The 94,913-nt window shown below is 71.9% G+C and carries 94 protein-coding genes, 1 tRNA gene and 1 pseudogene (1 of these 96 running past the window's edge); 22 read left to right on the top strand and 74 right to left on the bottom strand.

Features of this window, described 5'->3' with window-relative positions; genetic code table 11:
* A partial coding sequence (locus GT358_RS07780; RefSeq protein ID WP_166582017.1) for a calcium-binding protein occupies nt 1-589 on the top strand: 589 nt, incomplete at its 5' end.
* A gap of 24 nt (nt 590-613) precedes the next feature.
* Here the strand turns inward: GT358_RS07780 and GT358_RS07775 are convergent.
* The 3 genes from GT358_RS07775 to GT358_RS07765 all read right to left on the bottom strand — a co-directional run bounded on the left by GT358_RS07775 (nt 614) and on the right by GT358_RS07765 (nt 2,286).
* The gene (locus GT358_RS07775) at nt 614-934 is read right to left on the bottom strand and encodes a hypothetical protein (protein ID WP_166582016.1); all 321 of its coding nucleotides are present in this window, start codon (nt 932-934) and stop codon (nt 614-616) included.
* Between the two features lie 118 nt (nt 935-1,052).
* On the bottom strand, nt 1,053-1,370 hold the full coding sequence (locus GT358_RS07770; protein WP_166582015.1) for a hypothetical protein: 318 nt from the start codon (nt 1,368-1,370) through the stop codon (nt 1,053-1,055).
* 229 nt (nt 1,371-1,599) lie between these two features.
* A complete protein-coding gene (locus GT358_RS07765; protein WP_166582014.1) occupies nt 1,600-2,286 on the bottom strand; it encodes a response regulator transcription factor in 687 nt (228 codons plus the stop codon).
* A 175-nt stretch (nt 2,287-2,461) separates the two neighbouring features.
* Between GT358_RS07765 and ribA the strand changes: the two genes are divergently transcribed.
* The 4 genes and pseudogenes from ribA to GT358_RS07745 all read left to right on the top strand — a co-directional run bounded on the left by ribA (nt 2,462) and on the right by GT358_RS07745 (nt 7,170).
* On the top strand, nt 2,462-3,544 hold the full coding sequence (gene ribA / locus GT358_RS07760) for a GTP cyclohydrolase II (RefSeq protein WP_166582013.1): 1,083 nt from the start codon (nt 2,462-2,464) through the stop codon (nt 3,542-3,544).
* Nucleotides 3,541-4,056, top strand: coding sequence for a L,D-transpeptidase (locus GT358_RS07755; RefSeq protein WP_371416244.1), 516 nt, complete (start codon nt 3,541-3,543; stop codon nt 4,054-4,056). The genes ribA and GT358_RS07755 overlap by 4 nt, the downstream gene beginning before the upstream one ends.
* Nucleotides 4,057-4,109: 53 nt before the next feature.
* Nucleotides 4,110-6,114, top strand: a pseudogene (locus GT358_RS07750) (FAD-dependent oxidoreductase).
* Between the two features lie 150 nt (nt 6,115-6,264).
* Nucleotides 6,265-7,170: a LysR family transcriptional regulator gene (locus tag GT358_RS07745; RefSeq protein WP_166582012.1), complete on the top strand. Its 906-nt coding sequence runs from the start codon at nt 6,265-6,267 to the stop codon at nt 7,168-7,170.
* A 3-nt stretch (nt 7,171-7,173) separates the two neighbouring features.
* Here GT358_RS07745 and GT358_RS07740 read toward each other — a convergent pair whose 3' ends face one another.
* Nucleotides 7,174-8,091 carry an OmpA family protein gene (locus tag GT358_RS07740; protein WP_166582011.1) on the bottom strand — a complete coding sequence of 306 codons (918 nt, stop codon included), beginning with the start codon at nt 8,089-8,091 and terminating at the stop codon, nt 7,174-7,176.
* Nucleotides 8,088-8,810 carry a molybdopterin-binding protein gene (locus GT358_RS07735; RefSeq protein WP_166582010.1) on the bottom strand — a complete coding sequence of 241 codons (723 nt, stop codon included), beginning with the start codon at nt 8,808-8,810 and terminating at the stop codon, nt 8,088-8,090. The genes GT358_RS07740 and GT358_RS07735 overlap by 4 nt, the downstream gene beginning before the upstream one ends.
* Nucleotides 8,811-8,932: 122 nt before the next feature.
* On the opposite strand from GT358_RS07735, the gene map reads away from it, so the two are divergent.
* Nucleotides 8,933-9,742 carry a type I methionyl aminopeptidase gene (gene map / locus GT358_RS07730; protein WP_166582009.1) on the top strand — a complete coding sequence of 270 codons (810 nt, stop codon included), beginning with the start codon at nt 8,933-8,935 and terminating at the stop codon, nt 9,740-9,742.
* Here map and GT358_RS07725 read toward each other — a convergent pair.
* The 3 genes from GT358_RS07725 to puuE are packed head-to-tail and all read right to left on the bottom strand — an operon-like array spanning nt 9,739 to nt 12,448.
* Nucleotides 9,739-10,236, bottom strand: coding sequence for an ureidoglycolate lyase (locus GT358_RS07725; RefSeq protein WP_166582008.1), 498 nt, complete (start codon nt 10,234-10,236; stop codon nt 9,739-9,741). The two genes, map and GT358_RS07725, sit on opposite strands and share 4 nt — an antisense overlap.
* Entirely contained in the window at nt 10,233-11,045 is an 813-nt protein-coding gene (locus tag GT358_RS07720; RefSeq protein ID WP_166582007.1) for a bifunctional allantoicase/(S)-ureidoglycine aminohydrolase, read from the bottom strand. Before GT358_RS07720 ends, GT358_RS07725 begins: the two co-directional genes overlap by 4 nt.
* A complete protein-coding gene (gene puuE, locus GT358_RS07715) occupies nt 11,042-12,448 on the bottom strand; it encodes an allantoinase PuuE (protein WP_166582006.1) in 1,407 nt (468 codons plus the stop codon). The genes GT358_RS07720 and puuE overlap by 4 nt, the downstream gene beginning before the upstream one ends.
* Nucleotides 12,449-12,530: 82 nt before the next feature.
* Here puuE and uraH point away from each other — a divergent pair, with 82 nt between their 5' ends.
* The 4 genes from uraH (at nt 12,531) to smpB (ending at nt 16,251) form a co-directional block, all read left to right on the top strand.
* A complete protein-coding gene (uraH, locus tag GT358_RS07710; RefSeq protein WP_166582005.1) occupies nt 12,531-12,896 on the top strand; it encodes a hydroxyisourate hydrolase in 366 nt (121 codons plus the stop codon).
* A 78-nt stretch (nt 12,897-12,974) separates the two neighbouring features.
* Nucleotides 12,975-14,447 (top strand): DUF2125 domain-containing protein, encoded by a 1,473-nt coding sequence (locus GT358_RS07705; RefSeq protein WP_166582004.1) that lies wholly within the window; start codon nt 12,975-12,977, stop codon nt 14,445-14,447.
* A gap of 68 nt (nt 14,448-14,515) precedes the next feature.
* Nucleotides 14,516-15,736 (top strand): urate hydroxylase PuuD, encoded by a 1,221-nt coding sequence (locus tag GT358_RS07700; RefSeq protein WP_166582003.1) that lies wholly within the window; start codon nt 14,516-14,518, stop codon nt 15,734-15,736.
* 44 nt (nt 15,737-15,780) lie between these two features.
* Nucleotides 15,781-16,251: an SsrA-binding protein SmpB gene (gene smpB / locus GT358_RS07695; protein ID WP_166582002.1), complete on the top strand. Its 471-nt coding sequence runs from the start codon at nt 15,781-15,783 to the stop codon at nt 16,249-16,251.
* 153 nt (nt 16,252-16,404) lie between these two features.
* On the opposite strand, the gene phoB is transcribed toward smpB, so the two are convergent.
* From phoB to GT358_RS07650, 9 genes are all read right to left on the bottom strand, one after another.
* Nucleotides 16,405-17,106, bottom strand: coding sequence for a phosphate regulon transcriptional regulator PhoB (gene phoB, locus GT358_RS07690; protein ID WP_166582001.1), 702 nt, complete (start codon nt 17,104-17,106; stop codon nt 16,405-16,407).
* 23 nt (nt 17,107-17,129) lie between these two features.
* Nucleotides 17,130-17,858 (bottom strand): phosphate signaling complex protein PhoU, encoded by a 729-nt coding sequence (gene phoU / locus GT358_RS07685; RefSeq protein ID WP_166582000.1) that lies wholly within the window; start codon nt 17,856-17,858, stop codon nt 17,130-17,132.
* Between the two features lie 43 nt (nt 17,859-17,901).
* Entirely contained in the window at nt 17,902-18,696 is a 795-nt protein-coding gene (gene pstB, locus GT358_RS07680; RefSeq protein WP_166581999.1) for a phosphate ABC transporter ATP-binding protein PstB, read from the bottom strand.
* A gap of 16 nt (nt 18,697-18,712) precedes the next feature.
* Nucleotides 18,713-20,008 (bottom strand): phosphate ABC transporter permease PstA, encoded by a 1,296-nt coding sequence (gene pstA / locus GT358_RS07675; protein ID WP_166581998.1) that lies wholly within the window; start codon nt 20,006-20,008, stop codon nt 18,713-18,715.
* Between the two features lie 9 nt (nt 20,009-20,017).
* The gene (gene pstC / locus GT358_RS07670) at nt 20,018-21,394 is read right to left on the bottom strand and encodes a phosphate ABC transporter permease subunit PstC (protein WP_166581997.1); all 1,377 of its coding nucleotides are present in this window, start codon (nt 21,392-21,394) and stop codon (nt 20,018-20,020) included.
* 59 nt (nt 21,395-21,453) lie between these two features.
* Complete coding sequence (locus GT358_RS07665) at nt 21,454-22,497, bottom strand: PstS family phosphate ABC transporter substrate-binding protein (protein ID WP_166581996.1); 1,044 nt, start codon at nt 22,495-22,497, stop codon at nt 21,454-21,456.
* A gap of 152 nt (nt 22,498-22,649) precedes the next feature.
* Entirely contained in the window at nt 22,650-24,071 is a 1,422-nt protein-coding gene (locus tag GT358_RS07660) for a mannose-1-phosphate guanylyltransferase/mannose-6-phosphate isomerase (RefSeq protein WP_166581995.1), read from the bottom strand.
* A gap of 162 nt (nt 24,072-24,233) precedes the next feature.
* Nucleotides 24,234-24,851 (bottom strand): COG3650 family protein, encoded by a 618-nt coding sequence (locus GT358_RS07655; protein WP_166581994.1) that lies wholly within the window; start codon nt 24,849-24,851, stop codon nt 24,234-24,236.
* Nucleotides 24,851-25,690: an ABC transporter permease gene (locus GT358_RS07650; protein ID WP_166582047.1), complete on the bottom strand. Its 840-nt coding sequence runs from the start codon at nt 25,688-25,690 to the stop codon at nt 24,851-24,853. The genes GT358_RS07655 and GT358_RS07650 overlap by 1 nt, the downstream gene beginning before the upstream one ends.
* Nucleotides 25,691-25,832: 142 nt before the next feature.
* On the opposite strand from GT358_RS07650, the gene cysQ reads away from it, so the two are divergent.
* The 3 genes from cysQ (at nt 25,833) to GT358_RS07635 (ending at nt 28,408) form a co-directional block, all read left to right on the top strand.
* Complete coding sequence (gene cysQ, locus GT358_RS07645; protein WP_166581993.1) at nt 25,833-26,627, top strand: 3'(2'),5'-bisphosphate nucleotidase CysQ; 795 nt, start codon at nt 25,833-25,835, stop codon at nt 26,625-26,627.
* A 5-nt stretch (nt 26,628-26,632) separates the two neighbouring features.
* Nucleotides 26,633-27,433: a manno-octulosonate cytidylyltransferase gene (locus tag GT358_RS07640; RefSeq protein WP_166581992.1), complete on the top strand. Its 801-nt coding sequence runs from the start codon at nt 26,633-26,635 to the stop codon at nt 27,431-27,433.
* A gap of 81 nt (nt 27,434-27,514) precedes the next feature.
* Nucleotides 27,515-28,408 carry a UTP--glucose-1-phosphate uridylyltransferase gene (locus tag GT358_RS07635; RefSeq protein WP_166581991.1) on the top strand — a complete coding sequence of 298 codons (894 nt, stop codon included), beginning with the start codon at nt 27,515-27,517 and terminating at the stop codon, nt 28,406-28,408.
* A 158-nt stretch (nt 28,409-28,566) separates the two neighbouring features.
* Here GT358_RS07635 and GT358_RS07630 read toward each other — a convergent pair whose 3' ends face one another.
* Both GT358_RS07630 and GT358_RS07625 read right to left on the bottom strand, forming a co-directional pair.
* Nucleotides 28,567-29,622 carry an LLM class flavin-dependent oxidoreductase gene (locus GT358_RS07630; RefSeq protein WP_166581990.1) on the bottom strand — a complete coding sequence of 352 codons (1,056 nt, stop codon included), beginning with the start codon at nt 29,620-29,622 and terminating at the stop codon, nt 28,567-28,569.
* A 175-nt stretch (nt 29,623-29,797) separates the two neighbouring features.
* Nucleotides 29,798-30,304, bottom strand: coding sequence for a ferritin-like domain-containing protein (locus GT358_RS07625; RefSeq protein ID WP_166581989.1), 507 nt, complete (start codon nt 30,302-30,304; stop codon nt 29,798-29,800).
* 198 nt (nt 30,305-30,502) lie between these two features.
* Here GT358_RS07625 and GT358_RS07620 point away from each other — a divergent pair, with 198 nt between their 5' ends.
* On the top strand, nt 30,503-30,982 hold the full coding sequence (locus GT358_RS07620) for a cytochrome c family protein (protein ID WP_166581988.1): 480 nt from the start codon (nt 30,503-30,505) through the stop codon (nt 30,980-30,982).
* Nucleotides 30,983-31,007: 25 nt separating this feature from the next.
* Here the strand turns inward: GT358_RS07620 and GT358_RS07615 are convergent, their stop codons facing one another.
* From GT358_RS07615 to GT358_RS07590, 6 genes are all read right to left on the bottom strand, one after another.
* Nucleotides 31,008-31,904, bottom strand: coding sequence for a YihY/virulence factor BrkB family protein (locus tag GT358_RS07615; RefSeq protein WP_166581987.1), 897 nt, complete (start codon nt 31,902-31,904; stop codon nt 31,008-31,010).
* Between the two features lie 20 nt (nt 31,905-31,924).
* Nucleotides 31,925-32,131, bottom strand: coding sequence for a PLD nuclease N-terminal domain-containing protein (locus tag GT358_RS07610; RefSeq protein WP_166581986.1), 207 nt, complete (start codon nt 32,129-32,131; stop codon nt 31,925-31,927).
* Between the two features lie 70 nt (nt 32,132-32,201).
* Complete coding sequence (locus GT358_RS07605) at nt 32,202-34,568, bottom strand: mechanosensitive ion channel domain-containing protein (protein ID WP_166581985.1); 2,367 nt, start codon at nt 34,566-34,568, stop codon at nt 32,202-32,204.
* 126 nt (nt 34,569-34,694) lie between these two features.
* Complete coding sequence (locus GT358_RS07600) at nt 34,695-35,861, bottom strand: PRC-barrel domain-containing protein (protein WP_166581984.1); 1,167 nt, start codon at nt 35,859-35,861, stop codon at nt 34,695-34,697.
* Nucleotides 35,862-35,959: 98 nt separating this feature from the next.
* Nucleotides 35,960-36,709, bottom strand: a complete 750-nt coding sequence (otsB, locus tag GT358_RS07595) for a trehalose-phosphatase (protein ID WP_371416243.1) — start codon at nt 36,707-36,709, stop codon at nt 35,960-35,962.
* Nucleotides 36,706-38,091: a trehalose-6-phosphate synthase gene (locus GT358_RS07590; RefSeq protein WP_166581983.1), complete on the bottom strand. Its 1,386-nt coding sequence runs from the start codon at nt 38,089-38,091 to the stop codon at nt 36,706-36,708. The genes otsB and GT358_RS07590 overlap by 4 nt, the downstream gene beginning before the upstream one ends.
* Before the next feature lie 172 nt (nt 38,092-38,263).
* On the opposite strand from GT358_RS07590, the gene GT358_RS07585 reads away from it, so the two are divergent.
* The gene (locus GT358_RS07585) at nt 38,264-39,319 is read left to right on the top strand and encodes a hypothetical protein (protein ID WP_166581982.1); all 1,056 of its coding nucleotides are present in this window, start codon (nt 38,264-38,266) and stop codon (nt 39,317-39,319) included.
* Here the strand turns inward: GT358_RS07585 and GT358_RS07580 are convergent.
* The 9 genes from GT358_RS07580 to GT358_RS07540 form a co-directional block, all read right to left on the bottom strand.
* Nucleotides 39,280-40,770, bottom strand: a complete 1,491-nt coding sequence (locus GT358_RS07580; protein WP_243730747.1) for a mannitol dehydrogenase family protein — start codon at nt 40,768-40,770, stop codon at nt 39,280-39,282. The genes GT358_RS07585 and GT358_RS07580 overlap by 40 nt on opposite strands.
* The gene (locus GT358_RS07575; protein WP_166581981.1) at nt 40,770-41,543 is read right to left on the bottom strand and encodes an L-iditol 2-dehydrogenase; all 774 of its coding nucleotides are present in this window, start codon (nt 41,541-41,543) and stop codon (nt 40,770-40,772) included. The genes GT358_RS07580 and GT358_RS07575 overlap by 1 nt, the downstream gene beginning before the upstream one ends.
* The gene (locus tag GT358_RS07570; RefSeq protein ID WP_166581980.1) at nt 41,540-42,544 is read right to left on the bottom strand and encodes an ABC transporter ATP-binding protein; all 1,005 of its coding nucleotides are present in this window, start codon (nt 42,542-42,544) and stop codon (nt 41,540-41,542) included. Before GT358_RS07570 ends, GT358_RS07575 begins: the two co-directional genes overlap by 4 nt.
* Nucleotides 42,545-42,555: 11 nt before the next feature.
* Nucleotides 42,556-43,386 carry a carbohydrate ABC transporter permease gene (locus tag GT358_RS07565; RefSeq protein ID WP_166581979.1) on the bottom strand — a complete coding sequence of 277 codons (831 nt, stop codon included), beginning with the start codon at nt 43,384-43,386 and terminating at the stop codon, nt 42,556-42,558.
* A gap of 3 nt (nt 43,387-43,389) precedes the next feature.
* Nucleotides 43,390-44,262, bottom strand: a complete 873-nt coding sequence (locus GT358_RS07560; protein WP_166581978.1) for a carbohydrate ABC transporter permease — start codon at nt 44,260-44,262, stop codon at nt 43,390-43,392.
* A gap of 59 nt (nt 44,263-44,321) precedes the next feature.
* A complete protein-coding gene (locus GT358_RS07555; RefSeq protein ID WP_166581977.1) occupies nt 44,322-45,635 on the bottom strand; it encodes a sugar ABC transporter substrate-binding protein in 1,314 nt (437 codons plus the stop codon).
* A 91-nt stretch (nt 45,636-45,726) separates the two neighbouring features.
* Nucleotides 45,727-46,776: a LacI family DNA-binding transcriptional regulator gene (locus GT358_RS07550; RefSeq protein ID WP_166581976.1), complete on the bottom strand. Its 1,050-nt coding sequence runs from the start codon at nt 46,774-46,776 to the stop codon at nt 45,727-45,729.
* Between the two features lie 121 nt (nt 46,777-46,897).
* Entirely contained in the window at nt 46,898-47,575 is a 678-nt protein-coding gene (gene pdeM, locus GT358_RS07545; RefSeq protein ID WP_166581975.1) for a ligase-associated DNA damage response endonuclease PdeM, read from the bottom strand.
* Between the two features lie 44 nt (nt 47,576-47,619).
* Complete coding sequence (locus tag GT358_RS07540) at nt 47,620-50,019, bottom strand: ligase-associated DNA damage response DEXH box helicase (protein ID WP_166581974.1); 2,400 nt, start codon at nt 50,017-50,019, stop codon at nt 47,620-47,622.
* 137 nt (nt 50,020-50,156) lie between these two features.
* On the opposite strand from GT358_RS07540, the gene GT358_RS16500 reads away from it, so the two are divergent.
* Nucleotides 50,157-50,615, top strand: a complete 459-nt coding sequence (locus GT358_RS16500) for a winged helix-turn-helix domain-containing protein (RefSeq protein ID WP_371416242.1) — start codon at nt 50,157-50,159, stop codon at nt 50,613-50,615.
* 13 nt (nt 50,616-50,628) lie between these two features.
* Here GT358_RS16500 and GT358_RS07530 read toward each other — a convergent pair whose 3' ends face one another.
* Complete coding sequence (locus GT358_RS07530; RefSeq protein ID WP_166581973.1) at nt 50,629-51,831, bottom strand: acetoin utilization protein AcuC; 1,203 nt, start codon at nt 51,829-51,831, stop codon at nt 50,629-50,631.
* Nucleotides 51,750-52,316 (bottom strand): glutathione peroxidase, encoded by a 567-nt coding sequence (locus GT358_RS07525; protein WP_371416241.1) that lies wholly within the window; start codon nt 52,314-52,316, stop codon nt 51,750-51,752. Before GT358_RS07525 ends, GT358_RS07530 begins: the two co-directional genes overlap by 82 nt.
* A gap of 176 nt (nt 52,317-52,492) precedes the next feature.
* Between GT358_RS07525 and GT358_RS07520 the strand changes: the two genes are divergently transcribed.
* A complete protein-coding gene (locus GT358_RS07520; RefSeq protein WP_166581972.1) occupies nt 52,493-52,909 on the top strand; it encodes a DUF1178 family protein in 417 nt (138 codons plus the stop codon).
* Nucleotides 52,910-52,945: 36 nt separating this feature from the next.
* Here GT358_RS07520 and GT358_RS07515 read toward each other — a convergent pair whose 3' ends face one another.
* Nucleotides 52,946-54,844, bottom strand: a complete 1,899-nt coding sequence (locus GT358_RS07515) for an exostosin family protein (RefSeq protein WP_166581971.1) — start codon at nt 54,842-54,844, stop codon at nt 52,946-52,948.
* An 11-nt stretch (nt 54,845-54,855) separates the two neighbouring features.
* A complete protein-coding gene (locus tag GT358_RS07510) occupies nt 54,856-55,494 on the bottom strand; it encodes a hypothetical protein (protein ID WP_166581970.1) in 639 nt (212 codons plus the stop codon).
* Between the two features lie 131 nt (nt 55,495-55,625).
* Here GT358_RS07510 and GT358_RS07505 point away from each other — a divergent pair, with 131 nt between their 5' ends.
* Genes GT358_RS07505 through arsJ form a run of 3 tightly spaced genes read left to right on the top strand, consistent with a single transcriptional unit; the run spans nt 55,626 to nt 58,755 of the window.
* Entirely contained in the window at nt 55,626-56,474 is an 849-nt protein-coding gene (locus GT358_RS07505; protein WP_166581969.1) for a metalloregulator ArsR/SmtB family transcription factor, read from the top strand.
* Nucleotides 56,471-57,487: an ArsJ-associated glyceraldehyde-3-phosphate dehydrogenase gene (locus GT358_RS07500; protein WP_166581968.1), complete on the top strand. Its 1,017-nt coding sequence runs from the start codon at nt 56,471-56,473 to the stop codon at nt 57,485-57,487. The genes GT358_RS07505 and GT358_RS07500 overlap by 4 nt, the downstream gene beginning before the upstream one ends.
* Nucleotides 57,484-58,755 carry an organoarsenical effux MFS transporter ArsJ gene (gene arsJ, locus GT358_RS07495; protein WP_166581967.1) on the top strand — a complete coding sequence of 424 codons (1,272 nt, stop codon included), beginning with the start codon at nt 57,484-57,486 and terminating at the stop codon, nt 58,753-58,755. Before GT358_RS07500 ends, arsJ begins: the two co-directional genes overlap by 4 nt.
* Nucleotides 58,756-58,878: 123 nt before the next feature.
* Here arsJ and GT358_RS07490 read toward each other — a convergent pair whose 3' ends face one another.
* The 8 genes from GT358_RS07490 to GT358_RS07455 are packed head-to-tail and all read right to left on the bottom strand — an operon-like array spanning nt 58,879 to nt 65,898.
* Entirely contained in the window at nt 58,879-59,427 is a 549-nt protein-coding gene (locus tag GT358_RS07490; RefSeq protein WP_166581966.1) for a maleylpyruvate isomerase N-terminal domain-containing protein, read from the bottom strand.
* Nucleotides 59,424-60,497, bottom strand: a complete 1,074-nt coding sequence (locus tag GT358_RS07485; RefSeq protein ID WP_208103377.1) for a cupin domain-containing protein — start codon at nt 60,495-60,497, stop codon at nt 59,424-59,426. Before GT358_RS07485 ends, GT358_RS07490 begins: the two co-directional genes overlap by 4 nt.
* Before the next feature lie 26 nt (nt 60,498-60,523).
* Nucleotides 60,524-61,171: a maleylacetoacetate isomerase gene (maiA, locus tag GT358_RS07480; protein WP_166581965.1), complete on the bottom strand. Its 648-nt coding sequence runs from the start codon at nt 61,169-61,171 to the stop codon at nt 60,524-60,526.
* Nucleotides 61,168-61,863, bottom strand: a complete 696-nt coding sequence (locus GT358_RS07475; protein ID WP_166581964.1) for a fumarylacetoacetate hydrolase family protein — start codon at nt 61,861-61,863, stop codon at nt 61,168-61,170. The genes maiA and GT358_RS07475 overlap by 4 nt, the downstream gene beginning before the upstream one ends.
* A gap of 23 nt (nt 61,864-61,886) precedes the next feature.
* Nucleotides 61,887-63,101, bottom strand: coding sequence for a 3-hydroxybenzoate 6-monooxygenase (locus GT358_RS07470; protein WP_166581963.1), 1,215 nt, complete (start codon nt 63,099-63,101; stop codon nt 61,887-61,889).
* 39 nt (nt 63,102-63,140) lie between these two features.
* Complete coding sequence (locus GT358_RS07465; protein WP_166581962.1) at nt 63,141-64,403, bottom strand: TRAP transporter large permease; 1,263 nt, start codon at nt 64,401-64,403, stop codon at nt 63,141-63,143.
* Nucleotides 64,400-64,924 (bottom strand): TRAP transporter small permease, encoded by a 525-nt coding sequence (locus GT358_RS07460; protein ID WP_166581961.1) that lies wholly within the window; start codon nt 64,922-64,924, stop codon nt 64,400-64,402. Before GT358_RS07460 ends, GT358_RS07465 begins: the two co-directional genes overlap by 4 nt.
* Complete coding sequence (locus GT358_RS07455; protein ID WP_166581960.1) at nt 64,924-65,898, bottom strand: TRAP transporter substrate-binding protein; 975 nt, start codon at nt 65,896-65,898, stop codon at nt 64,924-64,926. Before GT358_RS07455 ends, GT358_RS07460 begins: the two co-directional genes overlap by 1 nt.
* Before the next feature lie 179 nt (nt 65,899-66,077).
* Between GT358_RS07455 and GT358_RS07450 the strand changes: the two genes are divergently transcribed.
* Nucleotides 66,078-66,548, top strand: coding sequence for a MarR family winged helix-turn-helix transcriptional regulator (locus GT358_RS07450; RefSeq protein WP_166581959.1), 471 nt, complete (start codon nt 66,078-66,080; stop codon nt 66,546-66,548).
* Between the two features lie 84 nt (nt 66,549-66,632).
* Here GT358_RS07450 and GT358_RS07445 read toward each other — a convergent pair.
* From GT358_RS07445 to GT358_RS07345, 21 genes are all read right to left on the bottom strand, one after another.
* Nucleotides 66,633-66,720 (bottom strand) — tRNA-Ser (locus tag GT358_RS07445).
* 47 nt (nt 66,721-66,767) lie between these two features.
* Nucleotides 66,768-67,703 carry a phosphatidate cytidylyltransferase gene (locus tag GT358_RS07440; protein WP_166581958.1) on the bottom strand — a complete coding sequence of 312 codons (936 nt, stop codon included), beginning with the start codon at nt 67,701-67,703 and terminating at the stop codon, nt 66,768-66,770.
* Entirely contained in the window at nt 67,700-68,359 is a 660-nt protein-coding gene (locus tag GT358_RS07435) for a lysophospholipid acyltransferase family protein (RefSeq protein WP_166581957.1), read from the bottom strand. The genes GT358_RS07440 and GT358_RS07435 overlap by 4 nt, the downstream gene beginning before the upstream one ends.
* A gap of 46 nt (nt 68,360-68,405) precedes the next feature.
* Nucleotides 68,406-69,635, bottom strand: a complete 1,230-nt coding sequence (locus GT358_RS07430; protein ID WP_166581956.1) for a mandelate racemase/muconate lactonizing enzyme family protein — start codon at nt 69,633-69,635, stop codon at nt 68,406-68,408.
* A gap of 52 nt (nt 69,636-69,687) precedes the next feature.
* Nucleotides 69,688-70,905 carry an MFS transporter gene (locus GT358_RS07425; protein ID WP_166581955.1) on the bottom strand — a complete coding sequence of 406 codons (1,218 nt, stop codon included), beginning with the start codon at nt 70,903-70,905 and terminating at the stop codon, nt 69,688-69,690.
* Nucleotides 70,906-70,968: 63 nt separating this feature from the next.
* Nucleotides 70,969-71,799: an alpha/beta fold hydrolase gene (locus GT358_RS07420; protein WP_166581954.1), complete on the bottom strand. Its 831-nt coding sequence runs from the start codon at nt 71,797-71,799 to the stop codon at nt 70,969-70,971.
* Between the two features lie 10 nt (nt 71,800-71,809).
* Nucleotides 71,810-73,198 (bottom strand): dihydrolipoyl dehydrogenase, encoded by a 1,389-nt coding sequence (gene lpdA, locus GT358_RS07415; protein WP_166581953.1) that lies wholly within the window; start codon nt 73,196-73,198, stop codon nt 71,810-71,812.
* A gap of 10 nt (nt 73,199-73,208) precedes the next feature.
* Entirely contained in the window at nt 73,209-73,604 is a 396-nt protein-coding gene (locus GT358_RS07410) for an MAPEG family protein (protein WP_166581952.1), read from the bottom strand.
* Nucleotide 73,605: 1 nt separating this feature from the next.
* The gene (locus GT358_RS07405) at nt 73,606-73,848 is read right to left on the bottom strand and encodes a hypothetical protein (protein ID WP_166581951.1); all 243 of its coding nucleotides are present in this window, start codon (nt 73,846-73,848) and stop codon (nt 73,606-73,608) included.
* Between the two features lie 4 nt (nt 73,849-73,852).
* The gene (odhB, locus tag GT358_RS07400; RefSeq protein ID WP_166581950.1) at nt 73,853-75,100 is read right to left on the bottom strand and encodes a 2-oxoglutarate dehydrogenase complex dihydrolipoyllysine-residue succinyltransferase; all 1,248 of its coding nucleotides are present in this window, start codon (nt 75,098-75,100) and stop codon (nt 73,853-73,855) included.
* Between the two features lie 4 nt (nt 75,101-75,104).
* Entirely contained in the window at nt 75,105-78,053 is a 2,949-nt protein-coding gene (locus tag GT358_RS07395) for a 2-oxoglutarate dehydrogenase E1 component (RefSeq protein ID WP_166581949.1), read from the bottom strand.
* Nucleotides 78,054-78,194: 141 nt separating this feature from the next.
* Complete coding sequence (locus GT358_RS07390; RefSeq protein ID WP_166581948.1) at nt 78,195-79,142, bottom strand: class I SAM-dependent methyltransferase; 948 nt, start codon at nt 79,140-79,142, stop codon at nt 78,195-78,197.
* A complete protein-coding gene (gene sucD, locus GT358_RS07385; protein WP_166581947.1) occupies nt 79,139-80,023 on the bottom strand; it encodes a succinate--CoA ligase subunit alpha in 885 nt (294 codons plus the stop codon). The genes GT358_RS07390 and sucD overlap by 4 nt, the downstream gene beginning before the upstream one ends.
* Before the next feature lie 11 nt (nt 80,024-80,034).
* On the bottom strand, nt 80,035-80,847 hold the full coding sequence (locus GT358_RS07380) for a glycosyltransferase family 25 protein (RefSeq protein WP_166581946.1): 813 nt from the start codon (nt 80,845-80,847) through the stop codon (nt 80,035-80,037).
* Nucleotides 80,848-80,854: 7 nt separating this feature from the next.
* On the bottom strand, nt 80,855-81,493 hold the full coding sequence (locus GT358_RS07375; protein WP_166581945.1) for a sulfotransferase family 2 domain-containing protein: 639 nt from the start codon (nt 81,491-81,493) through the stop codon (nt 80,855-80,857).
* A gap of 43 nt (nt 81,494-81,536) precedes the next feature.
* On the bottom strand, nt 81,537-82,730 hold the full coding sequence (gene sucC, locus GT358_RS07370; protein ID WP_166581944.1) for an ADP-forming succinate--CoA ligase subunit beta: 1,194 nt from the start codon (nt 82,728-82,730) through the stop codon (nt 81,537-81,539).
* Nucleotides 82,731-82,865: 135 nt separating this feature from the next.
* Nucleotides 82,866-84,050 (bottom strand): hypothetical protein, encoded by a 1,185-nt coding sequence (locus GT358_RS07365; RefSeq protein WP_166581943.1) that lies wholly within the window; start codon nt 84,048-84,050, stop codon nt 82,866-82,868.
* Nucleotides 84,051-84,129: 79 nt separating this feature from the next.
* Nucleotides 84,130-85,035, bottom strand: coding sequence for a putative nucleotide-diphospho-sugar transferase (locus tag GT358_RS07360; protein WP_166581942.1), 906 nt, complete (start codon nt 85,033-85,035; stop codon nt 84,130-84,132).
* Nucleotides 85,032-85,994, bottom strand: a complete 963-nt coding sequence (gene mdh / locus GT358_RS07355; protein ID WP_166581941.1) for a malate dehydrogenase — start codon at nt 85,992-85,994, stop codon at nt 85,032-85,034. Before mdh ends, GT358_RS07360 begins: the two co-directional genes overlap by 4 nt.
* A 94-nt stretch (nt 85,995-86,088) precedes the next feature.
* Entirely contained in the window at nt 86,089-86,475 is a 387-nt protein-coding gene (locus GT358_RS07350; RefSeq protein WP_166581940.1) for a hypothetical protein, read from the bottom strand.
* A 100-nt stretch (nt 86,476-86,575) separates the two neighbouring features.
* Nucleotides 86,576-86,887, bottom strand: a complete 312-nt coding sequence (locus GT358_RS07345; protein ID WP_243730746.1) for a hypothetical protein — start codon at nt 86,885-86,887, stop codon at nt 86,576-86,578.
* Between the two features lie 199 nt (nt 86,888-87,086).
* Between GT358_RS07345 and GT358_RS07340 the strand changes: the two genes are divergently transcribed.
* The gene (locus tag GT358_RS07340) at nt 87,087-87,644 is read left to right on the top strand and encodes an NnrU family protein (protein WP_166581939.1); all 558 of its coding nucleotides are present in this window, start codon (nt 87,087-87,089) and stop codon (nt 87,642-87,644) included.
* 3 nt (nt 87,645-87,647) lie between these two features.
* Here the strand turns inward: GT358_RS07340 and GT358_RS07335 are convergent, their stop codons facing one another.
* The 7 genes from GT358_RS07335 to GT358_RS07305 all read right to left on the bottom strand — a co-directional run.
* The gene (locus GT358_RS07335) at nt 87,648-89,159 is read right to left on the bottom strand and encodes an AAA family ATPase (RefSeq protein ID WP_166581938.1); all 1,512 of its coding nucleotides are present in this window, start codon (nt 89,157-89,159) and stop codon (nt 87,648-87,650) included.
* Between the two features lie 42 nt (nt 89,160-89,201).
* Complete coding sequence (locus GT358_RS07330; RefSeq protein ID WP_166581937.1) at nt 89,202-89,960, bottom strand: TIGR02186 family protein; 759 nt, start codon at nt 89,958-89,960, stop codon at nt 89,202-89,204.
* On the bottom strand, nt 89,957-90,865 hold the full coding sequence (locus GT358_RS07325) for a sulfite exporter TauE/SafE family protein (protein WP_166581936.1): 909 nt from the start codon (nt 90,863-90,865) through the stop codon (nt 89,957-89,959). The genes GT358_RS07330 and GT358_RS07325 overlap by 4 nt, the downstream gene beginning before the upstream one ends.
* A gap of 101 nt (nt 90,866-90,966) precedes the next feature.
* On the bottom strand, nt 90,967-91,785 hold the full coding sequence (locus tag GT358_RS07320; RefSeq protein ID WP_166581935.1) for a purine-nucleoside phosphorylase: 819 nt from the start codon (nt 91,783-91,785) through the stop codon (nt 90,967-90,969).
* Nucleotides 91,785-92,756, bottom strand: a complete 972-nt coding sequence (locus GT358_RS07315; RefSeq protein WP_166581934.1) for an ABC transporter permease — start codon at nt 92,754-92,756, stop codon at nt 91,785-91,787. Before GT358_RS07315 ends, GT358_RS07320 begins: the two co-directional genes overlap by 1 nt.
* Before the next feature lie 7 nt (nt 92,757-92,763).
* Nucleotides 92,764-93,933 carry an ABC transporter permease gene (locus GT358_RS07310; protein WP_166581933.1) on the bottom strand — a complete coding sequence of 390 codons (1,170 nt, stop codon included), beginning with the start codon at nt 93,931-93,933 and terminating at the stop codon, nt 92,764-92,766.
* A 1-nt stretch (nt 93,934) separates the two neighbouring features.
* Nucleotides 93,935-94,913: the 3' portion of an ABC transporter ATP-binding protein gene (locus tag GT358_RS07305; RefSeq protein ID WP_166581932.1), read on the bottom strand. It continues 572 nt past the right edge of the window; the window shows 979 of its 1,551 coding nt (coding positions 573-1,551); the start codon falls outside the window, past its right edge; the stop codon is at nt 93,935-93,937.

Genomic DNA, 94,913 nt, shown 5'->3' with positions numbered 1-94,913 from the left:
GGGCCTCGGGGGCGACGACCTGCTGATCGGCGGGCCCGGGGCGGACACGCTGCTGGGCGGCACGGGGCGCGACCGGCTCTTGGGAGGCCGCGGGACCGACGACCTGCTGGGGGGAGCCGGCGCGGACCTGCTGTGGGGCGGGCGCGGCGCGGACCTGCTGCTGGGCGGCAAGGGCGGCGACCTGCTGACGGGCGGGCAGGGCGCGGACCGTCTGGAGGGGGGCAAGGGTGCCGACCGTCTGACGGCCGGATCGGGCGCGGACCGGCTGACGGGCGGGCAGGGCGCGGACCGTCTGGAGGGGGGCAAGGGTGCCGACCGTCTGACGGCCGGATCGGGCGCGGACCGGCTGACGGGCGGGCAGGGCGCGGACGTGTTCGTGTTCGCTGGCCGGTTCGGTCAGGACGTCGTGACGGACTTCCGCAGGGGCGCCGACCTCATCGACCTGACGGGTCGGGACCCGGGCGTGACCGAGATCGAGGCGCGCAGCGTCAACGGGGGACGCGACACGCTGATCTCCGTCGGGCCCGACAGCATCCTTCTCGAGAACTTCGCGTTCGAGGACCTGCGCACCGACATGTTGCTGCTGTGAGGCGGGCGCCCCCGGATCGCGGCGTCAGTTGATGTTGAACTGGCTGTGGGTGCAGATGTTCCAGGTGTCGGTGGCGCGCCGGCCGCTCTGGAACTCCACCAGCACGTCGTACCAGCAGTTCGACACGTTCTGGATGATGACGTCGAGATACTGGCCGGGCTGCAGCACGCGCGAGCCGAGCAGGTCCTGTTCCCAGGAATTGTTGTGGGTGGGAGAGGAATAGATGCGCCAGACCACCTCGCGCGTGTTGTTCTGGAAGCGGACGCCATAGGTCTGCGCGTCGGCCGGCAGCGCCGACAGCAGCGGCAGGACGAGGGCGGCGGCAAGGGCGGCAAGGCGTGTCATGGCCATCTCCCGATCGGCAATGCGGACGGGAGAAGCCTAGGATCGCCCCTGCCGTGGGGGAAGCCGCCTGTTGCGCCGGACCGGACCTTATCCCCTGTCCTTTGGGACAGGACGCCCCCTACTCGGCCGTCAGCGTGTAGCTCGCGAGGTCGCAGATATCGACGCGATCCGTGACCTCGCGGCCGTCCTCGAACACCATGAGCAGGTCGTACTCGCAGGCATCGGCTCCGTCGGCGATGGTGACGGTGCCGGTCGAATCCGGCGGCAGCACGCGCGCGCCCAGAAGGTCGTTGCTCCAGCCGGGGTCCTCGACGGGCGAGGCGTAGAACTCCATCAGGGTGAGGCCGGATTCGTTGACGAGCTGGTACTGGATGTCCTGCGCCGCGGCGGGCACGGCCAGGACCGCCAGGACCGGGGCGAGAGGGAAACGGGGCATGGCATGGCTCCTCGAACAGGGCGGGCCCGGCGGCCCCGGGGCTCTATAGCGCCATGCCGCGCGCGGCGCATCCGCCCGAGGAGGCTCCGGCCGCCGCGGCGGTCCGACCCGCGGAAAAGCGGGACCCGGATGCAACGTCCGGGTCCCCAGTCCGACAGGGAGGATGGCGGCAGGTCCCGCCGCCGGGGGATGATCCCCCAATGCGGCAGGCCGTCCGCCGGTTCCGCCCTCAGGCGACGAGGCGGTAGCCGCCCGATTCGGTCACGAGCAGCCGCGCATTGGACGGGTCGGGCTCGATCTTCTGGCGCAGGCGGTAGATGTGCGTCTCGAGCGTGTGGGTGGTCACGCCCGCATTGTAGCCCCAGACCTCGTGCAAGAGCACGTCGCGCGGCACCACGGCGTCCTGCGCGCGGTAGAGGTACTTGAGGATGTTGGTCTCCTTCTCGGTCAGGCGCACCTTCTTGTCGTCCTCGGTCAGAAGCAGCTTCTGGGCCGGCTTGAACGTATAGGGGCCGAGCTGGAACACCGCGTCCTCGGACTGCTCGTGGGTCCTGAGCTGGGCGCGCAGCCGCGCGAGCAGGACGGGGAACTTGAAGGGCTTGGTCACATAGTCGTTGGCGCCCGCATCGAGCCCGAGGATCGTGTCCGAATCGCTGTCGTGGCCCGTCAGCATGACGATGGGGCACTTGACGCCCTGCTTGCGCATCACGCGCGCGAGCTCGCGGCCGTCCGTGTCGGGCAGGCCCACATCGAGGATCACGAGGTCGAAATGGCCCTGCTTGGTCTTGGTGAGGGCTTCCTGGCCGGTCGCGGCCTCGAACACGTCGAAATCCTCGGTCATCACGAGCTGTTCGCTCAGCGCCTCGCGAAGGTCGTCGTCGTCGTCCACGAGGAGGATCTTCTTGACTTGGGGCATGGCGCGTCTCCCTGGGGTCTGTCGTCGCATGGTCGCCCTCCAGATGGGGACAACATCCTGTCCTCCCAAGCGTTTCGCAAGAAACCTCACGCCGTCGCGAGGCGCGCGGGAGCATCGGAGCGGCCGGACGGGTGCCATGCGTTCCCCCCGGCCGCTGCGCGCGCTATGGAGGGGCATGGCCGATGTCCTCTCCCCGTCCGCCGCCGAGCGGCTGGCCCGTGCCCGGGCCGACCTGCGCCTGGGCCTGCCCGTGCTGCTGGAGGCGGGCGGGGCGGCAGCCCTGACGCTGGCCGCCGAGGGGGCGCCGCCCGAGAGGCTGGCCGCGCTGGCGCGGGCGGGGGGCCTCGTGCTGGCCGTGACCGCCCGGCGGGCCGAGACGCTGCGCGCGCGGGCCTATGACGGGGACCTGGCGCGGATCGCGGTGCCCGAGGGGGCGGATGCGGCCTGGGCGCTGGCGGTCGCGGACCCCGCGCTCGATCTGGCCACGCCGCTCAAGGGGCCGTTCCGCACGCTGCGGGGGGAGGAGGGGGTGCCCGCGCGGCTCGCACGCGCGGGCATCCGGCTCGCACGGGCGGCGCGGCTTCTGCCGGCGGTGCTGCTCGCGCCCTGCGCGCGGCCGCCTGAGGGGATCGCGCGGCTGCCCGCGGAGGAGGTGGAGGCGGCGGCGCTTGCCCCGCTCGCGCCCGTCGTGGCCGCGCGCGTCCCCCTCGCCGTGGCGGGGACGGGGCGGGTGCACGTGTTCCGCTCGCCGCTCGAGGAGGCCGAGCATGTCGCGGTCGAGATCGGCGCGCCGCCGCGCGACCGGCCCGTCCTGGCGCGGCTCCATTCGGCCTGCCTGACGGGGGACGTGCTGGGCAGCCTGAAATGCGATTGCGGGCCGCAGCTGCGCGCGGCGCTCGCCCGGATGGGTGAGGAGGGGGCCGGGGTGCTCCTCTACATGGACCAGGAGGGGCGCGGGATCGGGCTCAGCAACAAGATGCGCGCCTATGCGCTGCAGGATCAGGGCTGGGACACCGTGGAGGCGAACCACCGCCTGGGCTTCGAGGACGATGAGCGCGACTTCCGCGCGGGCGCGGAGATGCTGCGGCGACTGGGCTTTGCCTCGGTGCGCCTGCTCACCAACAACCCCGGCAAGGTCCGGCGCATGGAGGAGGCGGGAATGCGCGTGGCCGAGCGCGTGCCGCTGCGCGTGGGCCGGACGGAGGAGAACGCGCGCTATCTCGCCACCAAGGCGGCAAAGTCGGGGCACTGGCTGTGAGCGGCTGGCCCCCCGTGCCGCGGCGCGAGGACCTGGTGCTGAGCCCGCGCGGCCTGCGCGCCTTCGGCCGCCTGCTGCCCTGCACGCGCGGCCGCGGGGGGGTGAGCGGGGACAAGCGCGAGGGGGACGGCTGCACGCCGCGCGGGGTGCATGCGATCGTGGGGATGCTCTACCGCCCCGACCGGATACGACGGCCCGCGGACTGGGCCGTGCCGATCCGGCCGCGCGACCTGTGGTCGGACGACCCGCGCGACGCGGACTACAACCTGATGGTCCGCGCGCCGCACCCCTTCTCGGCCGAGCGGCTGCGGCGGGCGGACCCGCTCTACGACCTCGTGATCCTGACGGGGTGGAACTGGCCGCGGGCCGAGCGGGGGCGGGGATCGGCCATCTTCCTGCACCGCTGGCGCCGGCCCGGCGCGCCCACGGCCGGCTGCGTGGCGCTCGATCCGCGCGACCTGCGCTGGCTTGCGCGTCGCATCCGGCACCGCACGCGCCTCGTGGTGCGCTGACGCGGCGTTCCCCCGTGACCCGACGGACCCCGCCCCGCTAGGATCGGCGCGCCATGAGCCGCTATCCCCACCTTCTCTCGCCGGTCCGGGTCGGACCGCTCCTGCTGCCCAACCGGGTGATGATGGGCTCGATGCATACGGGCCTCGAGGAGACGGGCGACTGGGAGCGGGCGGCCGCCTATTACGCGGTGCGCGCGGGGGCGGGGCTGATCGTGACGGGGGGCCTCGCGCCTTGCCCCGAAGGGGCCGTGTTCCCAGGGGCCGCGGGGCTCCTGGGGCCGGCCGACGTGGCGGCGCACCGGGTCGTCACCGAGGCCGTTCACCGCGCGGGCGGGCGCATCCTCGCGCAGCTCCTCCATGCCGGGCGCTATGCCTACGGGGCCGATTGCGTGGCCCCCTCGGCGGTGAAATCGCCCATCTCGCCCTTCGTGCCGCGCGCGCTGGACGAGGCAGGAATCGCGGCCACGGTCGCGGCCTTCGGCGCCGCCGCCGCGCGGGCGGCGGAGGCGGGCTATGACGGCGTCGAGTTGATGGCCTCCGAGGGCTACCTGCTCAACCAGTTTCTGGCCCCCCGCACCAACCGGCGCGAGGACCGCTGGGGCGGCAGCGCCGAGAACCGGCGGCGCTTTCCGCTCGAGGTGGTGCGGGCGGTGCGCGCCGCCCTCGGGCCCGACCGGGCGCTGGTGCTGCGCATCTCGCTCATCGACCTGGTGGAGGAGGGGCAGACCTGGGACGAGATCGTCGCCTGGGCGCAGGCCGCCGAGGCGGAGGGGGTGGATGCCTTCAATGCCGGGATCGGCTGGCACGAGGCCCGCGTGCCGACCATCGCCACCTCGGTGCCGCGGGGGGCCTGGGTGTGGCTGGCCGCGCGGCTGCGCGGGGCGGTGGACCGGCCGGTGATCGCCTCGAACCGCCTTAACACGCCCGAGGCGGCCGAGGCGGTGCTGGCGGCGGGTCAGGCCGACCTCGTCAACCTGGCGCGGCCGTTCCTCGCCGACCCGGACTTCGTGGCGAAGGCGGCGGAGGGGCGGGCGGAGGAGATCGCGCCATGCATCGCCTGCAACCAGGCCTGCCTCGACCACACCTTCGAGGGCAAGGTGGCCTCGTGCCTGGTCAACCCGCGCGCGGCGCACGAGACGGTGCTGGTGCTGCGCCCGGCCGCGCGCGCGGAGCGTGGCCGTGGTGGGAGCGGGCGCGGCGGGCATGGCGGCGGCCATTGCCGCGGCCGAGCGCGGCCATCGCGTTACGCTGTGGGAGCGCGAGGACCGCGTGGGGGGGCAGCTGCGGCTGGCCGCCGCGGTGCCCGGCAAGGAGGAATTCGTCCCCCTGATCGCCTGGTTCGAGACGATGCTGGCGCGCCGGGGGGTCGAGCTGCGGCTGGGCCGGACGCCGGACGTGGCCGAGCTCGCGGGCTTCGACGCCGTTCTGGTGGCGACCGGCGTGCGCCCGCGCGACCCCGGCATCCCCGGATCGGATCTGCCGCATGTGGCGACCTATGCCGACCTGCTCTCGGGCCGGGCCGTCGCGGGCGCGCGCGTGGCGATCGTGGGGGCGGGCGGCATCGGCTTCGACGTGGCCGAGTTCCTGGTCACCGGCGAGGGGAGCCCGACGCTCGACCCCGCCGCCTGGCGCGCGGAATGGGGCGTGGGCGACCCGGCCGAGACGCCGGGGGGCCTCCGGCCGCCGCGGCCCCATCCGCCCGCGCGCGCCGTGACCCTGATCCAGCGCAAGACCGGCCGGCTGGGGCGGGGCCTGGGGCGGACGACGGGCTGGATCCACCGCGCCTCGCTCGGGATGAAGGGGGTGCGGATGATCGCCGGCGCCGCCTACGAGCGCATCGCCCCCGAGGGTCTGTGGCTGCGGCTGGAGGGCGAGCCGGTCCTGGTGGAGGCCGACACGGTCGTGCTCTGCGCCGGGCAGGAGAGCGAGCGGTCCCTGGCGGAGGCGCTGGCGGCGGCGGGACGGGCGCCGGTCGTGATCGGGGGGGCGGACGTGGCGGCCGAACTCGACGCCAAGCGCGCCATCCGGCAGGGCACGGAGGCCGCCGCCGCGCTGTGACCGGCCGCGCCATCGCTGCGGGTGTTTCGCTGCCGCGATCAATCCACCCGATCTCCCCGGGCCTGCCCGGTCCCGGTCCACAAGCCGCCCCATTCCATGGCCAATCCTGCGGCCATCGAGCCGTTCCACGCCGACCGGGGGAAGACAGCCATGGACCGCCTGACCGAGATGGAAGCCTTTGCCACCGTGGTGGACCAGGGGGGGTTCACGGACGCGGCCAAGAAGCTCGGCATCTCCAAGTCGGCCGTCTCCAAGCATGTCTCGGCGCTGGAGGCGCGGCTGGGCGCGCGGCTTCTGAACCGGACGACCCGCCGCGTGAGCCCGACGGAGATCGGGCTGGCCTATTACGACCGCGCGCGGCGCGTGCTCAACGATGCGGGGGAGGCCGACGCGCTCGTGACCTCCATGCAGAGCGCGCCGTCGGGTCTCCTGCGCGTGTCGGTCGCGACGGATTTCGGCGTCAACCACCTGAGCCCCGTCCTGGGCGGGTTCCTGCGCGAGTTCCCCGAGATCACCGTCAACATGGTGCTCAACAACCGCTATGTGGAGCTGATCTCCGAAGGCTTCGACATGGCGGTGCGCATCGGCGAGCTGGAGGACAGTTCGCTGCGCGCGCGCAAGATCGCCGAAACCTCGCGGCGCATGATCGCGGCGCCATCCTATTTCGCGCGGTTCGGCCGCCCCGAGCGGATCGACGACCTCAACGAGCACAAGCTTCTGCACTATTCCAACCAGTCGAGCGCGGCGGTCTGGAAGATCACCGCCCCCTCGGGCGAGCGCCGGCAGGTCCGCTCCACGGGCTGGCTGACCGTCAACGACGGCCAGTCGCTCCTGAACGCCTGCATCTCGGGTCTGGGCATCGCCTATCTGCCGGCCTTCCTCTATGCCGACGCGATGCGCAAGGGCCTGGTGGAGGAGGCGATCCCCGGCCTGCCGGTGGAGGTGCAGGGGATCTATGCCGTCTATCCCCCCGGCCGCTTCACCCAGCCCAAGGTGCGCGCCTTCATCGACTTCCTGGTGAACACCTTCGCCGACAAGGGGCCCGACGCCTGGTGAGGTTCAGGGCAGGGCCACGGCCTCGACGCGACGGTTGGCGTCGCGCCCCTCGGGTGTGAGGTTGGTGGCGACGGGGGCGAGCCAGCCCATCCCGTGCGCCTCCATCCGGCTGCGCGGCACGCCGTGGACGCTGGCCAGCCGGTCCAGCACGGCCCGGGCCCGGGCGCGCGACAGGGCGATGTTGGGCTCGAGGGGGCCGGTCGCGTCCGTATGCCCGACGATGGCCACGCGCCGGCCCGGATCGGCGGCCAGCCATTCGGCCAGCCGGGCGAGGTCGTCCTCGGCCCCCTCCTCGAGCGTGGCCGAGCCCGAGGCGAAGCGCAGGCCGCCGAGCACGGCATGGCCGTCGCGGTCCAGCCGGTCGCGCAGGTCGGCCCCTGCCGCGGCCGGAGCGGGCCGGGCCGGCGCCGGGCCGGGATCGTCCGGGGCGGTGGCGGCGCCGGCCGGGGCGGCGGCCACATGGATCGCCTGCAGATAGGTCGTGGTCCCGGACCGGCTGGCCAGAAGGCTCAGCGATTCCGCCCCCCGGATGGCGGTCAGGTAGTGGAACTGGCCCAGATCGACGAACATGGCCGGCGGCGGCAACACCTCGGCGGCGAGGCGGAAGTCGAAGCCTCCGCATTGCCGCCCCGCGCAGTCGAGCGCGATGGTCCAGCCCTGCGCCAGCAGCGCCTCGCGTAGGGGGGCGATCAGACCGAGGGTCGTGCCGCTGCCCGCGATCTGCCAGGCGCGGCGGGTGACGGTGCCTTCCACGATGCGCTGGGGCACGTTCCCGTCCGTCAGGGGACCGAGGAGGAGGGCGTGGCTCGCCGGCCCCTCGACCTCCTCCGCCGTCAGCCGCGCGCCCGGCGGCAGATCGAGCGGCAGGGCGGCCGCCGACCCGGCCAGCCCCAGCGCGAGGACCGCGCCCCGCGCGATCATGCCGGAAACAGGGCCGCAAGCCGCGCCATCGCCTCGCCCACCCGCGCCCCGTCGGTGCCGCGGATGACGACATGAGCGCCGAAGCTGCCGGCCTGATTGAAGGGGTAGGATCCGATGGCGAGGTCGGGATACTCGGCCGCCAGCGCGGCGAGGGGGCCGGCGATCTCGCCCTCGCCCCTGAGGATGCGCAGCGACTGGCTGAGCAGGGGCGTGCCCCCCGTCAGCCGGGGCAGGAGGCCCGCAACCATCGCCTCGAAGATCTGCGGCACACCGGCCATCACATGGACGTTGCCGACCGAGAAGCCGGGCGCGGCGCTGATGGGATTGTCGATCAGCACCGCGCCTTCGGGCACGCGGGCCATCCGCAGGCGCGCCTCGTTCATCTCGACCCCCATGCGGTCGTAATGGGCCCTGAGCGCCGCCAGCGCATCCTCGCGCACCGCAAGCGGCAGGCCCAGCGCCGCGGCCACCGCATCGGCGGTGATGTCGTCATGCGTGGGGCCGATCCCGCCCGAGGTGAACAGGTGGTCGAAGGCCGAGGACAGCTCGCGCACGGCGCGCCCGATCGCCTCGGCCCGGTCGCCCACGACACGCGCCTCCCGCAGGTCGATGCCCACCCGCGTCAGCTCGCGCGCGAGGAAGTGCAGGTTGCTGTCGCGCGTCCGGCCCGACAGGATCTCGTCGCCGATCACGAGCATGGCAGCGGTCGGGTTCGGCATGGCGGGTTCCTCCGGCTCGGATCGGGTGATAGGGCGCGGCAGGCTCGCGTTCCAGTGGGCTCGTCTGGAAGTCGCGCGGGGGATCGCCTATCTTCTGCCACCAGGGCAGGAAGGACGCACGAGTGGACGAACGGCGCGGCAGGTTGACCCGGGACGGGATCCGCATCCACGAGCCGGAGGACTTCGAGGGGATGCGCCGGGCCGGGCGGGTCGTCGCGGAGATCCTCGACCGGATCGGGGCGCATGTGGTGCCGGGCCGCACCACGGGCGAGATCGACCGGACTATTACCGCCATGGTCGAGGAGGCGGGCGCCGTCTCGGCCACGGTGGGCTACAAGGGCTATCGCCACGCCTCCTGCATCAGCGTCAACCATGTCGTCTGCCACGGCATCCCCGGCGACAAGGCGCTGAAGGAGGGCGACATCCTCAACATCGACGTCACGGTGATCGTGGACGGCTGGTACGGGGACAGCTCGCGCATGTATGTGGCCGGCCGGCCGTCGCGCAAGGCCGAGCGGCTGATGCAGGTCACCCACGACGCTCTGATGCGCGGCATCGAGGCGGCGCGCCCCGGCGCCACCTTCGGCGACATCGGCGCCGCCATCCAGGCCCATGTGGAGGCCCACCGCATGAGCGTGGTGCGCGACTTCTGCGGCCACGGGCTGGGCCGGGTGTTCCATGCGCCGCCCAACGTGCTGCATTACGGCCGTCCCGGCACGGGCCCGCGGCTCGAGGAGGGGATGTTCTTCACCATCGAGCCCATGGTCAATCTCGGCCGGCCCGAGACCAAGGTCCTGGCCGACGACTGGACGGCCGTGACGCGGGACAAGTCGCTGTCGGCGCAGTACGAGCATTCGGTGGGCATCACCGCGACGGGCTGCGAGGTGTTCACCCTCTCGCCCGCGGGGCGCTTCCACCCGACCTGGACCTAGCCCACGATCACGGGCTCGGGCAGCCAGTATTCCTCGAGATTGGCCTCCGCCGCCTCGTCCTCGGGGGCGATCCGGTCCACGACCGCGAACAGCCCCGGCGGGTGGAGCGGCGTCAGCACCCCGTGCCAGCAGCCGCGCCGCAGGTTGACCCCCTGTCCCGGCGCGGTCAGGAAGGCGCGGATGCGGCCCGGCACGGCCTCCTCCCCCTCGGCCACGATCACCAGAAAGGGCTGCCCGTCCAGCGGCAGGAAGGCCTGCGAGCCCAGCGGGTGCCGCTCGACCATCTCGAGGCGCAGGGGCAGCGCGCGGGGCTCGGCGCGAAAGAGGCTGATCCCCGCGCGTCCCGTTCCGAACTCGAGCCGCGCCCGGTCGTGCCAGCGCCCGCAGAGCCCCCGGTTGATGAGCCGGTCGGGCGGCCCCTCGGCCGCGAGCACCTCGCCGAAGGGGGCAAAGGCCGCGGCCGAGAGCGGCTCGGGGGCGATCGCGCGGGTCACAGCGACAGGGCCGGGTGGCGGTGGACGTCCTTGTAGAGCAGGTAGCGGAACGGCCCCTCCCCCGTGGCGATGCAGGCCTGCGGGCAGAAGGCGCGCAGCCACATGAAGTCGCCGGGGCCGACCTCGTGCCAGTCGGTGTTGAGCAGGTAGCGCGCCCGCCCCTCGAGGACATAGAGCCCGTGCTCCATCACATGGGTCTCGGCAAAGGGGATGCGCCCGCCGGGGCGGAAGGTGACGATGTTGACATGCATGTCGTGGCGCAGGTCGGCCGGGTCCACGAAGCGCGTCGTGCCCCAGAGATCCGTGCCGGGCATCCACTCCACCGGCGTCTCGTCGTCGCGCGCGAGGTGGAAGTCCGGCACCGCAAGCCCGTCCACCGGGCAGTAGCGGCGCCGGATCCAGTGCAGCCGCAGCCGCGTGCGCGCCCGGATCGCCCAGGGACGCCCCGGCGGCAGATAGGCCCAGGCGCCGGGGCCGATCGCGTGGCGCCGCCCCGCCGCCTCGAGCGTGCCCTCGCCGCCGGCCACGAACAGGACCCCTTCGGCGAGGAAGTCGGGCTCGGGCTCCTCCGAGCCGCCGCCCGGGCCGACCTCCACGGCATATTGCGCAAAGGTCTCGGCAAAGCCCGACAGGGGCCGGGCGAGGATCCAGGCGCGCGTGCGCTCCCAGCCGGGCAGGAGGCTCGTCACGATGTCGCGCATCGTGGCGGCGGGGATCAGCGCATAGGCGGGCGTGAACACGGCGCCGTTCGCGGCGGGGTCCCCGCTCTGGTCGGGCAGGCCGCCGGAGGGAAAGGCATAGCGGCTCATGGCAGCAGCGCCCCGAGCCGCAGGGCGGCGATGCGCTCCACCTGCCGCAGCGCCTCGGCTCGCTCGGCCGCGCTGTCCAGGGCGATGCGGCGCTCGAAGGCGCGCAGGATGCCCGCCTTGTCGTGATCGCGCACGGCGATGATGAAGGGAAATCCGTGTCGCTCGCGGTAGGCCGCGTTGAGCGCCTCGAAGCGCGCGCGCTCCCCGTCGGTCAGCGCGTCGAGCCCCGCGCTCGCCTGCTCGGCCGCCGAGGCCCCGGTCAGCCGCCGCGCCTGCGCGAGCCGCCCCGCGAGGTCGGGATGGGCGCGCAGCACCCCGTCCTGCTCCGCCTCCGACGCGCTGCGCAGCACGCGGGCAAAGGCATGGGCCAGCCCCTCGGCCGTGTCGTGGGCGGGGCCGAGCTCCAGCGCCCAGACCCGCTCGGCCGCCCAGGGGGAATGCTCGACGATCCCGCCGAAGGCCGCAAGGAAGCGCTCGCGCCCCATCTCGGAGGGCCGCTCGAAGGCGGGGGGCGGGTGACGGGCGCGCCAGTGGGCCGCGATCTGGCCGCGGGTGGCGAACCAGGCGGCACCGCTCGCATCGGCATGGTCCAGGAAGGCGCGCAGCCCCGCGGCCTTGCCCGGCCGCCCGACGAGGCGCGGATGCAGGCCCACCGACATCATCCGCCCCCCCTCGGCCCGCAGCGTCTCGAAGGTGTCGATGAGGTAGTCGGCGAAGTCGCGCCCCGTGACCCAGCCCGGCGCCGTGGCAAAGCGCATGTCGTTGCATTCGAGCGTGTAGGGGATCACGAGCTGGTCGCGCCCGCCCGCGCGCACCCAGTGGGGCAGGTCGTCGTCATAGGCGTCCGAGACCCAGTCGAAGGCGCCCGTTTCGGCCACGAGGCGCAGCGTGTTGACGCTGCACCGCCCCGTGTACCAGCCGCGCGGCGCCTCGCCCGTGCATTCCGCGTGCAGGCGGATGGCCTCGGCGATCTGGGCGCGCTCCTCCGCCTCGGGCAGGGCGCGGTGCTCGATCCATTTCAGCCCGTGCGAGGCGATCTCCCACGGGGCCTGCCGCATGGCCGCGACCTGCGCGGGCGTGCGCGCGAGCGCCGAGGCTACCGCGAACACGGTCACGGGGCGGTCGCGCAGCATCCGGTGCAGACGCCAGAACCCGGCCCGGGCGCCGTATTCGTAGATCGACTCCATGTTCGGGTGCCGCTCGCCCGGCCAGGGGACGGCACCGGGGATGTCGGACAGGAACGCCTCGGAGGCGGGGTCGCCGTGGAGGATGCAGTTCTCGCCCCCCTCCTCGTGGTTGAGCACGAGGCTGACCGCCACACGCGCCCCGCCGGGCCAGCCGGCCTCGGGCGGGGTGGCGCCGTAGCCGTGGAGGTCGCGCGGATAGCGGGGCGGGCTGTCCATGCCCCCTTGGTGGCGCGGCCTGCGGGGACTTGCAAGACGCCGCGGAGGCGGAGACGGTGCACCGAGGCGGAGGGGCGGGACGATGACGGATGCACAGGAAAGCGGGCGGCTTTCGACCCATGTTCTCGACACGGCGCGGGGCCGGCCGGCGGCGGGGCTGCGCATCACGCTCGACCGCCTCGAAGGCGACCGGCGCGAGCGCGTGGCCGAGGCGATCACGAACGCGGACGGCCGCACCGACGCCCCCCTCCTGCCGCCCGAGCGGTTCCGCCCCGGCCTCTACGAGCTGACCTTTTACGCGGGCGACTATCTGCGCGCCGCCGGCACCGCGCTGCCCGAGCCGCCCTTCCTCGACCGCATTCCCGTGCGGTTCGGCATGGAGGCGGGGCATTACCACGTGCCGCTGCTGCTGTCGCCCTTCGGCTACTCGACCTATCGCGGGTCCTGAGCGCAGCCGCGTCCGGCCGGGGTTGCCGGGGGGGACTGCACGGGCGAGGATGGCCGCACCCCGGAGGGAGGCTTTCCGATGCGTCCGCTGATTCTCGCCGCCCTTCTGCCGGCCCTGCCTGCCCAGGCGCTGACCCCCGAGGAACTCTGGTCGCGCTGGCAGGCGCAGGCGGAGGACTGGGGCCTGGCGCTTCGCCCCGCCGCGGTGGAGGAGGAGCCCGACGGGACGCTGGTCCTGCGGGGGCTCGGGGTTCTCTGGCCGGGCGAGGGCGTGGTCCCGCTCCTGCCCGGGGGGAGCGGGGACGTGATCCTGCGCCCGCTCGGCGACGGGAGTGTGGAGATCGATCCGGGCCTGGCGCCCAACGGCCTCGTCGAGCAGCGCCGCCCGGACGGGCTGTCCCGGCTCGAACTGCCCGACCTCTCCCTCCGCGCCCGCGAGGACGGGGCGGGCCTGCGCTACGAGGGACGGGCCGACCGTCTGCGGCTTCTGGAGGAGGGGGGCGCAAGCCTCTTCGCGCTGGAGGTCCGCGCCCCGACAATCGCCTTGGCCGGTCTGGGGACGGTCGCCTCGCCCTGGTCTCTGCGGCTGGAGGCGCAGGGCTATGCCTCGCTCAGCGAGACGCCCGACCCGTTCGGCGACGGGACCGGCAGCCAGGCCACCGTCCATGACGGCGACCTGTCGGCCGAGGGAACGCTGGTCCTGCCCGAGGGCGCGCGCCTCGCCGACATCCTCGCCTCGGCTGCGGCTCTGGTCGCCGCGCTGGAGGGGGGGCTCGTCCTCGATCTGGCGGTGGAGGGCGGTGCGTCGCGGCAGGCGGTGACGGCGACCGGGTTTCCCTTTCCCTTCGACTACGTCGCCGAGAGCGGGCCGGCCACGGGATCGCTCCGCCTCGACCGCGAGGCGCTCGCGATCGGGACGACCTACAGCAGCGGCACGGCCACGTTCGGACTGCCGGATCTGGGGCTCGAGAACCTCGCCCTCGCCTTCGAGGGGGGCGACGTCCTCCTGCGGCTCCCTGTCGCGCCCGGCGAATGGCGTACCCGCCTCGCGATCGGCGACATCACCGCCGACGAGGCGGCCTGGGCCGCCCTCGATCCCGAGGGCCACCTCCCCCGCGGCCCGTTCCGCCTTGTGCTCGACCTGGCCGGCCGCATGACGGCCGACTGGGCCGCCGTCGCCGCGGCGGCAGAGGGGGAAACAGAGCCGCCGCCGCCCCCCCGGATCGAGTCGGTCGAACTGCGGCGGCTCGACCTGGCGGGGCTGGGGCTGGCGGCGACCGGATCGGGCGCGTTCCTGTTCCCGGACGGCGCATTCCCCGAGGACGGCAGCCTGCCGCGGGCCGAAGGCGCGGCCATCCTCCGGCTGACCGGGCTCGACCGGCTGCTCGACAGCCTGGTGGCAGGGGGCTGGCTTGCGCCGCAGGACGCGCTGGCGGTGCGGCTGGCCCTCGGCGCGGGCTTCCGGGCGGTCGGCCCCGACATCCGCGAGGGGCGCCTCGAGACGGCGGCGGACGGCACCCTGCGGCTCAACGACCTGCCCCTTCCGCCCTGAGCGGGCGCCCTTGACGCCCGGCCTGCCGGCGGCTTTGGCTCCGGGAACCGGAACGGAGGGGCGGGACCATGTACGACTGGGCGGTGCTGTGGCACTGGGCGGAATTCGCGGTCCGCTGGCTCCATGTCGTCACCGCCATCGCCTGGATCGGCTCGAGCTTCTATTTCATCGCGCTCGATCTGGGGCTGCACCGCGACCGCCGCCTCGCCTCGGGCGCGGATGGCGAGGAATGGCAGGTCCACGGGGGCGGCTTCTACCACATCCAGAAATACCTCGTCGCGCCCGAGCGCATGCCCGCCGATCTCACCTGGTTCAAGTGGGAGAGCTATGCCACCTGGCTGTCGGGCTTCGCGCTCCTCGTGCTGGTCTACTGGATCGGGGGCGAGCTGTTCCTGATCGACCCCACCGTGCTCGACATCCCCGTCTGGCAGGGGGCCCTGATCTCGGCCGCCTCGCTCGCCTTCGGCTGGGTGGCCTATGACGCGATGTGCCGCTCGCGCTTCGGGGACGAGCCGCTGCGGCTCATGCTGGGGCTGTTCGCGCTGATCGTTCTGATGGCGCTGTTCTATACCGCCGTCTTCTCGGGCCGGGCGGCGCTGCTGCATCTGGGGGCCTTCACGGCCACGATCATGACGGGCAACGTCTTCTTCACCATCATCCCCAACCAGAAGATCGTGGTCGCCGACCTGCTCGCCGGGCGCCGGCCCGACGCGAAGTACGGCCGCATCGCCAAGCAGCGCTCGACGCACAACAACTACCTCACGCTGCCCGTCATCTTCCTGATGCTGTCCAACCACTACCCCCTCGCCTTCGGGGGCGAGAATGCCTGGGCCATCGCCTCGCTCGTGTTCCTGATGGGGGTGACGATCCGGCACTGGTTCAACACGGTCCATGCGCGCAAGGGGCACCCGCACTGGACCTGGGCCGCGACGGTCCTGATCTTTCTCGCCATCGCCTGGCTTTCCGCCCCGCAGGCCTTCACGCCCGAGCGCGCGGATGCCCGGGCGCCCACGGCCGAGGCGCTGCGGCGCATGGACTCGCCCCACTGGGAGGCCGCGCGCGACATCGTGCTGGGCCGCTGCGCCATGTGCCACGCGGCCGAGCCCTATTGGGGCCGCCTGCTCTGGCCGCCCAAGGGGGTGATGCTCGAGACCGACGCCCAGATCGCCGGACAGGCGCAGGCGATCCGCCTGCAGGCCGCGCTGAGCCGGGCCATGCCGCCGGGCAACCTCACCGGCCTCACCGAGGAGGAGCGCGCGGTGCTGCGCGCCTGGACCGAGGGCGGCTGAGGCCGTTTGACCGCGGGCGCGGGGGCGCCTATCTCGGGCGGACCATGGCCAAGCCCTCCGACCCCGCCCGCAGGACCATCGCCGAGAACCGGCGCGCGCGCTACGATTACAGCATCGAGGACGACCTCGAGGCCGGCATCGTGCTGATGGGCAGCGAGGTCAAGTCGCTGCGGACCGGCAAGAGCAACATCGCCGACTCCTATGCCGCCGTCGAGGACGGGGAACTCTGGCTCGTCAACGCCTCCATCGCTCCCTACGAGCCCGCGCGCACCTGGGGCCACGAGGAGCGGCGCCGCCGCAAGCTCCTCGTCAACCGCCGCGAACTGGCGCGGCTGTGGTCGGCCACCCGGCGCGAGGGCATGACCATCGTGCCGCTCGCGATGTATTTCAACGACAAGGGGCGCGTGAAGCTCAGGCTCGGGATCGCCAAAGGCAAGAAGCTGCACGACAAGCGCGCGACCGAGGCCGCACGCGACTGGGACCGCCAGAAGCGCCGCCTGCTCAAGGAGGGCTGAGGCGGCGTTCGCGCCCTCCGGCCGGGCCGCGCGCCGCGAGGCCCGAGGGCGGCGTTAACCGGATCTTAAGACATTCGTGGCAGTGTCGGGACAGGCGGGCGAATCGGCCGGGGCGGGGCGGTCCGGCGGGGCACGGAGACGGGGCTGCGTGCGTCAGCCGAGCGAGTAGCCCGCCCCGCGCACCGTGCGCAGCGGATCGCTGCCGCCCTCGGCCATCAGCGCCTTGCGCAGCCGGCCCACATGCACGTCCACCGTGCGCGTATCCACATAGGCTTCCCGGCCCCAGACGCGGTCGAGGAGCTGCTCGCGCGACCAGACCCGGCCGGGCTTCTCCATCAGCACGGCCAGCAGGCGGAACTCGGTCGGCCCGAGCTTGAGCCGGCAGCCCGCGCGCGTGACGCGGTGGGTCTCGGCATCGAGCGTGATGTCCTCCCACTCGAGGATCTGGCCCACCGTCGCGGGGCGCGCGCGGCGCAGCTGGGCGCGGACCCGGGCGAGCAGCTCGGCCACGGCATAGGGCTTGATGACATAGTCGTCCGCCCCCGTCTCGAGACCCCGGATGCGATCGCTTTCCTCCGACCGGGCCGAGAGCATGATGACCGGGATCGCGCGGGTTTCGGGCCGCGCGCGCAGCCGGCGGCACAGCTCGATGCCCGACACGCCGGGCAGCATCCAGTCGAGCACGACCACGTCGGGCGGGTCCTCGCGCAGCGCCACGAGTCCTTCGTCGCCATCGGCCGCCTGGGTGACGCGGAACCCCTCGGCCTCGAGGTTGTAGGCCAGCAATTCGCGCTGGGCAGGCTCGTCCTCGACGAGCAGCACATGGGGGGCAAGGGCAGGATGGGCAGCAGCCACGGGTCAGCTCCGCAACAGGGGCGTCACGAACTCGGGTCCTCGGGGTCCTCGGCCCCCATGAAGGCGGTGCGGTCCCCCTTGGGCCGTTCGTCGGCGGGTCTGGACCCGGTGACGAGATAGATCACCTGCTCGGCCATGTTGGTGACCAGGTCGCCCATGCGCTCGAGGTTCTTGGCGACGAAATGGAGGTGCATGGCCGGGGTGATGGTGCGCGGGTCCTCCATCATGAAGGTCAGGATCTCGCGGAACAGGGCGTTGTACATCTGGTCCACGGTCTCGTCGCGGGCCAGCACGTCGGCGGCCAGCGCGGCGTCGCGCCGCACGAAGGCGTCGAGCGTGTCGCGCAGCATGCCCTGCACCTCGCGGCCCATGCGCCGCAGCGAGGCGTCCGCGCCGTTGATGCTGCGGCTCTGGGACAGGACGGTCACACGCTTGGCGATGTTCTTGGCGTAATCGCCCACGCGCTCGAGCGAGGCGGCCAAGCGCAGCACGGACAGCAGCACCCGCAGGTCGCGGCTCACCGGGGCGCGCAGCGCGATGACGCGGGCGACCTCCTCGTTGATCGTCTCCTCCAGTCCGTCGATGACGGCATCGCCCCGGCGCACCCGCTCGGCCATCTCGGTGTCCAGCGCGGAAAGGGCGTCCCCGCCCTTCAGGATCGCGTCCTCCACGAGGCCGCCCATCTTGAGGACAAGCGCCTGGAGCGCCTCGAGGTCGCGGTCATAGGCGCTGAGGATGTGCTGGTCTTGCATGCGGATCTCCGCGACGGGAAGGGACGGGGTCATCGGCGGCGCCTCAGCCGATGCGGCCGGAGATGTAGGATTCGGTGCGCGGATCGCGCGGATTGGTGAAGATCTGCCCGGTCTCGCCGTACTCGACGAGATGGCCGAGATGGAAGAAGGCGGTCCGCTGGCTCACCCGCGCGGCCTGCTGCATGGAATGGGTCACGATGATGACCGCATAGGTCTGGCGCAGCTCGTCGATCAGCTCCTCCACCTGGGCGGTGGCGATCGGGTCGAGGGCCGAGCAGGGCTCGTCCATCAGCAGCACCTCGGGCTCGGTCGCGATGGCGCGCGCGATGCACAGGCGTTGCTGCTGGCCGCCCGACAGGCCGGTGCCGGGCGCCTGGAGGCGGTCCTTGACCTCCTCCCACAGGGCCGCGCGCCGCAGGCTGCGCTCCACGATCCCGTCGAGTTCCGCCCGGTTGCGCGCAAGGCCGTGGATCTTGGGCCCGTAGGCCACGTTCTCGTAGATCGACTTGGGGAAGGGATTGGGCTTCTGGAAGACCATGCCCACGCGTGCGCGCAGCTGCACGGGGTCCACCGACGGCGCATAGATGTCCTCGCCGTCGAGCGTGATGCGCCCCGTCACGCGTGCGGAGGCCACCGTGTCGTTCATCCGGTTGAGGCAGCGCAGGAAGGTGGACTTGCCGCAGCCGGAGGGGCCGATGAAGGCGGTCACGAGGCGGTCGCCGATCTCCACCGACACGTCCTTGATGGCGTGGGTCGTGCCGTAATGGACATCGACGTGCTGGGCGGCGATCTTGGTCTGGCTCACGTCGGTCCTCTGGGTCAGTCGCATGTCGTTCATGGGCAGGCTCCGGCGGTCACCACGTGCGCTGGAAGCGCTGACGCAGGAAGATGGCAAGGGCGTTCATCGCGATCAGGAAGCTGAGCAGCACCAGGATCGCGGCCGAGGTGCGGCTGACGAAGCCCCGTTCGGGGCTGTCGGCCCAGATGAAGATCTGGGTGGGCAGGGCCGTGGCGGCCTGGAAGGGACCGTCCGGGGCCGAGGTGATGAAGGCGTTCATCCCGATCAGCAGAAGGGGGGCCGTCTCGCCCAAGGCCTGGGCCAGGCCGATGATGGTCCCCGTCAGGATGCCCGGCATGGCGAGCGGGAGCACATGGCCGAACACCACCTGCTGGCGCGAGGCGCCGACGCCGAGCGCGGCCTCGCGGATGGAGGGCGGCACGGCCTTGAGCGCCGCCCGCGTGGCGATGATGATGGTGGGCAGCGTCATCAGCGCCAGCACCATCCCCCCGACGATGGGCGCCGAGCGCGGCATGCCGAACCAGTTGATGAACACCGCTAGGCCCAAGAGGCCGAAGACGACCGACGGAACGGCGGCCAGGTTGTTGATGTTCACCTCGATGAGGTCGGAAACCCGGTTCTTCGGGGCGAATTCCTCGAGATAGATCGCCGCGGCGATGCCGAGGGGGAACGAGATCAGGAAGCAGATCAGCAGCAGCCAGAACGACCCGACCAGCGCGCCGCGCAGGCCCGCGAGTTCGGGGAAACGGCTGTCGGCGTTGCGCAGCAGCGCCCAGTTGAGCGGCTGGCTCACGACCCCGGCGGCCTCCAGCCGGTCGAAGCGCTCCACCTGGGCATCGTTGAGCCGGCGCAGCCGCTCGGGCGTCTCGCGGTCGATCAGGCCCTTGCGGAGCTGGTCGTAGCTGTCGGAGGTGGGCACCGTCACGCGGATCGTCTGCCCGATCAGTGAGGGGTCCGCGACGACGCGGTCGCGCAGGATGAACTGGGCCCCGTTGGACAGGATCCCCATCACCTCCCGCCGCTCGGCGCGTTCGGTCGCCTCGGGGAAATATTGCAGCAGGCTGGCCTCGAGGACCGAGTCGAAGCCGCCGCGCGGGAGGGTCTCGGCCCGGATCTCGGCAGGGTCGAGGAACACGTCCAGCGTCACATGGGTCTGCGTGAAGGCGCGCCAGCCCGTGAAGACGAGCGAGCCGATCAGCAGCGCGAGCATCCCGAAGGCGATGCCCATGGCCACAAGGCCGTAGATCTTGAGCCGCAGCTCCTTGCGGCGGCGCGCGGCCAGACCGGGTCGGATGCGGTCGATGACGGAGCCCGCCGGGCTGTCCGCGCCATAAAGGGGGGTGTCGGCCATGCGTCGCCTCTAGTCGTAGATTTCGCGGTACTTGCGGACGATCCGCAGCGCCAGCACGTTGATGCCCAGCGTGACCAGGAACAGCAGGAGTCCGAGCGCGAAGGCCGCCAGAGTCTTGGGGCTGTCGAAGGCGGTATCGCCGATCAGCAGCGTGACGATCTGCACGGTCACGGTGGTCACCGCGTCGAGCGGGTTGATGGTCATGGACGCCATCAGGCCGGCGGCCATGACCACGATCATCGTCTCGCCGATGGCGCGGCTCACGGCGAGAAGGATGCCGCCGGCGATGCCGGGAATGGCGGCCGGGAAGAGGACGTTCATCATCGTCTCGCCCCGCGTGGCGCCGAGCGCGAGAGCCCCGTCGCGCAGCGAGCGCGGCACCGCCGAAAGCGCGTCGTCGGTGAAGGAGGAGATGAAGGGGATGAGCATGATCCCCATCACGCTGCCCGCGGCCAGCGCAGTGTTCGGCGACACGGCGAGGCCGAGCTGCGTGCCCGTCTGGCGCAGGAAGGGCGCGACGACCAGGATGGCGAAGAAGCCGTACACGACCGTCGGGACGCCCGCCAAGATCTCGAGCACCGGCTTGGCCCAGGCGCGAAAGGCGGGACTGGCGAACTCGTTGAGGTAGATGGCGGTCAGCAGACCGATCGGCACGGCCACCGTGAGGGCCACGACCATGATCACCAGGGTGCCGAGGAATACCGGCACCACACCGAAGGCCCCTTCGGCCGCGATCTGGTCGGCGCGGATGGGCATCTGCGGCTCCCAGCGGGTCCCGAACAGGAATTCGGTGATGGGCACCATGCGGAAGAACAGGGCGGATTCGTAGACCAGCGAGGCGACGATCCCGATCGTCGTGGCGATGGCGACGATCGAGCAGAACACCATGATCCCCATGACGATCCGCTCGACCCCCTGACGGGCCCGGAAGCTGGCCGAGACGCACCGGCGCGCCCACAGCATCAGGACGAGGCCCAGCCCGGCCGCGGCGGCGACCATCAGGAGGGCGGAGGTTTCGCGCAGCGCCACCAGCCGCTGGGCGGCCTCGATCTTCCACGCGTCGGGCTCTCCGAAGACGACGCCGCCGGCGATGGACCGGATCTCCGACAGGAGAAGCTGTCGCCCGCCGGTATCGAGGACATCGTAGGTTCCGGGCGGGAGCGAGGCGATCAGGAACCGCTCGATGACGGGCCGCTGAAAGGCCAGCCAGAGCAGCAGGAGAACCAGCACCGGGACCAGCACCACGAGAAGGCCGTACAGGCCGTGAAATCCGGTCAGCGAGTGAAGCCGCGTGCCGCCGGCCCGGATGGCTCCGGCCGCCTGGCGGTTCCAGACATAGGCGAGCAGCGAGAGGGCGAGCAGCGTCGCGAACGCGATCGTGGTCATGGGGACCCCGGCTGGAGGGGGCCCCGCCCGAGCGGATCGGGCGGGGCGCAGGTGTCAGATCACTCGGGCGCCGACATGGAGGCGCCGGCGATCACGGCTTCCTGGGTCTGGGCACGCACGTCGTCGGGCAGCGACACGAGGCCCCGCTCGGCCAGGTAGCCGTCGCGGGCCAGCGCGTCCTCGGACATGTATTCCTCCACGAACTCCTGGAGGTTCGGGATCACGCCGCGATGCGCGTTCTTGATGTAGATGTAGAGGGGACGCGCGATCGGATACTCGAACGAGGCGATCGTGTCGAGATTGGCCTCGACGCCGTTGATGTTGACGTCCTTGAGCGTGTCGAGGTTCTCGTAAAGGAACGAGTAGCCGAAGATGCCCATGGCGTTCGGATCGGCCTGCAGGCGCTGGACGATCAGGTTGTCGTTCTCGCCGGCCTCGACAAAGGGACCGTCGGTCCGCATCCGCGAGCAGTTCTCGTTGATCCAGGCCGAATCGAACCCGCCCTGCTGGACGTAGTCGAGTTCCTTGCAGCCCTCATGCATCGCGAGTTCCACGAACGCGTCGCGCGTGCCGGAGGTCGGCGGCGGGCCATAGACCAGGATCGGGATGTCGGGCAGTTCGGGGTCGATCTCGCTCCAGCGCTGATAGGGGTTGTCCACCCACTCGCCGTCCACCGGAACCTGCGCGGCGAGCGCGAGATAGATTTCTTCCAGGGAGAGATCCCAGTCGAAGTCGTTCTGGCGCGAGATCACGATCGAGAGCCCGTCATAGCCGATCAGCGCCTCGGAGATGTCGGTCACGCCGTTCTGCTGGCAGAGTTCCCATTCGGAGGGGCGCATCTCGCGCGAGGCGCCGGCGATATCGGGGTGCTGCTCGCCGATGCCGGCGCAGAAGGCTTGGAAGCCGCCGCCGGTGCCCGTCGATTCGACGATGGGCGAGGGCGCGCCGGTCTGGTTGGCGAACTGCTCGGCCACCGCCTGGCTGTAGGGAAACACCGTCGAGGAGCCGACGATGCGGATTTCCTGACGGCTCTGGGCGAAGGCGCCGGTCGCGGCCAGCGCGATGAGCGCCACCGTCGAGACCGTGAGGGTCGCGTGAGACATGAGGTTGCTCCTGATTTGTCTCCTGGCGGGAGGGCGCCGGAAGGCACCCGCCTCGCGCCCCAGCTACTCGCCGCAGGCGATGCTTTTGTAACAGGAGTGTAATAGTTTTATGACAGCCGCCGCGTCACTGCGCCGCCCGGGACCCGGAACGGTCAGCTGCGCGCGTACACGTCCTCGTAGCGCACGATGTCGTCCTCGCCGAGATAGGCGCCGGTCTGGACCTCGATCAGGACCATGGGCAGCTTGCCGGGATTCTCGAGGCGGTGGATCGCGCCAAGGGGGATGTAGACGGACTGGTTCTCCGTCAGCAGGCGCACCTCGTCGTCCACGGTCACGCGCGCGGTGCCCTGGACCACGATCCAGTGCTCGGCCCGGTGGTGGTGGCTCTGGAGCGAGAGCGCGCCCCCGGGCTTGACCACGATCCGCTTGACCTGGAAGCGGTCGCCCATCGCCAGGCTCTCGAACCAGCCCCAGGGCCGGTGGTCGCGGGGAAAGCTCTCGGCTTGGGGGGCGCGTTCGGCCTTCAGCGCGGCGACGGCCTCCTTGACCTGCTGGGCGCGGTCGCGCGGGGCGACCAGGACGGCGTCGGGCATCGCCACCGCGACCATGTCGCGCAGGCCGATCCCGACGATCCGTTGCCCGGGCGATTCGGAGCGCAGGAGCGTGCCCTCGCAGTCGATGGCCGTGGCCTGGCCTCCGCGAGACAGGCCGGCCTCTTCCGTCTCGCGCCAGACGGACGCCCAGTCGCCCAGATCCGACCACCGTCCCGCGAACGGCACCACGCTGAGCGCGCGGGCCTTCTCCATCAGGGCATAGTCGATGGAGATGGCGGGGGCGCGGCTCCAGTGCGACGGGTCGAGCCGGATGAAGCCCAGATCCCGGCTCGCCCCCGCCAGGGCGGCCTCGGCCGCGTCGAGCAGGTCGGGCGCATGCTCGCGCGCCTCGCGCAGGAGGGCATCGGCGCGGAACAGGAAGATGCCCGCGTTCCAGAGATGCCGCCCCCCGGCCACCATGGCCTCGGCCCGGGCGGCGTCGGGTTTCTCGACAAAGGCGCGAAGCGGGTGGGGGGCCGGGGGCGCCGTCAGGTCGGGCGCCTCGTCGAGCTCGAGATAGCCATACCCCGTCTCGGCCCGGTCGGGCCGGATGCCGAATGTGACGATGCGCCCCTCCTCGGCTGCCGGCCGGCCGGCCGCAACGGCGGCACGGAACGCCTCGGCATCGGGGATGACGTGGTCGGAGGGCGCCACGAGCAGGAGCGCGGCCGGGTCCTCGGCGGCGGCAAAGAGCGCGGCAGCGAGGATCGCCGGCGCCGTGTCGCGCCCCTCGGGTTCGATCAGGAGGGCGGCACCGGGCTGGCCGGCGGCCGCGATCTGCTCGGCGGCGATGAAGCGGAAGGGTTCGGCCGTGACCACGACCGGATGACCGAAACCCGGCCCCGACAGGCGCCGGGCCGAAGCCTGGAACAGGCTCTCCTCGCCGAGAAGCGGGGCGAACTGCTTGGGAAAGCTCTTGCGCGACAGAGGCCAGAGCCGCGTGCCGGAGCCGCCGCACAGCAGGATGGGCGTGATGGTCATGGGTTGTCCTGGTCAGCTGGGAGTGGGAAAGGGGCGGCGGCACGGCGTGCCGTCGCACGCGCCCGTGGTGACGGCCTCCGGCATGGTGGTCATGGCGGCTCCCCTGCGCCAGCCATGCGTTCCAGCCCGACCCGGGCTTGTCAATGGGCCTGCCGGACCGTCTCAGCGTGCGGACAGGGCGCAGCAGCCTTCCAGGAACAACTCCCCCCGGTTCCAGACCAAGGCCGTGAAGCCATAGGGCCGGTCGCTCATCCCGTCCGAGCAGGCCTGCCGGATGACGGTCAGGTCGAGCGTCTCGCCCCCGGCATCGAAGGCGGCCACGCCGCCGCGGAAGCCCGCCACCTCCCCGTGCTGGCGCAGCGGGATGGCCCCCTCGCCCATGCGCTCGAACCGGGCGCCGCGCGTGTCGAGCGTCAGCGACCAGAAGGGCTCGGTGCCCCGGCAGAGAAGCGGGCGGGGCAGCGGGGTCGGAGAGGGGGCCTCGCGGGCGAGATAGCGCATGGACACCCAGCCCGAGCCTTCGCGCAGCGGCATGAGACCCCAGCGACCGTCGGGCGACAGGCGCACGATCTCCACCCCCGTGTCGCCCGGGGCGAGCGTCCCGAGGATGCGCGCGGAGGCCGAGGGGGCGGCCCGGACGTTGAGCACGTCGCCCGCGGCGACGCCGGCGACCGTGAAGCGGGCGGGCAGGTCCTGGGCCATGGCGCCCGCCCCCCAGACCAGCAGCAGGAGGGTTGCCGCCAGCGCTGCGAGACCCTTCCCGGCGGCCCGCGCCGCCATCAGCGCCCCATGCCCCAGCTGAGCGAGGCGTGCCGCCGCGTGTAGCTCTCTCCCAGCAGTCCGATCACCAAGAGGATCAGCGAAAGCCATAGCGCGTACTCCCAAGAGCTGAAGCGGGGAGCATAGTTGAGGAACACATAGCCCCGCGCTTGGTCGATGGTATGGAAGAGGGGGTTCCAGTCGAAGAAGACCAGAAGGCTGCCCGGCAGGGTGTTGGCCACGAACATCTTGCCCGAGGCGACCATGTTGGCGCGCGAATAGACGGATGCCCCGATCTGCACCGCCTCGGGGAACCAGGGCTTGAGGGCGGCGAAGCAGACCCCCACGGCCGCCCCCGAAAACCAGGCCAGAAGCAGCATCGCCAGCGCGCCCAGGGGCTGGTCGATCGTCACGGGGGTCCAGGCGACATGGTAGGCGAACAGGATGATCCCCGCCGACAGGATCTGCAGATAGAGGGCCGCGAGCGCCGAGGAGGCCATCGTGACGGCCGTGGTCAGGGGGGCGTGCTGCATCATCGGAGAGGTCGGTCCTTCGGCCTTCACCACGGCGGCCACGGCCTTGGTGTGGACCATGAACAGGAAGATCCCTGTCATCAGGTAGAGCAGGAAGTCCCCGCGGATGGCGCTGCCCCGCACCCCCAGGAGCGTGAACATGAAGAAGAAGGCGGCCAGAAAGATCACCGTCTGCAGCACGTTGATCAGCAGGCCCGCGACCGCATTGCGGTGGGACTTGCGGACGTTGCGCACGGTGGAGTGGTAGATGAGCCCCATCAGCACCAGCGCGCCGCGCCAGGCGCTCGGCCGCGGCAGGGGGCGGCGGGGGATGGGCGGCGCGGGCATCTGTGCTGCCGGTCCGCCGGTTGCGCCGTCGGGCATCCGCCGTCTTCCTCTGCCGCCTCGTCCCCGGGGGGCGGGGTTTCTTGCTCCCGCGCCGTGCCGCCACCATAAGGAGCGCCGGGCCCAGCGGCAACGGAGATGCGCCATGGATCACGACCGTCTTGCGGAGACGATGGCGCGCCTGGCGCGAGAGGCGGGCGCGGCGATCCTGGCCGTTCGGGCCGAGGCCGAGGCGGGCGGCAGCCTCGGCGCCGCGCTCAAGGACGACCGCTCGCCGGTGACGGCGGCCGATCTGGCGGCGGACCGCATCATCGCCGAGGGCCTCGGCGCAGCCTTTCCGGACGTGCCCGTGGTCACCGAGGAGCGCGCGGCGAGCCAGGCGGGCCGTGCCCCCGGGGCGTTCCTGATCGTGGACCCGCTCGACGGCACAAAGGAGTTCCTGCGCGGCGCGGGCGATTTCACCGTCAACATCGCCTATGTCGAGAACGGCGAGCCCTTGCGCGGCGTGGTCTATGCCCCGGCCTCCGGGCGGCTGTTCCGCACCGAGCCCGACGGCCGCGCGGTGGAGGAGGCGGCAGAGGGCACCCGGCCGCTGCATGTGGCCGAGCCCGACAATGCCGCGCTGCGCGTCGTCGCGTCCAAGAGCCACCGCGACGCCGCCACCGACGCCTATATCGCACGCTATGCGGTGTCCGAGTTCCGCTCGGCCGGCTCGTCGCTCAAGTTCTGCCTCGTGGCGGCGGGAGAGGCAGACCTCTATCCGCGGCTGGGGCGGACCATGGAATGGGACACGGCCGCAGGGCAGGCCGTCCTGCGCGGGGCTGGCGGGCATGTCGTGCGGCTCTCCGACCATGCGCCGCTCCGCTACGGCAAGCCGGGCTGGGAGAACCCGCATTTCCTGGCCTTTGCACCCGGCGTCCAGCTGGCCGGGAGAGCCTGAGCGCGATGGCCGTGCTTCTGATCGTGCCGGCGCGCTTCGCCTCGTCGCGCTTTCCCGGCAAGCCGCTCGTTCCCCTGCGCGGAGCCGGGGGAGAGGCGCGCAGCCTGCTGCGGCGCAGCTGGGACGCCGCCCGGGCCGTTCCGGGGATCGATCGCGTGGTGGTCGCGACCGAGGACGGGCGCATCCGCGATCACGCCGAAGCCTTCGGCGCCGAGGTCGTGATGACCTCCGACCGGCCGCGCAACGGCACCGAGCGTTGCGCCGAGGTGCTGGACGCGCTGGGCGGGGCGTGGGAGGCGGTGGTCAACCTCCAGGGCGACGCGCCGCTGACGCCGCCCTGGTTCGTGCCCCCGCTCCTCGCCGCGCTGGCGGCCGATCCCGCGGCGGCGCTGGCCACGCCGGTCCTGCGCATGGAGGGCCGGATGCTTGCGCAGTTCAGGGCCGACCGTCGTGCGGGGCGCGTGGGGGGAACCACCTGCGTGCGGGGCCGGGGCGGGCGGGCGCTCTACTTCTCCAAGGAGGTGCTCCCCTTCGGCGCGCCGGACGCGGCCGAGGGCGCGCTGTCGGCGGCGCTGCATCATGTGGGCCTCTACGCCTACCGCCCTGAGGCGCTGCAGGCCTATCGCGGCTGGGAGCCGGGGGCGCTCGAATCGGCCGAGGGGCTCGAGCAGCTGCGGTTCCTCGAGCGCGGCGCCGTGGTCCTGGCCGTCGAGGTGGAGGCGCGGGGCCAGCCCTTCTGGGAGGTCAACAATCCCGAGGACGTGCCGCGGGTCGAGGCGCTGCTGGCGCAGAGCGGCATGCCCTGAACCCGCCGCGGCGGCGTCGCATTGCCGTCGCGGCCTTGCGTGATAGGTTGGGGCCGGTCAGCATCGGCGGGAGCGGAAACGATGAAGCAGAAGGTGACCAAGGCGATCTTCCCCGTTGCCGGACTGGGGACGCGCTTTCTGCCGGCCACCAAGGCCGTCCCCAAGGAGATCCTCACGCTGGTGGACCGCCCCCTGATCCAGTACGCCATCGACGAGGCGCGGGCGGCCGGCATCAAGGAATTCATCTTCGTGACGGCGCGCGGCAAGTCGGCGCTCGAGGATTACTTCGACCACGCCCCCGAACTCGAGGCCAAGCTGCGCCGCGACGGCAAGGAGGAGCTGCTCGAGGCGCTGAAGGCCACCAACATGGAATCCGGCGCCATCGCCTATATCCGCCAGCACAAGGCGATGGGTCTGGGCCATGCCGTGGGCTGCGCGCGGCGGCTGATCGGGCGCGAGCCCTTTGCCGTGATCCTGCCCGACGATGTCATCGCCGCCGAGAAGCCCTGCCTGCAGCAGATGGTCGAGGCGCACGAGGAGACCGGCGGCTGCATGGTGGCGGCCATGGAGGTGCCCCCGGAAGCCGCCTCGTCCTACGGGGTCCTGGACGTGGCCGAGGACATGGGGTCTCTCGTGACGGTCAGGGGCATGGTCGAGAAGCCCCCCGCCGGCCAGGCGCCCTCCAACCTCGCTGTCATCGGCCGCTACATCCTGACTCCGCGGGTGCTCGTGAATCTCCAGCGCATCCGTCCCGCGGCGGGCGGGGAGATCCAGCTCACCGATGCGATCGCCATGGAGGTCCAGCAGGGACGCCCCGTCTATGGCTACCGTTTCCGCGGCGAGCGGTTCGATTGCGGCTCCAAGGCCGGGTTCCTCCAGGCGACGGTCGCCTTCGGTCTGGCGCGCGAGGATCTGCGCCACGAATTCGCCGCCTATCTGCAGAGCCTGACCGCCATGCGCCGCGCCGCCCAGTGATCGCGCCCCGGCGACCGTCCCGCACCGGCCGCCCTGCCGCGACGGGCGCGGCACGCCCGATTCGCGCCCCTCGGAGCCAGGATGCCAGATCCGGGTTAAGATCCGGTTAACGCGCCGGAGCCCAAAGCGCTGTCGACGGTCGAGGGGCCGGAGCCCCGTCAGGCGGCCTTGTCGGTCGAGATCATGTCGCGCACCATCGGGGCGACCCGTTCGCCATAAAGGCGGATCGTCTCGACCAGTTCCGGGTGGGGCATGGGGCCGTTGGCATATTTCAGGTCGAACCGGGCCAGGCCTAGTCCCCGCACCGTCCGGGCGATCTTGCGTGCCACCGTCTCGGGCGAGCCCGCAAAGAGCGCGCCGCGCTCGACCTCGGCCAGGAAGCGGTCCCGCGTCACGGGGGGCCAGCCGCGTTCGCGCCCGATCCGGCCGAACATCTCGGCATAATGCGGCCAGAGCGCCTCTCGTGCGGCCTCGTCGGTGGCGGCGACAAAGCCGGGGACATGCACCCCGATCGGGCGCGGACGGCGGCCGGCTTCGGCGCAGGCCCTCAGGTAGAGGTCCACATAGGGCCGGAAGCGCAGCGGGTCGCCGCCGATGATCGCCAGCATCAGGCGCAGGTCGTAGCGCACGACCCGCAGGACCGATTCGGGACTGCCGCCGACGCCCACCCAGGCCACGAGCCCGGCAGGACCGGGCCGGGGATGGACGGTCTCCTCCCGCAGCGGCGGGCGCGTGGTGCCGGACCACGTCACGCGCTCCTCGCGCAGGAGCCGCGCGAACAGGTCCAGCCGCTCCTCGAACAGGCGGTCGTAATCGGCCAGATCGAAGCCGAACAGACGGTAGCTCTCGGTGAAGGAGCCGCGCCCCAGGACGACCTCGGCCCGGCCGCCCGAGACGGCGTCGAGCGTGGACAGGCGCTGGAACACGCGCACCGGATCGTCGGTGGAGAGCACGGTGACGGCCGTGCCGAGCCGGATGCGCGACGTCTGGCCGGCGATGGCGCCGAGGACGACCTCGGGCGCGGAGATGGCGAAATCCTCGCGGTGGTGCTCGCCCAGGCCGATGACGTCGAGGCCCGCCTGTTCGGCGATCACGGCCTCCTGCACGACGTGGCGCAGGACCTCGTCGGCGCGCAGCAGGCGGCCGTCGGGGCCGCGGGTGATGTCGCCGAACGTATCAAGGCCGAGCGACAGGTCGCGGGCAGGGTCGGACATGGGACGCACTCCGGGGGCTTCGGGTCCGACATGGGACGGCTGCGGGGGGTGCGGAAGGCGCCGGGCCGCACAGGGCCTGTGCGTGTCTGGCCGGGCCGTCCGGTGCGGGGGCGTGGCCGGGCCCGCAACGACAAGGGGCCCCGGAGGGCCCCTCGCGCCGGACGGACCGGACGGGTCAGGCCGCGGCGTGGCGGTTGACCTTGGATTCGGCCATCGCCGTCAGCTTCTTGTCGGTGGCGTATTCCTCGTCGAGGTTCTGCTGCAGGACGCTCGCGCAATCCTCGCGGCCGAGCTGCTTGGCCCAGGCCACCAGCGTGCCGTAGCGCGTGATCTCGTAATGCTCCACGGCCTGGGCGGAGGCGAGAAGGGCGGCGTCGAGCACTTCCTTGTCGGCCACATCGCCGGCGATCTCGTTGGCTTCCTTGATGATGCCGTCGATCGCCGGGCAGTTGACCGCCTTGGCCTTGGCGCCGTGCATCTCGAAGACCTTCTCGAGGCGCTCGATCTGGCCCTCCGTCTCCTTGAGGTGCTGCTCGAAGCCGGACTTGAGGGCCGGATCGGTCGCCTTGGAGATCATCTTGGGCAGCGCCTTGGTGATCTGCTGCTCGGCATAGTAGATGTCCTGCAGGGTGTGGACGAACAGGTCGTCCAGCGTCTGGATGTCCTTGGTGAAAAGGCCCATGGGGTGCTCCTCTGGTCCGGGCCGCGCGGGTCGTCCGCAGGCGGCCGGGGATGCGGGAAGAACGTCCCCGCCCGCGGGCGGTTCCGGGCGGGCGGGCGCAGCGGCAGGGCGTCGCTGATGCTGGACCGGCCCGCTTCTTCGGCTACGATGAGGATCAGCGGGCCGCAGGACGCGGTCCCCCAGGAGGAGCCAGCACCGATGAGGATTGCCGCCATAGCCGTGACCCTGCTCGCGCCTGCCGCGCTTTGCGCCCAGGATGCCGGAGGGGACGCCGCCGCCGGAGAAACCCTGTTCGCGCGCCAGTGCGTGTCCTGCCACATCATCGCCGACGAATCCGGCGAGGTTCTGGCCGGGCGGGCCTCGCGCACGGGCCCCAACCTCTACCAGGTGGTCGGCCGGGTGCCGGGCAGCCGGGAGGATTTCAACTATTCCCGCGCGCTGGAGGCCTATGGCGCGCTCGGCGTGGTCTGGGAGCAGGAGAACCTCGTCTCCTATCTCCTGGACCCGAATGCGCATCTGCGCGAGGCGCTGGGCGATGCAGGGGCCCGCAGCCAGATGGCCTACCGGGTGCGCAACGAGGAGCAGGCGGTGGACATCGTGGCCTATCTGGAGAGCTTCGGCCGCGCCGACGCGGAGGACGGGGCTGAGGACGGAGCGGAGGATGCCCCGGCGGAGTGAGGCACGCCCGGCTTGACGGCCGGGATCAGGGGGCCGGGCGCGGCGGAGGGGCTGCCGCCCGGTCCTCCTGCTCGCGCAGCTGCGCCTCGAGGCGCTCGGCCCCGCCCGCCTCGATCGCGGCGTTGAGGCAGCCGCCCAGCAGGACCACGAAGGCCGACAGGTAGAGCCAGACCAGAAGGGCCACCGCCGCCCCGAGCGAGCCGTAGATCTCGTTGTAGCGGCCGAAATTGCCGAGATAGACCGAGAAGGCAACGGAGGCGAGGATCCAGACCACCGTGGCCACGATCGCACCGGGCGTGATCCAGCGCGGGCGGTGTCCGCGCCGGTTCGGCCCGAAGCGGTAGATCATGCCGAGCGTCACCATCACGCCTGCCACCGCGACGATCCAGCGCACGACCTCGGCCGCGACGGTGGCGGCGGGGCCGAGCGGGACGACGGCGATCACCACGGGGGCGACGACCACCGCCGCGATGGCCACGATGGCAAAGCCCCCCACTGCGAGCGTGACCCCCACATCGGCGAGCGTCCGGCGCCAGAGGCTGGCGCGGTGGCCGATGTCGTAGGCGGCGTTGAGGCCGCGGATGAGGGCGGAGACGCCATTATAGGCCGACCAGAAGGCGAAGCCGAGCGTCAGGACGGTGGCCCAGCCGATCCCGCGCGAGCCGCCGGCATTGATGAGGCCCACCGCCTGGTTGCCGATCGTGTCGTACACCTCTTCGGGAACGATCTCGGCCACGAGGCCCAGGACCACCTCGATCGCGTGGGGATCGGCGAACCAGCTCCACAGCATGATCACGGCCGCGAGCGTCGGGAAGAGGGCGAGCGCGGCATAGAAGGCGACCCCGGCGGCGATCACGCCGAGATTGAGGCGGTCCATCACGTCCCAGATGTACCAGAACGCCGACAGCGCCCGCGTGGCCACCGCCTGCCCCCCCCGTCCGCTCAGACCCCGCGCCGCGGCGCGCTGCGCGGGCCGAAGAAGAGCCAGGCCAGGAAGCCGAGGATGGGCAGGAACAGGATGGCCAGGACCCAGATCACCTTGGCGCCGGTGGTGGCGTTCGAGCCCACGACCGAGATGATGGCCCAGATGTTGAGGATCAGGACCACGAGGCCGAACAGCCCCGAATAGCCCGTGAAGTTGATGTTCATGGCGCCTCCGAACGTGACGGGCGGCCTGCCGCCCTCTGCGGCGGCAACGTTCCCGCCGGCGGGGGGTTCCTCATCCGCGCCCGCCCTCCGGGGCCGGAGGCGCCGGCGGCACGGCGGGTGCAGCAGCCTCGGCCGGGCGCGTCCTGGGCGCCGACATGATGGTGCGCGAGGGCGCCGCGATCTCGATGCCGCGGGAATCGAGAACGGCCTTGAGGATTTCCGAATAGCGCCGGCCCACATCCCATTGCCGGCCCGTCCGGGTGCGGATCCGCGCGCGCAGCTGCATCCCCGTGTCGCGCAGCGCGACGACACCCTGCAGGTCGAGAGGCCCGTCGATGTCGCGGGCGAAGTCGCTTTCGGCGCGCAGCTGTTCGAAGGCATCGCGCATGGCCGCCTTCACGGCATCCACCGGCTGATCGTAGGGCACGCTGATCTCGGCCACGTGGTAGCCGAAATCGCGCGTGAGGTTGGTGACCGTGTCCACGGAGGAGAAGGGGATGATGTGGGTCGCCCCGTCCATGGTGCGCAGCCGGACGGAGCGGATCGTCAGGCGCTCCACCCCGCCCGTGACGCCGGCCACCCCCACGACATCGCCTACATCCATCGCGTTCTCGAGCTGGATGAAGATGCCGTTGATGATGTCCTGCACGAGCTTCTGGGCGCCGAAGCCGATGGCCAGTCCGACCACGCCGGCGCTGGCCAGAAGGGGGGCGATGTTGATCCCGATCTGGGACAGCGCGACCATGACCGCCACCGCGCCAACGGCGACGCCGAAGGCGTTGCGGAACAGCGACAGCAGCGTGCGGCGCCGCGCGGGGGCCACGCCGAGGTCGGAGGCGAGGCGTGTGTCGATCCAGGAGGCGACGGCCGCCCAGACCATCGCCGCAGCCAGCAGCACCACGAGGGCCGAGACGAGGCGCCAGATGGCCAGCCGCACCCAGTCGCGCGCGAGCAGGTCGCGCGCATCGAGCCAGCCCCAACCCCAGGCCGCGACCGGCAGGGCGGCGGCCGCAAGCGCGAGGCCGAGGGCGATCACGAGGGCGCGGGCGACGCGGTCCATCCGCGGCGCCAGCGTCGGGGCTGCGGCCACGAGACCCGGGGGGAGAGGGGCCGCCACGGCGGGCGCGCGGCGCAGGAGGCCGAAGCCGGCCAGGAGCATCGCGATCGCCAGCGCGGTCAGGATCGTGCCGCCGAGGACGATCTCCTCGACCAGGGCCGGACGGGTGACGGCGACAAACCAGGCATAGACGACATAGATCACGGCGAGCGGCGGCCAGAGGCTGCGCCAGACCGAGCGCAGGCCGCGGGCGACGGCCGGTCCGGCCGCGGCGGAGGTCGGGATGGAGCCGGCGGCGGCCGTCGGGGCCGGCGGGCCGATCAGGCCGGGTGCCGGCTCGGCGGAAGGCGGGGCGGCACCGGCCGGCGCGGGCTCCTCGGCCGGTGGCGCGGCGGCGGGGACGGGCGATGCCGACGCGCTGCGATCGAGCGCCCGGGCGATCGCCCAGATGGCCCACAGGGCGACCAGCGCGGCGAGCGTGGCCACCGCGGTCCGGGCCGGACGCGCGGCGGCAAAGCCCGCCCAGAGATGAACGAGCGGCACGACGAACAGGAAGCCCTGGATGACCATGCCGCCCACGGCGCGCAGGGGCGCGAACACGGCGCGCTGCGTCGCGGGCGGCAGCAGCGAGAAGGCGGGTTCACGGTCCGCATCGGGATTGGCGAAGGCCCTAAGGCCCACGCGGACGAGGCCGAAGACCAGAAAGGCGTTGAGATAGAGGGCCTGGGGGGCCGAAGGCCGGGCGCCGGCGGAGAACACGAGCGCGGCCAGCGCATAGCCCAGCGCCCATGCTCCCAGAACGGCAGCCAGACGCAGCAGGATCACCCCCGCGGCGCCGGAGGTGCGCCGCAGGGGGCCGGCGTCCGTCAGGGGGCCGATCCGCCGCCGCGCGATCCGCCCGGCCCATTCGCCCAAGGCGAGCGAGGCGGCGATGGTGGACAGGATGGTGGCCAGCAGCGCGAGCGCCTCGGTGCGCTGGGCGGCGACCGCGTCGCGCAGCTGGCCGGCCAGGCGACCGATGCGACCGACCTCGAGCACGGCGCGGCGCAGGTCGGCGGCCGTACGCGCGGCTGCCGTCGCCGTGCGCTCGGCCAGGGTCTCGGCCAGACCGGGAGGGGCGGGGGCCTCGGACGCGGCGCCGGCTGCGGGACCGGCCGGATCGAGCCCTTCCAGCCGTTCGATCAGGACGGCGCGGGCCGCATCGTCGCGCAGGACGGCCAGAAGCCGCTCGATCGCCGCATCTCCGGCCAGCTCGGTCGGCAGCGCGGGGGGCGGTGCGTCCTGCGCGGGGGCGGGACAGGCCGCCCAGAGGGCGAGAAGGAGGCCGAGCAGGATCGCCATCCCCCCCGGCCACGGCCGCCGCTCCGCCATCGCCCTCATCGTCTCCTCCCTGCGTCGCGCCGGGACCCTGCCAGCCTGCCGCGCCGGGAGCAACCACGACCCTCGGACATGAAGAAAGGGGGCCCCGGAAGGGCCCCCTGGCGGTCGTGAGCGGAGCGCGTGCGATCAGTTCTGCCAGCGGGGCAGGGCCTCGATCTGCTCGCGGGTCATGGGGACATAGACGCGGAACTCGTTGCCGAACATTCCGCCGTCGCCGCGCAGGACCTGGACCTGGTCCATGTTCAGGGCGACGGGCGTGGCGCCGAGGCCGAGGAAGCCGCCCACGTCCACGATGATCTGCTGCACCTGGCCGTCCTGGGTCAGCACGAGATCGTTCACGTTGCCGATGTTCTGGTCGTTGGCGTCGAAGACATTGGCGCCGGTCAGGTTCTCGGCGGTCAGCATTTCCGGCTCGGCGGCGAGGAAGCCTTCGCGCTGGATCGGCTGGGCCGCCATCGGAGCGGCCGTGGTGGTCCCGGCGGGCTGCTGGGCCATCGTGCCATCGGCGGCCACGGTGCCGTCGGCGCCGTTCACGGTCGTCACGACGGTGCCGTCCTGCGCCACGGTGGTCTGCCCCTCGACCTGCTGGACCTGCCCGGCCGCGGCGGGATCGGCCGCAGCCACGGCGGTCTGGTCGGCGGCCATCTCGGTCTCGGTCACGGCGGCGCCCTGGCCGGTCGTGGCCATGGTGCCGTCAGCCGCCATCGTGCCGTCCTGCGTCACGACCGTCCCGGTGGCTGCGCCCGTGGCGGCCGCGCCGTTGCCCTCGACCACCTGGCCTTGGGCGACGGTGCCGAACTGGTATTCCGGCGCCTGCTCGAGCACCTCGCGCGAGGCGTTGAACACGATGAAGAAGTCGTTGATCTGTTCGGCCGTGGCATTGTCGGCGACGAACTGGATGGCGTCCATGCTGACGGCCACGGGGCGCGCGCCGATGCCGAGGAAGCCGCCGATATCCACGATCACGGCCTCGATGCCGCCGTCGCGCGACAGGATGATGTCACCCACGCGGCCCACATCGACCCAGCCGTCCTGGATGCCGGTGACGCCGAAGCCCGTCGAGGGAGCAGCGCCCGGCGCGGCCACGGTGCCGTCAGCCGCCACGGTGCCATCGGCGGCCACGCCCGTGCCCATCGTCGTCTCGAGCGGAGTTTCGGTGGCATACACGCGCATGCCGATGAAGTCGGAGGCCCGGATCTCGGTGGGCTCCATCGCCGCACGGAACTGGTTCTGGGCAAGGGCGGGGACGGCCATGGCCCCCAGAAGCGCGGTGGAAAGAAGAAGCCGTTTCACGATGATTCTCCAAGGCAAGGAATGGGTGCGCTGCAGGCCGGCGGACCGGCTGCCGCGCTCGTGCCCCCAACGTCCGCCTTTCCGGTCCGGTTCCCCCGTCAGGGCGCTTTGCCCTGCAGGGGCGCCGCCGCTTCCCGCCCGAGCCAGGCGAGGACGGCCGCGGGATCGGCCGCCCGCCAGGCGGCGACGCTCGGTCCCTCGCCCACCTTGACGGCGACCCCGCCCAGGGCAAGGGCCGCCTCCATCGCGTCCTCGTCGGTCGCGTCGTCGCCGACCATGACGGGGCGTCGGCCGGCGAAGGCGCTGCGGTCCATCAGGCTGCGCAGGGCCAGTCCCTTGTCGGCCGCGAGCGGCTTGACCTCGACCACCATCTTGCCCGGTTGGGCCTTGTGCCCCGGCAGGGCGGCCGCCGCCCGTCCGGCCGCCTCCAGACAGGCCGGGCCGGCCTCGGGGGCGGCGCGATAGTGCAGCGCGACGACCGGCCCCTTGATCTCGATCCAGACCCCTTCGTGACGGGCCGCCTCGCGCAGGGGGGCGAGCAGCGCCTCGGGCGGCGGCGGCGGGGCCGGCGGCGGCGGGGCATGGGGGGGCAGGATCTCGGTCCCGTGGCCGCCGGCGCGCCACAGCCCCGCCGGAACGCGGCGGGCCAGGTCGCGCAGGTCGCGTCCCGACAGGACGGCCACCGCTCCGCCCAGCCGCCGCGACAGGCCGTGCAGGGCCTCGGCCGCACCGTGCGGCAGCATCACGGCGTCGGGATCGGGGCCGATGGGCGCCAGCGTGCCGTCGAAATCCAGCACCAGCGCGTCGCGCTCGTGTAGGCGCAGCGCCCGGAGGTCGCCGCCGGTCACGGGGCGGCTCCGGCGGCGAGGGCGTCGAGGGCAGACAGGAAGTCGCGCCGCCAGCGGGTGACGTCGTGTTCGCGCACCTCGCGGTCCAGCGCCTGCCAGCGTTCCTGCCGCTCCTCGCGCGGCATCTCGATGGCGCGGCGGATCGCCTCGCTGGTGGCGCCCACATCGTGCGGATTGACCAGAAGCGCAGCCCCCATCCGTTCGGCGGCCCCTGCGAACTCGGACAGGATCAGCACCCCCGGATCGTCGGGGTTCTGCGCCGCCACGTATTCCTTGGCCACGAGGTTCATCCCGTCGCGCAGGGGCGTGACCAGCCCCACGCGCGCCAGACGGTAGAGGCCGGCCAGCACCCCGCGCGAGTAGCTGCGGGCCAGGTAGCGGATCGGGGTCCAGTCGAGGTCGGAATAATCCCCGTTCACCCGGCCGGCGAGCCGGTCGAGTTCCTCGCGCAGGTCCCGGTAGGCGTCCACGGATTCGCGCGACGGCGGAGCGATCTGGAGAAGGTTGACGCGGCCGCGCAGGTCCTCGTTGTCGTCCAGCAGACGGCCGAAGGCATGGACGCGCTCGGGCAGGCCCTTGGAATAGTCCATCCGGTCCACGCCGATCACCAGCGCCCGGTCGCCGGTGATCCGCGCCACGCGCGCGGCCGCGTCGCGGCCCTCGTCGCTTTCGGCGAGGCGGCCGAACTCGTCCGGGTCGATCCCGATGGGGAAGGCGCGCGCGACGATGGTGCGTCCGAAGGCGCGCAGGCGCCCGTCCGCCAGCAGCTCGGCCCCGTGGCTGTCGGCCATGTAGCGGCGGAAGTTGGCCGCATCCCGCTCGGTCTGGAAGCCGACCAGGTCGAACTCCGCCAGACCGCGGGCCAGACGCTGATGCTGCGGCAGGGCCGCAAACACCTCCGGAGCCGGAAAGGGAATGTGGAGAAAGAATCCCAGAGCGCCTTGCCAGCCATCGTTGCGCAGCTCCTGACCGAAGAGCAGCAGGTGGTAGTCGTGGACCCAGATCAGGTCGTCGCGGCGCAGGATCGGCAGAAGCGCGCGTGCCAGCCGGCGGTTGACGGCGGCATAGCAGTCGAACTCGCCCTCGTCGAAGCGGCCCAGATCGACCCGGTAGTGGAACACCGGCCACAGCGCCCGGTTGGCGAAACCCAGATAGTAGCCTTCGTGTTCGGCCTCGGTCAGGTCAGACAGGACGAACTCGGTCGTGCCTTCGGCGATCAGACGCACGCCGCGCACCTCGCGCGGGACCACGTCGCCCGACCAGCCGAACCAGACGCCCGAGCCGCGTTCGGCCAGCGCCTCGGCGAGGGCGACGGCGAGCCCTCCCGCGCGCGTCTCGCCGGGGGCGGCGACGCGGTTGGAGACGACGACCAGACGGCCCATGGCAGCTTCTCCCCTCCAGCGACACGGGCCAACGCGCCGGCTGCACCGCAGGGTCCGCCCTCCGGCCAGCCGGTCGGGGCCGTCCGCTTCGCCCCCGACTTTTCCGTTTGACGGCAACGACGGGGCGAAGAACAGTGCGCGCAGATAATGTGAGCGGTTGCCAAAAGCCAAGATGTCAGCACCCAAGACAATCCTCTTCCATGTGGGGTTGCCCAAGACCGGCACGACGAGCATCCAGGCGCAGCTCTCTCATGCCGCCCTCCTGCTGGAGGAGGCGGGCGTGCTCGTGCCCGGTCCCTTCCCCCAGGATGCGGATGTCACGCGGAGCAGCGACGCGGTCTTCCACCGGAGCATCCTCGGCTATGCCTATTCCCGCCTGTCCAACACGCCCGAGGAGGACCGCCTCTGGCAGGAGAGCCTGGCGCGATGGCGGGGCGATCCCGGTTCCCGCCTGTGCATCGTGTCGCAGGAGAACCAGCTTCTGTGCGGCGGCCTCATCAGGGCCGAGGTCTGGAGCGATCTGGCCCGGCACGCCTCGATCGAGGTGCTGGCCTATCTGCGCGAGCCGACCGCCTGGATCACGTCGCTCTATGCGCAGACCATCGCCGGCGCAGGTCCCTTCTGCCACCCGATCGAGCGGCATCCGGCCCTGACGCGATACCTGACGCAGGGCTATGCCGGAATGCTGGACGACTTTGCGCCCTACGGGCGCATCATCGTGCGCGCCTTCGAACAGGTCCGTGCGGGGAACCGGCTTCTGGCCGATTTCGGCGCCATCATCGGCGTGCCGGCCTTTGCGGAAGGCGGAGCGGAGATCGAGCGGAAGAACACGAAGCGCTTCGAGCGGGACCAGATCCTGTTCTTGGCCGCAGCCAAGCAGGAGGGCCTGGATCATGCCGTCCTCCATCCGATCCAGATGGCCTTCCTGCACGCGGGCGACGGGCCCCGGCGGCTCGCGACCTTCCTGTCGCAGGATCTGATCGACGCGATCCGCGCCCGCTGGGAGGAGGACCGCGCGATCATCGCCGAGCGTCACGGCGTGGCGATCGAGGCGGGCGAACCGGTCCCGCCCGCCGACCCGGACGAGGCGCTTTCGGCCGACCGGCTGCGCGAGCAGGTGCGCGACCGGCTCACCCGGCGGCAGCGGGCGCTCTTCGAGCGGGTGCTGGAGCGACTGGTCGGAGCCGGTCAGGCCGCGGGTGCGGAATCGTCTCCGGCCGCGACATAGGCCCCCAACGCCGTCGCGACCCCGTCGCGCCAGATCCGGTCGAGCCACGGGCCGAAGGCTGCCGCAAAGGCGGGAGCCTCGGCCAGGTCGCCGTAGATCGCCCGCTGGGCGAGCCAGGCGCGCGGGTCGGACCGGGCGGCGCGGGCGGCGGCCTGAAGCGCGGGCCAGTGGGGGTCGTTGGGCTCGATGGCGGTGCCGTCCTCGCGGGTGCCCTCGCACATGCGCGCCCAGAGCGCCTCGGCCAGGGCGAGACCGGAGACGGGGCGGCCCTCGCGCAGGGCGTCGCGGATCGTGGGCAGCACGAAGCCCGGGTGGCGCGAGGAGCCGTCAAAGGCCACGCGGCGGACGGTGTCGCGCACGGCCGGGTTGGCGAAGCGCCGCGCGGCGAGTTCGGCATAGGCGAGCGGCGTCATGCCGGGGACGGGACGGACGAGGGGGGCGATCTCGTCGCGGGTGACGCGGGCGAGGAACCCGGCGATCAGGGGATGCGCCATGCATTCGGCGATGAGCGACAGGCCCAGCACCTCGCCGGGATTGGCGATGATCTGGTGGCCGGCATTGATGATGCGCAGCTTCATCGCCTCGAAGGCGGCGACGTCGTCGCTGAAGGTGGCGCCCACCGCCTCCCAGGAGGGGCGGCCGGCGGGGAAATGGTCCTCGAGCACCCACTGGCGGAAGTTCTCGTGGGTGACGGGGGCGGCATCCTCGATGCCGTGGCGGCGGGCGGCCTCGATCTCGCGCGGGCCGGTGGCGGGCACGATGCAGTCCACCATGGAGTTCGGGAAGGCGCCGTGCCGCTCGATCCAGTCGGCGAGGCCGGGGTCGGAGAGCCGCGCGAGCGACAGGACCGCGCGGGCGAGCGCGTGGCCGTTGCCCTGGAGGTTGTCGCAACTGAGCCCCGTGAAAGGGGTGTGCCCGGCCGCGCGGCGCCGCGCCAGGCCCGCGACGATCGCGCCGAAGGCGGTGCGGGGTCGGTCTGGATGGGCGGCGTCGTGGCGGATGTCGGGATGGTCCGCGTCGAAGCCGCCCGTCGCGGGGTCGATGAAGTAGCCCCCCTCGGTCACGGTGAGCGAGACGATGCGGATGGCGGGGTCGGCGAGGCGCGCGATCAGGGGGGCGTGGCCCTCCTCGACGGGCAGGAAGTCGATCATGGGGCCGATCACCTCGGCCCGCTCGCCCGCGGGGTCGAGCTCGATCAGCGTGGAAAGCCAGTCCTGCGCGGCCAGCCGGTCGCGCATGGCGGCGTCCTGGGGCCGGACGCCCGAGCCGATGATGGCCCAGTCGTGGTCCCGGCCCTCGTCGAACAGGCGATGCGTGTACCAGGCGAGATGGGCACGGTGGAAGTTGCCCACGCCGATATGGACGATGCCGGGCGACAGGGCCGCGCGGTCGTAGCGGGGCACTCGGACGGCGGCGGGCAGGCGGGACAGGGCGGCGTTCGACAGGCGCATCAGCTCATCCAGTTTCCGCCGTCCACGTTCAGCGTCTGGGCGGTGACATAGCGCGCCTCGTCGGAGGCGAGAAAGACGCAAGGTCCCGCGATGTCCTCGGGCCGGCCCATCCGCCCGAGGGGGACGGCCTCGCCCACGAGGCGCTTCTTCTCGCCCGGGGGGCGGCCTTCGTAGCGGGCGAAGAGGCTGTCCACATGGTCCCACATGGGTGTGTCCACGACGCCGGGCGCGACCGCGTTGACGCGAATTCCGTCGGGGGCGAGCTCGAGCGCGAGCGACTGGGTGATGGAGATGACGGCGGCCTTGGTGGCGCAATAGACGGCCACGCGCGGCTCGCCCCGCCGGCCGGCCTGGGAGGAGAGGTTGATGATCGCGCCGCCCCGGCCGCGGCGGCGCATTCCCGGCACGACCGCCTGGGCGGCGAACAGGGTGCCCGCCACGTTGACGTCGAACTGGCGGCGTACGTCCTCGGGGGTGATCTCCTCGAGAGGGGCCATGTTGAAGATGCCCGCATTGTTCACGAGGATGTCGATGCCGCCCCAAGCCCCTTCGACCGCGCGCACCCCGGCGGCGAGCGAGTCGCGGTCGGTCACGTCGAGCGCAAGCGGCATCGCCGAGGGGCCGAGGGCGGCGGCGGTCTCCCGCGCCTCGGCCTCGAGCCGGTCGGCCACGGCGACGCGGGCGCCCTCGCGCAGATAGGCCTCGCAGATGGCGCGGCCGATGCCGCGTGCGCCGCCCGTGACCAGCGCGATCCGTCCCTCGAGTCGGCTCATTCGATCCTCTGTCCGTTGTCGTCGAAGCGGTGGAGGCCCGCAGGATCAGGCGTCAGGAACACCGTGTCGCCGTGATGGAGACCCACCTCGCCGCCGGCGCGGACGGTGACGGGCTCGGGGATGCCGTCGCAGCGGACGTGGAGAAAGGTGTCCGAGCCCAGATGCTCCGAGACGCCGATCGTGCCGCGCCAAGGGCCTCCCTCGGGGGTGATGCGGACGTGCTCGGGCCGGATGCCGATCGTGGCGGCGCCGTGGCGGCGCGCCTCCTCCCCGCCCAGGAGGTTCATGCGCGGCGAGCCGATGAAGCCCGCGACAAAGAGGTTGCGGGGGCGGCGGTAGAGGTCGAGGGGGCTGCCCACCTGCTCGATCCGGCCCGCGTTCAGGACCACGATCTTGTCGGCCATGGTCATCGCCTCGACCTGGTCGTGGGTGACATAGATCATGGTCGTGCCCAGGCGGTTGTGCAGCTCGGCGATCTCGAGCCGCATGCCCACGCGCAGCGCGGCGTCGAGGTTGGAGAGCGGCTCGTCGAAGAGGAAGGCTGCGGGCTCGCGCACGATGGCGCGGCCGATGGCGACGCGCTGGCGCTGGCCGCCCGAGAGCTGGCCGGGCCGGCGGTCGAGATAGTCGGTGAGGTTGAGGACGCGCGCGGCGGCCTCGACCCGCCGGTCCTGCTCGGCGCGGGGCAGGCCGGCCATGCGCAGGGGAAAGGCGATGTTGCGGCGCACGCTCATGTGCGGGTAGAGCGCGTAGGACTGGAACACCATGGCGAGTCCCCGCCGCGCGGGAGGGATGCGGGTGGCGTCCCGGCCGTCGATCTCGATGCGGCCCTCGGTCACGTCCTCGAGCCCGGCGATGAGGCGCAGCAGCGTGGACTTGCCGCAGCCCGAGGGGCCGACAAAGACGACGAACTCCCCGTCCTCGATGGCGAGGTCGAGGGGCGGAATGACGGTCACGGGGCCGAAGCTCTTGCTGACGCCGTGCAGGTGGATGCGGCCCATGCTGGGACCCCCTATTTGACGGCGCCGAAGGTCAGGCCGCGCACGAGCTGGCGCTGGCTGACCCAGCCGATGAGCAGGATGGGCGCGATGGCCATGATGCTGGCCGCGCTGAGCTTGGCGTAGAACAGGCCCTCGGGGCTCGAGTAGCTGGCGATGAAGGCGGTGAGGGGTGCAGCGCGGGCGGCCGAGAGGTTGAGCGTCCAGAACGCCTCGTTCCAGGCGAGGATGACGTTGAGGAGCACGGTGGAGGCGATGCCGGGCACGGCCATGGGCAGGAGCACGAACAGGAGTTCGGACCGCAGCGTGGCGCCGTCCATGCGCGCGGCCTCGAGGATCTCGGCCGGGATCTCGCGGAAGTAGGTGTAGAGCATCCAGACCACGATCGGCAGGTTGATGAGCGTGAGCACGATGACGAGGCCCGTGCGCGTGTCGAGCAGGCCCGCGTCGCGGAAGATCAGGTAGATCGGGATCAGCACGCCCACCGGCGGCAGCATCTTGGTGGACAGCATCCACAAGAGCACGTTCTTGGTCCGGCGCGAGGGCACGAAGGCCATGGACCAGGCGGCCGGGATCGCCACAAGGAGCGCGATGGCCGTGGAGCCCAAAGCGATCACCACCGAGTTGGTGAAGTGGCGCAGGTAGTTCGACCGCTGCTGGACGGCGGCGAAGCTTTCGGTCGTCCAGGGCGCGGCAAGCACCTGGAGCGGCGGGCGGATCGCGTCCACCTCGGTCCGGAAGGCGAGAATGCCGATCCAGAGGATCGGGAAGAACATCAGGACCCCGATCGTCCAGGCGAGCGCGGTGGTCAGCGCCTTGCGCGGCAGGGGAACGGCGCGGGCCATGGCCTAGCGATCCAGGTTGCGCCCGATCATCCGCATTAGGAAGATCGCGACGATGTTGGCGAGGATGATGGCGATGACGCCCCCGGCCGACCCCATGCCCACGTCGAATTGCAGCAGCGACTGGACATAGATCAGGTAGGTGAGCGTGGTCGTGGCCATGCCGGGCCCGCCGTTGGTGGTCACGAGGATCTCGGCGAAGACCGACAGGAGAAAGATCGTCTGGATCAGGATGACGACGGTGATCGCGCGCGCGAGATGGGGCAGGGTGATGAAGGCGAAGCGCGACAGCGGCCCGGCCCCGTCCATCTCGGCCGCCTCCATCTGCTCCTGGTCGAGCGACTGGAGCGCGGTGAGCAGGATCAGCGTGGCGAAGGGCAGCCATTGCCAGCTCACGATCCAGACGATGGAGGCGAGGGGCGCGCGGCCGAAGAAGTCGAAGGGGCGCATCCCCATCGTCTGCGCGAGCCAGGCGAAGACCCCGTTGACGGGGTTCATGAACATGTTCTGCCACACCAGCGCCGAGACGGTGGGCATGACGAAGAAGGGCGCGATCACGAGCAGGCGCACGATGCCGCGCCCCCAGATCGGCTGGTCGAGCAGAAGCGCGAGCAGGATGCCGCCCGCCACGGTGATCACGAGCACGCCCCCCACGAGCACGAGCGTGTTGCGCACCGCCGTCGTGAAGCTCGGATCGGTCAGGAAGTAGTAGTAGTTGGACCAGCCGGCCCAGGTCTCGGTCCCCGGCATGAGCAGGTTGTAGCGCAGGAACGAGAAGTAGAGCGTCAGGCCCAGCGGGATCAGCATCCAGCCCAGCAGCAGCAGGACCGATGGCGTCATCATCAGGCGGGCGGCAGCCCGCGAGTGCCGGGTGGACATGGCTCGCGCTCCGGGGCGGGAGCGGGCCGGCGCCGGGGCGCCGGCCCGAGGCGGTCAGGTCACTGGATGTAGCCCGCGCGCCGCATCTCGCGCTCGGCGAAGGCCTGCGAGGCTGCGAGCGCGTCCTCGACGCTCTGCTGGCCGGCCAGCGCGGCCGCGATCTGCTGGCCCACGAAGTTGCCGATCCCCTGGAACTCGGGGATGGAGACGTACTGGATGCCGGTATAGGGCACGGGCTCGGCCGTGGGGTTGGAGGGATCGGCGGCGAGGATCGCGTCGCGCACCGTTTCGGCGAAGGGGGCGGCCTCGATGTAGGCGGGGTTCTCGTAGGTCGAGACGCGCGTGCCCGGCGGCACGGCGACCCATCCCTCGGTCTCGCCCACAAGCTCGATGTACTCGCGCGAGGTGGCCCAGGCCAGGAAGTCCTTGGCCGCGTCCACGTTCTGCGAACTGGACGGGATCGCGAGCGCCCAGGCCCAGAACCAGCCGGTGCCGCGATCGGTCACCTGCTTGGGCGCCGGGAAGAAGCCCGTGCGGTCGGCCACCGTGCTCTCGTTGGGGTTGAAGATGTAGCCCGCGGCCGAGGTGGCGTCGATCCAGGTGGCGCAGCGCCCTTCGGCAAAGAGGGCGCGGTTCTCGTTGTGGCCATTGGAGACGGCGCCGGGGGGGCCGAACTCGGTCATCAGGTCCACGTAGAAGGTGATGGCGTTGCGCCATTCCTCCGAGTCGATCTGGGGATTCCAGTCCATGTCGAACCAGCGGCCCCCGAAGGCGTTCACCAGCGGGCCGATGAAGGCCATGTTCTCGCCCCAGCCGGGCTTGCCGCGCTGGCAGGTGCCGAACACGCCGTTGTCGGGATCGTGGACCTGGGCCACGATCTCGCGGAACTCGTCATAGGTGATCTGCTCGGTCGGTGCCTCGATGCCCGCGGCCTCGAACAGGTCGGTGCGGTAGAAGGTGAAGGAGCTCTCGGCGTAGAAGGGGACCGCGAAGAGCGTGCCGTCGGCCGACAGGCCCGCGCGGACGGGCTCGAAGATGTCGTCGAGGTCGTAATCCTCGCCGCCGATGTCGTCGAGCGGCACGAGCCAGCCCTGCGCGCCCCAGATCGGCGTCTCGTAGGAGCCGATGGTGATGATGTCGAACGATCCGCCGCCCGTGGCGATGTCGGTCGTCACGCGCTGGCGCAGCACGTTCTCCTCGAGCACGACCCAGTTCAGCGTGTGGCCCGACTGCTCCTCCCATTGGGGCGACAGGCGCTGCATGATGATCATGTCGGCGTTGTTGACCGTGGCGATGGTCAGTTCGGCGGCGGTGGCGCCGCCCGCGGCCACGGCGAGCGCGGCAGCCGCGCACAGGCTGGTCTTCGGTCGCATCCGGGTCTCCTCCCTGACCATTGGTGCGGTGTCGGGCCCAGCTAAGGACGCGCCGGATCGCCTGTCAACGATTTTTGGCGCGCGCAAACCTTCAGGCCGAGAGCCGGGGCACGAGGCGGCTGTCGAACAGCGTGGCGGTGCGCCGCGGCAGGCGGCCGCCGGCCTCGATCACCTGGAACAGGGTCTCCACGCTCTGCTCCGCGATCGCGGCGTAGTTCTGGGCCACGGTGGTCAGCGGCGGGCAGGTGAAGCGCGAGAAGGGATGGTCGTCGTGGCCGGCGATGCGCAGGGCGAAGCCCGGCCCCCGCCCCACCCGCAATCCCGCTTCGAAGGCGGCGGCGAGAAAGCCGATGGCGAGGCGGTCGTTGCTGCACAGGACCGTGTTCGTGGGCAGCGCGCGGGCGGCGAGGATGCGGCTGCCGCCGCGATAGCCGATGGCCTCGAAATCCCAGTCCTCGCCCTCGGTGCGGATCACGTGCGGCTCGAGCCCGAGCCGCTCCATCGCGGCGCGATAGGCGTCGCGGCGCTTGTTGGCGTTGGGGTTGACGGGCGGCATCTCGAAGAAGCAGGGCGGCTCTCCGGTCAGGGCGAGGTGCTCGACGATGAGGCCGATGCTCTGGGCGTTGTCCGAGCCGATGAACGCCTCGCCCGCCCCGCCGATCTCGCTGTCGAAGAGGATGGTGGGGACGGCGCGGCAGAAGGCCTCGACCGCCGAGCGGTCCGACCGGCGCCCAAGCGGGGCGAGCAGCACGCCCGCGGGCCGGAGCGAGCGCAGGCTGTCGAGCACGTCGCGCTCGATCGCCGGAGAGCCGTGCGAGCTGAACAGGACGGGCCAGAACCCGGCCTCGAGGCAGCGCCGCTCGATCAGGCGGCCAATCTCGGCGAAGAACGGATCGGCGAGATAGGGGACCACGATGCCCACGGTCTTGGTCAGGCGGCGGTTCTGGTTGACCGCGTAAAGATTGGGGCGGTAGTCGCAGCGCTCGAGCGCCGCCTCGATGCGCCGGCGGGTCGAGGGGCGCACGCTGGCGGGATCGTTGAAGTACTTGGAGACGGTCGGCCGCGAGATGCCGCTGAGGGCGGCGAACTCCTCCATGTTGCGGATCCGGTGGCCGTCCGCCGACCCTTCGTCCTGCGGCATGGCCGGCTTCGTCCTCCGATGGTCAAGGCTCGCTCGGCGCGCCGGATCGGCTTGCGGGCGGTTGGCGCGCGTCAAGTTTGCGAAACGATAACAGCGCCTCTCTGCGGGTCAAGCCGACGACTCAGCCGCCGGCCCCGCAGCGGCGCGCCGGCGGCAGCGGCACGGCGAGCGCCCGATGCCCCGTCAGCACCGCGATCGCGCGGTCGGCGAACAGCGCACGCAGGTCCGGGTCGGCGGTGTCGAGTCCGCCCGTATAGGCACCGAAGGCCGGCAGGATCAGCCGCCGGCCGTCCGTGACGAAGCAGGGCCGCCGGCCGCGCAGGCCGGGACAGGCGGCCTTGGGGTGGAAATGGCCCGAGACCTCGCCGGCCTCGGCGCCCGCCCGTGCCTCGTGGCGGAAGACGAGACCCGCGCCGCGCCATTCCGGCACCGCCCCCATGCTGCCGGGATCGTGGTTGCCCGCCACCCAGACCCAGCGCCGTCCCTCGGCCAGCGCGAGAAGGCGTGCGCGGTCCCCGGGGTCGAGCGCGTGCGCGGCCGCGTCGTCGTCGAAGCTGTCGCCCAGCGCCACCACCGTGGCGGGCTTGGCAAGCGCCACCGCCTCCTCCAGCCGCTCGAGCGTGGCGCGCGTCTCGTAGGGCGGCAGGAGGGGCCCGCCCCGGCGCGCGGCCCGTTCGGACCGGCCCAGATGGAGGTCGGCCACGCAGAGAAGGTCCGCCTCGGGCACGAACAGCGCGCCCGAGGCGAGCAGCAGGCAATGGGTGCGGTGCAGGACAAGGGAATGGGCGGTGCCGTTCATGGCCCGTTCCCTGCCCGGCCGCGGCGGCGACCGCAAGTCCCCGCTCACAGCGCGTCGAGACCCGCCTCCTCGAGCAGGCGGGCGGCCGCCTCCTCGGCCAGACGTTCGCGCCCGCGGCCCTCGACGGGCACGCGCCCCCGCTCGAGCAGGAGCGGCGCGGCCAGAGGCGGAACGCGGGTCAGGCGGACATGGTCGATCCGGGGGCCGACGCGCGCCAGCATCTCCTCGATCCGGCCCCAGTCCACGAGGCCGCGCTGCGCCTCCTCGCGCGTGACGCGCAGGAGCAGGTGGCCGGGATCGTAGCGCTGGAGCGTGTCGTAGAGGATATCCGACGAGAAGGTGGCCTGCCGCCCGGTCCTGCGCAGCCCGGGCATCTGGCGTTCGATCAGGCCGGCGATCGTGGCCACGCCGCGGAAGGTGCGCTTCATCACGGCGTTGCCCGCAAGCCACCCCTCGAAACCGTCGCGCAGCCCCTCGGGCTCGAGAAGGCGGGCGGGTGCCTCCACGGGCCGGAGCCCCGAGATCAGGAGCGCGTGGTCCGTGGCCACGAAGCCCAGCGGGTCGAGCCCCTCGGCCTCCATCCGGCGCGTCAGCAGCAGGCCCAGCGTCTGGTGGGCGTTCCAGCCCGCGAAGCCCCAGAGCGCGGCGTGCCATCGCCCCTCGGCCGGAAAGGTCTCGATCAGGAGCCGGTCCCAGGCGGGCAGGCGGGAGATTCGTGCCTGCAGGTCCAGCCATTCGGCCGTGTGCCGCGGCAGGCGCACCCAGGCGGAGCGGTCCTCGATCAGCCCGAGGATGCGGCGGGTGAGCGCCACGGAGGTGGGGAACTTGCCCCCGCCGAAGGCGGGCACGCGCGGCTCCCGGTCGCGGCGGCGCGAGACCTCGACCGAGGCCTCGCGCAGCGACTCGAAGCGGACGATCTGGCCGCCGATGAGAAAGGTGTCGCCGGGCGAGAGGGTGGAGGCGAAGTACTCCTCGACCTCGCCCAGAGGAGCCTGGGAGCCGCGCAGGCGGACCTTGAGCGTGCCCTTGTCCTCGATCGTGCCGAGATTCATGCGGATGCGCCGCGCGCTGCGGGGATCGCGCAGCCGCCAGAGGCCGTCGTGCTCGACCAGCCGGCGCCAGCGGTCGTAGGCGCGCAGGGCATAGCCGCCCGTGGCGCAGAAGTCGAGGCAGGCGTCGAAATCCGCGCGGGGCAGGTCCCGGTAGGGGCCGGCGGTGCGCACCTCCGCGTAGAGGTCGTCGGCCGCGAAGGGGCCGGAGCAGGCGCGGATCAGGATGTGCTGGCAGAGCACGTCGAGGGGGCCCGGCCCGCGGGTCTGGCCGTCGAGATCGCCTTCGCGCGCCGCCTCGATGGCGCAGACGCATTCGATGACCTCGAAGCGGTGGGCGGGCACAAGGACCGCGCGCGACCGGCCGCCTGCGCGGTGGTTGGCGCGGCCGATCCGCTGGACGAGGCGCTTGACGTATTTGGGCGCGCCCATCTGGATCACGAGGTCCACCTCGCCCCAGTCGAGGCCCATGTCGAGCGTGCCGGTGCAGACGACGGCGCGCAGCTCGCCCCGCTGCATCGCCGCCTCGACTGCCTGGCGCTGCTCGCGCGCAAGCGAGCCGTGATGGATGGCGATGGGCAGACCCTCGTCGTTCTGCATCCAGAGGTGGTGGAAGAACAGCTCGGCCTGCGCGCGCGTGTTGTGGAAGACGAGGGTGCAGCGATGCGCGCGCACCAGGTCCAGCACCTCGGGGATGGCATGGAGCGCGGCGCCGCCGGCCCAGGGCGGCGGGCGGCGACTCATCATCGACAGGTCCGGCTCGGCGCCAGAAGGGGCGCGCACGATCGTCGCGTCACGGGGCGCGGGGGCGAGGCAGCGGCCCATCGCCTCGGGGTCCTCCACGGTCGCCGACAGGCCCACCCGGCGAAACCCGGGCGCCAGCGCCTCGAGCCGGGAGAGCAGAAGGAAGAGCTGGTCGCCGCGCTTGCTCTCGGCCAGGGCGTGGATCTCGTCCACCACGACCCGCTGCAAGCCCGCAAACAGGTGCGGCGCGTCCTCGTGGGACAGGAGCAGGGCGAGGGATTCCGGCGTGGTGAGCAGGATGTGGGGCGGCTCGGCCCGCTGGCGGCGTCGCGCGGCCTGCGGGGTGTCGCCCGTCCGGTCCTCGACCCGCACGGGCAGGCCGAGTTCCTCGACCGGTGCGAGAAGATTGCGCCGGATATCGGCCGCGAGTGCCTTGAGCGGCGAGACGTAGAGCGTGTGCAGGCCCTCTCTCCCGCCGGACGCCAGATCGATCAGACTCGGCAGGAAACCGGCCAGAGTCTTGCCGGCCCCCGTGGGCGCGACCAGCAGGACCGCCCGCTCGCCGGCATGGGCCAGCATGGCCTCCTGATGGGGATGAAGCCTCCAGCCGCGGCGGGACAGGAAGGGTTCGAGTCGCGGATGAAGGCTCATGCTCCTCATCTAGGATGCCGGACCGCCGGGGGAAACGCCCGCGCCGTGCGGCTTTCCGCCAGCGGCAGCAGCATCCGCAGCAATCGTGATGATGCGGGGCCTTGTGCCGCCGCCCGCCCCGGCCGATGGTGCACGCCATGGCCGCAGGCGCGTCCTTCCAGCTTCGCATTCCGCTCGCCCGCGGCGCCCGCTTCGGTCCGGGAAAGGCTGCCCTTCTGGCGCTGATCCGGCAGACGGGGTCGGTCGCCGCCGCCGCCGAGCGCATGGGCATGAGCTATCGTCGCGCCTGGGGCCTCGTGGTGGAGGCCAACCGCGCCTTCCGCACGCCGCTCGTGACCCTGGCCCGGGGCGGGGAGGGCGACGGCGGCGCCCGGCTGACCAAGGAGGGCGAGGCCGTGCTCGCCTCCTACCGGGCGCTCGAGGCGCTGCTGGCGCGCGAGGGCGCTCCGTTCCTGGCCGCGATCCGCGACCGCGCCCTGCCGGACGGGGCCGCGGAGATGGCGCCGAAGGGCGTGTCCAGGAAGGAGGTCACGGGCTCGGAGGCCGACCGGGAGGAGGCGACCGGCAGGTTTCCTTCTCCGGACGCGACCATCTGACGCCCGAAGCGCGTCACTGCCAGACGCGCAACCGCGCACGCAGCATTCCCAGCCGGGCGCGGACCTCGGAACTGGGGAGACCCCCGCGAGGCGGATCCTCCAGCGTGTCGATCCAGCGCATCTCGGGTTCGATCGCGCGGCCGCTGCCGCGGCGCATCCAGCGCAGCCCCGCCAGCACCGCGCGCGCGCTGTCCGGGAGCGTCCCCGGAGCGCGTTCTCCGGCCAGGATGCCCCAGAGCCGCGTCCAGCAGCGGGCGACCGACCAAGGATTGTAGCCCCCGCCTCCCAGCAGCAGGAGCCGGGGAGACAACGGCCGGATGGCCGCCACGGCCGCAGCATGCGCGTTGTTGGACAGGGCCAGGCCCGACTGGGGGTCCTCCAGAAGACCGTCGGCTCCGCACTGGAGCACCACGGCATCGGGCCCGAATGCCTCGACGACCGGCAGGATCAGATGATCGAGCACGCGGGCCATGTCGTCGTCGTGGAAGCCGCGCGGCACGGGCAGGTTCCAGACCTGACCCGCCCCCCGATCCGCAAGGGCCCCCGTCCCCGGCCATCGGCCTTCCTCGTGAACCGAGAGGACCAGCGTGTGCGGATCGTCCCTGAAGGCGAGTTCGACACCGTCGCCGTGATGGGCGTCGAGATCGACATAGGCCACGCGGCGTGCCCCTTGCGCCCGCAGGGCGAGGACGGCGAAGACCGGATCGTTGAGATAGCAAAAGCCGCTCGCGCGGTCGGGCAGGGCGTGATGGGTGCCGGCGCCGGGCACATGCGCAACCCCGCCCTCCCGCAGCAGTTCGGCCGCAAGCATCACGCCCCCCACCCCGGTGGCAGGACGGCGGAACATCTCGGGGAAGACGGGATTGGAGGGCGTGCCCAGACCATGCCGCGCCCGGGTGGCGGCATCGACCTGCTGGCGCCGCTCGGCCTCCTCGAGCGCCGCGACATAGGCGGGGCTGTGCCAGACGGTCAGCGCAGCCGCCCGGGCGCGCGGACTGGTGCGGAAGCGGTCGGCCGGCAGCCAGCCCAGGGCGCGCGCCAGATCCGTGACCGTGCTGACGCGGGGGATGCGCAGCGGGTGCCAGGCGCCATAGCTGGAATGGCGGTAGATTTCCGAGCCGACGAAGACGGGTGTCAGGATCGGGGAGCCTCCGCGAGCGCCGCCTCGACCGCGGCGGTGATCGCGCGCCCGGTGGGGCGTTCGGCCGAGCCCCATGTGCCGAGGACCGAGCCATCCCGGCCGATCAGGACCTTGTTGAAGTTCCAGCGCGGCACGAACCCCGTCTCCTCGCGCAGCCAGGCATAGAACGGGTGGGCGTCGGGGCCTCGCACGGGAGTCACGGTGGTGATCGGCAAGTCCAGCCCGTAGTTCAGCTGGCAGAAATCCCGCACCTCGCGATCCGAACCCAGTTCCTGATTGAAGCTGTTGGACGGGATGGCGACCACGACGAGGCCCCGCGGGCCATAGGCGTCGAACAGCGCCTGAAGCTGGGCATATTGCCACGTGTAGCCGCAAAGCGACGCGGTGTTCGCCAGAAGGACAGGACGGCCGGCCCAGTCGGCGAATCCCATCTCGCCGCCGTCGATGGAGCCGAAGCGGAACTCCGCCAGGATGCTGCGTTCGGCACGGGCGGGCGCTGCCGGACCGAGGGACCCGACCGCGGCGCCCAGCAGCATGATCACGGCAAACATCCAACGCATGGGCAGCCTCCCCTCGCCCCCGGATCGCGACGGAAAAGCTAGGGGAGCGCCATCGAAGGTCCAGTGGCGACGTATCGGCCACGCCTGCGCGAGCAGCCCGCGAGAAAGGCATCCCGCCCGTTGCAGCCGGCGCGGAGGCGCCTATTTTCCTCCGAACCGCATGGAGATGACGGGCCATGGTCCGCTACAGCCTTTCCTGCGCGGACGGCCACGAGTTCGAGAGCTGGTTCCAGTCCGCTTCGGCCTTCGACGATCTGTCGGCGCGAGGGCTGGTGACCTGCGCCTCCTGCGGCTCGACGCAGGTCCGGAAGGCCCTGATGGCCCCGGCCGTGGCGAGCAGCCGGGACGAGCCGTCGCTGTCGTCCCCGCGCGACGAGCGCGAGGCGATGCTGGCCCGCCTGCGTCGGCGCATCGAGGAAGAGAGCGACTATGTCGGACTCTCCTTTGCGGCCGAGGCGCGTGCGATCCACGAGGGTCGCGCGCCGGAGCGGTCGATCTGGGGAGAGGCCCGGCCGGACGAGGCGCGGGCCCTGCTGGAGGACGGTGTCCCGGTCGCCCCCCTTCCCTTCGTGCCGCGCCGTCAGACCAACTGAGCCGCATGGCGGCGTGTCGGGGGGCCGCGCCGCCGTTCAGCCGCCCGGTGCGGGATCGAGATCGGGGCTCATCAGGTCGAGGATGTCGTCCACGAATCCGTCCGGTCCGTAGCGGGCCACGAGGTCGAGCAGTGCCATGCGCATCGCGCGCAGACGCCCCGAGTCGCGGGCGATCGCCGCCAGCCGGTCGGGCAGGGCGGCAATGGAGGCGGCATCCTCCCCGCAGCGGACCGTGGCCTTCTCCCATAAGGCGGCATCGCCCGGCGCGCGCCAGGTCTCCGACAGGATCACAGGAATGGAGCCGTTCAGCGCGGCCTCCCACAGGCGGATCGTGTTCGGTCCGGAGCCGGACGGGCAGAGGGTGAAGACCGACTCGTCCATGATGTCCCGGAACAGGGCCGAGCGGCTCTCGTCCACGAGGTCGGGCCGTCCCGGCTCGAGGCGGCCCATCACCTGCATGTCGTACACGATCGACTGGTAGTGCCACCCCTCCCGGTCCACGACGCAACCCCGTGGATCGCCCTGCAGCAGATCCACGATCAGGGTTCGCGCCTGCGTGAGGTAGTTGGGCTGGGCCCTGGCCCCGACAAAGGAGAACAGATGTCGGCGGGGCCTGCCCACATCCTCGGCCCCGCGCGGCTGCTGCTGGACGGGAAAGAGGGGGAAGGGATGAACGCGCAGGTCGCGGGCCTCGGGCAGGGCGGTCTGCCCGATCGCGGCATGGGACCAGAACAGGTCCGTGACGCCCGCCTGAACCAGGATCTCGGCATGCTCTGCCATGCGGATGTGCTGAGCCACCGTGACGACGCGGTCATAGGGGGGCACCCGCGCCCTGAGGGCGGCGAGGGCCGACCAGAGGGTGGCGGTGCGGGGGTGATCGCGGCCCAGCTGCCGCATCAGGTCGATGAGCGTGGCGAAGGGAAAGGCGAGATAGACTGCCCGATGAAAGCCGTCGGTCGCTGGCAGGCGCTCGCGCATCCGGGCGAAGGCGTGCTGCTCGGTGATGGCGGGGTGCTGCCAGTCGGCATCGTGCGCCAGCCAGGCGGGGCGCGGCAGGCTGCGCAGGCGCTCCTCCTCGGCCCATCGCTCCAGCGTCCGGTTCAGCCGGACCCCGCTCATCTGGCTTGCGGATTCGGCCCAGATCTCGACGTCGAGCCGCGCCGGGACTCCCAGTTCGCCGCCCGGGCGGACCATGGCGACCCCGCCGATGATCCTGCGGTCGCCCTTCTTGCTGTAATAGCGCAGTCCGCTCTCGTGGACATGGACCGCGCGCACATGGGGGAAGGGATTGTGGACCGTCCGGCCTTCCGTGGCCAGAACGTAGGCCACCTTGTTGTCGCAACGCGGCACGCCCAGCGGAATGTCCAGCCGGGATTCGAGCCGCTCCTCGTCGCGGTCCGGTTCCACGACCATGGCCCAAGCGTCCTGCGACCAGTGCGGGTCCGGGTGCGGCTCGAGGATGCCGTTGCGCCGCTCGAAGCGCGTGAGCGCCACGAAGGCGCGGGGATCGGTCTCGAACAGCCAGCCGAGCAGGCCGATGCTGCTGTCGAAATGGATGTCGCTGTTGGCGAGGACCGCCACGTGGCCGGGGCAGATCCGCCGGGCGGCCCGAACCCAGTCGCGATAGGTCGGACGCCGTCCGAGACGCAGGACACCCAGCCGCCGGTCCCGGCGCGGCAAGGGGGTGTCGTCCTCCATCAGGAGGATGATCCGCGCAAAGAGGTCGCAGGCGAGGTTCTGGTCGAGACAGAACAGAAGCTCGTCCGCGCGTGCCGGATCTGCGGGCGTGTAGAAGGGTGCGAACAGGAACAATCCCCGTCCGCCGACCAGCTCCGGCGAGGGAGCGGGGCGCAGCAGCGCCGCAGAGGATTCCTCGGCCCCCCTCCCCTCCGGGATCTCCCCTGCGCCCTCCTGGTCCGATTGCTGATCGAGCATGCCGGCAGCCTTCAGGTTCCCGGCCGCTGGCCTGCCCGGTCCTCGGCCCTGGCAGTCCACGGGGTTCCGCCGGCGACCGGCCCCGGCGCCGTGACCGCATCGGCGTCACCGGCGAGCCCTTCCGATGGCTCCGTCGTCCGCTGGAACAGACCGCTGGGCGCCCGCCGGTGAGACTGAGGTTCTGCAGGGCTGTCCGGTTCGGGAACCGGGCCTTGGGGTCCGGCCGGACCCGGTATCCGGTCCGCGCCGCCGTCCGGGTTCTCGGCATCTGCACGGTTGTTCGGCCCGGCACACCTGGCCGGTGCAGAGGGTGCGGGAGCGTCGAGGAGGCTGCGTTCATGAAGCCGGATCTCGGCATTCGTCAACTGCACCCTGAGGGCGGCAGCCTGTTCGCGGAACGACGCCAGATCCGCTGCCATGGCTGTCAGGCGGCTCTCCGCATCGGTCAGGGCTGCCCGCAATTCGCTGCTCTTCTGCTCGGCGGCCTGGGCCCGGGCCTTGGCACGCTCGAGTTCGGTTCTCAGCCCCTCGGCCTGACGCAGCCTTTCCTGCGCACGAGCCAACTGCGCCTCCGTCTCCCGGAAGTGCCAGGAGCGCTGGGTGATCCAGATGCGCAGCCGCGTCTTGATCCGCTGCCAGACCGGCACCATCCACAAACCCCCGACCGCCGCATGGGACGAACACTGCACCCTTATTGGCCCATCCGGCCGAAATGGGCCAGACCTTGCGCATCGTGCCGGACCTGTCACACGGACGACACCTTTTCCACCATACTGGAAGAATGGAAATAGACGCCGCGGCTTCGGCCTTCTCTGCACTCGGGCATCCTGGACGCCTCAGGCTGTTCCGGCTCCTGATGCGATTCGCGCCGCGCGGTGTGCGTCCCACCGAGATGGCCGAGGCGCTGGCCATGCCGCCGAGCACCCTCTCCCACCATCTCGCCGAACTGGACCGCACCGGCCTCCTGCGGTGCGAACGCCGGGGCCGGTCGCTCTTCTATGCGGCCGATCTCGCCGCGGCCGAGCGCCTGATCGGCTATCTCGCGCTCGATTGCAGCCGCGGCCGTCCCGATCTCGTCCTGCCCCTCCTGACCACGCTCACGGATCGCGCTCCCATGTCCCCACCGGCCTTCAACGTCCTGTTCATCTGCTCGGGAAACTCTGCCCGTTCGATCTTTGCCGAGGCGCTGCTGCGCGATATCGGCGGCGACCGCTTCCGCGCCCATTCGGCCGGCACGCGGCCCAATACCGAACTCAACCCCTTTGCGCTGGAAGTCCTGCAGCGGAACGGCCACAGCCTCGAGGGGCTGCGATCCAAGCACGTCTCCGAGTTTCAAGAGCCCGGAGCGCCGGTGATGGACTTCGTCTTCACCGTCTGCGACACGGCCGCTGCGGAGGAATGCCCTCCCTGGCCGGGCCAACCCATCACGGGCCACTGGGGGCTGCCCGATCCTGTCAAGGCGCAAGGCACCGACGCGGAAAAGGCTCTGGTCTTTGCCCAAACCTATGGCGCCATGCGCCGCCGGATCGAGGCCTTTGTCGCCCTGCCTTTCGAGACGCTGGACCGGCTGGCGCTGCAGGCGCGCGTGGACCGTATCGGCCTCGAGGCCGAGGAGCAGGAGACCCGATGAGCCGTCCCCGCATTGCGCTCAACGGCCTCGGTCGCGTGGGCAAGCTCGTGCTGCGCGACCTGATCGACACCGGCTCGGGTGGCGACATCGTCCTGGTCAACGAACCGCAGGGCGATGCCGCGCAGAACGCGCTTCTGCTGGAATTCGACAGCGTCCACGGCCGCTGGCCGGCCGAGATCGCGGCCGGGAGCGATGCCCTCGCGATCAACGGTCATCGGCTGCGCCTCACGGCCGAGCGGCGGATCGAGGCCTTGCCGCTGGCCGCCATGGGCATCGACGTGGTCGTGGACTGCACGGGCGCGTTCCGCAGGCTCGCCGCCCTTCAGCCCTACCTGGAGGCGGGCATCCGCACGGTCGTGGTGTCCGCGCCTGTCAAGGACGAGGGCGCGCTGAACCTCGTCTACGGGATCAACCATCATCTCTTCGATCCAGCGGTGCACCGCATCGTCACGGGGGCCAGCTGTACCACGAACTGTCTGGCCCCCCTCGTGCGGGTGATCCATGAAGGCCTCGGCATCCGGCACGGCTCCATCACCACGATCCACGATGTCACCAACACGCAGGTGGTGGTGGACCGACCGGCCAAGGACGCCCGCCGCGCACGGTCGGCCCTTCTCAACCTCATTCCGACCACCACCGGCTCGGCCACGGCCATCGCGCTGATCTATCCCGAGCTGGCCGGCCGGCTGAACGGACATGCCGTGCGCGTGCCCCTGCTCAACGCCTCGCTGACCGATGCGGTCTTCGAGGTCGAGCGTCCGACCACGCCCGACGAGGTCAACGCCCTCTTCGCCGCGGCGGCCGAAGGACCGCTGGCCGGCATCCTGGGCTTGGAGACGCGCCCGCTCGTGTCGTCGGATTTCCGGGGCGACCGGCGCTCGGCCATCGTCGATGCGGCCAGCACGATGGTCGTCGGCGGCACCCAGGTGAAGGTCTATGCCTGGTACGACAACGAATGGGGCTATGCCTGCCGGCTGGCCGACATCGTCCGCATGGTCGTGGCCGCGCGATGACGGATCTCGCCGCACCCCCCCGGCCTTGGCGCGCCTACGCGGCCGTGACGGCGGCCTACTGGGCCTTCATGCTCTCGGACGGCGCGCTGCGGATGCTCGTGCTGCTGCACTTCAACACGCTGGGCTTCACGCCGATCCAGCTGGCCTGGCTGTTCCTGCTCTACGAACTGGCCGGGATCGTGACCAATCTCTGGGCGGGCTGGCTTGCGGCACGGTTCGGTCTCGCATCCACGCTGTATGCGGGTCTGGGCCTCCAGATCGGGGCGCTCGCGGCGCTGGCGCAGCTCGATCCCGCCTGGGGCGTGGCCGCGTCGGTCGGCTTTGTCATGGCGGTCCAGGGCGTCTCCGGCGTGGCCAAGGACCTCGCCAAGATGTCCTCCAAGTCGGCGGTCAAGGTTCTGGCCCCCGATGCCGACGGCACGCTGTTCCGGTGGGTGGCGGCGCTTACCGGGTCCAAGAACGCGGTCAAGGGTCTGGGTTTCTTTCTGGGCGCAGCCCTTCTCGCGCTCGCGGGGTTCGAGGCGGCGGTCTGGGGCATGGCGGCCGTCCTGGCGGCAATCCTGCTGGGGGTGGCGCTGTTTCTGCCGTCGGGCCTGCCTGCGCGGGATCGCGGCGCGCGCTTCGCCGCCTGGCGCTCGAGCGATCCGCGCGTCAACCGCCTGTCGCTCGCACGGCTCTTCCTGTTCGGAGCCCGCGACGTGTGGTTCGTGGTCGGGGTGCCCGTCTATTTCCAGACGGTGCTGTCGGACGGAACCGCCGAAGGACGGCGTTGGGCCTTCTTCGTCATCGGCGGCTTCCTGGCGCTCTGGATCATCGCCTATGGCGCGGTGCAGGGCCTTGCGCCGCGTCTGCTGGGACGGCGGACGGCCACGGCTCCGGCCGCTGCGGAGCAGGTCATCCGCTGGGCCGCGCGGCTCGTGCCGATCCCCTTCGTCCTTGCGGCGCTGGCCTGGCTGGCGGGCGAACCCTCGACCTGGCTGACGGCGACGCTGATCGGCGGGCTTCTGCTGTTCGGAGCCGTCTTCGCGATCAACTCCTCTGTCCATTCCTACCTGATCCTCGCCTTTGGCGACACAGGCCGGATCACCCGCGATGTGGGCTTCTACTACATGTCGAATGCCGCCGGCCGACTGGTCGGGACGCTCCTGTCCGGGCTCAGCTTCCAGGTCGGAGGGCTGCCGCTCTGTCTTGCCACCGCCGGTCTCATGGCAGCGCTGAGCTGGCTGGCCGCGCGGCGGCTGCGCCCCGTGACGGCCCCGTCGCCATGAGGTCCGCGCCGCGGCGACCGCTGCCGGACTGCCGGCACGCGGCGGCAGTCCGGCGGGGAGGACGGAGCCGGGGCCGGAGGGTCTCCTCCCCCCGACCGCAGGAGGCGGACGCCGCATCGGCGTTCAGATCCGGCACTCCTCCGGCACGTCGCGCCAGCGTCCCCCGTTGCCGAGGTCCACGGAGGCGTGCCAGACCGCGATGGCGCGGAGCCGGGGCGTCTGGCGGGGCGCCACCTCCGCGCCATCCAGCCTGATCCGGGGGCCGTCCCATCCCTCGCCCGGCAGGTCGCGCCACTCCACGTCGAGATGCTTGGCGGAATGGACGAAGAGGTGCCTGAGGGCCCGCGCCGGCAGCGTCGCGGCGAGCGCGAGGTCCGGGCGCCACTCGGCCTCCTCCAGGATGAGCGGCTCGCGCAGCGCCTTGAGTGCGATGGCGAGGCCGCGCGCCTGAAGGCTCACCCTCGCGACGAGGCGCCGGCGGGTCCAGCCCTCCTGCAGGGAGGGCGCGTCGAGCTCCCGATCGTCCAGTTCGTTCAGCTTGCGCGCGAAATAGGCCGTGCCCCGCCGCGCCAGCAGCAGGTCGGCATGGGGCGCGGCCTCGGCGTCGTAGCGCGCACCGGCCCCCTGCCGGGCACGCAGCGCAGCCCGCCCGCTGTCGTCCTGCCCGGTCATCCGTTCTCCACCTGCGTGCGCATGACGTGCAGCCGCTCCATGATCGGCGCGTCCGAGAAGCGGAACAGGTCGAACTGCGTCTCGGCCTCGAGCGACCAGGGGACCCACGACGGCACGACGAACAGATCGCCCTTGTCCAGCCTGTGCGTCTCGCCGCCCAGGACCACGGCGCCCGAGCCTTCGAAGACCTGAAACACGGACGAGCCGACCTCTTGGCGGCGCAGGGTCTCGGCCCCCGCCCTGAGACGGTGGAACTCGCAGCGGATGGTGGGCATCACGTCGCCGCCCGTGGTCGGGTTCACGTAGCGGATGGCCGCATGGCCCAGCTCGACCGTGGCGGGATTGCCCTCGTCCTCGAGCAGGAGCTGCTCGGTCAGGGCGCGGTCGGTGAACTCCCAGCGGTAGGCCCCGATCGGCGAGCTCACGCTGTCCTGCAGCTGCGACAGCGGCCTGAGGCCCGGATGGCACCAGAGGCGCTCGGACTGGCTGAAGTTGGGCGTCGCGTTGTCGGTGACGCGCTCGGCCCCGAACTCGAAGAAGCCCACGTCCATCTGCTGGCTGAAGGGGATGTCGAGCCCGTCGATCCACGCCATCGGCCTGTCCGCGACGTTGTGGTGGCCGTGGAAGTTCCAGCCCGGCGTCAGCAGCAGGTCGCCGCGCGACATCCGCACCGGATCGCCGTTGACCACCGTCCAGACGCCCTCGCCCTCGACCACGAAGCGGAAGGCGTTCTGCGAGTGGCGATGTTCGGGGGCGTTCTCGCCCGGCAGCAGGTACTGGATCGCGCACCAGAGCGTGGGGCTGACATAGGCATGCCCGCCCAGCCCCGGATTGGCCAGCCCGATCGCGCGCCGCTCGCCCCCCCGTCCCACGGGCACGAGGCGGCCCGATTCCTCGGCCAGGGGCAGCATCTCTGCCCATTTCCAGACGTGGGGCACGGCCCTGGGCTTGGGATGGGCGGGCATCAGGTCGCCCAGCTGCGTCCAGAGCGGGTTCATGTGCTTGTCCTCGAACGCCCGGTAGAGCGCGCGGAGTTCGGGGGTGTCGTCCGGCTGCATCGCGTTGTCCATGGCGGTCTCCTCGCGGGTGCGTGCGGTCAGGCGGCGTCGGGCTGGTTCGGGGGCGCGGCGTCGCGGAAGGCGGGGATCCGGTCGAGCTCGGCGAAGATGCGCGCGATGGTCGGCCAGGTCTCGAGGGGGATGCCGAAGCGGCGGTTGTTCCAGACCTGCGCATAGAGGCACAGGTCCGCCAACGTGGGCGCCTCTCCGTGGCAGAAGCGCCCTGTCAGGGGGCTGTCGGAGAGGGCGGTCTCGAGCGCGTCGAAGGTCAGGCCGACCCAGTGCGCGAACCACACCTTCTGCGCCTCCTCGTCGGCGCCGAACTGGTCGCGCAGGCGCAACAGCACCCGCAGGTTGTTGAGGGGGTGGATCTCGCAAGCGATCATGCAGGCGAGCGCGCGCACCCGCGCCCGGCCGTCGGGGTCGGGCGGCAGCAGGGGCGGCTCGGGATGGGTCTCCTCCAGCCACTCGATGATCGCCAGCGACTGGGTCAAGTGGCTGCCGTCTTCGCGCTCGAGCGTGGGCACGAGGCCTTGGGGATTGCGCCGCAGGTAGTCCGGCTTCCGCGTTTCGCCGTCGCGCAGGACGTACGGCACATACTCGTAGTCCAGGCCCTTGAGGTTCAGCGCCGCGCGGACTCGTGTCGAGGTCGAGGACCGGAAGAAGTTGTGAAGCCTGAGGGTCATTCGCGCGGCCCGATCCGTGTCGTCAGCTCGCCCAGACCCTCGATCGAGACGACGCAGATATCGCCCGGCACCAGCGGGCCCACCCCGGCCGGCGTGCCCGTCATGATCACGTCGCCCGGCCTGAGCTCCATCGAGTGCGACAGGATCGAGACGATCTCGGGCACCGACCAGATCAGCTCGGAAAGGTCGGCCTGCTGCCTGACCTCGCCGTTCACGGTCAGGCGGATGGACCCCTTCGACGGGTGGCCGACGGCCGAAACGGGATAGACCGGCGCGATGGGGGCGGAGCGGTCGAAGCCCTTGCCGAGGTCCCACGGCCGGCCCTGATCCCGCGCCTTGAGCTGGAGGTCGCGGCGGGTCAGGTCGTTGCCGACAGCGTAGCCCCAGACATGCTCGAGCGCCCGCTCGGTGGGGATGTCCCGGCCGCCCGTGCCGATCACGGCGACCAGTTCGGCCTCGTGGTGGAAGTTCTCGGTCTCCGGCGGATAGGGGATCGTGGCGCCGTCCTCGACCACGGAATCCGCGGGCTTGAGAAAGAAGAAGGGCGGGTCGCGATCGGGGTCCTTGCCCATCTCGCGGGCATGGGCGGCGTAGTTGCGGCCGATGCAGAAGATGCGGCGCACGGGGATCCGGTCTACACTGCCCGCCACGGCAAGGCTCGGCACCGGGGCGGGATCGAACACGTAGCCCATCGTCGGGGTCTCCTTCTGCGGGGTCATTCTGCGGCCACGCCCGTCACGGCCGCCTCGTCCAGGCCGTTCGAGCCGTAGAGCCACCTCAATTGCCGGTACCAGTCGTCGGGGGTCATCGACCGCATGACGTGGTTGCGGACGGCGGCCTTGGCGTCGTCGGGATGGTAGATGTACTCGCCGATCAGGCGGCTGTTCATCTGCACGCGGGCAGTCCGGACCCTGCGCATCTCCTGGTAGCGCTGCAGCGCGACCTCGGGGTTCTCGCCGAAATGCTCGAGGCAATGCGAGAGCGCCACCGCATCTTCCATGGCCATGCAGGCGCCTTGGGCGAAGTATTGCAGCATCGGATGCGCGCTGTCCCCGAGCAGGGCCACGCGGCCATCGACCCAGTTCGAGATCGGGTCGCGGTCGCAGAGCACCCACAGCTTCCAGTTCGATCCGTGCTCGATGATCTGGCGCGCCTTCGGGTGGACGTGCTCGAAGCCCTGGGCGACCTCCTCCCGGCTCACGGGCTTGCCGGCGATCGCCTCCTTGACGTCGCGGTGATAGGTGACGACCAGGTTGAAGACCTTCCAGCCCTTCAGCGGATAGTGGACGATGTGGCACTTCGGCCCCGCCCAAAGGGTCGCCGCGTTCCAGCGCAGGTCCTCGGGCATCTGCTCGGTCGGGATGACCGAACGGTAGGTGGTATGCCCCGAGACGCGCGGCTCGCCGTCCCCGATCATCTGGGCGCGGATCGGCGAGCGCAGCCCCTCGGCGCCGATCAGCAGCCGGCCCCGGATCGGCTCACGATCCTTCACGAACAGGGTCACGGTGGTGCCGTCCTGCGCGTAGCCCGTCACGAGATGATCGGTGCGGATGTCCACAAGCCCGCTGTCGCGGCAGGCGTTCAGGAGAACGCTGTGCAGGTCGGCCCGGTGCACCACCGCGTAGGGGTTGCCGTAGAACCGGCGGAACGGCTCGTCGAGAGGAATTGCGGTGATCTCCTCGGCCGTCTGCGCGTCCATCAGCCGCAGCTTGTCGATGAAGACCGCGACCGCCCGCGCCTCGTCGCCGATGCCGAGATAGTCGAAGCAGTGAAAGGCGTTCGGTCCGATCTGGATGCCGGCCCCGATCTCCCCGAGCTGGGGGGCCTGCTCGACGACGATGGACCTGAGGCCCTTGCGGGCCAGGCCGCAGGCCGCTGCCAGCCCCCCGATGCCGGCGCCCGCGATGAGGATGGGAAGCTCTTGCGTCATGGTCGGGTTCTCCCGGATGGTTGTGCAGCCGCGGGGGCGTCAGAAGGGTCGCACGACCCAGGGCACGAGGATGACGATCAGGATGACGAGGATCGCGGCGAGGACGTAAGGCGCGACCAGCCTCGACAGCCGCGTGATCGGCACGTCCGCGATGGCGGCCGCGATGTAGAGCCCCACCCCGACGGGGGGCGTGAGCAGACCGAGGACCAGCGTCATCGACACCATGATCCCGAACTGGACGGGGTCGATCCCGTAGCTCGAGACGGCGACCGGCAGCAGGATCGGCACCATGATGATCAGCGCCGCGATGCCGTCGAGGACCATGCCCACGACGATCAGCGCCAGCATCACGAGGACCATGAAGATCGTCGGATCCCCCGTGAGCGAGGCAATGAAGGCCGCCACCGCCTGCGGGATCTGGTTGAAGGTCAGCACCCAGCCGAAGACCTTGGCCGCCATGATCAGGAACAGCACGATCGCCGTGTTCGTCACCGTCCGGTCGAGGATCGCCGGCAGGCTCTTCCACCGCAGGTCGCCGAAGACCGGCCCGCCCAGGACCAGCGCGACGACGATGGCCACGGCCGCGGATTCGGTCGGGGTGAACACGCCGAAGCTGATGCCGCCCACGATGACCAGCGGGATGACCATCGTGGCCAGCCCCGGAAGGCTCGCGCGGACCCGGCTCGCCTCGGCAGGGCGACCGGCTGCGGCGCCGGCACGCTGATTCCGCGCCGCCTGCCACAGGGTCAGTGTCAGGACGAGGGCGAAGAGGATCAGGCCCGGCACGATCCCCGCCCGGAACATGTCGGCGATCGAGACCTGCGCGATGACGCCGAAGATGATGAGGATCATGGAGGGCGGGATGATCGGCCCGAGGAGGCCCGCCGACGCCGTCACCGCCGCCGAATAGCCGCGATCGTAGCCGGCCCGCTCCATCTCGGGCACCACCGTCCGGCTCATGACGGCGATCTGCGCCGTGGCCGAGCCCATGATCGCCGCCAGCGCGAGGTTGGCGACGAGGTTGACGAGCGGAAGGTCGTGGCGGATCTGCGTGAGCCAGGCGCGCGCGGCCCGGAAGATGCGGCGGGTCAGCCCCCCTTCGTTCATGATCTCGCCCAGCATCACGAAAAGCGGGATGGCGAGCAGGTCGAAGGTCTCGATGCTGCCGAAGGCGATCTGCGGCACCGCATCCAGGACGGGCAGACGTCCCGTCATGAAGAGGAACACGAAGGTGGTGGCGATCAGCACGAAGGCGACCGGCATCCCGCTGGCGAGAAGCACGACAAAGCTCAGACCGGTCATGGGGCCGCCTCATGGTGTTCGCCGGCGGGTCGCAGGATGTGCGCGACCATGTGGACAAGGGAGGTGACGCAGAACACGGGGACCACGAGGAAGAAGGGCCATTTGGGCCATCCGGTGGTGATGATCTGTTCGAAGGCGACCGCGGGCGAGGACACCCAGGCGACCGACTTCCACAGCAGCACGAGGAGGATGCCGATGATCACGAGGTTCACGGCCACCTCGACGATCCTGTGCCAGCGCGTCGGGAGCGCGTCGGCCAGCAGGGTCACGCCGATCTGCGTCCGGTCGTGGAGCGAGATCGAGATCGCCACGAAGGCCAGCCACACCAGCAGGACCGCGGCCAGCTCCTCGGCGAAGACGATCGGTCGGCCGGCCAGGTAGCGCATGCCGACATTGACGCTGATGAGGCCGACGAAGCCGACCACCATCACCCGGCTGACGACCCGCTCCACCGCCACGAGACCGTCCGAGAGGCGGAGCACGAGGTGCTCCGCGCCGCCGCCGATCCGCGCCGCGGTCATCACTCGCCCGTCCCGCGCGCCTGCTCCTGAAAGCGCCGGACGATCTCGTCCGACCCGTACTGCGCCTCGAAGGCGGCATTGGCAGCGGCGAAGGCCTCGCGGCCGTCTTCCAGCCGGCCGATCTCGATCTGGCCCTCGAGCGCGGCGAGGTTGGCGGCCTCGGCCGCGATCTGCTGCTCGATCCCCCAGGCGAGCGCCTCGTCGGCGGCGGCCTCGAAGGCCGCACGCTCCGCGTCGGTCATGCCGTTCCACGTGACCTGCCAGACGACGAGGACGGCCGGGAACGCCATGTGGCTGGTCAGCGTGAGGGAGCGCGCGACCTCCTGGAAGTTCTGCCCCACCAGCGCGTCGAGGTCGATGTCGATGCCGTCCAGCAGGCCGTTCTGGAGGCCGGAATAGACCTCGCCCAGGTTGACCGGGGTGGGCACGGCACCGACCGCCTGCCACCAGGTCTGCATCGCCGGAAAGGGCACGATGCGGATCTTCCTGTTGGCGAGATCCTCGGGCCCCTCGATCAGCCCGTCGCGCATCAGGATGTGGCGCATGCCGGCAAAGGTGTAGCCGATCCCCACGACCCCGCCCTGCTGAAGCTGGTCCAGCATCTCCTGCGCGGCCGGCGTCTCGGCCGCCGCCGCCACGTCCTCGAAAAGGTAGGGCGTGAACCAGCCTGCCATCGACGGCGCCCGCAGGCTGCTGACCCCTGCGGTCATGATCGCCGCATCGAGCAGCCCGGTGCTGAGCTGCTGGAACATCTCCTGCTCGGAGCCGAGCTGCCCCGCCGGAAAGACGACCAGCGACAGCGCCTCGCCCGATTGCTGCGGCAGCGTCTCGGCCATGCGGTGGGCGACCTGCGTCCAGACATGCGGCGGCGGCGTGATGAGGCCGATGCGCAGCTCCCTCGCCTCGGCAAGATCGGCCGAAGCGGCAGAGGCGAGCGCCGCGACAAGGGCGAAGCGGACCAACGGACGGTTCATGGTTTCCTCCCTGTACGGGTCCCTGAGGAACCTTCGTAATAAGTATACTTACCGTCAGTATGCTACCTATTGCGGGCTGTCAAGATAGTAAGTAGACATATCATCCACGGGTCCGGCATCGCCACGGGCGATCCGCCGGACCGAAGGTGGCAGGGCCCCGAAGCACGACAGGAACGCAGATGGCATCGTCCAGCACCCTCGAGATCCACAACATGGCAGGCCACCTGATCCGGCGGCTCAACCAGATCTCCACCTCGGTGTTCCAGGACCGCATGCGGTCGGCGGGTTACGACCTGACGCCGATCCAGTTCGCGGCGATGAACGCGATCCACGCGAACCCGGGCATCGATCAGGCCAGCCTCGCGGGCCTGATCGCGCATGACAGGGCGACCATCGGCGGGGTCGTCGATCGACTGGAGGCCAAGGGGTTCCTGTCGCGCCGGGTCGGCCTGAACGACCGCAGGATCCGGGAACTCTCGCTCACGCCCAAGGGGGAAGCCGTCCTGGCCGAGACCACGCCCTTGGTGCGTGCGATGCAGGTCGACATGCTCACCGGGCTCAGCGAGGCCGAACGGCAGGAGTTCCTGCGTCTCGCGCGCAAGGCTGCCGAGGGCGGGAATCACCTCAGCCGCGCTCCGCTGGTGGCATAGCCGCGATCGGACCCGCCGATCGCTCCGTCGGCCGCCCGGCCGGCATCTGCACCGTCTGCGATCCGGGCGGGCGGTCCGGGACCATGGCGGAAGGGGTGGGATTCGAACCCACGGATGGTTGCCCATCGGCGGTTTTCAAGACCGCTGCAATCGACCGCTCTGCCACCCTTCCGGCCCCGGTGGTGATAAGGAGGCCGGCGGAGGATGGAAAGGGCGGCCTCAGCGCAGCAGCGCGCAGAGATGGAAGAACAGCGGGGCGGCAAAGATCACACCGCCCATTCCGTCGAGCACGCCGCCCTGTCCGGGGATCAGGTCGCTCCAGTCCTTGAGGCCGTGCTCGCGCTTGATGGCCGACAGCGCCATCGTGCCCCCAAGCCCCATGGCCGACCCCGCCCCCGCCAGAAGCGCCGCCTGCCAGACCGGGAACGGCGTGAGCCAGGCCAGCGCGCCGCCCAAGGCTGTCCCCGCCGCCACGCCGGCGCCGACCCCGGCCCAAGTCCGGCGGTTGATCTCGGGCGCGATGAGCGGGCCGCCGAGGCGCCGGCGCGCCACCGCCTCGGTCAGTTCGGCCCCCTGCACGGTCAGGATCAGGAACGCCACGAGCAGCACCGCCGCCTCGCCCGCGCGGGCCGGGTCGAGCGTGAGAAGGGCCGGCACATGGCTCAGCCCGTAGACGCAGGTCATCAGCGCCCATTGCGTCTCCGCCACGCGGGTCAGGAAGCGGCGCGGACTGCCGCCCAGCGCCGACAGGACCGGCAGGATCAGGAACACGTGAACCGGGATGAGCACGGTGAAGATCGCCGCATAGCCGAGACCCACGAACAGGAACTGGAGCGGCAGGATCAGAAAGAACGCGAGCGCCAGCGCCGCGTGATCCTCGCGTGCCTTGGCGGTATAGGTGGCAAACTCGCGCAGCGCGGCGAAGCTCGCCAGCGCAAAGAGCAGCACGAGACCCGGCCGCCCCGCCAGAAGCGCCAGGCTGAACAGGGCGGCCATGATCCACCACGACCGGATGCGGGCGTTGAAGGTCTCGACCCCCGCGGCGTGCTGGCCCGCAGGGACGCGCGCCCGCAGGCTTTCCCCCAGGGCGGTCAGGGCGGTGAGGATGGCGAACACGCCCAGCGCCAGCAGGACGATCTCGGTTGTCGTGGTCATGCCGCCTCTCCGTTGGCCGGTCGCAACGCCAGAAGCGCCGCCGCCGCACGGGCGAGAAAGGCGGCGCGGTCCTCGCCGGGCTCCAGGCGGACAGGCGCGCCGAAGGTCACGGTGGCGATCAGCGGCAGGGGAATCACCTCGCCCTTGGGCATGATCGCGTTGAGGTTGGCGATCCAGGTCGGAACCAGCTCGACCTGCGGCCGCTCGAGGGCGATCGAGTGCAGGCCCGCGCGAAAGGGCAGAAGGGGCTCGGGCCCCATGTTGCGGTTGCCCTCGGGGAACAGGATCAGCGAATGCCCCTCGTCCAGCGCTCCGAGGATGGCAGCCATCGGGTCCTCCGTCCGCGCCTCGCGGCGCCGATCGATCAGGACGGCGCGGAACACCTCGGCGCCGAAGAAGGCCCGGAGCCGCGTGCGCAGCCAGTAATCGGCGGCCGCGACGGGGCGCGTGCGCGCGCGCAGCGCCGGCGGCAGGGCGGCCCAGATCATCGGCATGTCCGCATTGGAGGTGTGGTTGGCGAAATAGACGCGCTGGACGGGCAGGGGAGCGACGCCGCGCCATTCGGCGCGCACCGCCGTGACCGTTCTGGCAAACACGACGATGGCCTGCCCGCACAGGCGGGCGAGCAGGCGGCGGGCTCTGTCGGTCCATGACATGCCCCCATCCTTGTCCAAGTGCGGGAGGGGCGACAAGCGCGGTGCCTCAGCGCTCCGGCGGTGCACCTCCCTCGAACACCGTTTCCCCGCGCAGGTCCAGTTCCGCCTCCTGCATCTCGAGGTGCAAGCCGGTGCCCCGATAGGGGTGCGCGCGGGCCAGCGCCTCGTCCACCTCGATCCCGAGGCCGGGGGCGTCGGGAACGGGGATGTGGCCGTCCTCGACCCGGATCGACCCCTTGATGAGCGCGTCGTGGAAGGGCGTCTCGATGGTCTCGGCCATGAGCGCGTTGGGGATGGCGGCGCAGAGATGGACATTGGCAGCCCATTCGACCGGGCCGGCATAGAGGTGCGGCGCCATCTGGGCGTTGTGCGCCTCGGCCAGGGCGGCGATCTTGCGCGCCTGCCACAGCCCGCCTGCCCGCCCCAGCGCGGGCTGGAGGACCGCCGCGCCCGCTCGGAGGGCGTGGGCGAACTCGGCCACCGTGGTCAGCCTCTCGCCGACCGCGACCGGGGTGCGGAGGCCACGCGCGACCGTGGCGAGGCTCTCGAAGTCGTCGGGGGGAACCGGTTCCTCGAACCACAGCGGCGAGAAGGGCTCGATCGCCGCGCCCATGCGCAGGGCGCCGCCGGTGGAGAACTGGCCGTGCGTGCCGAACAGGAGGTCCGCGCGGTTCCCCACCGCCTCGCGGATCGCGCGGCAGAAGGCCGTGGAGCGGGCGAGGTCCGGCATGGGCGGCATGTGGCCCGAGCGGATCGTGTAGGGGCCGGCGGGGTCGAACTTCACAGCCGTGTAGCCGCGCGCCACCGTGTCCTCGGCAGCCTCGGCCGCCTGATCGGGGTCGGCCCAGAAGGCGGGCATGGCGTGCGTGGCCCGCGTCGGATAGAGGTAGGTGTAGGCGCGGATGCGATACGAGACGCGCCCGCCCAGGAGAGCGTGGACGGGCCGGCCCCGGTCCTTGCCGACCATGTCCCAGCAGGCGATCTCGAGACCCGAGAAGGCACCCATCACGGTGAGGTCGGGCCGCTGGGTGAAGCCCGAGGAATAGGCGCGGCGGAACATCAGCTCGACGTTCTCGGGGTTCTCGCCCTCCATGTGGCGTTCGAAGACGTCATGGATGACGGCGCGCATCGCCTCGGGACCGACGGAGGAGGCGTAGCATTCGCCCCAGCCGGTCACGCCGGTGTCCGAGACGAGCTTGACGAGGATCCAGTAGCGCCCGCCCCAGCCGGGCGGGGGCGGTGCGGTCACGATGATGTCGAGATCGGCCAGCTTCATGTCCGCGACCTTCGGCGACCCGCCCCGGCCTGGACCGTCCGAAGGCGACCCCTCATGTCGCGGGCAGCGGTCGGGGGGCCGTGCTGCGCCAGACGAGCCAGAGGCTCGCCCCCATCAGCACCGCGCCGAGCAGGAACGGCGCCCCGAGCAACCGCCCGCCGGGGATCGCCGCACCCCAGGCGAACACCCCCGCCATGACGAGCGGCCCGATCATCTGCGCGGCCGAGCGGGCCGAGGCGACGACGCCCAAGGCCTCGCCCTGCGCGTCCTCGGGGGCAAGGCGCGAGACGCGGCCCTGCAGGATAGGCAGCATCACCTCGCCCAGGGCCGAAACCGGGCAGAGCAGGATGGCGAGCCACCCGCCCCAGGGCGTGGGGGGCAGGACGGCGAAGACGACAAAGAACGCTGCCGTATAGGCGAGGGAGACCAGAAGCGCCCCCCGTTCCCCGAACAGGCGCAGGTAGAGCCGCACGCCGTAGGCCTGCACCCCGATCGCCGCCACTCCGAAGGCGGCAAGCGAGATCCCCGTCTGCAGCGGCGTCCAGCCGAAGGCCGCCTTGCCCCAGTAGGGCCAGACCACAACATAGGACAGGAACGCGAGCTCCACGAGAAAGAGCACCAGGAGCAGCATCCCCACGCCGCGCAGGCGGCCTACCGCCCGCATGGCGCCGAAGGGGTTGACGCGGTCCGCCGTCAGGCGGCGCCGGCGCTCGGGCGTCACCGTCTCGGGCAGGGCCCACCAGCCGAAGGCGAAATTCGCCGCCGCCAGCGCCGCCGCGGCCCAGAAGGGCGCGCGCGGTCCCCATTCCCCCAGAAGGCCCCCGATCACGGGGCCCAGGATGAAGCCGCCCATGAAGGCCGCGCCCAGATAGCCGAAGGTCTGCGCGCGCCGTTCGGGCGGGGCCCAGTCGGCCGCCACGGCGTTGCAGGTGGCATGGGTGGCCGCCGTGATCCCGGCCAGCAGGCGCAGCGCGAGCAGCACCCATATGGAGGTGGCCAGCGCCGCGGCCACGTAATCCGCCGCCATGACCGCCAGCGACAAAAGCAGCACGGGCCTGCGCCCGAAGCGGTCCGACAGGGCGCCCAGGACCGGCGCGCAGAGGAACTGCATCGCCGCATAGGCCGTGGCGAGCACGCCCCCCCAGATCGCCGCCCCCCCGATGTCCACCCCGCGCAGCTCGGCGATCAGGTCCGGCATGACGGGATAGACGATCCCGATGCCCATCGCGTCGAGAAACAGGGTGGCGAGGAGGAAGGGCAGCGGGTTCATGCGCCGGGCCTAGGCCGCGCGCGGGGGCGGGGCGCGTCCGTTCGCGACCTGTGCCTGCCGCGCTCAGCCCGCGCGGGCCCGGCAGAGGTCGAGCCAGGCGCGCAAGGTGGCGAGCGATTCGGCCTCGTCCAGAAAGGGGACGTGGCCGCGCCCCGGCACCTCGGCCGCGATCAGGTCGGGCCGGTGCGCACGCATGGCGGCAAGGGTCCCGGCCGACAGGATGTCGGACGCCTCGCCGCGCAGGGCGGCGAGCGGCAGCCCCTCGAGCGCGTCGAAGAGCGGCCACATCTCGCCCGGCGCGGGCGCGGCCAGGAACGCCTCGCGCAGGCGGGGATCGTAGCGCAGGCGCAGCCCCTCGGGGACCGCCTCGTAGTGGTTGCGCGCCTCGTGAAGCCAGCGGGCGAAGGGCACGTCGCGGAAGCCCGGCGAGAGGCGGGCACGCGCGGCGGCGGCCTCCTCGTGGGTCCGCGCGGCGGGGCGGCGGCCCAGATAGGCCTCGATTGCCGCGAGGCCCGCGCGCTCGATCACCGGGCCCACATCGTTGAGGGCGACGCCGAGCAGGCGGTCCCCCGCACCCCCGGCCGCGACCGCCATGGCCACGATCCCCCCGCGCGAGGTGCCCAGCACGGCCGCCCGCCCGATCCCCAGCGCGTCGAGCAGGGCCAGCACGTCGGCCGCCTCCTGCGCGACGGTGTAGGTCTCGGGCCCCGTCCAGTCCGACCGCCCCCGCCCCCGCGCGTCGAGCCGGATCAGGCGCACCCCGGACAGGTGCGGAGCCAAGTGGTCGAAATCCCCCCCGTTGCGCGTGAGCCCCGGCAGGGCGAGAAGCGGCAGGCCCCGACCCTCGTCGGTGAAGAAGAGCCGCGCGCCGTCGCGGGCCCGCGCAAAGGGCACGGCCGCGCCCTCAGGCGTGGATGGCGCCGTCCCCGCAGGCCAGCGCCGCCTCGCGCACGGCCTCGGAGAAGGTGGGGTGGGCGTGGCAGGTCCGCGCAAGGTCCTCGGCCGAGGCGCCGAACTCCATGGCGACCGCGACCTCGTGGATCAGGTCGCCCGCCATGGGGCCGACGATGTGGGCGCCGAGGATGCGGTCGGTCGCGGCATCGGCGAGGATCTTGACGAAGCCCTCGCCCTGGAAGACGGCCTTGGCGCGCCCGTTGCCCATGAAGGGGAACCGGCCCGCCCGGTAGGCGCGTCCCTCGGCCTTGAGCGCCTCCTCGGTCAGGCCCAGGGTCGCGACCTCGGGCGTGGTGTAGATGACGGACGGGATGACGCCGTAATTCACGTGCCCGTGCCGGCCGGCGAGGATCTCGGCCACGGCCATCCCCTCGTCCTCGGCCTTGTGGGCGAGCATCGGCCCCTCGCGCACGTCGCCGATGGCGTGGATGCCCCGGACCGAGGTCTCGTAGCGGGCATCGGTGGCGATCTGGCCCCGCGGCGTCATCTCCACCCCCAGCGCCTCGAGCCCGAGGCCCTTGACGAAGGGCTTGCGCCCGGTGGCGACGAGGACCACGTCGGCCTCGAGCGTGGCAGGCTCGTTGGACTTGCGGGGCTGGTGGGTGACGACCGCGCCGCCGTCGTGCCGCTCGACCGACCGGACGGCGGTGCCGAGGACGAACTTCAGCCCCTGCTTCTGGAGAAGCCGCTGGAACTGCTTGCTTACCTCGCCGTCCATGCCGGGGGTGATCGCGTCAAGGTATTCGAGCACCGTCACCTCGGCGCCGAGGCGGGCATAGACCGACCCCATCTCGAGCCCGATCACGCCCGCGCCGATCACGGCGAGGCGGCGGGGGATCGCCGGAAGCGCGAGCGCGCCGGTGGAAGAGACGACCACCTCCTCGTCGAGGGAAACGCCGGGGAGCGTGCTCGCCTCCGAGCCCGTGGCGATCACGATGGCCCTGGCCTCGTGGGTGGTCTCGCCCACGGCGACGCGGCCCGCCTCGGGGATGGAGGCCCAGCCCCTGAGCCAGTCGATCCCGTTCTTCTTGAACAGGAACTCGATGCCGCCCGTGTTCTGGGCGATCACCCCGTCCTTGTAGGCGAGCATGGCCGGCCAGTCGACCTCGGGCGGAGCGACCCGGAGGCCCATCCGGGCGAAGTTCGCCTGCGCCTCGTGAAGCGAGTGGGTCGCGTGCAGGAGCGCCTTGGAAGGGATGCAGCCCACGTTGAGGCAGGTGCCCCCCAGCGTCTCGCGCCCCTCGGCCACGGCGACGCGGAGGCCGAGCTGCGCGGCGCGGATCGCGCAGACATAGCCGCCGGGGCCGGCGCCGATCACGATGAGGTCGTACTGAGCCATGACAAAGCCTTCAGAACAGGGCGACGAGGAGCATGAGGCCCGTCGCGGCGAAGCCCACGAGCCAGATCACCGAACGCCAGGGATTCCAGCCCAGCAGATAGGCCGGGATATAGAGGAGCCGCGCGAGCAGGAAGGCCCAGGCCGCAAGCGCCGTCAGCCCCGAGGCCGAGCCGGTGGCCGTCACCGCGAAGACGGCGATGGCGAAGAGCAGCAGCGCCTGCTGGTGGTTCTGGGAGGCGCGCTCGGCCCGGCCCTCGTAGGCGTCCTTGGGCTGCGGGCGCGGCTTGTCGCGGGGCGAGGCGTTCCAGTCGCGCCCCTCGCGCGTGCGGTTCAGCAGATAGCCCGTGATCCCGATATGAAGGAACTGGACCAGGGCGGCGAGGATCAGGACGACGATCTCGGTCACGTCACGCGAACTCCAGGAAGGTGGCGGTCATGGGCCCGCCGAAGCCGCCCTCGCGCCGGAGCCATTCCTCGGCCAGGGGGCGGTCGTTGGCCTCGAGGAGCAGGAGCACCCGGCTGCGCGCGTCCGCGTCGCGCCAGATCTGGAGAAGGGTCAGCCCCGCCTCCATCCGGCGCGGTGCGTCCGCATCGAAGGCGCGCCGCCAGCCCTCGTAGTCGGTCGTGTCGATCTGGCAGAGGATCTGCATGGCGTCACAGGTCCATCAGCAGCCGGCGCGGGTCCTCGAGCGCCTCCTTGACGCGGACGAGGAAGGTCACGGCGCCCTTGCCGTCCACGATGCGGTGGTCGTAGCTCAGCGCGAGATACATCATGGGCCGGGCGACGATCTGGCCGCCGACGACCACGGGCCGCTCCTGGATCTTGTGCATCCCGAGGATGCCGGACTGGGGCGGGTTCAGGATCGGCGAGGACATCAGGCTGCCGTAGACGCCGCCATTGCTGATCGTGAAGGTTCCGCCCTGCATGTCGGCCATGGCGAGCTTGCCGTCGCGGGCGCGGGCGCCGAGCTCGGCGATCTCCTTCTCGATCCGGGCGAAGCTCTTGTCCTGCGCGTCGCGGACCACGGGCACCACGAGGCCCGTGGGCGTGCCCACGGCCACCCCCATGTGGACGTAGCGCTTGTAGACGATCTCGTCGCCGTCGATCTCGGCGTTGACCTCGGGCACCTCCAGAAGGGCGTGGACGCAGGCCTTCACGAAGAAGGACATGAAGCCCAGCTTGACCTTGTGCTTCTTCTCGAAGGCGTCCTTGTACTCGGCCCGGAGCGCCATAATCGCGCTCATGTCGGCCTCGTTGTAGGTCGTCAGCATCGCTGCGGTGTTCTGCGCCTCCTTGAGGCGGCGGGCGATGGTCTGGCGCAGGCGCGTCATGCGCACGCGCTCCTCGCGCGCGGCATCCTCGGCCGGGACGGGGGCGCGGGGCGCCTGGGCGGGCTGGGGCGCGGGGCGCGGCGCCTCGAGGGCGCGCAGGACGTCCTCCTTCATCACCCGGCCGTCGCGGCCCGTGCCCTCGACCGCATCGCGGGACAGGTCGTTCTCGGCCATCAGGCGGCGGGCGGAGGGGGCGTCCTCCACGTCCGCGCGGGGGGCGCGGGCGGCCTCGGCCGGGGCCTCGCCGCCATGGTCCGCACCGGGACCGGTCGGCGCGGCCTCGGGCGCGGGCTTGTCGGCGGGCTTGTCGGGGGCGGGGGTTGCCGCGGCCTCGCCCTCGGCGATGGTGGCCAGAAGGGCGTTGGGGCCGACCGTCGCGCCCTCGGCGGCAACCAGCTCTCCCAGCGTGCCCGAGGCGGGGGCGGGCACCTCGACCGTGACCTTGTCGGTCTCGAGCTCGCAGAGCATCTCGTCGGCGGCGACGGCGTCGCCCGGCTTCTTGAACCAGGTGGCGACGGTCGCCTCCGTGACGCTCTCGCCCAGGGCGGGCACGCGGACCTCGATCGTCATGTTCTCAGTTCCCCTTGATGGTCAGCGCCTCGTCCACGAGGGCGTCCTGCTGCTGCTTGTGGCTGGAGGCGAGGCCTGTGGCGGGACTCGCCGAGGCGGCGCGGCCGACATAGGCGGGCCGGCGCGTGGCGGCCTCGATCCGGCCGAGCACCCATTCGAGATTGGGCTCGATGAAGCTCCACGCCCCCTGGTTCTTGGGCTCTTCCTGGCACCAGACCACCTCGGCGCCCTTGAAGCGGCTGAGCTCCTTGACGAGGGACATGGCCGGGAAGGGATAGAACTGCTCGACCCGCAGCAGGTAGATGTCGTCGAGACCGCGCGCGTCGCGCTGCTCGAGCAGGTCGTAATAGACCTTGCCCGAGCAGAGCACGACGCGGCGGATCTCGGCGTCGGGGCGCAGGCGGAACTGCGAGTTGCCCTTCTCCGCGTCGTCCCAGAGCACCCGGTGGAAGGAGGAGCCGGTGGTGAAGTCCTCGGCCCGCGAGACGGCGAGCCTGTGGCGCAGGAGGCTCTTGGGCGTCATCAGCACGAGCGGCTTGCGGAAGTTGCGGTGCAGCTGCCGGCGCAGGATGTGGAAGTAGTTGGCCGGCGTCGTGCAGTTGGCCACGATCCAGTTGTCGCCCGCGCTCATCTGGAGGAACCGCTCGAGCCGCGCGGAGGAATGCTCGGGGCCCTGCCCCTCGAATCCGTGGGGCAGGAGCATCACGAGGCCCGACATGCGCAGCCACTTGGCCTCGCCCGAGGAGATGAACTGGTCGAACATCACCTGCGCGCCGTTGGCGAAGTCGCCGAACTGCGCCTCCCACAGCACGAGCGCGTTGGGCTCGGCCAGCGAGTAGCCGTATTCGAAGCCGAGGACCGCGAATTCGGAGAGCATCGAATCGATGACCTCGTAGCGCGCCTGCCCCTCCGCGATGTGGTTGAGCGGGAAATAGCGCTCCTCGGTCTCCTGGTGGATGAAGGCCGAATGGCGCTGCGAGAAGGTGCCGCGGATCGAGTCCTGCCCGGCAAGGCGGACGGGGAAACCCTCGAGCAGCAGCGAGCCGAAAGCCAGCGCCTCGCCCGTGGCCCAGTCGAAGCCCTCGCCGGTGGCGAACATCCCGCGCTTGGCCTCGAGCAGACGCTCGATCGTGCGGTGCAGCGCAAAGCCCTCGGGCACCGTGGTCAGAGCGCGGCCGATCCGGGACAGGGTCTCGGGGGCGATGGCGGTGCGGCCGGGGTCGTAGGCGCTGTCGCTCTGGCGGTCCAGATGGGCCCAGCGCCCGTCGAGCCAGTCGGCCTTGTTCGGCCGGAAGGTCTTGCCGGCCTCGAACTCCTCGTTGAGGCGGGCCTGGAACTGGGCCTTCATCTCCTCGACCTCGCCCTCGGGGATCAGCCCCTCGCGCACGAGGCGCTCGGAATAGAGGGTGAGCGTCGTCTTCTGCCGCTTGATGCGGTTGTACATCGCGGGGTTCGTGAACATGGGCTCGTCGCCCTCGTTGTGGCCGAACCGGCGGTAGCAGAAGATGTCGATGACCACGTCCTTGCCGAAGCGCTGGCGGAACTCGGTGGCGACCTTGGCGGCGTGGACCACCGCCTCGGGGTCGTCGCCGTTGACGTGGAAGATCGGCGCCTCGACCATCAGCGCGATGTCGGTCGGATAGGGCGAGGAGCGCGAGAAGTGCGGGGCCGTGGTGAAGCCGATCTGGTTGTTCACCACGACATGGATGGTGCCCCCGGTCCGGTGGCCCTTGAGGCCCGACAGGCCGAAGCATTCGGCCACGATCCCCTGACCCGCGAAGGCCGCGTCCCCGTGCAGCAGGATGGGCAGCACGCGCCGCCGCTCGGTGTCGGCGCGCTGGTCCTGCTTGGCGCGCGCCTTGCCGAGGACGACGGGGTTGACCGCCTCGAGATGCGAGGGGTTGGCGGTCAGCGACAGGTGCACGCTGTTGCCGTCGAACTCGCGGTCCGACGAGGCCCCGAGATGGTACTTGACGTCGCCCGATCCGTCCACGTCGTCGGGCTTGAAGGAGCCGCCCTGGAACTCGTGGAAGATGGCGCGATAGGGCTTGCCCATGACGTTGGCCAGCACGTTGAGCCGGCCGCGATGGGGCATGCCGATGACGATCTCCTCCACCCCCAGCGCGCCGCCGCGCTTGATGATCTGCTCCATGGCGGGGATCAGCGCCTCGGCGCCGTCGAGCCCGAAGCGCTTGGTGCCGGTGTACTTGACGTGGAGGAACTTCTCGAAGCCCTCGGCCTCGACGAGCTTGTTGAGGATCGCCTTGCGGCCGCGCTGCGTGAAGGTGATCTCCTTGCCGTAGCCCTCGATCCGCTCCTTGAGCCACTGGGCCTGTTCGGGGTCGGAGATGTGCATGAACTGGAGCGCGAAGGTGCCGCAATAGGTGCGGCGCACGATCTCGAGGATCTGGCGCATCGTCGCATGCTCGAGCCCGAGCACGTTGTCGATGAAGATGGGCCGGTCCATGTCGGCGGCGGTGAAGCCGTAGGAGGCGGGGTCGAGCTCGGGATGGGGCTTGACCTCGCGCATCCCGAGCGGGTCGAGATCGGCGATCAGGTGGCCGCGGATGCGGTAGGCGCGGATCAGCATGAGCGCGCGGATGGAGTCGAGCACCGCCTGGCGGACCTGCGCCTCCGACAGGCCCACGCCCCCCGCGGCGGCCTTCTCGCGCAGCCGGTCCTCCGCCCGCCGGGCGGCGGCCGGCGCCTCGTCCCACTGGCCGGTCAGGGCGGCGAGGGTGTCGTCCGCGGGCACGGGCGGCCAGTCGGCCCGCGCCCAGGACGGACCCGCGGGCGCCGGCTCGCGCAGGGCGTCGAAGAAGGCGCGCCAGGACTCCTCCACGGAGGAGGGGTCCGCCTCGAAGCGGCGGTGCAGCGCCTCCACATAGGGGGCGTTGGCCCCCTGGAGGAAGGAGGAGGCGCGGAACTGGTCGTTGGACGGCTGGTCGGTCATGGGATCACCTCGGGCGGAAGGTGCGCAGGGGGAGAGATGGCAGGAAAGGGTTAACGATGTGTGAGGGCACCGCGCGCACCGGGGCCGTTTCGTGCAACGGGCTTGGATGTGGCGCGCGGGCCACGCGAATCAAAGGGGGTGTCATGCGGAACCCCCTGCAGGACGGGCGAGGATGCGGACCGAATCGTACTTGCGCGCCGGCGGGGCCAGCCCGCTCAGCGCGAGCAGGAGCGCATAGCGCCAGCGCGCGCCGCCCCGGCCGCAGCCCAGTGCGGCGCCGATCCGCGCCTGGGCGTCCCGCCAGTCGGGGCCGAACTGGCGCGCATAGCCCCAGAACGCCGTCTCCTGCGGGTGCCAGCCGGTGTCGCGCAGAAGCGCCTCTAGGCTCCGCGGGGTGAAGAAGTTGACGTGCCGCGGCACGTCGAGCCAGTGCCAGGAGGCGGCGAAGATCCGTGCTCCCCAGCAGGCATTGTTGGGCACCTCGACCACCAGGCGGGCCCCCGGCGCGGCCAGAGCGCGCAGGTTGACGAGCGCCGCGGCCGGGTCGAGGCAATGCTCGAGCACGTGCAGAAGCAGGATGGCGTCGAAGGGCCCCCGCAACCCCTCGGGCGGCGCCTCGGCCGTGCCGGACCGGACGGGGATGCCCGCCGCCTGCGCCCGCGCGGCGGCCTCGGGGTCGGGCTCCACCCCTTCGACGCGATGGCCGAGACCGGCAAGCAGGCGCAGCGTCGCGCCGTCGCCGCACCCCATCTCGAGCACCCGCAGGGGCGCGGGCCCAAGCGCGGCGCTCCACCAGGCGGCATCGGCCTCGGCCCCGCGGTCGAGCCGCCAGGCCGCATGCCGCAGCGCCCGGGCCGGTCCGGCGAGGGGCGGGGCGGCCTCGCGCGCGCCGTGGGTGTAGTAGTCGGGCACCGCATGGTGGTGCGCGGCCTCCTCGGGCGTGGGGCGGGGCAGGATCTGGCCCCAGCCCTCGGCCTCGCGCCAGTGGAGCCTCCATCCCCCCTCGGGCCCCGCCGCGTCCGGGCGGCGCCAGTCGCGGAGCACGCGCAGGCGGACCGGATCGGCCGGGGTGAGGGGGGCAAGGCTCATCGGGACATGGCCTCCCGGACGGCGCGGCCCAGCTCGGCCGGGCTGTCGGCGACGGTGATGCCGGCCCGCTTCATGGCCTCGATCTTGGATTCGGCGTCGCCCTGGCCGCCCGAGACGATGGCGCCGGCATGGCCCATGCGGCGGCCCTTCGGCGCGGTGCGGCCGGCGATGAAGCCCGCGGTCGGCTTCCAGCGCCCCGCCCGCCGCTCGGAGGCGAGGAACTCGGCCGCCTCCTCCTCGGCGGTGCCGCCGATCTCGCCGATCATGATGATGGCCTCCGTCTCGGGGTCGGCGAGGAACATCTCGAGGATGTCGATATGCTCGGTCCCCTTGATCGGGTCGCCGCCGATGCCCACGGCGGTGGACTGGCCGAGGCCCACATCGGTGGTCTGCTTGACCGCCTCGTAGGTCAGCGTGCCCGAGCGGGAGACCACCCCCACCTTGCCGCGCGAGAAGATGGAGCCGGGCATGATCCCGATCTTGCAGGCGCCGGGGGTGAGGATGCCGGGGCAGTTCGGTCCGATGAGCCGGGTGCCGGACCCCTGCAGCGCGCGCTTGACGCGCATCATGTCGAGGACGGGGATGCCTTCGGTGATGCAGACGACGAGGGGGATGCCGGCGTCGATCGCCTCGAGGATCGAGTCGGCGGCGAAGGGGGGAGGGACGTAGATGGCGGAGGCGTCCGCGCCCGTGGCCTCGCGCGCCTCGCGGACGGTGTCGAAGACGGGCAGGCCCAGATGGGTCGATCCGCCCTTGCCTGGCGTGACGCCGCCCACCATGCGCGTGCCGTAGGCGATGGCCTGTTCGGAGTGGAACGTCCCCTGCGAGCCGGTGAAGCCCTGGGTGATCACGCGGGTGGTCTCGTCGACGAGGATGGCCATGGATGCTCCGGTCAGGACAGGGGGGCGTCGGGCGCCGCGGCGCGGCTGGCCCAGGGGATGCGGACAAGCGCCGCGCGGCCCGCGGCCAGGCGCGGCAGGGCGGCGAGGACGGTCAGTTCGGCCGCGCCGCGGCGCAGCGCCTGCCGCCAGGGGCGCGGGCGGCGGGGCGGAGGCGGCGGGGCGGCGGGGTCGTCGGTCTGCTCGACCAGGGCGGGCGCGACCTGGTGGATGCGGAGCCCGCGCGCGAGGGGCGAGACGGCGGGGTTGAACAGCAGATGGTCGGCTGGCAGGTCGAGCGGGCGGTGCGCGAGGATGCGGCGCGCGGCGTCGCGCGTGACGAGATAGCCCGCGCTGCCCGAATGGCGCGACCGCAGCCGCCGGATCTGTCGGCCGCGATGGACCCGTCCGGGCCGGTCCATCACCAGGATGAGCCGGGGATCGCGCCAGCGCTCGATCTTCACGAGATCGGCCCCCGGCGGCCACCAGGACAGGTCCCCGAGCCACAGGGGGAGGTCGTCGGCGATCAGCGCGTCATCCTCGAGCACGCAGAGATGCCCCGCGGGGCCGTCGAGAAAGGCCGCGAGCGCATCGAGATGGGACAGCAGGCATCCCTTCGCATGGGCGTCGAGCGCCCCCCAGGGGCCGCGGTCGGGCAGGGCGGCGAGCCGCGCGGCGCAGGCCGGGTCGCGCCCGTCCACGCCCCCCCAGCCCGCGGCCGAAAGGCCCAGGCGGTCGAGCTGCGCCTCGAGACGGGCGCGGCGCGTTTGGGCGCGGGCGAGGTGGATCACCCGGATCTCGGCGCAAGGGGCGGCGGCTGTGCGCATGGGACGGTCAGGCGGCATCCGGGGGCGGGGGATAGAAGGCGCCGAGCAGCACGTAATCGGGCCCGGCATGGCGCAGCAGCGCCGCGCGCGCGGCCGGCGACAGGGGCGGAGGCGCGGGCGAGGCATTGCGGTGCGGCAGGCGGATCTCCTCGCCCGCGCGCGCGGACAGGTCGCGCTCGAGCCGGGGGATCTCCTCCAGGCGGTAGAGCGCGTCGAAGCGGTCGAGCGAGGGGCCGAGAAAGACCGAGAACGGGTCGGTGTGGTGGCGCACGAGATGGAACCGGCGCCGGTATTCGGCGAGGTGGAGCGCGAAATCCTCGAGGCTGGGCCGCACCGGCAGCGCCCCGGCCGTCCCGCGCCGCTCGGCGAGGGCCGCAAGCCTGTCGGCCTTGTCGGCATAGGCCGAGACGAGCCGGCGCAGCGGATCGCGCAGGATGGCGAAGGTCCAGTAGCCCCGCAGCCCGTCGAAGGTGGCGTCGTCCACCGGCGTGGTGGGATGGACGGCCTGGATGTGGCGGCCCCCGTGTCGCGCCCGGCGGAAGGGGCGCCCCGCGATCAGCCGGTGCATCGCGAACTTGGCCGAGGTGCAGGCGACCTTGGGCACCGGAAAATAGGCGATGCGCAGCCGCTCGCAGATCAGGGGCATCGGGCGCCCTCCCGCTGGCGCGGGGCGGAGAGGCGGGGCGCTCTCACCCCCGCACCGCCGCCACGATCTTGGCGGCCGCGTCTGCGAGATCGTCGGCGGCGATCACGTTGAGGCCCGACTCGCGGATGATGCGCTTGCCGATCTCGACATTGGTGCCTTCGAGCCGGACGACGAGGGGCACCGACAGGCCGACCTCCTGCACGGCGGCCAAGATGCCCTCGGCGATGATGTCGCAGCGCATGATGCCGCCGAAGATGTTGACGAGGATTCCCTTCACGTTGGGATCGGCGGTGATGATCTTGAACGCCTCCGTCACCTTCTCGCGCGTGGCGCCGCCGCCCACGTCGAGGAAGTTGGCGGGCTCCGCCCCGTGGAGCTTGATGATGTCCATGGTCGCCATGGCGAGGCCCGCGCCGTTGACCATGCAGCCGATCTCGCCGTCGAGCGCGATGTAGTTGAGGTCGAACTTGGAGGCGGCAAGCTCCTTGGGGTCCTCCTCGGACTCGTCGCGCAAGGCGAGGATGTCGGGCTGGCGCCAGAGGGCGTTGTTGTCGAAGCCCATCTTGGCGTCGAGGCACCTGAGGTCGCCCGAGGTCGTGACGATCAGGGGGTTGATCTCGAGCATCTCCATGTCGCGCTCGGTGAAGAGGCGGAAGAGCGTGCCCATCAGCGCCACGCATTGCTTGACCTGCGCCCCCTCGAGCCCGAGGGCGTAGGCGATGCGGCGGCCGTGGAAGGGCTGGTAGCCGGTGGCGGGGTCCACGGTGATCGTGAGCACCCGTTCGGGCGTGCGGTGGGCCACCTCCTCGATGTCCATGCCGCCGTCCTGCGAGCAGACAAAGGCGATGCGCGACGTGCCCCGGTCCACGAGCAGCGCGAGATAGAGCTCGCGCGCGATGTCGGAGCCCTCCTCGATATAGACGCGGCCCACCTGCTTGCCGGCGGGACCGGTCTGCTGGGTCACGAGGGTGCGCCCGAGCATCCGGCGCGCCTCGGCCGCCGCCTCCTCGACCGAGCGGGCCAGGCGCACGCCGCCCTTCTCGCCCGCATCGGCCTCGAGGAAGCGGCCCTTGCCGCGGCCGCCGGCATGGATCTGGGCCTTGACCACCCAGACGGGGCCGTCGAGCTGGCCGGCGGCGGTCTTGGCCTCCTCGGCGCGCATGACGACGCGGCCGTCCGAGACGGGGGCGCCCGCGGCGCGAAGAAGGGCCTTGGCCTGGTATTCGTGGATGTTCATGGGCGGTCCCGGTTCTGGCTCGGGCGCGTCTTTAGGACAGGGCGGCCGCGCCGCACAGGGGGTTTCACCCGGCGCCCGGCCGAAATCCGCCATCCGCGATCACAGGCAGAAATGGCGTGATCACAAAGGAGGCGCTCAGTTCAGCACGAGGGCGTAGAGCACCGAATCACCCCGGACGAGGGCATGAAAGAGCGCGAGGTTGCGCCCGTCGGCCACCGTTCCCTCGCGCAGGTAGGGCAGGAGCACCGCCCCCTGCACCAGCCCGGCCAGGTCGATCTCGGGCGGGTTCTCGAGCAGAAGGGCAAGGTCGAGCCCCGCACCGGGCTCGAGGCGCCAGAAGGGCACGAGCCGGTCGCCCCGCAGGACCGCCTCGGCATCGTCGAGGACGGCCAGCCAGAGCTGGCCCGTCTCGGGCGGAAAGGGGAGGGGCAGCACGGAGGTCTGGGCCTTGTTGGGAATCCATTCCCGGTCGTTGTCCGTCTCGCGCGCCACGAGGCGCCAGAACCGGCGGTTCTGCGCGATGGCGGCCAGAAGATGGTCGCGCGCCGCCCGGCTGCGCGCGGGATCGGGCCGCCCCTCGATCACCCCGATCGCGGCCGCCACAAGATCGGCCATGTCGCCGAACTGGTCGTCGAGCCCTAGGGCCCCGGAGGAGCCCAGCGCCGTCAGGGCGGCCCGCGTCTCGACCACCCGGGCGATGGGGGGCGTGGGGTCGAGCGCGAGCACGGCCTCGCAGACGGCGCCGAGCAGATGGGCGTAGGCCAGCAGCCAGGCCGCATCCGCCGTGTCGAAGCGGACCGGGAGGCCGTCCGGCGCGCCGCCGAGCATCGCGCCGGCCACGTCGAGCAGCCCCTCGCCCGGGCCGCGGGCGCCGTCGTCGTCGATGTCGAGCCAGATCGCGCCAAGGTCGATCTCGACCGCGACCGCGTCCGCGTCGTCGATCCGCCCGAGCGCCTCGCGCGCGCGGGCCAGCTCCCCGGCGGCGGAGACGAACACCGTCTCGATCAGGGCCGGGTCGAACGGGCCGGGATCGGGGTTGGGCGGGATCGGCAGGCGCAGAAAGGGCAGATCGGCCATGGCGAGCGCGTCGGCGCCCGATCCGCCCTGCCAGCGCAGCTGGAGCGCGCGCTCGGCGGCCGCGAGGACGCGCAGCCCGCCCAGCGCGAAGAGGTCGGACGGACCAGGATCGGGCCGGGCGGCCAGGGCCTGCTCGGCCAGGCCGATGCCGCGGCCGATCAGCCGGGCGAGATCGTCGTCCGCCGCATGCGCGGACGGGGCGGACAGACCGAGAGACAGGGCGAGGAGGAGGGGCGCGCGCATGGCTGGCTCCGGGCGGCGGGTGGGGGCACGGCGATCCTGCGCCGCCGCGGACGCGCCGCCAAGCGCGATCGTTGCGCGCTCAGATGGCGCCCTGCCAGCGTTCGCGCATCCTCTGGCGCCAGCGCGCCCAGCGGCTCAGGCCGGCGGGCTTGCGCGTGGGGTCCACGGGGCCGAGGTCCAGATGGGACCGGATCGTCCGGTCGGTGGACAGAAGCGAGCGGATCTGCTCGAGCTGGGTCGGGTGGAGCAGTTCGGCCGGATCGAAGGGCTGCTCCGGATCGCCGGGCGGCTGCTCGTGCAGGGCCGGCCAGTGCAGCAGGCGGGGCGCGGCATAGCTGGCGCTGCCCCGGCCGAGCCGCATGAAGGGACCGAGGAACATGACGTTGTACTCGGCCGGCAGGATGTGCATCCGCAGCGTCCCGCGGTAGAGCAGGACGCGCAGCATGGCCTGATCGAAGCGCTGCTTGCCGTCGTGGACCCGACGCCGCCATTCCTCCAGGAACGCGTCCGTGGCGGGGTTGCGGCGGACGGCCATGAACCCGCCGTTGAGCTGGGGAAAGGCGGCCGGAACCTCCTCGCCGGGGATCTGGTGGCGGGGACGCTGGTCGTTGCGCCGCTGTTCGGCCGTGAGCGCGATGTCGAACCGGTCGAGCACGTCGAACACGTCGTCGAAGGGCGCGAGCGGGATCACGTCCGCGTCGAGATAGAGCGTGCGCTCGAAGCGCGAGCGCAGCAGCGCCTCCATCTTGGGCCGGCGCGACCGGCGCTCGAGCGGATATTCGCGGTCGAAGACCGGATCGCCGGGCGGCGCGTCGGCAAAGAGGTCGATGGCCGCGTCGGGCACGACCCGGCGCAACGACCGCGCCGCGCGCCGCGCGAGCGTCAGATAGGCCGGACCCGTGACGGCGAACACGTAGCCGCGCGAGGCGGCCGGTGCCGCCTCCGCCCCCGAGGGCTGCGCATCGGGGGGGGCGGGCGCGGTCATGCGAGAGCGGGCTCGATGCCCTTGCAGGCCGCGACGAGGCCCCGGACGGCCTCCACGGAGCGGGCGAACATGGCCTGCTCGGACTCGTCGAGGGCGATCTCCACCACCTTCTCGATGCCGCCGGCGCCGATCACGGTGGGCACGCCCACATAAAGGTCGCTGACCCCGTACTGGCCCGACAGGTGGGCGGCGCAGGGCAGGACGCGCTTCTGGTCCTTGAGATAGGCCTCAGCCATCTCGATGGCGGACTGGGCGGGGGCGTAGAAGGCGGAGCCCGTCTTGAGCAGGCCCACGATCTCGGCCCCGCCGTCGCGGGTGCGCTGCACGATGGCGTCCAGCCGCTCCTGCGTGGTCCAGCCCATCCTGACGAGGTCGGGCAGCGGGATGCCCGCGACGGTGGAGTAGCGCACGAGGGGCACCATCGTGTCGCCGTGGCCGCCCAGCACGAAGGCGGTCACGTCGCGCATGGAGACGCCGAACTCCACGGACAGGAAGTGGCGGAACCGCGCGGAATCGAGCACGCCCGCCATGCCGCAGACCCTGTGGTGCGGCAGGCCGGAAAACTCGCGCAGGGCCCAGACCATCGCGTCGAGCGGGTTGGTGATGCAGATGACGAAGGCGTCCGGCGCATGGTCCCTGATCCCTTCGCCCACGGCCTTCATGACCTTGAGGTTGATGCCGAGGAGGTCGTCGCGGCTCATGCCGGGCTTGCGCGGCACGCCCGCGGTGACGATGCACACGTCCGCGCCGGCGATGTCCTCGTAGGAATTGGCGCCCTTGAGCACGGCGTCGAAGCCCGCCGAGGGACCGGACTGGGCGATGTCGAGCGCCTTGCCCTGGGGCGTGCCCTCGGCGATGTCGAACAGGACCACGTCGCCCATCTCCCTGAGCGCGGCGAGGTGGGCGAGGGTGCCGCCGATCTGTCCGGCGCCGATCAGGGCGAGGCGGGGTCTGGGCATGGCGTCTTCCTTGGGCAGGGGCGCGGGTCACGCCCGTGCCTAGCCCCGCCGACCCCCTCGTGCAAGGGCGCCGCCCCGCTGGTGGCGCTCCGGCTCAGCCGGGGGGCGGTTCGGCCCCCCGCGCCGACAGGTCGAGCACGAGGCGGCTGCCGCCGCCATCGGTGGGCAGCACGCGCAGCCGTTCGGCGCCGACCTCCACCTGCTGCGCGCCCAGACCCCAGAGCCCGCCCACGGAGACCACGAGCCGCTCGGTCTCGCCCTCGGCCGCGACATGCACGGCGCTGATGCGGCCCACCTGGTCGAGGCGCAGATCCTCGGCCCGGACGGGCTCGCCCCAGCGGGGCACCGGGTCCTCGGTCGCGTAGAGGACGGCGCCCACGAGCGCGTCGGGCCCTTCGGCGGGCGGCGCGTCGGTCGCGGGATAGGGAAGGGCGAGGGCCGCGAGCGCGAACGCCGCGGCCGGCAGGGCCGGCAGGTCCATGGTCGGGTCTCCGTCTGGCCGGGCGGAGCGATGCCCGGCGCCTGGGGATAACTGCGCCGCCGCCGTCGGGTTCCGCCCGATCGGCGGTCCCGACGATCTGTCAAGCACCCTGATCGGAGACGGGCAGGGGCTCGCTCACCTGTTCCCAGAAATGCCCGGAGGCGACCATGCAGGTGGGCCCACCCGGCTCGGTGACGGTGATGGTCCAGCTGCCCGTCTCCGGCGAGGCGAACATCTCGACGACGCTGTTGGCGGCATCCAGCGCGATGGCCTGGCGGCTCTCGCCCCAATGCTGGGCGAGGTGGCGCACCATCGTCGCGTGATCGGCACAGGACAGGGCCGCCGCCGGCAGGGGCACAACCGTCAGGACGGGAGCCAGCAGGAGGAGGGCAAGGGCGGGCGGACGCAGCATGGGTCGATCCTCGATGGGGCTGCGGCCGGAGGCGCGGACGGATGGCGGGGTCCGGGCCCGGACCGGCGCAGCGGGGCCGCATCGGCCCGCCGGGGGGCCCGGTCTGCCGACCCAACGACCGGAGCGGGCGAATCGTTGCAGCCGACGGGCGGACGCGCGATTCTGCCGAGCGCGGCCGGGGAGCGGCAGGGGGGCGGGCATGGCGTGGCTGATCCTGGGACTGGGCCTCTGGTCGGGGGCGCATCTGTTCAAGCGGCTGGCGCCGGAGACGCGCGCGCGGCTGGGAGAGCCGTTCAAGGGGGTGGTGTCCGTCCTTCTGGTCCTGTCGATCGTCCTGATGGTGGTGGGCTATCGGGGGTGGACGGACGGCGCGGTCTTCTGGGGGCCGACGCCCGCGACGGTGGGGATCAACAACCTGCTCGTCCTGGTCGCCTTCTACCTGTTCGCGGCTTCGGGGATGAAGACCTGGGTGGCGCGGCGCTGGCGGCATCCGCAGCTCACGGCAGTCATCCTGTGGGCGGGGGCGCATCTTCTGGTCAACGGCGATGCACGCGGGCTGGTGCTGTTCGGGGGGCTGGGGCTCTGGGCGGTGGCGGCGATCGCGCTGATCGAGTGGCGCGCACCGCGCTGGACCCCTCCGGCCGGGCCGGGCTCGGCAGGGCGGGAGATCGGTGCGGCGGTCGGGGCCCTCGCGGTGTATCTGATCGCGGGCCAGATCCACGGCTGGCTGGGGCCGTGGCCGTTCGGAGCGGTCTGAGGCTCAGGCTTCGGCTTCGAGCGCGAGCGCGCCGGGGCGGGCGAGATCGTCGGTGCCGAGCGGGCGCTCGGGTCGGGCGAGGCGGGGGCGCACGACCCAGACGAGGTCCTGCGTGGTGCGCGTGATCGCCACATAGGCGAGGCGCTTCCAGAGCGGCTGGCCATCCTCCACGCGGCCCGAGCGCATGGCGGCATAGAGGTCGGGGGCGAAGACCTGCACCCGGTCCCATTGCGAGCCCTGGGCCTTGTGGACGGTGACGGCGGCGCCGTGCACGAAGCTCGCGCCCATCTGGGCGGCGGAGGGAAGAAAGGGCGCCTCCTCGCCCTCGGCCTCGATGCGGATGATGGAGGCGGCGGAGACCTGCGGCTCCTCGGCGCCGACGACGTGGAGGCGCGAGAAGCCGGGGCGCCGGCCGGGGCCGAGATAGATGACCTGCGCGCCCTTGACGAGGCCGCGCGCCTCGAGATCGATGCGCTTGCGGCGATGCCGGAGCGGCAGCTCGATCCCGTCGCAGACGAGCGGCTCTCCGGGCAGGAGCGCGTCGGCGGGCGCCTCGAAGGCCGCGCGCCAGGCGTGGATCAGGCGGATCCGGGTGGCGTTGCGCCACACGAGCATGGGCGAGCGCGCCATCAGGTCCGCGTCGGCCCGCTCGGCCACGGCGATGCGGGGGTCGCGCGCGGCCGCCTCGCGCAGCAGCGCCTCGAAGGCGGCGAAGTCCACCCGGTCGTCGGCCAGCGCCTCGGCGAGATCCAGGATGGGATTGCCCGCCTCCTGCCGGTGGATGCGGTCGAGGTGGCGGCGCGCCCGGGCGGGGAGCGCGTCGAAGACCATGCCGCCGCGTCCCTGGACCGGGGGAAGCTGGGCCGGGTCGCCGAACAGGATCAGGGTCGGAAAGATCGCGCGCAGGTCGTCGAGGGCGCGGGCGTCGAGCATGGACGCCTCGTCCACGAGGCCGATGTCGAGCGGCTCCTCGCGCCGGGTCCAGCCGGTGATGAAGTCAGACCCCCTGAGCCCGGCGGCGGCCAGCGCGGCCGGCACCGATCCGTGGGCGGCGAAGCTCTCGGCGGCGCGGTCGAGCTGGGCGTCGGAGAGGGCGCCGGCGGAGGGGCGCGTGCCGCCGCCGGCGAGCCATTCGGCGACCTTCTCGTAGGCGGGGTCGTAGACGGGGGTATAGAGGATGCGATGGATCGTGGTCGCAGGCACGCCGCGGGCGCGCAGGACCGAGGCCGCCTTGTTGGTGGGGGCCAGGACGGCGACGCTGCGGCCGCGTGCGCGGCGGCCGGCCCAGTCGGGCTGGACGGGCTGGACGCCCGCGGCGCGCAGGGCCTCGCAGAGGGCGGCGAGGAGGAGCGACTTGCCCGAGCCCGCCCGGCCGGTGATGGCCAGCACCTCGCCCTCGCGGTCGGGGTCCGCCTCCTCGGCGGCGGGCGCGTCGAGGTCGAGCCCCGCACGCGCGAGCAGAGCGGCGGCGGCGGCCCAGGCAGCCTGCTGGTCGGGAGACAGGGGCGGCGGCATGGCGGCGTCCTACAGGGCGGGGCCGGGCGCGGCCAGAGGGCGTCAGCCGCGCAGGGCCTGGAAGGCGGCGGAGGCGGCCCAGCCCGCGGCGAGCGCGATCAGGAGCGCGAGCACGCCATACTGGACCGGCTCGCGCCGCGAGAGGTTGAAGAGCCACCGCTCGATGCCGACCTTGCGCACGGAGATCGCGGTCTCGAAGGTGTCCACCACCGCCCCCTCGCGGGTGAGGAAGATGCGCGTGGCATAGCGCCCCTCGGTCAGCGTGGCGGGCAGGGTGACGCGGGTGCGGAAGAGCGTCTGCTCGGTGAAGGTGACGCCGCCCTCGAGCATCTGGTAGGAACCCTCCTCCGTGCGGATGCGGATCAGCGCCTCGATGTAGGAGTCGCGGTCGATCACCTCGTTGCCCACGGCGCGGATCGCGCGGGGGATGGAGATGGAATGGCGCAGATCCTCCGTGTCGCTGAGGATCTCGGACAGCGGGCGGGTGGTGGCGACGGCGTAGAACGAGGGCGCCTGGTCCACGCGGACGGCGCTGGCGTTGATCCAGATGCCGAAGCGCCGCTCGGCCCGGCGCACGGTGAGCGGGCGCATGGGTCCCGAGACGGTGACGATGACGTTGAGGGGCGCAGCCTCGGGGGGCGGGCCCTCCTCGCGCCGGACGGCCCCGAAGATCAGGATGTCGCGGCCGTCGAAGGTGGCCGTCAGCGCGACCTGATCCTCGGACAGGCCGAGGACGATGCGCTCGGCCGCCGCGGGCAGCGCGCAGAGGAGCAGGAGGAGGACGAGGGCGAGCCGTCTCATCGGCCGGTATCCAGCGAATAGGGATCGGCCGGCGGCAGCAGCAGCGAGAGCGCAAGCTGGGCGCAGACGGCAAGGACGAGCAGCGCGAGCAGCAGGCGCAGACGCTCGGGCCGCAGGCGGGTGCCGAGGCGCGCGCCGGCCTGGGCGCCGATCACGCCGCCCACGATCAGCAGCAGCGCGAGCAGGATGTCCACCGTCCCGTTGGTGATCGCGTGCAGGAGCGTGGAAAAGGCGGTGACGAAGATGATCTGGAAGGTGGAGGTGCCGACCACGACGCGGGTGGGCATGCCGAGCAGGTAGATCATCGCGGGCACGAGGATGAAGCCGCCCCCCACCCCCATGATCGCCGACAGGATGCCGACCGCGACCCCCACGACGACCGGCGGGATGACCGAGATGTAGAGGCCCGAGACGCGGAAGCGCATCTTGAGCGGCAGGGCGTGAACCCAGAAGTGCCGCCGCCTCTGGGGGGGGGCGCCCGCGCGCTCGCGCAGGGTGGTGCGGAGCGCCTCCCACAGCATGAGGCTGCCGACCGATCCGAGGAACACGACGTAGGAGAGCGTCACGAGCAGGTCCACCTGCCCGCGCGCGCGCAGGGCGTTGAAGATCCCGATCCCCAGCGCCGAGCCGACAAGCCCCCCGGCAAGCAGCACGAGCCCCATGGGGATGTCCACCGTGCGGCGGCGCAGATGCGCGAGCACTGCCGAGAAGGAGGAGGCGACGATCTGGTTGGCCGAGGTCGCCACCGCCACGGCGGGGGGGATTCCCACAAGGAACAGGAGCGGGGTGATCAGGAACCCGCCGCCCACGCCGAACATCCCCGACAGCAGCCCGACGAGCCCGCCGAGACCCAGAAGCAGGATCGCGTTGACCGAGACCTCGGCGATGGGGAGGTAGAGCTGCATGGACGCCCTGCGGGGGGGGTGGCGCCCCTTTGAAGCATCCCGGCGCGACCGCTGCCAACCGGCTGCGCGGGGGGTGCGGGAAAAAACTTCGTGGGCGCGGCTCAGAGCCCGTCGCGGAGCGCGCGGCGCAGGACCCGCTCGATCTTGGCGGCCGCCAGCGGGGCGGTGGCCTTGGTGTGCTCGTGGCTGATCGCCTCGGAGGACAGCCCCGCGGCCATGTTGGTGACGGCCGAGAGAGCGGCCACGCGCAGGCCGAGGAAGCGGGCGAGGATCACCTCGGGCACCGTGGACATGCCGACGGCATCCGCGCCCAGCGTGCGGATCATGCGGATCTCGGCCGGGGTCTCGAAGGAGGGGCCGGACCACCAGGCATAGACGCCCTCGTGGAGATGGACCCCCTCGGCCGCGGCGGCATCGCGCAGGCGGGCGCGCAGGCCGGGGTCGTGGGCGTCGGTGAGCGGCACGAAGCGGTCGTCGGTCGCCTCTCCGATCAGGGGGTTGGTGCCAGCGAGGTTGATGTGGTCCGACAGCAGCATGACCGAGCCCGTGGGCATGTCGGGGCGCAGGCTGCCCGCGGCGTTGGTCAGCAGCACCGCGCGGGCGCCCAGCGCGGCCAGAAGCTCGAGCGGGAGGCGCATGGCGGCGGGGTTGCCCGATTCGTAGAAATGCGACCGCCCCCCGAGGACGGCGATGCGCGCGCCCTCCCACAGGCCCACATGGAGGCGGGGGTTGTGACCCGAGACGCCCGCATGGGGAAAGCCGGGCAGCTCCGTGTAAGGGATGGCCGGCCCCTCGACCTGCTCGGCGATGTGGCCGAGGCCCGAGCCGAGGACGAGGCCTAGGCGGACGGGATCGGCTCCCGCGCGCTCGCGGACGAGGGCGGCGAGGTCCCGGGCGGCGGGCGAGGGGAGGGCAGGCATCAGCGCTCCTTGACGTAGGGCTCGCCCCCGGCGCGGGGCGGGATGGCGCGGCCCACGAAGCCCGCGAGGATCACGACCGTGAGGATGTAGGGCAGCGCGTCGAGGAACTGGGTCTGGACGCGCAGGCCGATCACGGCCTCGATGGTGGCGGGGCGCAGCGACAGCGCCTGGAGGAAGCCGAAGAGCAGGCAGGCGCCGAGCGCGCCCCAAGGGCGCCACTTGGCAAAGATGAGCGCGGCGAGCGCGATGAAGCCGCGGCCCGCGGTCATGTCGCGGATGAAGCCCGCTGCGGGTTCGGCGGTGGAGAGATGCGCCCCGGCCAGCCCGCAGAGCAGGCCCGCGATGGCCACGGCGGCAAAGCGCAGGCGGATGACCGAGACGCCGGCCGTGTCCACGGCGGCCGGGTTCTCGCCCACGGCGCGCAGGCGCAGGCCGAAGCGGGTGCGGAACAGCACCCACCAGGAGACGGGCACCGCGAGAAGGGCGACATAGACGAGGATCGTGTGCCCCGAGACCACGTCCGCGAGCAGCGGGCCGAGAAGGGGGATGTCGCGCAGCGCGGCAAAGCCGGGGAGCTGGATCTCCGCAAAGCGGCTGCCCGCCCCGAGCTGGGGCGTGCGGCCGCCCTGGGCGAACCAGGCCTGCGCCGCGACCACGGTGATCCCGGCGGCGAGGAAGTTGATCGCCACGCCCGAGATGAGCTGGTTGCCGCGGAAGGTGATGGAGGCGAGGCCGTGGAGCCCCGACAGCACGAGCGAGCCCCCGATTCCCATCAGGAGGCCCAGCCAGACATTGCCCGTCACGGCCGCGACCGCCGCCGCCAGAAAGGCCGCGACCAGCATCTTGCCCTCGAGCCCGATGTCGAAGATGCCCGCGCGCTCGCTGAACAGGCCGGCGAGGCAGGCGAGCAGGAGCGGCGTCGCCAGCCGCAGCGTCGCGTCGAGAAGCTGGAAGAAGGCCGTCAGGTCCATGCGCGCCTCACTCCGCGGGCTTGCCGGGGTCGGACGGGGCGGCAGCGCGCCCCGGCGGATGCAGCGTCGGCCCCGGCGGCGAGAGCGCCGCGCGCGCCCGCCGGCGGGCGAAGAGCCGCTCGACCGGCATGCGCACCATGTTGTCGAGCGCGCCGGTGAACAGGATCACGAGCGCCTGGATGACGACGACCATCTCGCGCGGGATGGAGGTCCAGAGCGCGAGCTCGGCGCCGCCCTGGTAGAGCGCGCCGAACAGGATGGCGGCGAGGAACACGCCCAGGGGATGCGCGCGGCCCATCAGCGCGACGGCGATGCCGATGAAGCCCGCCCCCTCGACCGCGTTGAGGATGAGGCGCTCGGCTTCGCCCAGCGTGTTGTTGATCGCCATGAGGCCCGCGAGCGCGCCCGAGAGCAGCATGGTCACGGTGATGATGCGCGTCGCGCCGATGCCCGCATAGCGCGCGGCGGGCTCGGAGAGGCCGAAGGCGCGGATCTCGTAGCCGAGCCGGGTGCGCCAGACGAGGAACCAGACCGCGACGCAGGCCAGGAGCGCCACGAAGAAGGTGATGTTGGCGGGCGTGCCGCGGAACAGGACCGTGTCGCCCCAGGAGAACATCTGGCGGAAGTCGGGCAGGTGCGTCTCGGGCGGGAAGCGGGCGGTCGCCGTCTCCATGGTGCCGGGGGGCTTGAGGGGGCCGACGAGGAGGTAGTTGAGCAGCGCCGCGGCGATGAAGTTGAACATGATCGTCGTGATGACGATGTGGCTGCCGCGTTTGGCCTGGAGGATCGCCGGGATCAGCGCCCAGGCCGCCCCGAACAGCGCCGAGGCCACCATCGCGCCCAGAAGCGCCAGCGACCAGTGCGGCCAGGGCAGGTGCAGCATGGCGAGCGCGACGCCCAGGCCCCCGATCGCGGCCTGCCCCTCGGCCCCGATGTTGAAGAGCCGCGCATGGATGGCAAGCGCGACGGCGAGGCCCGTGAAGATGAAGTTGGTCGCGTAGTAGAGCGTGTAGCCCCAGCCATAGGTGGAGCCGAGCGCGCCCGTGACCATGATGGTCAGTGCCTGCCACGGGTTCTCGCCGATGGCGAGGATGACCAGGGCCGAGATGGCGCCGGCGAGCAGCAGCGACAGGGCGGGGACGAGCAGCACGTCCGCCCAGCGGGGCATCCGGTCCATGTCAGGCGGCCCTTTCCGTGACGCCGGCCATCAGCAGGCCCAGCTCGCGCGCGTCGGTCGCGTGCGCGGGCCGCTCGCCCATGATGCGGCCGTCGAACATGACGGCGATGCGATCCGACAACGACAGGATCTCGTCGAGCTCGACCGAGACGAGCAGGATCGCGCAGCCGCGGTCGCGCAGGGCGACGATCTGGCGGTGGATGAACTCGATGGCGCCGATGTCCACGCCGCGCGTGGGCTGGCCCACGAGAAGGAGGTCGGGGTTCGACTCCATCTCGCGGGCGACGACGATCTTCTGCTGGTTGCCGCCCGAGAAGCTCTTGGCGGCGAGGAGGGGATCGGGGGGGCGGACGTCGAAGCGCTCCATCTTGGCCTGGGCGTCGGCCTTCATGGCGGCGAGGTCCATGACCGCCCCGCGGGAATAGGGCGCGCGGTGGTGGTAGCCGAGCGCCACGTTCTCCCAGGCGGCGAAGTCGAGGATCAGCCCCTCGTGCTGGCGGTCCTCGGGGACGTGGCCGATGCCCGCGTCGCGGCGCGCGCGCCCCCTCGCGGGCCCCAGATCGAGCGGGCGGCCCCTGAGGCGCACCTGCCCCGTCGCGCGCATCGTCCCGCCCAGCACGGCCAGAAGCTCGGACTGGCCGTTGCCGGCCACGCCGGCGATGCCGAGGATCTCGCCCGCGCGGACCGTGAGGGAGATGCCGCGGAGCCGCTCGACGCCCTTGGCGTCGGTGACGCGGAGGTTCTCGACCTCGAGGACGGGGGCGCCGGGGGTGGCGGGGGCCTTGTCCACGCGCAGCAGGACCTTGCGGCCCACCATCGCCTCGGCCAGTTCGGGAGGCGAGGTCTCCGCGGTGCGGAAATGCGCGACCATCTCGCCGCGGCGCATGACCGAGACGGTATCGGTGATCTCCATGATCTCGCGCAGCTTGTGGGTGATGAGGATGATCGTCTTGCCCTGGTCGCGCAGCGAGCGGAGGATG

The sequence above is a fragment of the Rubellimicrobium sp. CFH 75288 genome (assembly GCF_009904055.1).
Taxonomy (GTDB): domain Bacteria; phylum Pseudomonadota; class Alphaproteobacteria; order Rhodobacterales; family Rhodobacteraceae; genus Rubellimicrobium.
The sequence above is the reverse complement of the archived record's forward strand: the minus strand, read 5'-3'. Positions and strand labels throughout refer to the sequence as shown.

Coding starts and splice junctions, on each gene's coding strand:
- GT358_RS07775 (WP_166582016.1), bottom strand. CDS start 934: ATGACACGCCTTGCCGCCCTTGCCGCCGCCCTCGTCCTGCCGCTGCTG.
- GT358_RS07770 (WP_166582015.1), bottom strand. CDS start 1,370: ATGCCCCGTTTCCCTCTCGCCCCGGTCCTGGCGGTCCTGGCCGTGCCC.
- GT358_RS07765 (WP_166582014.1), bottom strand. CDS start 2,286: ATGCCCCAAGTCAAGAAGATCCTCCTCGTGGACGACGACGACGACCTT.
- ribA (WP_166582013.1), top strand. CDS start 2,462: ATGGCCGATGTCCTCTCCCCGTCCGCCGCCGAGCGGCTGGCCCGTGCC.
- GT358_RS07745 (WP_166582012.1), top strand. CDS start 6,265: ATGGACCGCCTGACCGAGATGGAAGCCTTTGCCACCGTGGTGGACCAG.
- GT358_RS07740 (WP_166582011.1), bottom strand. CDS start 8,091: ATGATCGCGCGGGGCGCGGTCCTCGCGCTGGGGCTGGCCGGGTCGGCG.
- GT358_RS07735 (WP_166582010.1), bottom strand. CDS start 8,810: ATGCCGAACCCGACCGCTGCCATGCTCGTGATCGGCGACGAGATCCTG.
- GT358_RS07720 (WP_166582007.1), bottom strand. CDS start 11,045: ATGAGCCGCTATGCCTTTCCCTCCGGCGGCCTGCCCGACCAGAGCGGG.
- puuE (WP_166582006.1), bottom strand. CDS start 12,448: ATGGACAGCCCGCCCCGCTATCCGCGCGACCTCCACGGCTACGGCGCC.
- uraH (WP_166582005.1), top strand. CDS start 12,531: ATGACGGATGCACAGGAAAGCGGGCGGCTTTCGACCCATGTTCTCGAC.
- GT358_RS07705 (WP_166582004.1), top strand. CDS start 12,975: ATGCGTCCGCTGATTCTCGCCGCCCTTCTGCCGGCCCTGCCTGCCCAG.
- GT358_RS07700 (WP_166582003.1), top strand. CDS start 14,516: ATGTACGACTGGGCGGTGCTGTGGCACTGGGCGGAATTCGCGGTCCGC.
- smpB (WP_166582002.1), top strand. CDS start 15,781: ATGGCCAAGCCCTCCGACCCCGCCCGCAGGACCATCGCCGAGAACCGG.
- phoU (WP_166582000.1), bottom strand. CDS start 17,858: ATGCAAGACCAGCACATCCTCAGCGCCTATGACCGCGACCTCGAGGCG.
- pstB (WP_166581999.1), bottom strand. CDS start 18,696: ATGAACGACATGCGACTGACCCAGAGGACCGACGTGAGCCAGACCAAG.
- pstA (WP_166581998.1), bottom strand. CDS start 20,008: ATGGCCGACACCCCCCTTTATGGCGCGGACAGCCCGGCGGGCTCCGTC.
- pstC (WP_166581997.1), bottom strand. CDS start 21,394: ATGACCACGATCGCGTTCGCGACGCTGCTCGCCCTCTCGCTGCTCGCC.
- GT358_RS07665 (WP_166581996.1), bottom strand. CDS start 22,497: ATGTCTCACGCGACCCTCACGGTCTCGACGGTGGCGCTCATCGCGCTG.
- GT358_RS07660 (WP_166581995.1), bottom strand. CDS start 24,071: ATGACCATCACGCCCATCCTGCTGTGCGGCGGCTCCGGCACGCGGCTC.
- GT358_RS07655 (WP_166581994.1), bottom strand. CDS start 24,851: ATGGCGGCGCGGGCCGCCGGGAAGGGTCTCGCAGCGCTGGCGGCAACC.
- GT358_RS07650 (WP_166582047.1), bottom strand. CDS start 25,690: ATGCCCGCGCCGCCCATCCCCCGCCGCCCCCTGCCGCGGCCGAGCGCC.
- cysQ (WP_166581993.1), top strand. CDS start 25,833: ATGGATCACGACCGTCTTGCGGAGACGATGGCGCGCCTGGCGCGAGAG.
- GT358_RS07640 (WP_166581992.1), top strand. CDS start 26,633: ATGGCCGTGCTTCTGATCGTGCCGGCGCGCTTCGCCTCGTCGCGCTTT.
- GT358_RS07635 (WP_166581991.1), top strand. CDS start 27,515: ATGAAGCAGAAGGTGACCAAGGCGATCTTCCCCGTTGCCGGACTGGGG.
- GT358_RS07630 (WP_166581990.1), bottom strand. CDS start 29,622: ATGTCCGACCCTGCCCGCGACCTGTCGCTCGGCCTTGATACGTTCGGC.
- GT358_RS07625 (WP_166581989.1), bottom strand. CDS start 30,304: ATGGGCCTTTTCACCAAGGACATCCAGACGCTGGACGACCTGTTCGTC.
- GT358_RS07620 (WP_166581988.1), top strand. CDS start 30,503: ATGAGGATTGCCGCCATAGCCGTGACCCTGCTCGCGCCTGCCGCGCTT.
- GT358_RS07610 (WP_166581986.1), bottom strand. CDS start 32,131: ATGAACATCAACTTCACGGGCTATTCGGGGCTGTTCGGCCTCGTGGTC.
- GT358_RS07605 (WP_166581985.1), bottom strand. CDS start 34,568: ATGAGGGCGATGGCGGAGCGGCGGCCGTGGCCGGGGGGGATGGCGATC.
- GT358_RS07590 (WP_166581983.1), bottom strand. CDS start 38,091: ATGGGCCGTCTGGTCGTCGTCTCCAACCGCGTCGCCGCCCCCGGCGAG.
- GT358_RS07585 (WP_166581982.1), top strand. CDS start 38,264: ATGTCAGCACCCAAGACAATCCTCTTCCATGTGGGGTTGCCCAAGACC.
- GT358_RS07580 (WP_243730747.1), bottom strand. CDS start 40,770: ATGCGCCTGTCGAACGCCGCCCTGTCCCGCCTGCCCGCCGCCGTCCGA.
- GT358_RS07575 (WP_166581981.1), bottom strand. CDS start 41,543: ATGAGCCGACTCGAGGGACGGATCGCGCTGGTCACGGGCGGCGCACGC.
- GT358_RS07570 (WP_166581980.1), bottom strand. CDS start 42,544: ATGGGCCGCATCCACCTGCACGGCGTCAGCAAGAGCTTCGGCCCCGTG.
- GT358_RS07565 (WP_166581979.1), bottom strand. CDS start 43,386: ATGGCCCGCGCCGTTCCCCTGCCGCGCAAGGCGCTGACCACCGCGCTC.
- GT358_RS07560 (WP_166581978.1), bottom strand. CDS start 44,262: ATGTCCACCCGGCACTCGCGGGCTGCCGCCCGCCTGATGATGACGCCA.
- GT358_RS07555 (WP_166581977.1), bottom strand. CDS start 45,635: ATGCGACCGAAGACCAGCCTGTGCGCGGCTGCCGCGCTCGCCGTGGCC.
- GT358_RS07550 (WP_166581976.1), bottom strand. CDS start 46,776: ATGCCGCAGGACGAAGGGTCGGCGGACGGCCACCGGATCCGCAACATG.
- pdeM (WP_166581975.1), bottom strand. CDS start 47,575: ATGAACGGCACCGCCCATTCCCTTGTCCTGCACCGCACCCATTGCCTG.
- GT358_RS07540 (WP_166581974.1), bottom strand. CDS start 50,019: ATGAGCCTTCATCCGCGACTCGAACCCTTCCTGTCCCGCCGCGGCTGG.
- GT358_RS16500 (WP_371416242.1), top strand. CDS start 50,157: ATGGCCGCAGGCGCGTCCTTCCAGCTTCGCATTCCGCTCGCCCGCGGC.
- GT358_RS07530 (WP_166581973.1), bottom strand. CDS start 51,831: ATGGGGCTCGGCCGAACGCCCCACCGGGCGCGCGATCACCGCCGCGGT.
- GT358_RS07525 (WP_371416241.1), bottom strand. CDS start 52,316: ATGCGTTGGATGTTTGCCGTGATCATGCTGCTGGGCGCCGCGGTCGGG.
- GT358_RS07520 (WP_166581972.1), top strand. CDS start 52,493: ATGGTCCGCTACAGCCTTTCCTGCGCGGACGGCCACGAGTTCGAGAGC.
- GT358_RS07515 (WP_166581971.1), bottom strand. CDS start 54,844: ATGCTCGATCAGCAATCGGACCAGGAGGGCGCAGGGGAGATCCCGGAG.
- GT358_RS07510 (WP_166581970.1), bottom strand. CDS start 55,494: ATGGTGCCGGTCTGGCAGCGGATCAAGACGCGGCTGCGCATCTGGATC.
- GT358_RS07505 (WP_166581969.1), top strand. CDS start 55,626: ATGGAAATAGACGCCGCGGCTTCGGCCTTCTCTGCACTCGGGCATCCT.
- GT358_RS07500 (WP_166581968.1), top strand. CDS start 56,471: ATGAGCCGTCCCCGCATTGCGCTCAACGGCCTCGGTCGCGTGGGCAAG.
- arsJ (WP_166581967.1), top strand. CDS start 57,484: ATGACGGATCTCGCCGCACCCCCCCGGCCTTGGCGCGCCTACGCGGCC.
- GT358_RS07490 (WP_166581966.1), bottom strand. CDS start 59,427: ATGACCGGGCAGGACGACAGCGGGCGGGCTGCGCTGCGTGCCCGGCAG.
- GT358_RS07485 (WP_208103377.1), bottom strand. CDS start 60,497: ATGGACAACGCGATGCAGCCGGACGACACCCCCGAACTCCGCGCGCTC.
- maiA (WP_166581965.1), bottom strand. CDS start 61,171: ATGACCCTCAGGCTTCACAACTTCTTCCGGTCCTCGACCTCGACACGA.
- GT358_RS07475 (WP_166581964.1), bottom strand. CDS start 61,863: ATGGGCTACGTGTTCGATCCCGCCCCGGTGCCGAGCCTTGCCGTGGCG.
- GT358_RS07470 (WP_166581963.1), bottom strand. CDS start 63,101: ATGACGCAAGAGCTTCCCATCCTCATCGCGGGCGCCGGCATCGGGGGG.
- GT358_RS07465 (WP_166581962.1), bottom strand. CDS start 64,403: ATGACCGGTCTGAGCTTTGTCGTGCTTCTCGCCAGCGGGATGCCGGTC.
- GT358_RS07460 (WP_166581961.1), bottom strand. CDS start 64,924: ATGACCGCGGCGCGGATCGGCGGCGGCGCGGAGCACCTCGTGCTCCGC.
- GT358_RS07455 (WP_166581960.1), bottom strand. CDS start 65,898: ATGAACCGTCCGTTGGTCCGCTTCGCCCTTGTCGCGGCGCTCGCCTCT.
- GT358_RS07450 (WP_166581959.1), top strand. CDS start 66,078: ATGGCATCGTCCAGCACCCTCGAGATCCACAACATGGCAGGCCACCTG.
- GT358_RS07440 (WP_166581958.1), bottom strand. CDS start 67,703: ATGACCACGACAACCGAGATCGTCCTGCTGGCGCTGGGCGTGTTCGCC.
- GT358_RS07435 (WP_166581957.1), bottom strand. CDS start 68,359: ATGTCATGGACCGACAGAGCCCGCCGCCTGCTCGCCCGCCTGTGCGGG.
- GT358_RS07430 (WP_166581956.1), bottom strand. CDS start 69,635: ATGAAGCTGGCCGATCTCGACATCATCGTGACCGCACCGCCCCCGCCC.
- GT358_RS07425 (WP_166581955.1), bottom strand. CDS start 70,905: ATGAACCCGCTGCCCTTCCTCCTCGCCACCCTGTTTCTCGACGCGATG.
- lpdA (WP_166581953.1), bottom strand. CDS start 73,198: ATGGCTCAGTACGACCTCATCGTGATCGGCGCCGGCCCCGGCGGCTAT.
- GT358_RS07405 (WP_166581951.1), bottom strand. CDS start 73,848: ATGCAGATCCTCTGCCAGATCGACACGACCGACTACGAGGGCTGGCGG.
- odhB (WP_166581950.1), bottom strand. CDS start 75,100: ATGACGATCGAGGTCCGCGTGCCCGCCCTGGGCGAGAGCGTCACGGAG.
- GT358_RS07395 (WP_166581949.1), bottom strand. CDS start 78,053: ATGACCGACCAGCCGTCCAACGACCAGTTCCGCGCCTCCTCCTTCCTC.
- GT358_RS07390 (WP_166581948.1), bottom strand. CDS start 79,142: ATGAGCCTTGCCCCCCTCACCCCGGCCGATCCGGTCCGCCTGCGCGTG.
- sucD (WP_166581947.1), bottom strand. CDS start 80,023: ATGGCCATCCTCGTCGACGAGACCACCCGCGTGATCACCCAGGGCTTC.
- GT358_RS07380 (WP_166581946.1), bottom strand. CDS start 80,847: ATGCGCACAGCCGCCGCCCCTTGCGCCGAGATCCGGGTGATCCACCTC.
- GT358_RS07375 (WP_166581945.1), bottom strand. CDS start 81,493: ATGCCCCTGATCTGCGAGCGGCTGCGCATCGCCTATTTTCCGGTGCCC.
- sucC (WP_166581944.1), bottom strand. CDS start 82,730: ATGAACATCCACGAATACCAGGCCAAGGCCCTTCTTCGCGCCGCGGGC.
- GT358_RS07365 (WP_166581943.1), bottom strand. CDS start 84,050: ATGCGCGCGCCCCTCCTCCTCGCCCTGTCTCTCGGTCTGTCCGCCCCG.
- GT358_RS07360 (WP_166581942.1), bottom strand. CDS start 85,035: ATGACCGCGCCCGCCCCCCCCGATGCGCAGCCCTCGGGGGCGGAGGCG.
- mdh (WP_166581941.1), bottom strand. CDS start 85,994: ATGCCCAGACCCCGCCTCGCCCTGATCGGCGCCGGACAGATCGGCGGC.
- GT358_RS07350 (WP_166581940.1), bottom strand. CDS start 86,475: ATGGACCTGCCGGCCCTGCCGGCCGCGGCGTTCGCGCTCGCGGCCCTC.
- GT358_RS07345 (WP_243730746.1), bottom strand. CDS start 86,887: ATGCTGCGTCCGCCCGCCCTTGCCCTCCTCCTGCTGGCTCCCGTCCTG.
- GT358_RS07340 (WP_166581939.1), top strand. CDS start 87,087: ATGGCGTGGCTGATCCTGGGACTGGGCCTCTGGTCGGGGGCGCATCTG.
- GT358_RS07335 (WP_166581938.1), bottom strand. CDS start 89,159: ATGCCGCCGCCCCTGTCTCCCGACCAGCAGGCTGCCTGGGCCGCCGCC.
- GT358_RS07330 (WP_166581937.1), bottom strand. CDS start 89,960: ATGAGACGGCTCGCCCTCGTCCTCCTCCTGCTCCTCTGCGCGCTGCCC.
- GT358_RS07325 (WP_166581936.1), bottom strand. CDS start 90,865: ATGCAGCTCTACCTCCCCATCGCCGAGGTCTCGGTCAACGCGATCCTG.
- GT358_RS07320 (WP_166581935.1), bottom strand. CDS start 91,785: ATGCCTGCCCTCCCCTCGCCCGCCGCCCGGGACCTCGCCGCCCTCGTC.
- GT358_RS07315 (WP_166581934.1), bottom strand. CDS start 92,756: ATGGACCTGACGGCCTTCTTCCAGCTTCTCGACGCGACGCTGCGGCTG.
- GT358_RS07310 (WP_166581933.1), bottom strand. CDS start 93,933: ATGGACCGGATGCCCCGCTGGGCGGACGTGCTGCTCGTCCCCGCCCTG.